Raw genomic sequence first — 115,343 nt, 5'->3', positions numbered from 1 at the left:
ATCCGGGCGACGGCGGCAGGACGCCCGCCTAGCGCTTCGGCGGGGCCGGCGGGGCGCCGATCAGACCGATGCGGCTCAACGGCGAGGCGGTGATCTGACGCAGGGCCAGCATCAGTCCGAAGGCCAGCGAGGCCACGCCCGTGACGCCCGCCACGGCGCTGATGATGGAGCCCTGCACGGCCCAGCTGGCACTGACGGGCAGGCCCGGCACCACCTGCCAGATCACGTACGCGGCGTAGGCGATGAGCAGCAGTCCGGCGGTGATGAGCACGCTGCCCACGATCTGCACGCTCACCGAGGAGACGCGGCTGCCGGGCGCGTCCATACCGGACGTGCGGGTGAACGCCATGGCGATCAGGGCCAGTCCCGCCACCAGCAGAATGGACATGGCCACGTCCGAGGGACGATGCCATTGGCCGTAGATCACGGAAACACCGACGAGCACCGACCAGGTCACGCCCACGACCCCGGCCAGCGCTCGGGCGGCGCGCGGCACGGCGAGCAGCAGGATCGCGGCGCAGGCGGCGGCCAGCATCGTGTGCCCGGAAGGCGCGGAGTTGACGGCGGGCGATTCGGTGTTGATGATGAACGGTCGCGGCAGCACGTCCTTGATGCGCGTGGTCGCCAGGCAGATCACGGCGAACACGGCCACCTGACCGACCAGCCACCAGCGGCGTCGGATCAGCGCGGTGACGATGCCGATGGCGGCGATCGCGCAGCTGACGGCGATCACCAGCCACGACTGGGCCACGGCCCCCATGATGCCGGTGGCGAAGCCGGGCACATGGTCGGCCAGGTTCTTCCAGACGAGTTCGTCGTACGACTGGCCGTTTTCCGTGTACACGCACCCCCACCACACGCCGAAGCCCACGGCGATGAGCAGCAGGCCGAACACGACGCAGAGCACGCGGCTGGACACGCGCGGGCGCACGGTGAGCGGGTCGAGACGGGCCAGGCCGCGGTCGATGTCGTCCGGTTCGTCGCTGTAGGGCATGCCGGAGCGGCCGGTCGCGCGGGTCATGCCGAGGGCCGCGGCGGTGGCCGTGTTCCGGGGGTCCGGACCGAGTGCGGCCAGCGGATCGGGTTCGGGGGCCGGGACTGACGACTGCGTGCGGGAGGATGATCCGGGGAATCCTGCGGAACCTACGAGATTGGCCGGCGCGTGCGGGTCACGAATGGTGGGATGCTGTGCGTCATTCATACGTTCGACTGTACGGCCGCGCCCCGGACAGTACCCCGCCGCATTGCGAGCCCGTAGCCGAATCCGCACATTCTCGTGTGACAGTTGCGCGGTGGGGCCTGGTGCGCCTCGCCCGACACACTCAAGGCCGTTCGGCCAAGCCTACGGTCTGGCGAGGCGCACCAGGCCTCACCGCTACCGTTCCGGCAAAGATGGAAAAACCTCCACGCACCCGTCAGAGGCCACTTACCCTTGCTGCATTCCTGCCCTGGGGGAGTTGGGTGACATAGCGCCGCGTGGAGGCTTCGAGTAAATATACGGAGACGGGTGGACCAGGATGCGAACGGGCGGGGCGCAGGCGGCGGAACAGTGGCGGCGAGGCGATCGGAAGCCGGACGGAAGCGGGCCAGGGGTGGGTCGGGAGCGGGCCGAAGGTGGCCTGCATCCCCCGAAAAGGCACCCGCGAAACCCCGTCCGCACCCGGTTTACAGCCGTTTTCCAGACAACTTGCAGCGGCGTGTCCAACACCGCGTCCATATGTGAGGATTCCGCGCAAATCCGGGTTTTGAGACCGCTTGGTTGCGTTCACGGCCAACGAATGTTCAAGACCAGCGGTTACGGTGGTCTATATGTCTTCATATCAACGTCGTGCACACGCGCAGGGTCGGGCCTATGCCGCAAGGCAGCCGCGTACCGCGCAGAGCAAGACCTACGGCACCGCGGAGAACGGCATTAGCGCCACCCGCGCAACGCGCGCAGGTTCCGGCACGCACCGTCCCACGAGCCATAAGGCACCCAAGCGCAGCAGGAGAAGGAATGGCGGCAGGCGGCCGCATCGCGTGCTGAAATGGGCGCTCGGCATCTTCTTCGGCCTGTTCGGCCTGGGACTGTTGACCGGCTGCGCGGCCTTCGCATACCTGTACACCACCACCGAGGTCCCGCAGCCCGAGAAGTTCGCGCTGGCGGAAAAGACGCGCGTCTATTACGCGGACGGCACCACGCTCATCGGCTCCTACGCCGAGCAGAACCGCGACATCATCTCCTGCGAGGGCCTGCCGAGCTATCTGGGCAACGCCATCGTGGCCTCCGAGAACCGAACCTTCTATACGGATCGCGGCGTGGACCTGAAGGGCATCGCCCGCGCGTTCTGGAACAACGTGACCACCGGCACCCGCCAAGGCGGCTCCACCATCACCCAGCAGTACGCCGAACGCTACTATCTGGGCGAAACCACCACGTACGCCGGCAAGGCGCGCGAGGCCATACTGGCGCTCAAGATCGCGCAGACCGAGTCCAAGGACGAGGTGCTGTGCAACTACATGAACACCATCTACCTGGGCCGCAACTCCTACGGCATCCAGGCGGCGGCCAAGGCCTACTTCAACAAGGACGCCAAGGATCTGACGCTCTCCGAGGCCGCGATGATCGCCGGCATCATCCCCTCCCCCTCCACATGGGATCCGGCGGACAACGCCGCCATGGCCAAGCAACGCTTCAAGCGCGTGCTGAACATCATGGAGGAGGACGGCTACATCACCGCCAAGGAGAAGGCGGCGGCCAAGTTCCCGGACACCGCGCCCGTGGCCCAGCAGAACGAATACGCCGGCTCCACCGGCTACCTGCTGGATATGGTGGAGCGCGAGCTGGTGCAGTCCAAGGCCTTCACCAAGGAGGAGCTGGCCACCGGCGGCTACAAGATCGTCACCACCATCGACAAGTCCAAGCAGGATGTCATGCAGTCCATCGGCGACACGCGCCTTTCGGACATGCCCGAGACGCTGCAGATCGGCGGCATCGCCGTGGAGCCGAAGACCGGGGCCGTGGTGTCGGTGTACGCCGGTTCGGACTACCTCACCAAACAGCTCAACAACGCCGATCAGGCTCTGTTCGAGCCCGGTTCCACCATGAAACCGTTCGCGCTGCTGGGCGCGGCGCAGTCCGGCGTGAACTTCAACACGCTGTTCAACGGCAACTCGCACCAGCATTTCTCCGGCCTGGACGCCGAGGTGAACAACGCCCTGGAGAACAACTGGGGGTACATCAACCTCTACCAGGCCACCGCCAACTCGGTGAACACGGTGTTCATGAACGTCAACGAGCATCTGACGCCGCAGCGCACGGCGGCGATCGCGCATGAGGCCGGCATCACAGGAGACATCGACGAGAACTCGATGTACAACGTGCTCGGCATCAACGCGCTGACCGTGTGGGATCTGGCGCAGGGCCACTCCACCATCGCGAACAACGGCGTGAAGAACACCATCCACATGGTCGATCGCGTCATCGATTCCAATAACAAGGACCTGTACAACGCGCCGAACGAGAACGAGCGCGTCTTCGACGCCAACGATTGCGCGCTGGTGCAGAAGGCCATGCTCGGCACCACCACGTACGGCACCGCGGCGGGCACCTCCACCATGCTGGGACGCCCGGTCGCCGGCAAGTCCGGCACCGCCAACGACGAGAAGGCCTCCTCCTTCGTGGGCTACACGCCGAGTCTGCTGAACGTGTGGGCCATCTGGAACCCGGACAAGGACGGCAACCCGCAGGTGGTGCCCGCCTTCTCCGGCTACGGCATCTCCTCCACCGGCTACCCGGCGCACCTGTTCCAGGAGTACATGTCGAAGGTCCTGCAGGGCACTCAGGTCGAGGAATTCCCCACCGCCAAGGACACCGGCAAGATCGGCGGCACGGACGGCACGTGGGGCCTGGGCAAGGGCCAGAGCTCCGGCACCACGTCCGGCCAGCAGAAGACCGAGACCGACGACAACGGTGATTCCAAGGACGGCTCCTCCGCCGATGGCAAGGACCAGCAGTCCTCCGGCACTGGCTCCGGTTCGCAGAACACGCAGGAATTCGCCCAGCAGTGTCTCAACAACCCCAGCTATTCCACCGAGTGCCCGAACTATCCGGGCACCAACAACGGCGGCACCGCGAACGACCCGTCCAACGGCGACGACAGCGGCCCGTCCTATGACGAGCCCGTCCAGCCTGACGAGGAGTCGCCCTTCGCACCCGGCGAGACGTATTCCTACTCGACTACGGAGTAGCGAGGAGCGCAGCAGCATTGGCCTTGCGGCCAATGCTGTGTTTTTGCGGCCGTTGGCCGCGGCTACTCTCCCTCCGTCATCGCTTCGCGATGCCACCTCCCTCGACAGAGGGAGGCAGGTTTTGATCGTGTAGGTCCTTGGCCCCCCTCTGCCGAGGGGGCTGCTGAGCGTAGCGAGGCTGGGGGAGAGTAGCCGCGGCCAACGGCCGCAAGAAGCGCATCGGCCAACGGCCGATTCCGTCCCCAACGCAATGGGCCCGTCTTCCACTTTGGGAAGACGGGCCCATTCGTATATCCAGCCGTATTCAGACGACCGCCCAATCGGCGGCCGCCCGAACGGTCAGCCAATCAGCCTACTCAGCTTCAGCGCGTGCGCTGGGAGCGGTTGATCGCGGAGATGATCGCCTTGAGAGCGCTGGTGGTGATGGACGAATCGATGCCCACGCCCCACACGATCTTCGCGTCGTCGGCCTCGCCCACCTGGCATTCCACGTAGGAAGCGGCCATGGCGTTGGTGCCCACGGACATCGTGTGCTCCACGTAGTCCATGATGGAGGCGTCCACGCCGAAGTTGGAGATGGCGTTGAGGAAGGCGGCGATCGGGCCGTTGCCGATGCCGGAGACCTCACGCTCCACCGGCGTATCCGTGCCGACGTTCACGCCGCGGTCGAGCACGCGGGCCTTGAGCACGGTGTCCGAACCGTCCTCGCCGGAGCTGATGGCCACCTTCAGGAGCTTCAGACGGCCCCACGGCGCGAGCGAGGCGTCGTGCGTATCGCCCACGACCACGCCGGCGGCGGTCATGCCGGACTGCTCGACCGGCAGGTACTCGTCCTTGAACAGACGCCAGATGTCCTCGTCCTTGACTTCCTTCTTGGTGTCGTCGGCGAACTTCTGGACGATCTTGTCGAACTCCACCTGCAGGCGCTTGGGCAGGTCGAGGTTGTGGTTGGTCTTGAGCAGGTAGGCCATGCCGCCCTTGCCGGACTGCGAGTTGACGCGGATGATGGCTTCGTACGTGCGGCCGATGTCCTTCGGATCGATCGGCAGGTACGGCACGAGCCACACGAAGTTGTCCAGATCGGCGCCGGCACGGTCGGCGGCCACCTGACGGGCCTCGAGGCCCTTCTTGATGGCGTCCTGGTGGGAGCCGGAGAACGCGGTGAACACGAAGTTGCCGGCGTACGGGTGACGCTCGGAGATCTTGATCTGGTTGCAGTACTCCACGGTCTTGCGGATCTCGGGCACGTTGGAGTAGTCGATCTGCGGATCGATGCCCTGCGTGAGCATGTTGAGGCCCAGGGTGACGAGGTCCACGTTGCCGGTACGCTCGCCGTTGCCCAGGAGGCAGCCCTCGACGCGGTCGGCGCCGGCCAGCATGGCCAGCTCGGTGGCGGCCACGCCCATGCCCTCGTCGTTGTGCGGGTGCAGGGAGAGCACCACGGAGTCACGGTCGTCTAGGTGGGTGGAGACGTACTCCACCTCGTCGGCGAACACGTTCGGCGTGGTCATCTCCACGGTGGCGGGCAGGTTGATGATCATCGGGTGCTCGGGGGTGGGCTTGATCACGCCGATCACGGCGTTGCACACCTCGACCGCGTACTCCGGCTCGGTGCCCGTGAAGGACTCCGGGGAGTACTCGTAGTACAGGTCGATGCCCTTGGCCTCGCCCTCGAGATCCTTGCACAGCTCGGCGGCGTCCGTGGCGAGCTTCTTGATCTCTTCCTTGTTCTTGCGGAACACCACCTCGCGCTGCAGCACGGAGACGGAGTTGTAGAAGTGCACGATCGCGCGCTTGGCGCCCTTGAGGGCCTCATAGGTACGGCGGATGAGGTGCTCGCGGCACTGGGTGAGCACCACGATGGTCACGTCGTCCGGGATCAGCTCGCGCTCGATGAGCATGCGGATGAAGTCGAAATCGGTTTCGGAAGCGGACGGGAAGCCCACCTCGATCTCCTTGAAGCCCATGGAGACCAGCAGGTTCCAGAAGCGCAGCTTGCGCTCGGAATCCATCGGGTTGACGAGGGCCTGATTGCCGTCGCGAAGATCGACGGAGCACCAGCGCGGCGCGCGCTGCAGTCGCTTACCCGGCCACGTGCGCTCCGGGTAATCAAAGGGGATCTGCTTGTCGTACGCGGCGTACTTGTTGTACGGCATACGGCTCGGTTTCTGCGGATCGCCGATGAATCGTGCCGGAGGCAGCAGCGGGTCATTGTTCCCTCCATTGGATGCCGCGGCGACCGCTGCGAGATCAAAGACGGACGATTGATCCTGACCCATTGTTCCTCCTTTGCTGTGTGGAATGATTCCTCAATGGTTAGTCGTTTACGCACATGTAACATGTGCATCTCTCTATCCTAGCGACGGCTCGTTCCAACACCCCGCACGTCTCACAATCTGCCGGAATCGGCTGTGTTTCCTTGGGATGACGGACCGGCGGCACTAGGATTGGAAGCATGCGCGGGGGCGCAAGGCTTCCGCCATGAGAGAAGAAGTCCATTATGACGAATCCGAATGTTCCCCCGACCCCTCAGGTTCCGCAGATGCCTCCGATGCCGCAGGCACCGCGCGTGCAGTCCGCACCGATGCCGCAGCCGGTACAGCCGCCGACCCAGGCGCCCGCTCAGGCACCGTTCGCCGCGCCTGTTCAGGCTCCCGTTTCCGCTCCGGCCTACGGGCAGCAGCCGTCCGTGCCTCAGCCGTCGATTCCGCAGCCTTCCGCCGCTCCTCGCAATCCGCAGTACGCACCGCAGCAGCCGGCCTATCAGGCGTCGCAGGCCCCGCAGTACGCCGCGCCGCAGCAGCCGGCCCAGCCCGCACCGACCCCGTCCTTCACGCCCGCCGCTTCCGCCGGCACTCCGGGAACCCCGGGTGCTCCCGCAATCCCGACCGGCATGGTTCCTGCCGCCCCGTCGATGCCGGCACCGCAACAGCCCACCGCTGTATACAGCTCGCGCCCGGCCCGTCAACTGCGCACCAAGCGCGGCCTGCTCAAGTACATCCTGCTGGGCATCATCACCCTCGGCATCTACGACCTCTGGCAGCTGAGTGAAATCGGCGAATCCCTGAATCTCATGGCCTCCCGCCGCGACGGCAAGAAGACCATGCACTACTGCCTGCTCTTCTTCATCGTGGGCCCGATCACCCTCGGCATCGGCACCCTCGTCTGGTTCCACCGCATGAGCGCGCGCGTGGGCGAGGAGCAGCAGGCCCGCGGCATGGCGCCCGCCGTTTCCGCCGCCACGTTCTGGCTGTGGGGCATCCTCGGCGCGTTCATCATCGTGGGTCCGTTCATCTACTACTACAAGCTGCTGCACGCGATGAACGATCTCTCCGCCGACTACAACGTCCGCGGCTGAGCCCCGCCGCATCCGTCAATCGTTTCCACGAACCGTCTTCGCCGACATAGCCAAGACGGTTCGTTCATGCTGTCTTTTTTCATCGATTCACGAAAGCAACGTCATGTTCTGTACTCACTGCGGAAAGCCCAACGACGATTCCGCCAAGTTCTGCACCTCCTGCGGCGCGAAGCTGGACAAGCCGGAAGCCCCGGCCACACAACCGACCGCACCGGCAACGCCCACCGCAACTCCGACACCCACAGCCGTGCCGCTGCCGGACAGCGCACCCGCCCCGGCCGGTCCGACGTCCGAAGCCCCGGCCGCAACCCCAGCTGCACCAGCCGCCGAGGCTCCGGCGACATCGCCCACGGCCTCCGCCACCGTCTCCGACACTTCCGCCACGGCGGCCTCCACAACGGCATTCAGCACCGCCAAGCAGCCGCCGAACAAGCTCATCATCGCATTGGCTGCCGTGCTGGCCGTCATCGTGGTGGCGGGCATCGCCCTGTTCGCCACCTGGAAGGCCGAGATGTGGGGCGGCAAGACGCTGCCCGATCCCGCGTCGATCGTCAAGACCACGGCCTCAAAGGACGGCAAGTCGGCCACCATCAAGGCCAAGGACGTCACCGAGGCGCTGAAGCTCAAGGGCATCAACGCCAAGACCGAGAAGGTCTTCTCCGGCAAGGAAAGCGGCGCGTTCCTAGGCTACGACGGCCTCAAGCAGGGGCAGCGCGTCTCCGCAGGCACCGTCGTCACCGTGCAGGAATCGGCCGGCCCCGGCGTGCCGAAGAACACGCTCGGCAAGAAGGCCGAGCAGGTGGTTGACACGCTCGAAGGCATGAACGTGCCCGTGCATTACAAGAAGGTCTATGTCTCGGACACCAAGAAGAACCCCGAAGGCACCGTCGTGGCCACCTACCCCGCCGCCGGCACCGGCGTGCAGGACTCCGAAAAGGACAAGGGCATCTACGTGGGCGTGGCCACCAAGGGCGATGGCACCGCCCTGCCGCTCGATGTGATGGGCAAGAGCGTGGACGACATCAAATCACAGCTGGAGTCCGAAGGCCACAGCGTGACCGTCGAAAAGCGCTTCTCCTCCAAACAGTACGTGGGCAAGGTGGCCGGCGCGGATCCCGCCCCCGGTTCCTCGCTTGATTCCGGCGATGACGTGACCTTGTACGAGGGCATCGACGCCACCAGCATGAAGGATGCCTTCACGGACAGCAATCTGCCCGAAACCGGAGGCGATGCGTTGCTCGGCACCACGGATGCGATCGATGGTCGGTGGTGCACCAACGACGGCCAGTGCATCACCATCGAGGATCATAAGATCACCGAGGGCGGCAGCGACAACTCCGACTACAACAGCTCGTACGACGGCTATCTGGTTGCCTGCGACGCCGTTCAGCAGGCATATTGCAGCAACTCAAATGCGGACTACCTGATCAACCAGGACTATGGCGCATTCGAACTGCTCCCCCACATCAGCCTCACCAACTTCTGGTCGAACGGCAAGATGTACGACAGCAATGGCGTGCATATGGACGATTCCTGGCCCAAGTCCGGCGAATACCATCTGCAGGACCTGTTCCTGGTGGTGCCCACCGGCGCCAATCTCGAAGGACTGGAGAGCAAGGGCTACTTCGATAAGGACGCCCTTGCCACCGCGAAGAAGGAGAAGGCCGTCGACACGGACCGTCCGTTCATCCTCTGGCGAGACCCTTCGAAGTACGAGACCACCACGGCACCGTACAGCGGCACCGGCATGAATTTCAACCCGTTCCTGCCATACAACGGCTACAGCGGCGATAAGTCCAATGTGGTCAAGATGAAGCCCGCGCCAAGCGACGCGAACGCCTATTACCGAGTGGAATCGTCCGACCCGGACTGGGATTCCCTGCCCGACGCCGAGGTCAAGGGCGCCGGCAAGGCCGCAAAATCCGGCTCCGACGATTCGGACAGCAAGTCCGACTCCAAGGCCGACACCGCCCTGTTCAAGAACGTCGCCGACCAATACCGGTTCTTCTCCACGGGCAATGGATCGGCATTCATTGACATGACCGTGAAGGACGACGGCAGCTTTACAGGCGAGGCGAACACCGCAGACATGAACTCCGGCGAACCCACGTACAAGGCACCGCGTATTACGTATCCGTTCTCCGGCAAGTTCTCCTCCATCAAGAAGAACAGCGCCGGCGGCTACGACCTGCAGTGCGACTCCTCGTCCTTCAAGTGGGAGAAGGATCAGTACACGGATGAAAGCGGTCTCAGCCCATGCGGCACCTGGCACTGGTACCCCGCCGGCACGCCGTGGTCGTCCATGGCATCGGGAGATAAGGTCAAGTACGCGCTGGCGTACGGCAGTCAGATGGACTCGTCGAGCTCCGACTCCTATAAGTCGAACCTGCTCTACGATGAGGACGCCGAGCGCTCCGCCTTCTACCCCTACTCCCAGAACTGATAGGCGAGGCTGAGGGAACACCTTCGCCTTACCGGCCATGCTCCCCTCAGCCCGCTCCGCGGCCAGCTCTCCTCAGAGAGGGGAGCCTTTTTGTTGGGCTCTGTTCAGCCATGATTGACATGCCCGCTCAGGGGCTACCCCTCAGTCGGCTTCGCCGCCAGCTCCCCTCACAGAGGGGAGCCTTCGCCGCCACGCGGCTCACCTCGCCTACGGGAAGTCCACCGGATTTCCCGCTTCACGGTTTAGCCAACAAACACTCAGCAACATCCCTGTGCCGGTACTGTGAACACCCGCCCGTCCACTGCACCGCTCTCCTACACTGTGTAGCCATGACGAGCTTGCGATTCCGCGAAGACGGCAGCTTCCGCGTGCTGCAGATGGCCGACGTGCAGGACGGCCCCGACGTACGGCCAGACACCATCCACCTCATCCGCGAGGCCATCCGCGCCTCCGACCCGGACCTCGTGGTCTTCACCGGCGATCAGATCCGCGGCTACGACCCCGCCTACATCGACACTTTCCTGCGTCGTCGCGGCGAGGAACCCGGTGCCCGCGTACGCGCAGTCACCGAAGTCGAGGCCAAACTGCGCGGCATCAAGCGTCACCCCGTCATCCGCGAGGCCGCAGGCAAGGCGGCCGGACGCATCGCCGACCGACTGACCGAGGCCGGCCGTCCCGTACCTGCCAAAATCAGCGCAATCGCCGGAATCACCAATGCCGGCACGGCCCCCGCAGATGCACCGGCGGGCTCCGACCCGGCGTCCCCGTCCTCCCCCGAACCCGCAGCAATCACAACCACACTCGCCCCGGACGCCCCCGCCACCATGGACGAACTCATGGACCAGACGCGCGAGAAGGTCCGCCGCACGTTCTCCGGATTCCTCGGGCCCATCGTGGAGGCCGGTGTCCCCTTCGCCGCCACCTACGGCAACCACGACTTCCAGTGCGGCATCCTCGCCGACGAGCAGGACGACATCTACCGCGAGTTCCCCGGTTGCCTCAACCCGCAGGACAGCCTGGAGCCCGGCACGTTCGCCCTGCCCATCGAGTCGTCGGACGGCTCGGGTCGCGTGGCCATGTCCGTCATGATGGTCAATTCCGGTGATTACGCCGGCAAACCCGAGGAGAACGACGCCCAGTACCCGGCGTACGTGGTCAACTCCCGCGGCCTCGATCTGGCCGATGCTGACGGCTACGGCACCCCCTCGCCCGAGGCCATCGACTGGCTGCGCGACGTCCAGACCGAACTCGGCGAGCGCAACGGCGATGGCAAGCCCGTGCCCGCCATCGCCTTCCAGCACATCCCCCCGCAGGAGTTCTACGACTGCCTGAAGGAGGTGCCCGCATGGACGCCGAATTCGGTGGAGGGCGCACGCTCCCATGCCGGCCACTGCTACGTGCTCGATCACACGGTCTGCCGTCCGGGCTCGCGCCTGGGCGAGGCCATCGGCTGCGCGGACGAGAACGTGGGCGAGGTGAGCACGCTGACCGAGGCCGGCGGGTACTTCGCGCTGTTCTGCGGGCACGACCACAAGAACGCCTTCGTGGGGCATGTGCATGGCATCGATCTGGGATACGCGCCCACCTGCGGCTTCGAATGCTACGGCCCGAAGTCGCGCTACCGCGGCATCCGCCTGTTCGAGTTCCACGAAAGCAACCCGGCCGGCTACGTGACGCGCATGCTCACGTGGGGCGATCTGGTGGGCCGCTACTCCAGCAATGAAGTGCGCGTCTGGTTCGAGGACCACTGCATCACCGACGCCATCGGCATCCGCAACGAGCTGCGACGCCCGCAGGTCTTCGCCGTCCTCGCCGGCGCCATGAGCCTCGGCTTCATCGCCATCATCCACTCCCTGCTCAAGCAGCGGTAGGGTGCGCTTACACCAGGTTGCTGTAGAAGGTTTCGCCGGAGCCGCTGGTCTCGTTCACCAGCGCCGGACCGGGCAAGGTGCTGGCCTGCCTGTCCGACCCGAAGTATCCGGCGCCCCAGCCCTTCATCGCGTCGCTCAGGCGCGACACGGCGTATCCCTTGGGGTAGAGCGTGAACTCCCCACATGGCGACATGCCATACGGTTCGGTGATGGTCACTTTGGCACCGTTCTCGTCGTACGAGTCGCCGACGGTGCCTTTGATCTTCAGCCCCTTGGTGTCGCACTGCAGGGTATAGGTGCCGTCGTCGTTCTTCTTGGCCGAGACGAATTTCCCGGAGAATTCCGACTGGCTGCGGGTGCCGCGCGGGTATTCGCTGCCACCGCCGCCCAGGTCGGTGTCGATATATGTGCCTTCGAACGTGCCGTCCTCGTGAACGGTCAGGCTGGTGCCCCAGCCGCCGGCACCGGATGAGAAACCGTATTCTTCGGCGGCTTCCTTCATCGCCTCCTTGAAGACCTTGTCGGCAGCCGTATTCGATTTGCCTTGGGCGGTGCTGGACGAATCGCCGGATGAGCCATCGGAATCCTTGGCGCCTTTGACGGCGAGGTTGGTCATGGAGTCCCAGTCATAGTCGCCGGTCTGATCGACCAGGTAGTAGGCGGTGGCGTCGCTCGCGGCGGGCTTGAACTTCACGTCGTTGGTGTCGTCGGTGGACGGCACGAACGGGTTGTCGTCCACGTTTTCCTTGGTCACCTTCACGCTGGTCTGGTCGTACAGCGCGGGGTCGCGGTAGAGGATGAACGTGCGATCGCCGTCCACGGCCTTCTGCTTGCCGGCGGCCTTGACCGAGTCCGCGTCGAAGTAGCCGCCGTCCTCTGCGGCCTTGATGTTAGCGCCGGCCGCCACGTAGACGAACAAATTGTTGGACTTCATCTCGTAGGTGGCGCTGCCGTCCCAGCCATCCGATTCGGAACGCGCCGACGGCACGCCGTTACGGCAACCATCGAACCACGTCGAGATCATCTGGCCGCCGCACATGGCGCCCTCGCCGCCGCTGCCGAAGTCGAACATGCCCCAGTTCTTGGTGATGAGGCGGTTCTTGGAACCACCCTCATATTTCTGCCCATCGGAAGTGATATCGATGGAGCAGCGAGCCACGTCCCCGCCGTTTGAGGCGAAGCACTGGCTGACCTCAGTGCCGTCCGATGAATCGCTGCCAGCCGAGGAGCCCCATGTCTGCGAAATGGTCGTATCACCATAGTCGTTTTCGCCGGCGCTCAGCGTCATGCAGTCCTTGTCGATGTCGGTGATGGTCGCCTTGCAGTACGTGCCGGTGATGGCGTCGCTCATCATGTACAGCGTGCGCGCGCCGGGCTGGGACTGGCCGGACGTGTCGATCATCAGATCGTTCACGCTGCCGGCGTCCACGCCCTGATACAGCGTGATGGACTCGCCCGAAGTCGTCGGCGAACCGGGTGCGGGATCTGCGCCGATCACCTTGCCGACCATGTTCTCGGAGGCGAAATGCCGCTTGACGGTCACGTCATAACCCTGCGATTCCAACTCGGAGCGCACGTCGGCCGCATCCTGCCCCACGATGTCCGCGCCGATACCGTCGCCCTTGCCGGCCACGCCGATGTAGATGCCCTCGTCGCGTTTGTCTTCGGGCAGTCCGGTGCCGGCGGCGGGGTAAGTGGCCACCACGGACCCTTCCGGCATGCGTTTCGTATCGTTGACGATGACCTTCTTGTAATGCACGGGTACGCCCATCGTGTTGAAGGTGGACGTCACCTGTTCGGCCTGCTTGCCGATGACGCCTTTCGGCACGCCCGGTCCGGCCGATTCCTGCACGGTGATCACCGCGCCTTTCGGCATACGCGCGCCCGGCTGGGTGCCCTTGTATCCGACGAACGAGCCCTCGGTTTTGCCGGAGAACACCTGCTCGGTCCGGGCGCCGAAACCCTTGGCCTTGAGCGCGGCGGTCACGTCCGAGGCCTTGACCTCCGCCGTCTGTCCGTCGCCGGTATCCGATGCCGCGACGGCGATGGACGCGGGATCCGGCAGCGAGCGACCGCCCCACAGTTCCGCCTTCCACGTGGCGAACAGCGCGATGCCGGCCACGACCAGCACGGCCAGCAACGCCGCCAACAGCAGCACCATCCGATCCGGTTTGGCCGGGGCCGCGGCCGTCGTCGGGGCCGCAGTGCCGGCGGGTGCGACGGGTACGGTAGTCGCCGCGACACCGGAGTGGACCACCGGACCGGACGGCGTGGCGGCAGTCGCGGGAGGCATCGGGACGCCTGTACCCGCAGGCGCGGGAACGGCCCCGGAATTCGCCGCCGGCCGGACGGGAACGGACGCGGTCTGCGGCAACGGAACCGCACCGGGCGCCGGAAGCCGCACACCGGATTGGCCGGCCGGCGTCGTCGCTCGTCCGCCTCGTCTCAGCGGCGCCCCGCACCCCACACAGAACTTATTGCCGTCCTTGTTGGCGGCACCACACCTCGCGCAGAACATCCTCGGTCTTCCCTCTATCCGAACGGTGCAATCGCGCACCATTCTAGTGCGCCGCGGTTTCCTGCGGCTCCGCAAGGGCCCACGAACGCCCACGGACAACCGCGTCCACCGCGAACACCCGCAAGCCTCAGCGCCGCCCTAGCCCTAGCCTCAGCGCCGGCCCATAAGAAGCCCCGGCCAACCCCGCGCGGCCGCGATGCATTCATGATACGATAGTAGTTGTCAGATGTCTGATAACTCAGCGTAGAGCCATCGCTCAGAGACCGGCGCGGATCCCACGCACTTGAGACGGCACCCGCACATGTCAGCACCGGACACCCCCGACAAGCACCCCGCACCCCCTATCGGGCCGGACCATATCGCAATGGGCACAAAACCGCGCCAATACCGGCGTTTCGCACTATTGTGGTTGGCAAGACCCGCCGGGGAGAACGGCTTTCATCAACCGCGGCGGCAACGTCGCGACCCCGCAAGGACGAACAAGACAAGGAGCGTATCATGAGCAACCCATCCGGTCCGGCCGCACTTGAGACGCCGACCCAGACCGGGGAATCGACCCAATCGCACAACGATGAGGCCCCATACGAATATACCCAGCAGGAACTGGCGTTGCTGGCCCGTCTGTCGCTGCAAAGCACATCATCCGTCGTCCCCCCGCGCAGCCGTTGCGACGAGACGATGGACGCCATCAAGTCCTACATCCTGCACGAGCATCTGCAGCCCGGAGACGTGCTGCCGACCGAGGCGCAGCTGTGCAACACCATCGGCGCCTCCCGTTCCTCGGTGCGCGAGGCGGTGCGCAAGCTCGAGGCACTGAACATCGTCAATGTGGAGCATGGCAAAGGAACCTTCGTCGGGTCGCTGTCCTTGGACCCGATGGTGGAGACGCTCGCCTTCCGCTCCATGGTGTCCGTGGGCAAGAACTTCGCCGACCTGCAGGATGTGGTCCAGCTGCGGCGGTTCCTTGACCTCGGTTGTGCCGACGAGGTGGTGGCGTCGCTGGCGAACAGCGAGCAGCCGCATCTCATGAAGCTCGCCGATTCCATGACCGCCACCGCGAAGGACGGCAAGACCTTCCTTGCGCTCGACATCGAATTCCACATGGGCATCCTCGATTCGCTGGACAACACCATCGTCAAGCAGATGGTCCGGTCGCTTTGGCTGGTCCATATGGCGGTGCTTCCCCAGCTCGGGCTGCCGGTCTCCAGCGAACTCGATCGCACCGCGTCGGCCCACCGCCGCATGCTCGACGCCGCGCTGGCGGGCGACGTCGAGGCGTATCGCAAGGCCGTCATCGACCATTACGAGCCCATCGAATCCATCCTCAAGCAGCGCATCGAAGACGGCGACGAGTAACCCATCCCTTCCTCCAAATCCAAGAAGGCGGGGTCCGTTCCGGGAACATTTCCGGAAACCGACCCCGCCTTCATTCGGGAGGAGGGAAGGAAACGAATAGGCTCTGTTACACCAAGATTGACATACCCCCTATTCTTGGCTCCCCTTGTCAGGGGAGCTGTCGGCGAAGCCGACTGAGGGGTAGTCAGACATGGATTCATGTCAATCTTGGTTTAACAGCGCCAACGAATAAGACCAAAGGACCACCCGGCTCCTTTATCAGAGGAGCCCTCAGCCGCATGTCCGACTGAGGGGTGGCCGATAACTAGATGCCCTGCCAGGCGGGCTTGTGCTCGTACGAGTACCGGTAGTAGTCCTTGTGCCTCAGCCTGGAGGCCGCCGCCTCGTCCACGATGATCGTGGCGTGCGGGTGCAGCTGCAGCGCGGACGCCGGGCAGAACGCCGAAACGCCGCCCTCCACGGTCTCCGCCACCGCCTCGGCCTTGCCGGCGCCGAACGCCAGCAGCACCAGATGCCGCGCCTTGAGGATCGTGCCGATGCCCTGCGTGATGCAGTGCGTGGGCACCTGCGCGAGATCGTCGTCGAAGAACCGCGCGTTGTCGATGCGTGTCTGCTCGGTCAGCGTCTTGACTCGCGTGCCCGAGGCCAGCGACGAGCCGGGCTCGTTGAAGCCCACGTGACCGTCCGTGCCGATGCCGAGGATCTGCACGTCGATGCCGCCGGCGGCCTCGATCGCCGCGTCATAGGCCGGGCCGGCACCCGCGATCCGTTCGCCGTCGGACAGGGGCGCGCCTTCTAGGATGTCGCCGGGCACGTGCACCTTGGCCGGATCCAGGCCCAGCGGCTCGACCACCGTGCGGTGGATCGTCGCATGGTAGGACTCGGGGTGGGTCAGCGGCAGGCCGAGATACTCGTCCAGCGCGAACCCGCGCACCTGCGAGACGTCGATGGATTCGGCCTCGACGATGCCGGCCAGCGCACGGTATGCGGCCAACGGGCTCGACCCGGTGGCCAGTCCCAGCACCGCGTCCGGCTTCGCCTTGATGAGGTCGGCCACGCACCGGCCGTAGATCGCGCCGGCTTCGGCTTCGTCCTTGACAATGATGACTTCCGCCATGGGGAGATTCCTTTCTGGTTCGGGTCAGTTCAGGTCAGTTCGGGCCAGCCGCTCAGGCCTCGGCGACCACGGTGGAGGCGCTGACCTCCTCGGCGGTGCGCACCGGCTCCAGGCCGCATTCGCGCAGCACGCCGGCCACGGCCTCCACGTTCGCGCCCGTCAGCGCGCGCACCGGATTGGGCATCTGGTTGGTCTCGAAGATGCCGAGCAACGCCATGGCGGTCTTGAACGCGCCCACGCCGGCGCCGAATCCGGAGACCCCGGAGGTGACGTTCACGATGTTCATCAGCGCGGCGAGCTTGTCCTGCTCGGTGCGCACGGTGGCCCAGTCGCCGGCCTCGTAGGCCTGCCACATGCGCACGTAGCCGGTGCACTCCACGTTGCCCAGGCCCGGCACGCTGCCGTCGGCGCCGGCCATGTAGGCGCCGTCGACCACGACCTCCTGACCGGTGAGCAGCACCAGCGGATGGCCGGCCTTGCGGTTGGCGTCGCACAGGAAGCGGAAGGAGACGTCGTCGTTGGAGGAGTCCTTGACGCCGGTGAGCACGCCGTCAAGGCCGAGGCGGATGAGCAGGTCGCCGGGCAGCTTGACGTGCACGCACACGGGGATGTCGTAGGCGAACAGCGGCAGGTCCACGGCCTCGTGGATCAGGCGGAAGTGGTTCTCGATCTCGGGCAGGCCGCCGAGCGCGTAGAACGGTGCGGTGGCCACGATGGCGTCCGCGCCGAGTTCGGCGGCGACCTTGGCGTGGGCGATGACGCGCTCGGTCTCGGTGTCGATGCAGCCGACAAGCACCGGCACGCGGCCGGCGGTGAATTCGATGGCGGCCTCGATGATCTCACGGCGGCGTTCGTCGGTGCTGAAGGCCACCTCGCCGGAGGAGCCGAGGAAGAACAGGCCGTTCACGCCGGCCTCGACGAGACGGTCGATGGAGCGCTTGAAGCTGGCGCGGTCGAGCTGGCGGTCAGCGGTCAGCGGGGTCACGACCGGAGGGATTACGCCGCGGAAAGTGGTGTTCATGATGGTGGTTCCTTGTGTGTCTGTCGCTTCGTTGGAAGACGTTTGGATGGGTATCGATGGATGGGAATCAATCGGCCCGGCGGCCGCGCGGCGACCGGACCCGCGCAGGGACGGCCCACCGGTGGGAATCCTCGACGATTCCCGCCGGACAGGCCCTGCATCTGCGTCGGATGCGCCGGACGCTCAGATGCACTCTTCCGGAGTCGGGTGCAGCAGCGAGGGCGCCGCGCCCAGCAGCAGCTTCGTGTAGTCGTCCTGCGGGTTGTTCAGCACGTCCTTGGCCTCGCCGTGCTCGACGATGGTGCCGTGGTTCATCACCACGATCTCGTCGGAGACGTAGCGGACCGTCTGGATGTCATGGCTGATGAACACCATCGACAGGCCGAGCGACTTCTTCAGATCGGACAACAGGTTGAGGATCTGCGCGCGCACGGACACATCCAGTGCGGAGGTCGGCTCGTCGGCGATGATCGCGTCCGGGTTGAGCGAGAGCGCGCGGGCGATGGCCACGCGCTGGCGCTGGCCGCCGGACAGCTGGCCCGGCAGCGCGTTCAGCGCGGACTTCGGCAGGCCGACCATGTCGATGAGCTCGTAGGCGCGCTTGCGGCGGGCCGCCGAGTCACCGAGCTTGTGCACCACGAGCGGGTCCATGAGCTGGTCCTGCACGCTCATGCGGGCGTTGAGCGCGGTGGCCGGGTCCTGGAAGACCACGGAGACCACGCGGCCGATGTCCATGCGCTCCTTGGCGGTGCGCTTGGTCACGTCCTGTCCCTTGAAGAACACATGGCCGCCGGTGACGGTCTGCAGGCCGCACATCACGTTGGCCGTGGTGGACTTGCCGCAGCCGGACTCGCCCACGATGCCGATCGTGCGTCCGGGCATGAGCTTGAGGTTCACCTTGTTGACCGCCGTCACCTTCTTGGGGTGGAACAGCGTGCCGGCGCGTGTGGTGAACACGACTTCGGCGTCCCTCAGCTCGATGATCGGGGTTGCGTTGCTGTTGGTCTTGCTGTTCATCGCTGTGCTCCCTTCAGGGCTTCCGCGGCCTCACGCTCGGCCACTTCCGGCGTGGGCGCGAACCAGTCGTAGGTGAAGGCGGGTGCGGGTGCGGGCTCCGGGTCGTCGGGCAGGCAGGCCACCATGTGCTGGGTGCCGGGCACGCGCTTCATGACCGGGTGGATGTCGAGTCCACGGTCCGGGTGCGAGGAGCGCGGCGCGAAGCGGTCGCCCTTGGGGAAGTCCGCCGGCGAGGGCACGGTGCCGGGCACCTGGTGGAGGCGTCCCTGTCCGGCCTCGATGGAGGTGACGGAACCGAGCAGGCCGCGGGTGTACTCGTGGCGGGGATCGGTGAGGATCTCCTTGGTGGACGCCTGCTCGACGACCTGGCCGGCGTACATGACGGTCACCGAGTGGGCGACCTTGGCCACGAGCGCCAGGTCATGGCTGACGAAGATCATCGCGAAGCCGAGCTTCTCGCGCAGCTCGTTGAGCAGGTCGATGACCTGCTTCTGCACGGTCACGTCGAGTGCGGTGGTCGGCTCGTCGGCGATGATGAGCTTCGGGTCGCGGGTCAGTGCCATGGCGATGAGCACGCGCTGGCGCTGGCCGCCGGACAGCTCGTGCGGATAGGACTCCAGCGTGCGCTTCGGGTCGAGGCCCACCAGTTCGAGCAGCTCCTCGGCGGTGCGGGTGCCGCCGCGCTTGGTCAGCTGCTTCATCTGCGCCTTGATGAGCATGGACGGGTTGAGGCTGGAGAGCGCGTCCTGGTAGACCATGGCGATCTCATGGCCGCGCAGGGCGTTGTGCTCCTTGGGGCTCATGCCCACGAGGTTCTTGCCGTCGAACAGGATCTCGCCGCTGATCTCGGCACGCGGGTCGAGCAGGCCCATGATGGCCAGCGAGGTGATGGACTTGCCGCAGCCGGACTCGCCCACCAGGCCCATGGTCTGTCCGGCGCGCACGGCGAAGGACAGGTGGTCGACCACGTTCACGTCGCCGTGGCGCGGGAACTTGATGCACAGGTCGCGCACCTCGATGACCGGCTTGGCGGTGGACAGCGGGATGAAGCGGTCCTTGCGCTTGAGCTCGGCCTCACGCAGCTGCTCGAGGCGCTGGTCGAGGCTCTCCTTCTGGGCGGCGTAGGCGGCCACCGGATCCACAAGCAGGCGGTCCTCCTTGCGGCTGAGCTCCTTGCCCTCCTCGCTCTGCTGGATGGGGGCGGTGGGGGCGGCCACCATGGCGTCGGTGATGCCCTCGGACAGGATGTTGAGGCACAGCACGGTGATCATGATCGCCAGGCCCGGGAACATGGCCTGCCACCAGTAGCCGTAGAGCACGCCGGCCTTGGCGGAGGACAGGATGTTGCCCCAGGTCGGGGTCGGCTCGGGGATGCCCGCGTTGATGAACGACAGGGAGGCCTCGAACACGATGGCGTCGGCCACGGAGAGCGTGGTGAACACCATGACGGGGGCCGCGATGTTGCGCGTGACGTGCTTGAAGAGGATCCACGGGGCGCGGGCGCCGGAGACGATCACCGCACGCACGTAGTCCTTGCCGTACTCGCTGATGATGTTGGCTCGCACGATGCGGGCCACCTGCGGCACGTACAGCACGCCGATGGAGATGATGATGCCGATCATCGACTGGCCAAGGATGGAGACGAACACCGCGGCGAGCGCGATGGTCGGCACAGACATGACCACGTCGATCAGTCGCATGATGATCTCGGACACCCAGGTGCGCGAGACGGCGGCCACGGCACCGATGATGGAGCCGACGACCAGGGCGAACGCGATGGAGCTCAGGCCGATGACCAGCGAGTACCGTGCACCGTAGATGACGCGGGAGAAGACGTCGCGGCCGAGGTTGTCGGTGCCGAACCAGTGGTCGGCGGTGGGTGCTTGGTAGCTGAGGGTGATCTCGGTCGGGTTGTGCGGGGTCACGACGGACGCGAAGATCGCGGCCAGCGCGAGCACCGCGATGACGATGACCGAGATGCGCGTGCCGATGCTCATGCTCGACCAGCGCTTGACCCTGACCTTGGTATTGGGCTTGCTGAATTCGCGGGTTGCGTTGTTGCTTCCAAACATCGTCACACCGTCCTGATTCGCGGGTTGATGAGGACATAGAGCAGGTCGACGATCACGTTGACCACCATGAAGGCCAGCGCCACGACCAGCGCCACGCCCTGCACGAGGGTCGGCTGGTTGTTGTTGATGCCGTCGAACATCGCGGTGCCCATGCCGGGCAGGGCGAAGATGACCTCGATGACGATGGCGCCGCCCATGAGGTAGCCGATCTTCATGCCGAGCATGGTGACCGGGGTGATCAGGGCGTTGCGGAACACGTTGCGGGCCACGACCACGCCCTTGGGCACGCCGGCGCCGATGGCGGTGCGCACGTAGTCCTTGTCGAGCTCCTCGACCATGGAGGTGCGGATGATGCGGGTGAGGGAGCCGGCCACGGGCAGGCCGAGCGCGAAGCTGGGCATGGCCATGCGGGCCAGGTATCCGGCCGGATCCTGGGTGAAGGCGGGCAGGTCGCCGGCGCCGGGCAGCCAGGCCATCTTGATCTGCAGCGCGTAGATGAGGAGCACGCCGAGCCAGAAGGACGGGGTGGCGATGGCGATGATGGAGACCACGCGGATGGCCTGGTCGACCCAGGTGTCGCGGTAGAGGGCGGCCAGCACGCCGAAGATGACGGCGAAGACGATGGCGATGAGCAGGCCGATGAAGGTCAGCTGGAGGGTGATGGGGAACGCGGTGGCGATGCGGCCGCTCACCGGGTCCTTGTTGACGCCGTATACGCCGAGGTCGCCGCGCAGCAAGCCGCCGAGGTAGGAGAAGAACTGCTCCCACCAGGGGCGGTCGAAGCCCATCTCGTGGCGGTAGGCGGCGAGCGCCTGCGGGGTGGCGTTCTCGCCGAGGGCGGCGACGGCGGGGTCGTACTGGGAGAAGGACATCAGGAAGTAGACCAGCAGGGTCACTCCGAATGCCATGAACGGCAGGGCGATCAGTCGTCTGCCGAGGAGGCGTAGCAGGTTGTTCAATGGGACTCCCTTGTCGGATTGTTCAAGACAGGTGATTCAGGATGGTTCGGGAATGGCATGCGGGCCGGTACTCCATCGGGCTTAAACCGCTGCATTCCTTTCCTCGGCTCCCCTTGTCAGGGGAACTGTCACGAAGTGACTGAGGGGTAGTCGGAACCCATCGCATCAGATCCGAAGACCAGCTCGATGAACGGCATGGCCCTCCCGCCTCGCGGACGTTCAGTGGCCCGCGGGACGGGAGGGCCGTTCGATGATGGTGGGTTTTCGCTACCGGCGGGACGTTACTTGTTCAGCTCGGCGTTCACGAGGTTGATGCCGGTCGAACCGATCGCGTCGACGCTCTTGAACACGCCCTTCTTGAAGGCGGTGGTCGTCTGGCGGTGGAACAGCGGGTAGAGCGGGACCTCCTCGCTGAGCAGGTCGAAGCACTGGTTCCAGTAGTCCTGGCGCTCGTCGTCGCTGGAGGCGTCCAGGGCCTTGTCCATCAGCTCGTGGAGCTCGGTGTAGCCCTCGGAGCCGTTCCAGAAGGTACGGGTCTTGGTCCAGGCGTTGTCGCCGTACCACCAGTTCATCAGCAGGTCGGGGTCGTTACCGAACACGGACGGGTCGCCGGGGGCGAGCACCATGGAGAAGTCGGCGTCTTCCTTGTCGGTGATGTTCGGGTAGAGGGCGGAGGACGCCATCGACTGGATGTCCACGGTCATGCCGATCTCGGCCAGATCGTTCTTGATCTGCGGGGCCAGCTGGGTGATCCAGGAGTGGTCGGTGGTGTAGAGGGTGAACTTGAGGTCACCGGTGACGCCGGCCTCCTTGAGCAGTTCCTTGGCCTTCTCCACGTTCTTGGTGTAGACGTTGCTGGCCTTGTGGTAGTTCGAGAAGTTCTCGGGCAGGAAGCTGGTGGCCGCGGTGGCCTGGCCGGACATCTGGTTGTCGATGAGCTTCTGGGTGTCGATCGCGTAGAAGACGGCCTGGCGGACTTCCTTCTTGTCGAACGGGGCCTTCTTGGTGTTGAACATCAGGAACGGCAGGTTGAAGCCCTGCACGGTCTCCAGTTCGGAGCCGGAGGATTCAAGGGTCTTGAAGGCGTTGGCGGGGACCATCTCCATCACGTCCACCTTGCCGGCCTGCATGGCGGTGACGCGGGCGGTGTCGTCCACGGACACGTTCCACACCATGTGCGCGGCCTGGGCGGGGTAGTCGCCGTTGTACTGGTCGTTCTTGTCGAACTTGACCTGCTGGTCGGTGATCTCCGTGTACTTCCACGGACCGGAGCCGATCGGCTGGGCCTTGAGGTCCTCGTCGCTCATCGAGGAGGGGACGATCTGGATGAGGGCGAGGCGCTGCTTGAACATCGGGAACGCGCGGGTGAGCTTGAAGGTCACTTCGGTGTCGGACTTGGCCTCGACGGAGTCGATGAAGTCGAGCATGGAGATGTACAGGCTGCCTTCGGCGGTGGTGCGCTTGTAGGAGGAGACCACGTCGTCGGCGGTGACCGCCTTGCCGTCGGAGAACTTGGCTCCGTCGCGCAGGGTGACGACGTACTCGGTGTCGGAGACCTGCTCCGGCTCACCGGCGGCGAGGGCGTTGAACACGGAGTAGTCCGTGTAGTTGAGCGCGTACAGCGGCTCGGTCACATGCCAGTTGCCGGCCATGGCGAGGGCGCTGGACGTGGTGGACGGCGAGAAGTCGCGGGTTGCGTACGCGACCTGTGCGGTGATGGTGTCGGCCACCGCCGTGCCGCCCTTCGCCGTGCTCTGGGTGTTGCCACCGCCGCCGCATCCGGCGAGCAGCATGAGGCCCGCGACGGTCGCCGCCACGGCAGCCTTGAACTTTCCATTCTTCCTGATCATTGGTTCTCCTCGTCGTTGAGTGAATGTAGGACCATCGTTCGAAGCGAGACGGTGCCTTTCTTGAAGTGAGATGGGTGATGATTCTTGATGATTGGTAATTGGTGATGGGTTCTTGCCATGCCGATCTCTCGGTTGGAGGTCCAGTGTGAACCCTTAACGTCGTCGTCGAACTGATTTAATGATAAGACGTCTGATGTCTGATTTCAAGTCGGGAGTGTTGTGGCTTTGCTGGAACGCAGAGGCGGCGGCTGCAATGGCCGAAACGACTGGAATTCAGCCGGAATCAGCCATTGCGAACCGCCGCCCTTCGGTTTTTCAAATCACAGCTGCGCCACGAGAACCAGTCTCACCTCGGCTCCCCTTGTCAGGGGAGCTGGCGGCGAATCCGACTGAGGGGTAGTCGATTCGAGCCGCATCTTGATCACAGCTGCGCCACGAACCAGCGCGTGATGCTCGTCGGATGCGTGATCGCCGTGCCCACCACGGCGGCCCACGCGCCGGCGGCCATCACCTGATGCAGCTGGGCCGGCGTGTGGATGCGCCCCTCACACAGCACCGGCACGTCGGGGAACGCCTCGATCATCTGGCCGAGCAGTTCGAAGTCCGGCCCGTCGGTTTTCGGCCGGTCGCCCGTATAGCCGGACAGTGTGGTGGAGATGATGTCGGTGCCGGCATCGACGGCGCGCTCGGCGTCGGCGAAGCTGCCGCAGTCGGCCATCACAAGCACGCCTTCGTCGTGCAGGGCGTGCACGGTGTCCGCGTAGGTCAGGCCGTCCGGTCGCGGGCGTCCGGTCGCGTCGATGGCGACGATATCCGCGCCGGCCGCCGCGCAGCAGCGCGCGTGACGCAGGGTCGGCGTGATGTACACACCCTCCTCGCCGTCCTTCCAGATGCCGATCACCGGCACGCTCACCTGGCCTTTGATGGCCGCGATGTCCGCGAGGCCCTGGCACCGGATGCCCACGGCACCGCCTTCGACGGCCGCCATGGCCATCTGCGCCATCGTCTCCGGGTGGCGCAGCGGCTCGCCCGGATACGCCTGGCAGCTCACCACGAGCCCGCCCTTGATTCGTTCAATCGTCTGATGCATAGTCATTGCTCCCCGCTCCCTCGGCTCCCCTTGTCAGGGGAGCTGTCGGCGAAGCCGACTGAGGGGTAGTACCTCGAAATCAACATGAATTCAGCGCAATCGTTATCGAGACTGCACATACCGATCCACGGCCGCGGCCGCACCGATGAGCGGCGCGTCACCGCCGAGTTCGCCCTCGACCAGCGGCGTGGGCTTGACCAGCGCGAGCGCCGATTCCTCGAATCCGGCGCGCAGGGCATCCCACCAGATCGGCCCGGCCTTGACCACCGATCCGGACACCACGATCACGTCCGGGTCGACGAGGTTGCCCATACCGCCGATGCATTCGCCGAGCGCCCGGGCGCTGTCGGCCAGCACGGCGCACGCCAGCGGTTCGCCCGCTGCGGCCCGCGAGGCCATATCCGCGCCGCTCTGCACCAGCTCGGGAACATCGCCATCGATTTCGGCCGCGGCAGCCGCACTCCCCGTACACATCTCCTCGCGGCGCCGGTTGTACAGGTCCTTCAGACCCGTGCCAGACGCCACCGGTTCGATATGCCCTTCGTAAGTACCGCACGAGCAGAGGAATCCCCGGCCCAGCGCGCTCGGTACGTGCCCGGCATGGCCCGCCACGCCGTGTGCGCCGGCGAACAGCTCGCCGTCCACCACGATGGCGCCGCCGATGCCGGTGCCCACGCCGATCGAAAGCACCACGCCCTTGCCGCGGCCGGCTCCGTAGCTGGCTTCGCCAAGCCCATGCGCGCCCACGTCGCCGATCATGCGCACCGGCAGATCGGTCACTTCGGCGAAGGCGTCGTAGATACGCTGGCCCTTCCAGCCAGGCAGGATGTCGGTGGCGGAGACGATCACGCCGGTCTCACTGTCCGGCACGCCAGCCGCCGCGATGCCGATGCCCGCGATCGTCATGCCTTCGGCCGCGGCCGATTCCAATTGACGTACGGCGAGCGCCACGATGCGACCCTTAAGGTCGTCGCCGCCACGCGCGGCTTCGGTCGGTATCGCGCAGCGGCCCGTCACCACGGGAGTTTCGCCGGCCGAGGCCGGCAGCGTCACGAATCCCGAGGCGACTTTGGTGCCGCCGATGTCGAATGCCAGATACGTGGGCCTTGCTCCCCCGCTCATGACACGGCCGCCCGGTAGATGCGCTCCAGATAGCCGAGCCGCTCTTCGATGGTCGCATCCTTGGGCACGCACACCTTAGCACCCAGATAATCGAGCGGCGTCCCCTGCACGTATGTGGCCCGCACGGTCTCCGCAATCGCGTCGGCGTCCATGAGCGAGGTCGGCTCGTCCGGGCTCATGGGCAGATGGCCGTCGATCCAGCCGTATCCGTACTGGGTTTCCTCAGGACCGGCCCCGGAGAACATGAGGCCCTTGAGCACGCCGGCCCGCGCGGCCTCGCTTACATGCTCGACCGCGGTGGAGGCGGCACGGCCTTCCACCACGGATCTGCCCCAGTTCACGGTCAGACCGATGCCTGCCTGTTCGCACAATTCGATTTCGTCCTCGATGGGCAGGAATCCCTTTTCCGGTTTCTGCCCGTCAATGTACTTGTCGCAGTGCTCGATCACCAGCTTCGCCCCGGACCAGTCCCACTGCGCAAGCTCCTCCAGTGAGGCGGCCATGGCGTTACGGTCGGCCTTGGCGGTGGGAGCCGAATGCACTTCGACGAACCGGACGTCCTGACTGCCGCGCCACTGCGTGAAGTCGGCGAGCGCATCGCGCACCTGCTTCATGAAGTCGAGCGCGGCCCAACGCCCGTCCTCGTCCGGGCTGGCGAGGCCGAAGTTCGCGTCCTTCCATACGTGCTGCATGGTTCCGGGAATAACGGTGATGGTGTTGCCGTGCCAATGGACGGGCAGGATGCCGGCAAGCCAGATGCGGCCGGCGGTTTCCGCGAGGTCGCCGGGGAAAGGCAGCTCGGTGCCGCTCACCCAGGGCTGCCTCCCCAACAGGTTGTAGTAGTCCTCCTGGGCTTCGCGCCCTGGAGGCAGCGACGCATAGGCGCCGACGACGAATGATGGCATGCTGGTTTCCTCCTTGAAAAGCTGGTGCCAAGACAACCCTATCCTACTATCATCAGACGTCTGATGTCTAATCTCTGGAGCGTCCGCCCCTTCTTGGCTCCCCTATCGGACGAACTGTCGGCGAAATGGACCGGAGGACAGTCTCACGAAAGCCGATGTCACCGTCGATGCAACATCGTCGACGGTCTTACAGAAACAGGCTGATGCCGCGGCGCGCCATGCAGTAGGCGTTGCCCAGCCAGGTATGACGCGAGTTGGGCCAGACGGCACCGAGTCGCGGCGCGTTCTGGCTCATCCAGATGGATGGCACACGCCCGTCCGCCGAACGCGAGCCGAGCAGGTTGAAACCGTTCTTCTCCAGCAGCCACTCCGGGTGCTGGGTGGCGATGGCCAGTCCCTCCTCCAGGGTGAGCGGCAGACGTTCGTCCGAGTCGATGAGCTTGCGGGCCACGTCCGGCTCGCGATTGATATAGCAGGTGCCGGTGTGCGGTTCGACCACCAGATAGAACGGCCCCTCCGGCGGCTCGAAGCCGTCCTGCGGCAGGAAACTGGCGATATCGCGCGGGGGCATGGTGGTGAATCCGGCCATGCGGTTGATGGAGGTTCGCGCGATCAGCGATTCGGGCGAGACCAGCTCGCGCGTGGGCACCAGCAGGATGTTCGGCCCCAGATCGGCCCCTTCCAGAGCCTCGATGAGCGGCCGGGCCAGCGACCGGAAGGCCGCGGCGGACATATCCGCCACATCCGGGTATCCGAGGGCCACGATACGGTCAAGCTGCTTCTGCGCCTCTACTGATGCGATAGACATGGCTACCAGCGTAGCGCGTCGCCATGTCGGGCGGCCCGCGGCCCAGCCATCATGCGGAAGAGCGCACACCGCGGCCCGGCCGATTCCGTAAGATTGAGATTTACGTGTGTATACCCATCCATCTGACCCAAGGGGTTGATATGTCCGAAAAGTTGAAGGTCGGCATTCTGGGCGCCACCGGCATGGTCGGCCAGCGCTTCATCACGCTGCTGGAGAATCATCCGTGGTTCGAGCTGACCACGCTCGCCGCTTCCGCGCACAGCGCCGGCAAGACGTATGAGGAGGCCGTCGGCGACCGTTGGAAGATGGAGACGCCGATGCCCGAGTTCGTCAAGCACATGACGGTGCTCGATGGCGACGACGTGGAGAACGTGGCCAAGGACGTGGACTTCATGTTCTCCGCCGTGAACATGCCCAAGGACCAGATCCGCGCCATCGAGGAGCGTTACGCCAAGACCGAGACCCCGGTGGTCTCCAACAACAGCGCCCACCGCTGGACCCCGGACGTGCCGATGGTGGTGCCGGAGATCAACCCGGAGCACTTCGCCGTGATCGAGCACCAGCGCAAGCGTCTGGGCACCACGCGCGGCTTCATCGCCGTCAAGCCCAACTGCTCCATCCAGGCGTACACCCCGGCCCTGGCCGCGTGGAAGGAATTCGAGCCGCGCGAGGTGGTCGTGAGCACCTACCAGGCGATTTCCGGCGCGGGCAAGACCTTCAAGGACTGGCCCGAGATGGTGGGCAACATCATCCCGTTCATCTCCGGCGAAGAGGCCAAGAGCGAGAAGGAGCCGCTCAAGGTGTTCGGCCATGTGGACGCCGCCAAGGGCGAGATCGTGCCGTTCGACGGCCCGCTGAAGATCACGTCCCAGTGCATTCGCGTGCCCGTGCTCAATGGCCACACCGCCACCGTGTTCCTGAACCTCGGCAAGAAGGCCACCAAGGAGGAGCTCATCGACCGCCTGGTGAACTACACCTCCGAGGCCGCCAAGCTGGGCCTGCCGCACGCGCCGAAGCAGTTCATCCAGTACCTCACGGAGGACGATCGTCCGCAGGTCAAGCTGGATGTGGATTACGAGGGCGGCATGGGCGTCTCCATCGGCCGTCTGCGCGAGGATTCCATCTTCGATTGGAAGTTCGTGGGTCTGGCCCACAACACCCTGCGCGGTGCCGCCGGCGGCGCGCTCGAATGCGCCGAAATGCTCAAGGCCCTCGGCTATATCACCAAGAAGTAGCCTTTCATGGCTCCCCTCGTCAGGACATCGCCGTGAGGCAAACAGCAGAGCTGTTTGTAGGCGATGTGCGAGACGACAGTCGAGCCAGTGGACTGCGAACGAAGTTCGTCCTTAATTGCAGGACGAGCTGTCGTCGAAGACGACTGAGGGGAGCCGCGGTTCAGACCCGCATGGCTCCCCTCAGTCAGCTACGCTGACAGCTCCCCTCGGAGAGGGGAGCCAAATTCATATGTCCGCAAAAACTCAGCGACCGGTACCGCCGTACACCACGGCCTCGATCTGCGTGGCGTCCAAGCCGTACACGGTGTGCAGCGCCTTGACGGCCTCATTGAGCTGCTCCAGCGGCACCAGGGCGGCGATACGGATCTCGGAGGTCGAGATCATGAGCACGTTGATGCCCTTGTCGCTCAGCGCGCGGAAGAACTTGGCGGCCAGACCGGAGTGGGTCTTCATGCCGACGCCCACCACGGCCACCTTGCCCACATTGGTGTTGATGTCGAAGGAGTGGTAACCCAGCTCCTCCTGCTTGTCGAGCAGCGTGTCCTGCACCTGCTTGACGGCGGCCTCCGGCACGGTGAAGGAGATGTCCGCGGTGCCCACGGACGCGCCGGCCTGCACGATCATGTCTACGTTCACGCCGGCGGAAGCCAGCTCGGTGAACACCTTGGCGGCCATGCCCGGCTCGTTCGGCACGCCGCGCACGGTGGCCAGCGCCTCGGAACGGTCGTGGGCGATGCCGGAGATCACCGGCGCCTCGGGGCCGAGGTCGGGGAACAGATCACCCATGGATTTCGCTTCTTCTTCAGTCATGTCTTGCCTTGTCTTGCTTGATTGTCTTACGTTTTTCTGATGACCGACGCCATTCGCCCGCGCGCCGGCGGACGGACCATCCCGTCAGTCGAGGTTCGGCAGCGTGCGCGGGTCCACGCCGTTCGGCACCACCAGCGTGCCCGGACGGTGGGAGAAGGACGAACGCACATGCAGCGGCATGTTGAACCGCTGGGCGTACTCCACGCAGCGCAGGGCCAGCACCTTGGAGCCGCAGGAGGCCATCTCCAGGATGGAGTCGTAGTCGATGACCGGGATGCGGCGGGCAGCCGGCACGATGCGCGGGTCGGCGGTGAAGATGCCGTCCACATCGGTGTAGATCTCGCAGATGTCGGCACCGAGGGCCACGGCGAGCGCCACGGCGGACGTGTCGGAGCCGCCACGGCCGAGCGTGGTGGCGTCACCCTTGGCGTTGATGCCCTGGAAGCCGGCCACGATGGCGATGTCCCCCAAGGCCAGCGCGTTCTTCACGCGATCCGGCTTGACGGACTTGATGTGCGCCGCGCCGTACCGGGCGTCGGTGAAGAAGCCGGCCTGCTGCCCGGTGAAGGAGTGGGCGCGGCTGCCTTCCGCATGGATGGCCATGGCCAGCAGACTCATGGAGATGCGCTCACCGGCGGTCATCAGCATGTCCATCTCGCGCTCGGGCGGGTTGGAGTCGATGCTCAGCGCCTGGTCGATGAGGTCGTCGGTGGTGTCGCCCATGGCGGAGACCACCACGGCCACCTTGTTGCCCTTCTTCTCCGTTTCCACAACGCGCTTGGCCACACGTTTGATCGAATCGGTATCGGCGACCGAGGAGCCGCCGTACTTCTGCACGATGAGAGCCACTGCTGTCCTTTGTTCTTCTCTTAGGGGACGTTTGCCGAACATTCTACGCAAACGCAACGATTATAAGGACCGCCGTCCTCGCCCCGCGGACCGCCACCGGCATGTGGACAGTACCGTCCGGCCCACGCTTACGGGTCACGCCGTCCGTGACCTGCACTTCCCCACCGCACAATCGATGCCAGACGATTCGCCGCCGTCTGCCCCGTCAGCCGAATCACCGAACCCGACAAACCGGATTCAGCGAACTTTCAGGATGATGCCAGAGGTCTTTGCGCCGCCCGCATCGTTCCTCCCAAGTTCGTACGGTTATATATCAATTACCGGCGAACGAAAGCGAACCGGAGGGGGTTTCCGCAGATCCTCATAATTGAACCTTTCTTCTTCTCCTTCTTCTTCCTCTCTCAGGGCCCGGACTCATCACCCGGGCCCTTTCCTTTTGCGCTCCAACCGGCCATTTGCACCGGACTCCCGGCGCGGGTAACGTGTCGCACAGCGGCATAGGGGCGTATCGGAGACGGAGGAATCGACCATGGCTTCTGTAAGCGGACGGCATACGAGCAAGCACGCCGCTCCCCGACGCTCCGAAAAGCCGGTCTCGTCAAATGCCGACGCCGCAGTCGAATCGCACGAACCATCACGCGATAAACGGCCGGACGGCCTCGAACCGCAACCGATCGCAACCGGCCAGGCCGGCCGATCATCCGCGACTCCCCCACTCGCGTCGTTCAACGAGGCCGTCGACATCACGGATCTGCTCGCCGAACGCCGACGCCTGCAACGCAATCTCTGGGTGATGCGCATCATCACGCTGGTGCTGCTGATCGCCGCCGCGGCCGTGGCCTGCTTCCCGCTGGCCCTGCAGTTCCAGTCCGGCCGAGAGCTTGCGGCCACCGCGGCCACCAGTGCACGCGACGTGGCGAATTGGCCGTACCCGCAGGCCGAGGACGCGCTCAAGGCCGCCCGCGCCTATAACCAGCGACTCGCCGCGTCCGGCCAGCCGGTCCTGGGCGAGGCCGTGGACCCGTTCGCCACGTCGCAGGGCGGCTCGCGCGCCAGCGGCGAGGACTCCGCCTCCAAGAAGGACACGGAATACCAGTCGTTGCTCAACGCCGGCAACGAGGTGATGGGCACCATCAAGGTGCCCAAGCAGTCCATCGACCTGCCGATCTACCACGGCACGTCCGAGGAGGCGCTGGCGTCCGGTGCCGGCCACCTCTACGGCACGAGCCTGCCGGTGGGCGGCAAATCCACCCATTCGGTCATCACCGGCCACCGCGGCCTGGTGGAGGCGATGATGTTCACCCGTCTCGACGAGGTGAAGAAAGGCGACTTCTTCTACATCGAGGTCATGGGCAAGACGCTGGGCTACAAGGTGGACCGTATCTCGGTGATCCTGCCGGACGACACCTCGAAGCTGCGCATCGTGCCCGGCGAGGACCGTGTGACCCTGATGACCTGCACACCGTACGGCGTGAACACGCACCGACTGCTCATCTCCGGCCATCGCGTGGCCATTCCGGTGCCGGCCCCCGAGCCCAACGACATCCTCGACGCCCGCAACATCACCATCGGCGTGACCGCCGGCGTGCTGATGGTCGGATTGTTCGTCGTCTGGCTGCGCCGCCGCCACGAGACCGCCCGCATCATCCGGCATGCGGCGTTCTGGCCGTGGCATCGTCTGCCCGGCAGCAAGCCGAACGACCCGCTCGCCGACTAGGTTCCCGGCCTAGACCTCGGCCCTTGGCTCAGGCTTCGCGACGACCGGCGAGCGCACGGCCGAGGGTGATCTCGTCGGCGTACTCCAGGTCGGAGCCCACCGGCAGGCCGCTCGCCAGTCGGGTGACCTTGACGCCGGCCGGCCTGAGCAACTGGGTCAGATAGCTGGTGGTGGCCTCGCCCTCGATGTTCGGGTCGAGCGCCATGATCACCTCGGTGACCTCGCCGCTCTCCAAGCGTTTGATGAGGCCCGGAATCCGCAGGTCGGCGGGCCCCACGTTGGCCATGGGGTTGATGGCGCCGCCGAGCACGTGGTACAGGCCGCGGTATTCGCGGGTGCGTTCGATGCTCATCACGTCCTTGGGCTCCTCCACCACACAGATCACCGTGTGGTCTCGGCGCGGATCGGCGCACACCGGGCATGGGCTGGACTCGCAGACGTTGCCGCAGATGTCGCAGAACCGCACTTTTTCCTTGACCTCTTCGATGGCTTCGGCGAGGTCGCGCGCCTCATCCTCCGGCGCGGACAGGATGTAGAACGCGATGCGTTGCGCGCCCTTGGGGCCGATGCCCGGCAGTCGTCCGAATGCGTCGATCAGGCGCTGTACGGCACCGTCATAGGCCAATGCCATGGATATGTCTCACTTTCCGTTGCGGTCTCACGGCCGCAGTCATCATGGATGGGCCCGTCAGACCACGATGGTCATGGGGCCTTATTCCTTGGTTTCCCTCCCCGGAGAACCGTCACTCCTCGGGCTTCTTGGCGGCCTGCATGTTCCTCGGGTTCTTGGGGTCATCGGCCGAGTATTCCTCGACCTTCTTGACCTCGAACATCTTCTTCAGGTCGTCCAGGCTCATGGCCGAGGCCTCGCCCAGCGACTGGTCGTTCATCGAGTATTCGTCGTCCTCGGCCGCCACCTGCGGTCCGGACTGAGGACCGGCTTGTGACGGAGCCTGTTGGTTCCAGGGATCGACCGACGGTCCCGCCGGTTGCCCCGCCGGCGGCATGGTCTGGTTCGGCTGCTGATCCCAGCGTCCGGCACCACTCGTCCGCCCGGTCTGGTCTGGGCTCGGCGCCGCCGGCTGGTTCCACGGATCCGCTTCCGAGAGCATAGGTGACGAAGACCGACCTGCCGATGCCACCGGCTGGTTCCACGGGTCGTTTTCCGGCGTACTGCTTTGCGGCTGGTTCCACGGGTCCGGTCCCATACCGTCATCCATCGGCGGCTCCTCCGCCGGCGGCACGCCCGCCCACGGATCCTCGCCGTTGGCGATGCTCCGGGGCTTTGCACCCACGGAAGCCGCGGCCGGGGTGGCCCTGGACTGGGTGGGTCGTGTGGCTCCAGCCGGTTGCCCGGCAGGAACCTGTTGCGGAGCCGTGACCGCACCAGTGCCGGAGCCGGATTGTGCCCCCGCCCAAGGATCCTCCGACGAGGCAGACGAGCCATCGTTCCGGGAACTTGCACCGCCCGCCCATGGGTCGTCCACTGTCGGGGCGGCCGTCTTCGGAGTGGTCGGCTGTGCGGGTACGGCCCACGGATCCACGCCGTCACTGACATCCGGAACCGCCACATGCTTCTTGTGGTGCTCCTCATGCTGTGGTGCCGCGACAGATGCCTCGGCTGGAGCAAAGCCATCAGTCGCCGGCGTTGCGGAAGCGTCCGACTGTATCCCGGATCGGCTGCCGGAATCCGGCACCGCGGTCCCGCTTGCGGTATCGGCCGCGTCGGCGACCGGCTTGGCCCACGGATCGTCCTCAGCCCAACTGGATGTGGAAGATCTGCTGGTCACGCCGGGCTGGCCAGCAGCGTCAGAGGCCGTTCCGGCTCGGTGGATATCGTCGGATTCCTTCGGCTGCGACTCCGGCTTCGGGGTCTTCGGCTCGCTGCCGGCACGCATACCCAATCCGGCCCCGAGACTGGATGCGGCCAATCCTGCCTTGGCCAGCGCGATCTGCTGCTTGACCTTGGCGAGCTGTTCGGGGCTCATGTGCTTGATGGATTCGGCCCGTTCGCCGCTGGCCGTCACCGCGGTGGGGGCGATGACCGCCGTAGGACCGAATTCCTTGCGTACGGCATCCATCACCACAGCCGAGGCCTTCTTGCCGCTGTCGGTGTCCACGGCGAGTGCGAAAGCGTGCTGGCTTAACGGCTTGTCGAAGGTCATGGACAGGCACGGCAGTCCCTTGCGATTGGTGCCGAACCTGACGGTCGGCACCTTGCCGCGCGTCACATATTCACGGACGGCCTCGGGCAGACCCGCCACGGCCGCATCCCACTTCTCATCCGTCGAACGGTTATCCGCCGCCGCGGGCCTGGCCGCACCGGCGTTGCCGGCAGGGGCGCCCCAGCCATCGTTCGTCCCGCCCTGGGCGTTCGCCGCGCCCTGTTGCGCACCGCCTGTAACTGTGGATACGGTGTTCCCGCCAGCCTGGAGCCCGGTGAATCCGTCGGTCGGCCAACCGCCGGCCTGTACACCGCCTGCAACACCGCCCGCGTTGCGCTGCGACACGGAAGCATTACCCCCAGCCGCTTGCCGCTGGTTGCGTTCGGCACCGGAGAACCCGCCATGGGAGGCACCGACGAAACCACCGCGCGACGCTCCGGCAAACCCGCCGGAAGCCGCGCCTTCGGCAGTCCCAGCCGCCGCACCATGGGCACCTCCGGCAACACCGCCCTGCGCTGCGCCCGGAGCACCAGTGCCCGCCCCAGCCATGCCCGGCACGGCAACGGCGAAGCCCGTCTCGCTGCCCGCCAACAGTCGCGCGGCCAGCAGCTCCAACCGCATACGCGGGGAAATCGCGCCGGTCATGGCACCCAGCGTGGTATTGATGATCTCCGCCATGGCGGTCAACGCGCCAAGTCCCAGCGCCTTGGCCTGACGGTGCAAATCGTCCATGTCCTCGGCCTCGGCGGTATCCGAAAGCACGGATTCCGCACGGTCGCCGGCCAAGGTGAGCACCAGCAGGTCGCGCACGCGGGCCAGCAGATCCTCCACGAAGCGGCGCGGGTCGAACCCTCCGACCACGACCTTCTGGATCACGCCATACAGGGCCTCGCCGTTGTGGTCGATGACCGCGTCCACGGCCTCGCCGATCAGTGCCTCCGGGGTGAAGCCCAGCAGCGCCACGGCCGCATCATGGGTGATGACGCCCTCCACCGAGCCGACCATCAACTGGTCGAGCACGGACAGGGTGTCTCGCACCGAACCACCGCCGGCGCGCATCGCGAGCTTGAGCACGCCGGGCTCGGCCTTGATATGCTCCTTCTCGCAAATCGTCTCCAGATACGGGCCCATGACCTCCTGCGGCACCAGACGGAACGGATAATGATGGGTGCGCGAGCGGATGGTGCCGATCACCTTGTCCGGTTCGGTGGTGGCGAAGATGAACATCACATGCTCGGGCGGCTCCTCGACGATCTTGAGCAGCGCGTTGAAGCCCTGCTGCGTGACCATATGGGCCTCGTCGAGGATGAAGATCTTGTAGCGGTCGCGGGCGGGGGCGAATCCGGCGCGTTCGCGCAGTTCGCGGGCGTCGTCCACGCCGTTGTGCGAGGCGGCGTCGATCTCCACCACGTCGATGGAACCTGGGCCTCCGGTGGCCAGGTCCTTGCAGCTCTCGCATTCGCCGCAGGGACGCGAAGTGGGGCCCTTGGCGCAGTTCACGCATCGCGCCAGGATGCGCGCCGAACTGGTCTTGCCGCAGCCGCGCGGCCCGGAGAACAGATAGGCATGCGTGAGCTTGCCCTCGTCAAGGGCGCGCATCAGCGGGACCGTGACCTGGTCCTGGCCGATCACACCCGCGAAGGTGTCCGGACGATAGCGACGATACAGTGCAAGTGCCATAGCTACTAACCTACCTTGCCCTCACCTACATTCCGATACGACCGCGTCCGGCCGCCATCCATCACCCCTCGACCCCACTCAACTGCCGGAACCGCCGGACGATCGCCGCCCAGACAGGTATTAACATAGTGTCAATAACCTTGTCAGGCAGGAGGGATCATGACCAGCGCTCCCGAAGAGAAGCAGTCCGCCCGTGGTGACGCACGCCGCGAGGCCATCGTGCAGGCCGCCCGCACCATTTGCCTGGAAAAGGGCTTCTCGCGCATCACCGTGTCCGACATCGCGGGCGAGGTCGGCATGACGCGCTCGTTGTTCTACCACTACTTCAAGGACAAGGACGCCGTGGCAGACGCCGTACTGGACGACGTCATCGACGAGATCCTCTCCAAACTGGAACGCTGGAACCAGTCCCGCGAGACCGGCAACGTGAGCAAGGCCATCAACGACATCGTCCGGCTGCTGCGCGCGCTCATCGCCGACGAAAGCCCATTCTCGAACCGCATGATCCAGGACGGCAACGCCGAACTGTACATCAAGTTCATCGACCGGGCCGCCGATCGCATCGCGGACTACATTGCCCAGACCACCGTGCGTGATTTCGAGCAACTGCACGGACTACCGATCACCAACGTTCATGAGACGTTCTTCACGCTGATCGTGGGTCTCATCTCACTGATCCGCTCCCATCCGAACGTCAGCGACCAGACCATCAAGGAGGTCATGGCCCAGACGCTGCACATCGAGGGATACGTCACCCAAGACTGAACTCAGGGGCCAAAGTTCGACGATTATTCGAACCGTCCGGTCAGCGGATCACGCCCATCCCTGGCGATGGCGTCCATCACCCGTTGCCGGTCGTCCACGCCCTGCGCGGCCACGGCCGGAGGCACCAGCACGCGCAATGCGCAGTCCTCGGCCACCACACGGACCGGCAACCGGCCGATGTACTCGCCGTCCGCCATGAGCAGCGGGGGCTCGTCGCCTTCGTCCGCCCTGGTGATCTCGATCTCCCGCACGCGCTCCCATCCGAACACCCGCGAGGCGAGCAGCCTGCCGTTATAGGCGTTCGAGACGGCCACCGCGCATTCGCCGAAATTGGGCACATGATCCATCCACACCAGATCCAGCAGCCCGTCGGAGAAGCATGAGTACGGCGAGACTTCGATGCCGCCGCCGATGTGGCGCGAGTTCGCCACGGTCAGCAACGGCGAGACGATGTCCCGCTCATCCGTCGAACCGTCGGCCAAGGTGGCTTTGACGTGGTAGCCGTACCGCTTCATGCGCGTCAGCTCCACTAGCACCGCGGCGAAGTAACGCACGGAACCGTTCGGCAGGCGCGAATGGTTCGCCCGGTCGTTGATGCTCGCATCGATGCCGCAGGACAGCATGCCCGCATAGTACCGGTCGATCGGACGGGTTTCGACCTGCCCATCAGCCGACTCGTATTCGGCTCCGGTGGTCGGATCGACCGCATGCCCGCCTTCCAGCGAGGTCACCCGCCCCATGTCCACATCGATGGTCGAACCGCACACGATCGCGCCGACGATGCCCTCCACGGCGGTCTCGATGCGGTTGACCGGAAGCTTGAGTCCGCGCGCGAAATCATTGCCCGAGCCCATGGCCACCACGCCCAGCGGCTTGCCGCTGCATCCCACGGCATTGGCGCCGAGCGCGATCATGCCGTCGCCGCCGACCACCACCAGATAGTCGTATTCATGCGCCCGCTCACGGGCCTGGTTCAGCGAATCGTCGAAACTGGTGCCGGTGATGTCCATCACCGTGAAATCATGCACCCGGCCGGCGGCCTGAAGCAGGGACAGCACCTGTGCGTCCACCTTGGCGCCACGGCCCTTGTCCGAAGTGGGGTTGCCCACCATGGCCACAACCCGGCAGCGTTCGTTGCGTTCACTCATGCCTTCACCTTAACCAATGATGGCCATGGCCCGCCAGAGCGACGCTCCCCTCGCGCATGTGGCTTATCCGACATCCTCCTCCGATATATCGCGTTGGTTCATCGCGTTAGCTCATTCCCCGGCTCCTCTCGCGCATTCCACAGGCCCGGCCCGTGACGTATGTTCCACATGAAACATCAACGGCACCTTGGTCTCCACCTCGACGGTGACCCATATGTCGTCGCCGCGCACCGTGCAGTCGGACGCCATGGCCCCGCTCGCCGAAACCGTGTCCACGGCCAGCGTGCAAGGGTCATCGGCATCCTCATGCCATGCGGCGTATGCGGCGGAGAACGCGGCCAGATCGGCCAGCGAACGGGCCCGGCTCTGACAGACCATCAGATTGCCCACACAGGCCACGATCGCGAGCACGACACCCACGGTCATGACCAGCATGGCGCCGGCCATGGTTCCCGAGCCTTCCTCGAATCGTGTCCGGTTCACTGTTCGCTCCTTTGCGTACTCATCGCCGCATACGTCATTGCAGCGCCGCAGTGGCGTCACTGGTGATGCGGGTCGGCGTCACGTCCAGCGGGCCGGGCAGCACCGGGCATTCCACGACTACGCTCACCGAGCGTTCGCCGTATTCCGCCCGCATCGAAACGCCATTGCCGGCCACATCGGCGGCGACCTGTCGAGCGGAGGACTCCTGGCCGGAGACCACCAGCTCACGGGCCGCGGCCGAAGCGGCGCCATGACAGTCCATCGAGACCGACACCACTCGCCCCAACGTCAGCAGCAGTCCGGCGATGGCGACGACGCTGGGCAGTACGATGGCGAACTCGGCCGTGGCCGATCCCCTCTCCCATGCGCGCACCCCGTCATCGACGCCGTTCCCCTTGCCGGACCGCCATTCATGCGGTGGCGGCCCCGCTGCGTGCTGCGGCGGCAATCGCGCCCGCCACCGGAATGCAGAAAATCTCATAGCCGTCATCCGATGTTCAAGGCCTTCTTGACGATGTTCAGCAACAGCGTCTTGATGGCGTCCGACTTCAGGATGGTGACCAGCAGTGCGGCGAAGCCCGTGGCCGCGATGAGCACGACGGCGTACTCGGCCGTGGCCGCGCCTTCCTCGGGTTCGGCCGTCAGGGTGCGGATCCTGGCGTCCATGAGGCATAGGCGTTCGTTGGCCCGTTCCCGCAATTCCGTGAGCTTGGCCCTGCCGCGGGCCAACGGACCGGAACGGCCATCAACAATGGCTAAGGAGGAGTTCATGGCTTTCCTTTCATATGGAGGGGAAGGAGACGCGGCGCCGACATGCCCTTCCCGAGTGGGTATGGATGGTGGCCCCCGCACCTGAATCGGCACGGGGTGCTTCCACTGTGCCGGCCGGAGAGCAGGCACCGGAAGAAAAACGGGGTATGTGGTTCCAGCTTCCCCGGTTATCCACCGTCGGGAGTGTCCTCCACCGCGACTGTGGATAACCGGGGAACCTGGTCCGATCGGTTCGGAATCGCGAACGGTGTCAGCGGGAGAAGCCTGGGATCAAGGCTCATCATCATCGACGGAATCGCCGCCGCATCCCGCGAGGCTTCCACCCAGCCGGCCCCAAACGGAAGTCCATCCCGTAATCACGGCAATGACGAGCGGATCGGACCGCTACATGACGAACGAAACGATGGCGGGAATCACGCCTATCAGTACGAAGGCCGGCAGAAAGCACAGTCCCGTCGGCATAAGCAGTTTCACGGACAACCGCGCCGCGTTGCGTTCGATCAGCGAGCGCTCATCGCGGTCCAGCTGCTCGATGGCGGCTTCGATGCGCACGCCCGGCGCATCGCCGTGTTTCCATGAGGATGCCAAAGTGGCGCACAGCAGCGGCAACACATCGTCGGACCGGCCTCCGGAAGCCCGTCGACGGCCAGGTCCATCATCCTCGGCGGCCGCGGCCTTCCACGCATCATCCCATGAAGCACCGCGGTTGAGCGCCGCGCCGACCCGTTCCATGCGGATCCCGCAATCGCCGCCCGCTGCCCGCCCCACCGCTTCCAAAGCGCGCGGAATCGACGCGCCCTGCTGCAGCGCGACCTGCACCATGCGCAATATCAGCACGGTCCAGGACGCCCCGGCTTCGTCACCGTTCCCGTCCCGCACGCCATCGTCGCCGTATTTCCGGAGCCGGCTTCCAGCGTCGGCGTCAGTCCGACCGACCCGCAGCCAGGCAGCGCCGGCCGCGCAACAGGATGCGACGCCGACAAGCCATGTGGTCACGTCAGATCCTCCTTCATCAACGCATGCACCCATGCCAGGCCGGCCACATAGCAGCATCCGCCCAACGCCAGGCACACCAACCCACGGGAGGAGCCGAGCAGGAAGGCGAGCGATTTCGCGCCCATCAGTTCGCCCAATGCCACCGTGGCGGCCGGCAGCACACTCAGCAGCCCGATGGTGGCTCTGGGCACGGCGAATGCCTGGGCGGTCAGATGCTGCGTCAGTCGCAATTGCCGGTATGCCGCCAATACCGCTTCCAGACATGGCGCCGCCTGGCACCCGAGCTCGTCGCTGAGCGTGGATGCGGCGGCGACACCCGACGCGGCTTGATGTATCTGGGTCGAGGATTCGTCCGGCAATCGCCGCGTCTCGAACAACACCGTCAAACGGGTGGCGGTGAGTTTGGGCACCGCAAAGCGGCGGCCGTACTGTTCCTCGAAGGATTCCAGTAACGTGCCGCCGCCTTTCATGCGGGCGATGGCCGAGGCGATGACCTGTGCGATGCCGACCCGCGGAAGCATCCCGCTCCTCTGCCCGCCGGCACCAGCCCGGATGGCATTGCCGTCCGTTCCGCTACCACCAAAGGACGCTGCGGGCATTCCCGGAGCATGGATGGAACTGTTCGCCGGACGCCGTTCAGGCAAACGCCCGGAAACACGCGCCCGCCGGTCCGGCCACAATATGACGGTGAGCGCCGCCAGCACCGCGCACCACATGGTTCAGCCGCTCCAACGGGCCCGGAATCGCTCCCATTCGGGCGCATACCGTGGCGCTTCGGAACCATCCCAGACCGCCAGCGGCACACCGCTCAGCCCGTCCCGCGCCGCACGCAGTCCGCCGATCTGCGCGATGCGGCGACGCCCGTCGGTTCGTTCCAGGTGCAGCACTACGTCGAATGCGCCGGCCGCGAGCATGGCCAATGCCTGCGGTCCCACGCCGGCAAGCAGCCCCAGGGAGACGAGGCGCGCCGGCACTCGTTCCACACCGTCGGCGTGCAGCGTGGTCATACCGCCGTGATGACCCGAATTGAAGGCGCGCAGCAGGTCCACGATCTCCTCGCCTCGGCATTCGCCGAGCACCACACGGTCGGGTCTCATACGCAACGTGGCCTTGGTCAGATCAGACAGGCCGATGGCGCCGATGCCCTCCACGTTCGCTTCGCGCGCCACCAGGGAGACATGGTTCGCATGGCCGAAATCGCCCAGCTCACGGACTTCCTCCACGGTGATGATGCGTTCGTTCGCACCGCACCGGCCCAGCAGGGCCTTGACCAGCGTGGTCTTACCCGCGCCGGTGCCGCCGGTGACCAGCACCGTGGCCGCTTTGTCCACCAAGCCCGTCAGGAGCGGCAGCCATGCCGCGGGGAACATGCCGGATTGCCCCAGAGCCGGAAGCGTGGCGCGCGTGCGGTCGGGGAATCGTATGGATATCGAGGCGCCTTGCGGTACCAGCGGGGCGATCACTGCGTGCACGCGGATGCCGTCCACGCTGGAGGCGTCCGCGATGGGGCAGGCGTCGTCCAGGCGGCGGCCCAGTTGCGCGCAGAGTTGGACCGCGTATTCACGGACCACCTGCGGGGACCGGAATGGCACCGGTATCCGCTGCTCCATCATGCCGTTGCCCCGGTCCGCCCAGACCCGGCCGTCGCAGGTGACCGCCAGATCCGTGATGCGGGGGTCTGAGGCCAGCCCGTCAAGGAGGCCGAAGAACACGGTGCTGTATTGGCGGCTCATGATGTCACCACTCTTCGGATGGCTTGGAAGCCGCACGGGGAGGCCGTATGGCCTGTTCCACCGCGTCGGCCAGCATGGTCACGGCCTTGCGGCTGCCCTTGACCACCGAGCGGATGCCGAGTCCTTCCAATACGTCGCCGCACAATCCCACGTTCGGGCGGATGGGGCCGAGCACGGTCGCGGTGAGGTAGTCCTCCGCTTCGGCGATGCCGACGCCGCCCCGGCCTCGCGGCGCCCCGCGCGGTTCGATGCCGACGATGGTGGGAGTGTCGCATCCCCACGAGGCCAGTCTGGACCGGTGTGATTTGGTCCTCGCCAGTCCCATGACGGATAGCTCGGCGGCCACGACCTGCACGCCCCGGCGTAGGTCGGGAACGGTCTCGATCAGGCCGCCCTGTCCGGCATCCACGATGACCACGTCGTTCGCTTCCGCCAAGGCTCGTATCGCGGCCTGGACCTCCCACCACTCGGGTTGGCGGGCGTTCCAGGGATCGTAGGGCAGGATGCGCACGTCTTCCCAGACCAGCAGCTCATGGTTGAGCGCCGCGCCTTCGAGGCGCCCCAGTGGAGCGTCGATCTGGCTGAATCTGAGACCGGATTCCCGCTCCACGCCGAGCAGCAGATCCAGGCATCCACCTACGAAATCGGCGTCCACCAGCGCGCAGTTCAGACCGCGGCCGGCCAGGGTCCAGGCCAGCATGGATGCGGTGACGCTCAATCCTATGCCACTGTGGCTGGCGGTCATCGTCACGATGTTGTGGAACACGGTGTCCGTGGCCAAGGCCGCAGGCGGAGCGTCTTTGGACCGTTTGCGGTCGGATGAGGCCAGGGGCTTGGGCGGAGGGGTGTAGTAGCGAAATGCGGATGAATGCATGTCGTCCGCGGGCAGGGGAACGCCCGGAGGAGCCACCGCGGGCGAGGCCATCCTACGAGCCACGCGGGGTGTGGTGTTGCTGTTCATAAGGCCCGATTGAAGCGTCTTGGAGCCGGTCGGCTCCACTCGGGCGCAGTCGTGTGGCTCCGGCTCGGGGACTTATCCACAGTCCGGCATGTCGCACACCACGCATGTGGATAAGTCGGAAAACAAAAGGCTCTGTTAAACAAAAACGGCCATGCGCGAGGCATGGCCGCTATGACGGGAAATTAGGAAGGCTTACTTATCGAGGTGCTCGATGCCGGACTCCATCACGTCGAGCTGGGAGTCGGTCACCGGCTCCGGCTTCTTCTTGCCGAACTTGGCCTTGAACAGGCCGATGATGGTCGGGGCGAGCGAGACCAGCAGGATGAGCACGATCACCAGCTCGAAGTGATCCTGCACGGCCGGGATGTTGCCGAAGAAGTAGCCCAGCAGCGTGAACAGCGTGGACCAGGTGAGGCCGCCGAGCACCGAGAACGGCGTGAATCGGCTCCACCGCATGCCGGAGATGCCGGAGATGAACGGCATGAACGTGCGGATGAACGGGAAGAACCGGCCCAGGAACACGGCGAGCGGACCCCACTTCTCGATCATGCCTTCGGTTTTGGCGATGCGCTCGGGGGTCATGGCCTTGACCTTGCCGGACTGGATGATGCGGCGGCCGAAGAAGTGGCCAATGAAGTAGTTGCACTGGTCGCCGATGATCGGCGCGCACCACACCACCGGCAGCAGGTAGAGCAGCGGCAGGGCGGCCTTGCCGGTGGCGGCGTCCGGAGCGGCGAACACGCCGGCAGCGAACAGCAGCGAGTCACCGGGCAGGAACGGGAAGAACACCACGCCGGTCTCGATGAAGACGATGAGGAAGATGAAGCCGAGGGTCGGCGCCACGCCCATGGCGATCCAACCGGCGATCGCGGCGCGCGGATCCTTCAGCAGTTCGAGGATGAAATTGATAAAGCCCATGTGATTCCTGGAATTCCTATGAGTCGAAGTTGGTCATGCGTCGCAGGCCCTGCTCTCGCCGGGATCGCGGCGGACGGCGGCGCGCGGAACGCACGTATCAAGCCGTCCACTACCCTACCAGCGGGGCTTATACAAGCCTGAACGGAAACCGACAGGCTCATAGGAATCTGCACAATGCGCCGATGATCCCCGACCGGCTGCTGTTACCGGCTGCCGTTACCGGTCGCCGCCGTGCGAGGTTATTCTGCCGACTGCTCCAGGCGCCGGCGCACGAAAGCGTCAAGGGCGGCGGCGTCAATGCCTTCGTAGGAATCGATGGATGCGAACTGGCCGAGACCGGAAGTGTCGGTGCGAATCCAGCCGGTCTGCGCGATCAGCGTGGCACCGGACGCGGCACCCGCCTTGAGACCCACCGAGGAGTCCTCCATGACCACGCACTTGGCCATGTCCTCGGGCGCGATGCCGAGTTTGGCCGCGGCGGCCAGATACGGCGCGGGGCTGGGCTTGTGGTCGAACGGGTCGTCGCCGCAGATGTATCCGGAGAGGAGGCCGTCCGCCTGCTTCATGATGTTCTCAGCCATACGGCGGGGTGAGGTGGTGACCAGCATGCACGGAATACCGGCGTCCTTGAGCGAACGCAGCACATCCCGCACGCCGGGAATCCACGGCAGGCGCTCGACTTCCGCGTTGAACACGTAATCCTTGAGCTGCACGTCGATCTCCTCGACGCTCAGCGTGCAACCGCGGTCAATCATGTGGCGGGCCACGTTCGGTACCGGGGTTCCGGAGACGGACCAGCCGAGCTCCTCGTTCCAGTCGCCGCCGTTGGCGTGCGCGATTTCAATCTCACCGTCGTGCCAGAGCGGCTCGGAATCGATGAGTGTACCGTCCAGATCCCAGAACACAGCCTTGAGCAGCATGCCTACCTCCGTTCACACGTCCATTCGTCGCATGGTGTCTTCTTATGCTCCATTGCACCAATCGGATACGACAGTCCGGAGGCCGAGCGCGCCCACGGTGTGGTGATTCCCACACGATGTGGTGTTCCGCGCACGATGTGGTTACGGAAAAGGGCGGAATACAGCCATTCCTAGCCGTTACGCCATGGCAGGACCGCCACGCCGCGCGATTTCGGCCACACTGTGCGACCGTGCATCAGGGGATACCAGGGGTGTTCGGCGATGCCGCGAGCATCACCAGCCCCATAGGACCATGGACTTGGAATCGTCGGTATAAGGAGAGGCGACGGCGGAACGCGAGTCGGCGGCGTTCTGGCCGTAGCCCGCTGCGGCAGGTGCGGGGCGACCGGGAAGCTCGCGGGTTTCGCGGCGGATGGCATTGCGCCACAGACGGGCGCGATTGGAACGCTGGACCTCCACGATGTTGCCGTCACGGCCGGCGGCGAAGACGCTGTCCTCGTTGGCGGACTGCATGCGCTTGACCTCGCGGCGCAGCTGGCGGTTCTCCTCTTCGAGCGACAGGATGCGGGCGATGCCGGAAAGATTGATGCCCTCGTCCTGGCTCAGGCGCTGGGCGCGGGTCAAGCGGGCGATGTCGCGCAGGCAGTAGCGGCGGGCGCCGCCGTCCGTACGCTGCGGACGCACCAGGCCCAACCGGTCGTATTGGCGGAGGGTCTGGGGGTGGATGCCCGCCAGTTCGGCGGCCTGACCGACGGTGAAGATGGGCAGTTCGATGTCGAAACCGACCTCATCCGCACCGTCCAGGTCGGCGCGGCCCATGACGAGCGCGGTGGCGCACATGGCGTAGAGCTGCCGCATCTGATTGGCTGTTCGCGCCATGATGTGCCTCCTGTATATGACTGCGAAAACCAAATGGCTAAGTCGGAAACACGTGTAGCCATTTGGACTGTACATGGCTCCCCTCAGTCCGTCTTCGACGGCCAGCTCCCCTCAGAGAGGGGAGCCGAAAATCATTGTTTGACGATGGCGGGAAGAGAAAAGCTCAGCGGGAATCAGCGGGCGAGGTAGTCGCCGGCCTTCTCGTCGAATTCCTTGGCGGCGTGCTTGAGCATGAGGCCCGGCTTGGCGGGAACCATGATCTGCACGCGGCCGATGAGGTCGCCCGGCTGGTTGCCGCGCTGGACGCCCAAGCCTGCGAGCTTGAGCTCCGTGCCGGAGCTGGAGCCGGCCGGCACCTTGAAGGTGACGGGGTTGCCGTCGATGTCCTTGGCCTCGACCTTGCCGCCGGCCACGGCCTCGCCCACGGTGACGGGCAGATCCATGACGATGTCCGAACCGCGCATCGAGAACGTGTCATCCGGCTTGACGGTGACGTGCAGGTACAGATCGCCTGCCTTGCCGCCGTTGAGACCGGGCTTGCCCTTGCCGGCGAGCTTGATCTTCTGACCGTCGCGCACGCCCGCGGGCACGTGGGCCTTGAACTTCTTGCCGTCCACGGACAGGGACACGGTGGCACCCTTGATGGCCTGACGCAGGGTCAGCGCGATCTTGGAGTTGCGGTCCTCGCCGTTCTCCGGGCGCGGGGCCTCCTCGTAGCCGTAGCCGCCGGCGTTGCCGTACTGGGCACCCTGGCCCGCGGCGCCACCGAACATCGAGAAGATGTCGTTGAGGTTGGGGTTGCCGCCGGCGCCGGACGTGGAGAAGCGGATGCGCGAACCGTTGCCGCCCATGCCGGAACCCGCGCCGAACATGGAACCGAAGATGTCGGAGAAACCGGAGGCATCAAAGCCGCCGGAACCGGAACCGCCGGCGAAGCGTGCGCCGCCCATGCCGAACTGGCGGATCGCGTCGTACTTCTGGCGATCTTCCTTCTTGCTCAGCACGTCATAGGCTTCGGAGATGTCCTTGAACTTCTCCTCGGCCTCCTTGGTCTTGTTGACGTCCGGATGGTACTTGCGGGCGAGCTTGCGGTACGCCTTTTTGATGTCGTCGTCGGAGGCGTCCTTGGAGACACCAAGGACCTTGTAGAAATCCTTGCTGAGCCATTCGTTCTCAGCCATTCATGTCTCCTTTCTTGTGCTTGGTAAAAACAAATTTGTGCGGTGACCGCGTAGGGCGGCGGCATGTATCGCCTGACACACTTAGGCTGAGCCGTTAAACGGACAGTCCAGTGGACTGTCCGTAGGCTCAGTGAGCGGCTTTGCCGCGAAGAACGCGCAAAGCGCGTTGGCCAAGCCTACGGTCATGCAATACATGCCGCCGCCCCACGCTCCGTTCAGTGGTCAACTTCCGTTTGGCCACACTCACATCCGAAAAATCCATCACGCATAAGGAACTGACGGATTTCGGAAGGCCCTCTTTTGGGGGAGGGATTTAGTTTTGGGGGGAGGCTACTACTACTCGGGCGGCGCGGATCACGCGGTCGCCGATGCGGTAGCCGGCTTCGACCACGGTATCGACCGTTTCCTTGTCGGCGTTCGGATCCGGCTTGTGCAGGATCGCGTCGTGCTTGGTGGGGTCGAAGGTCTCGCCCTTCTCGCCGAACTTCTCGACGCCGAACTTCTCGAAGGCCTTGTCGATCTTGGCGGCCACGGCCTTGAACGAATCGTCCATCTCGCTGTGTTCGCGGATGCGGTCGATGTCGTCGAGGGCCGGCAACAGCGCGGTCAGCACGTCGATGATGCCGTGCTGGCGGAAGCGCTCCTGCTCGCGGGTGGCGCGGTTGCGGTAGTTGATGAACTCCGCGCGTTCGCGCTGCAGAGCCTCGAGATAGTCGGCGGCCTCCTTCTTGGCCTTGCCGAGCGGGGTGAGGGTGTCGTCGTCGGAGGAAGAGGAGGAGTCGGACTCGGACTTCGCCGAGTCGTTGTCCTTTCCGGCATTCGCCGGCGTCTCTCCCTCAGTCGCGGCAGTGGCCGCGCCAGCTCCCTCGTCAGAGGGAGCCGAGGCGTTGGCGGCCTCGGGCTTGGCGGAGTCCATGTTGGCGGAAGGCTGGGAACCGCCCTCAGAGGCGGCCGTGCCGGCCGTGGAGGACTTGGCAGCAGCCAAATCGTCCGCGTCCGGCAGGTCGTTCAGGTAGTCGTCCTTATTGAAGTCGGACATCACTTGTTGTCCTTGTTGTCGTCGTCATCCACGACCTCGGCCTCGACGGTGTCATCGTCGGAGGAAGAGGAGGCGGAACCGGCGGACGCACCGGCGCCGGCGGCACCGGCCGCGGCACCCTCGGCGCCCTGCTGGGCGTAGAGGACCTGGCCGATCTTCTGGGCGGCGGTCATCAGTTCGGTCTGAGCGGTCTTGACCTTCTCGGTGTCCTCGCCCTTCAGGGATTCCTTGAGGGCGTTGACCTTCTCGGTGACTTCCTTGACGATGTCGTCGGAGAGCTTGTCCTTGTTGTCGTTGACGAGCTTCTCGGTGCTGTAGGCGAAGGCCTCGGCCTGGTTACGGGTCTCGGCGTCCTCCTTGCGCTTCTTGTCCTCGGCCTCGTGAGCCTCGGCTTCCTTGACCATGCGGTCGATCTCGTCCTTCGGCAGGCCGGAACCACCGGTGATGGTCATGGACTGCTCCTTGCCGGTGCCCTTGTCCTTGGCGGACACGTGCACGATGCCGTTGGCGTCGATGTCGAAGGTGACCTCGATCTGCGGGACGCCACGCGGGGCCGGAGCGATGCCGGTCAGCTCGAAGGTGCCCAGCGGCTTGTTGTCGCGGGCGAACTCACGCTCGCCCTGGTAGACCTGGATCAGCACGGACGGCTGGTTGTCCTCAGCGGTGGAGAAGACCTCGGAACGCTTGGTCGGGATGGCGGTGTTGCGGTCGATGAGCTTGGTCATGATGCCGCCCTTGGTCTCGATGCCGAGGGACAGCGGGGTCACGTCGATGAGCAGGACGTCCTTGCGGTCGCCCTTGATGACGCCGGACTGCACGGCGGCGCCGACGGCCACGACCTCATCCGGGTTCACGGACTGGTTGGCTTCCTTGCCGCCGGTGAGCTCCTTGACGAGCTCCTTGACGGCCGGCATACGGGTGGAACCGCCGACGAGCACCACGTGGTCGATGTCGGACACGGAGATGCCGGCATCGTGCAGCACGTTGTTGAACGGGGTGCGGCAACGGCCAAGCAGGTCGGAGGTCATTTCCTCGAAGTGCGCGCGGGTCAGGGTCTCATCCAGGTGAACCGGGGTGCCGTCGGGGGTCATGGCCAGGTACTGCATGGAGATGCTGGTGGAGGTGGAGGAGGAGAGCTCCTTCTTCGCCTGCTCGGCGGCTTCCTTCAGACGCTGCAGGGCGATCTTGTCCTTGCTCAGGTCGACGCCGTACTTGTTCTTGACTTCGGAGACCAGCCAATCGATGATCTTCTGATCCCAATCGTCGCCGCCCAGGTGGTTGTCGCCGTTGGTGGCCTGCACCTGAATGGTGGAGAAGCCGTCGTCGTCCTTGCCGATCTCCAGCAGGGAGACATCGAAGGTGCCGCCGCCGAGGTCGAAGACCAGGATGCGCTCGTCTTCCTTGCCCTTCTCAAGGCCGTAGGCCAGAGCGGCCGCGGTCGGCTCGTTGATGATACGCAGGACGTTCAGGCCGGCGATCTTGCCGGCGTCCTTGGTGGCCTGACGCTGGGCGTCGTTGAAGTATGCCGGGCAGGTGATCACGGCGTCGGTGACCGGCTCGCCGAGGTACGCTTCGGCGTCCCTCTTCAGCTTCATCAGGATCTGCGCGGAGATCTCCTGCGGGGTCCACTTCTTGCCGTCGATCTCGACGGTCCAATCGGTGCCCATGTGACGCTTGACAGAAGAAATGGTGCGGTCAACGTTGGTCACGGCCTGACGCTTGGCCACTTCGCCGACGAGGATCTCGCCGGACTTGGAGAACGCGACCACGGACGGCGTGGTGCGGGCGCCCTCAGCGTTGACGATAACGGTGGGCTCGCCGCCTTCCAGCGTTGCGATGCAGGAATTCGTAGTACCCAGATCGATACCAACTGCACGTGCCATAATGTGTGCTCCTTTTGTTCTTGATTATTCGTTCGTACGTTTCTCGCCCAAGTTCCGAACCGGTCGTCTCTTGGACCTTCCAAAACTTGAGCCTACACCACTCAACTTCCGAACGGCAAGTTCTATTCCCAAATTCGTCACAAAAAGTTGAGCGTGTTGCACTCAGGTTTTATGGGACTCCCCTCAGTCTCGCTATGCTCGACAGCTCGTCCTGCAATTATGGACGAACTCCGTTCGCGTTTCATCGGCTCGACTGTCGTCTCGCCCATTGCCTACAAACAGCTCTGCTGTTTGCTTCACGGCAATGTCCTCAAAGAGGGGAGCCATATACTCCATGGCACTCAGGTTTTGGAGGGGCCTTTGCGCAGGCGGGCGAGGGCGGTGAGGAGGAGCATCGCGGCGGCCAGGACGAGTACCGAAAGGCCCGCGGAACGACTGGTTTCGTCGATGGTTTCGGCCGTCTCCTCGTCCATGACGGCGTCCGCATGATCCGCGGGCTGGGCGTCCGTCATCTCGGCGGCGCCGGCGACGAACCAATCCGGATCGGTCGGGTCGGTGCGTTGCGCGCCGGACCATGCGCCGCGCGTGGCACCCACATGGATCGCGATGGAGGAACCGGCCGGCAGCGCGGCCTCGAAGGTGCCGTCGGCCTTGACGGATACGGCGGCGGAGCAGTCGCCGGAGGCGTACACGTTGCAGTACACGCCGGCCGGCATCGAAGTGGAGAACACCTGCGTGACGGTCTTGTCGCTGTTGTTGATCGCCAGATAGCCCATGCCGGCATCGGCCTTACCGGCCGCGGTCATGTCGTCGGCCGTACCATCGGCGTCACCGGCAGACGCCCCGGAACCAGAAGCGGTGCCGGAGTCACCAGCGTCGCCGGCGGCCGTGCCGCGACCGAAGCCGACCACGTTCTCGCCGTACTCCTTCCAATCCGTGACCTTGGTGCCGGCCACGGCGTTGTGGAAGCCGATCATGCCCCGGATGGCGGTCCAGCGCTGCGCGCACTGCCAGGCGCCGGCGGTTTCGGTGCCGTCCGTAGGACAGGTCATGTCCGGCACCGAGTCGGCGGTGGCGCCGGGCGCGCCGTCGTCGTTGGATCCGAAGTAGTAGCCGGAATAGACGTGCGGCTGGCCGTATCCGTACGCCAGCAGGAAGGCGTTGGCCAGCAGGTATTTCGCGCCGTCCTTGTAGGTCAGGGCGCTGCCGTTGCGTTCGGTGTCCCAGTTCGTGACCCATACGGCGGCCTTGTCGGAAGGCACCCAACTTGCACTGGCACCGATGCGGGCCAGCCCGAAGCTGGCGGAGTTGATGTCGCCGTCGAAGGCCTGCTTGAGCCGCGCGTTGACGTTGAATTCGGAAACCTTGCCGGTGCTCAGGTAGTTGGACGGCTGGATCTCCGCGGCCTCCGACGCGCTGCCGATGACCTCCTGCTCGAAGAGGATGTCGTCCGCGTTCCGGCCCGTCTTCTTGGCGAGCTTGGCCTTGATGGCCTCCACATCCTTGGCGGCGATGTGCTTGACGGCGTCCACACGGAAGCCCGCCACGCCCATGTCCAGCAACCCGGCCATGTAGTCGGCGAGTTTGTCCCGCACGTATTCCTGACCGGTGTCGAGGTCCTGCAGTCCGCTCAGACGGCAGTTCTGCACGTTGTCGGCATCGTTGTAGTTGCTTACGTTCGCAGTGCAGTCGTGGAAGTTGGCGGGGGCGTACGGCACCGCAGGGAAGTTGCCAGCGTTGTCAAAGGCGCTGCCGGCCACACCCGTGCCGGATCGGTCGGCACCGGCCATATGGTTGATGACCGCGTCCGCGATGACGCGCACGCCGGCCGCCTTGCATTCCTTGATCATGGCCTTGAATTCGGCCTCGGTGCCAAGCTTGGAATCGAGCTTGTAACTGACCGGCTGGTAGGAGGTCCACCATTGCGCGCCGGCGATGGTCTCCTGTGGCGGGGAGACCTGCACGTATCCCACGCCTTCCGGACCGTAGGTTTCGGTGCATTCGCGGGCAACGGAGTTCCAGTTGGTCTGGAAGGCGATGACGATGACATCGCTCTGCGGTTCGGTGGCACGGGCGGACCGTACCGGGCCGGACGGCAGGACGGGCAACGCCACCATCGTCATCGCGAGCGCCGCGATCGCCGAGACGGCGGCCGCCATCACTCTGCGCAGCGGACCCACGAACCGTCGTACCGCGATCCTTACCATCATCGGTCTCCCCCCACTCTCCATCGAGCGTTTGCGTCTCATCAAGCGGCCCCGCCATGCAGCATGTCTTACCGCATACGTTCGCACCTTAGTCTTTACGCAAAGAATATCATGATTAAAACCACGTGTGGCTCGTTGTTTCGCTAACGTTTGCAGTGTATGATGGCGATAGTTGACATTACAACGACGTATCATCGCGACAGTTCGGCATCACGGGACGGTGTCCGCGCGCTGCGTGAAAGGGAGAGTCATATGGGTAAGGCAGACATCTACGAGGTGGCCAAGGCCGCCGGTGTTTCCATCTCCACGGTGTCCCGCGCGTTCACTCGTCCGGATCTCGTCTCGGACAAGACCCGCCGCAAGGTGCTGGACATCGCGGACAAGCTCGACTTCAACATCTCCCGTTCGGCCACGGCGCTGAAGTCCGGCCGTACCAACCGTGTGGCGCTGCTAATGAACGAGGAGATCACCAGCTGGTTCAACACGCAGACGTTCGCCGGCATCGAGTCGATGATGCATCCGGCCGGATACGACATCTCGCTGTTCCAGCACATCGACACCGAACAGAACCGCCATGAGTTCTTCACCGATCTGCCCATCCGTCGCAACGTGGATGCCGTGTTCGTGGCGTCGTTCGCCATCGATCCACACGAGACGGAGCAGCTCAAGCGCCTCCACGTACCGATCATCGGCATCAACACGCCTTCCGTGGACGGATTTGACGCCACCGTCAGCATCGACGACGAGCGCGGCATGTACACGGCCACCCAGCACCTCATCAATTTGGGGCACAAGCACATCGTGTACCCGTGCTCGGAGGCGGCGTTGCTGAATTCCTCCATCGACGCCCGTACACGCGGTTTCATCCGCGCCTGCCAGGACGGTGAGCACAAGCACGAGCTCAACTGGCAGGTGCTGTCCGTGCCGCGCGGCCCGGCGTTCGCCGATTCGGCGCTGTCCGCACTGCTCGCGCTGGACGAGTTCCCGGACGCGATCTGCTGCCAGATGGATATGATGGCGATTCCGCTGGTGCTCAAGCTGGAGCGCTACGGGCATCGCACGCCGCGCGACTATTCGATCGTGGGCTTCGACGACAGTCCGTACGCGGACACCATCAACCTGACCACGATGCGTCAGGATCCGTATGCGATGGGCCGGACCGCGGCCACCAAGGCGCTGAAGCTCATCGACGGCAAGGCGCTCGATACGCCGCATGAGGTGGTGGAAGCGCAGCTCGTGCCGCGTGGCACCGATATGCCCTTCGGCGACGTGGAGTAAGAGACTGCCCTCACGAAGACACGGAAACGGCCTGCGACCAATGTGACTTACATGGTTCGCAGGCCGTTTTCCTGTTGGCTGACCGTCAAGTCATGCAGGCGAATCGCGCTACAGCAGGGCTCCGATGAGGAGCATGACCGGGTAGAGGGCGTAGAAGACCCACTTGGTCCAGGAATGCCGGTAGCCGAGTTCGCCGTTGCGGTAGTGGAGGAAGGCCACGCCGACGGCCGGGGTGATGCACATGACCGCGCCCAGCAGACCGGCGGTGAACATCATCGTGTTCTCGCGCTTGTTGAGGAAGTAGAAAATCAGCACGAAGGCGAGGGTGAGCGCGCCCGTGTACATCACGCGCTGGCTCACGCCGACGCGCATGATGAGATTCCACAGCACGCCGGCGATGATCACCGCGATGGCGAGCAGCCAACGCGGAGCACCCGAATATGTGCGCCGAATCCAATCGATGCAGACAAGCACCACGTATGCGAAGAACAATCCCCACACCGGGTTGTGCGTGTGCGCGTCGAACCAGTGCCCGGTCATGATCTTGTCGTACGGGAAGCCGGCGAGGCTCGCCACAATGAACAGCTCGACCCCATACCGAACCCGGTTGCCCGTGTGCTTCCAGCCGTCGAAGAGCAGCCAGGCGTAGATGGGCACGGCGCACCACGAGGCGATCTCGCAGATCACGGCGACGGTCAGGCCGGTCATGTTGTCCGCGTTCAACGGGCCGAACAGCGTGGGCACGAGCGTAGTGGAGGCCACGGAAAGCGCCATGAAGACCGCGCCGATCACCTTGAGTCGGAACACGGACAGGCCCTTATGACGGCGACCGGCTCCAGCTTCGGCCGCTTTGCGTTGACGGGCCATTTCGATCTCGTTCATGAATGCTCCTTTGTGCGCTCGGCGTCTGCTCCCCTCAGTCTCACTTCGCGAGCCAGCTCCCCTCAGAGAGGGGAGCCAACGTAAATCGTTTACTGTACGCCGAGGAATCGTGTGATTCCAGCATAATCGGGGCCGGTCAGGGAGAGTGCGGCTTCGGGGCAGACGGCCGGGTCGTCCGGCGGGGAGATGGCGGTACGCAGGTAGATGCCGTCGATGCCGGCCGCACGGGCGCCGGCGATGTCCGAAACGGAATCGTTGCCGACCATGACCACCTGATCCGGTCGCAATCCCTCACGGGCCAGCGCGCGGTTGAAGATCTCCGGCGAGGGCTTGCGCACGCCCTCCTCGCTGGAGATGACGATGCGATTGAACGCGCCGGCAAGCTCCAGCAGCTCCATTTCGGGGCGGGTGTAGCAGGATTGCGCGTTGCTGACGAGTACCACGCGCAATCCCGCGGCCTGCAATCGGGCCAGCAGCTGCAATGCACCCGGATAGAGGTGCAGCAGGCTGGTGCTGGCGCGTCGGAACGTCCATGCGAGACGACGGGCGACTTCCGTCTCCGCAGGGTTTCCGGGTTCACCGCTCTTTCCGGCGGTCTCCCGGCCGGCTGCGATCGCGCCGCCGGTCTGGTGCGATGCCGGTCGCACCGTCAGCTCTTGGTATACCGGCAGCAGATCGGGCTCGGCCCATTCGCCGTGTTTCTCCGCCGCCGCGGCCCGAATCGGGGCGGCGAGCGCCTCGAATCGCTCGCGCAGGGCGTCGTTGGAGGGGTACAGCGCACCGCACTCGATGGCTAGGGCATCGCACAAGGCCGACCATGCGATCTCCGACGATTCGTCCGTACGGATGTCGACCAATGTGCCGTACAGGTCGAAGAATACGGCTGAATAGGTGGGCATGGGGGCCTCTTTTCAAAGGATGGGGTTGCGACACCGTTGTTCGGCTCCCCTCTCTGAGGGGAGCTGTCAGCGGTAGCTGACTGAGGGGAGTATTCAACCGTAGGGCTCCCCTCAGTCTCGCTGTGCTCGACAGCTCCCCTCAGAGAGGGGAGCCAGGAGATGTACGGCGACTCAGCTGAGGAGGAGAATCGAGGCCAGGACTAACGTGAGCGACGCCAGACGGTGAAGGTGCGGGGCGGGAGGGGAAGTTGGCGATTCTCGGCCTCGGGGATGGCGATGCCGGGCTCGGAGCAGTAGATGCACCGCCAGTCGTTGGGCGCGATCTTCGAGACCTCGTCGTATGGGCCGGGCATTTCCAGCTGGACCGTGGCTTGCGAGCGCGGCTCGTCGGCGGGATTGATGGCCACGCAGTCGTCACCCACGCGGAACACCACCACCTCGTCCTCGCGCGGCACGATCATGCGCGCACCGCCGAAGTACGCCGGATTGCCGCGCCGCAGACGGATCAGCGCCGCGTAATGGTCCACCAGACCGCTCAACCGCTGCGCACGGCACCAGTCGAGCTGGTTCAGGGCCACGGGACTGCGGAACGAATCGGAGACGCCGTGCTTGGTGCGGGCGAATTCCTCACCGCCCAGCAGGAACGGCACGCCGGCCGCGGTGAACACGACGCCGGCCGCCAGCCGGTTCGACTGCATGAGGTCCTCGCAACGCTCGCCTTCGGCCGCGTAATCGACCTCGGTGGGAATCGGGCGCATGGTGGCGCACAGCTTGTCCCACAGGGTCAGGTCGTCGTGCGCGGACACGTACTGGATGAGCTGGCCGACGGCCGCGGTGCCGCTCAGGGTGCCGCGCCAACCGTCCTCGGCATGACGGATGTCGTCGGCGTAATCGGCGGCCGCGCCGGTCAGGTAGCCGGGCACCTTCTGGTAGAACACATGGCCGCGAACCGCGTCGCGCGTGGAGTCGCAGAACATGCCGATGCGCGGGCTCAGGTACGGCATGCCGCGCTTGTCCGCCAGGATCGTGCCCTTGACGAGCGCGGTCTCGCGGGCGGCCCAGGGCTCGCCATGCATGAGGATGGACGCGCCGCCCGGCAGCTGATCGAGGGCGGTGCGCACGGCGTTCATGGTGTCCACGTCGATGAGGCCCATGAGGTCGAAGCGGAAGCCGTCGATATGGTATTCGCGCGCCCAGTAGGTCACGGAATCCACGATGTACTTGCGCATCATCGGATGCTCGGTGGCCACGTCGTTCGTGCAGGCCGAACCGTCGGCGAAGCTGCCGTCCTCGCGGCGGCGCAGCGCGTAGCCGGGAATCATGCGTTCGAACCAGTTGTCGGTGGAGAACATGTGGTTGTAGACCACGTCCATGATCACCTTGATGCCGGCCGCGTGCAGTGCCTGGATCATCCGCTTGCATTCGCGGATGCGCACCTCGCCGTCGAACGGGTCGGTGCTGTACGAACCTTCGGGGACGTTGTAGTTGAGCGGGTCGTACCCCCAGTTGAAGCCGTGGCGAGGATCGTCGCGCGCGAGGGATTCGTCGATGGAGCCGTAGTCGTAGAACGGCATGAGCTGCACGGCGGTGACGCCGAGACGCTTGAGGTAGGCCACGCAGGTGGGGAATTCGCCGTCGCCGTCCACGCTCGTGTCGTCATAGGTGAATGCGAGGTAGGTGCCGCGGTGCTCGAACGGCACGCCGCTGTGCGGGTCGTTGCTGAAGTCGCCGATGTGGGTCTCCCAGATGACCAGGTCGCGGCTGGGGATGTGCGGACGACGGTCCTGGCCCCAACCGTCCGGATCCGTGCGGGAGAGGTCCACGACCATGCTGCGACGGCCGTTCACGCCGGCCGCTCGGGCCCACGGGTCAGCGGTGCGGTGCTTGGTACCATCGGGGAAACGCACGATGTAGTCGTAGTAGACGCCGTGGCCGATGCCGTCGCAACGGACGATCCAGGTGCCGTCCGCGCCGGGGGCAAGCTCGTAGGTCTCGAAGGGGAAGGCGGCGGGATTGATGGAGATGGGCGTTTCCATCCCCGCCGCCACCACGGATTCGGCATTGTCGACCACGGTCTCCTCGTTCGGAGATCCGGTCTTGAACAGCCGCAGTGTGACGCCACTGGCCGTGGGGGCCCAAACGCGGAACGTGGTGCCTTTGGCGTCCGGGAACGCACCGAGATCATCGTCCTTGTACACCGGGTAATCGGGGCATGGCAGGGCGGTCTCGGCGGGGGTCCAGTCGGCCACGGCCAGTGAAGCGGGTTGCGGCACGGGAAGCTCCTTTCCTTTGGGTATATGAGAATGGCTCCCGGTCAGGCGGCGGGAGCCATTTGGCTATGTATGTGGTGCTACGGGAGGTGGGCATCTGTGGCGAGGCTCCCCTCAGTCAGCTTCGCTGACAGCTCCCCTCGGAGAGGGGAGCCGAGAAAGAAGTCGCCTCCGGCCCTGCAAGAACGGACTCGCTCGGGATGACGCTACCGGAAAGGTCGCCGGACTTCCCACTTAACGGCCTCGCCTCCGGCCCTGCAATTACGGACCGGCCTGCGGCCGGGCTCAATCCGACCTTCGCTCGGCTACCGCCTCGCTCAGGCTGAGCCTACGGACAGTCCACCGGACTGTCCGTTTAACGGCTCAGCCCTTCACCGATCCAGACATCGACTCCTGGTAGAAGCGCTGCATGACGATGAAGAGGATGGCGATCGGGATGGAGATCACCACGGCCGCGGCGGCGAAGCGCGCGTACCAGTTCTGGATGTACTCCTTCTGCAGCATGAGCCACAGGCCCAGGGCCACCGTGTAGTTGGACTGCGTGCGGCAGATCACCTTGGCCATCACGAAGTCGAGCCACGGGGTCAGGAAGCCGATGATGGCCTGGTAGACGATCATGGGCTTGCAGATCGGGATGATGATCTTGTAGAACACCTGCAGGCGGGTGCAGCCGTCGAGCATCGCGGCCTCGTCCAGCGAGGTCGGAATGGTGTCCATGTAGCCCTTCATCACGTAGAAGCCCGCGCCGGAGCCGGCCGAGTAGACCAGGATCAGGGCGATGGTGGTCAGTCCCTCGCTGGTCAGGCCCACGGCCTTGAGGATGAAGTAGATGGCGGAGACGGCCATGATGCCGGGGAACATGCCCAGGATCAGCACCACGTTCATGAAGGTCTTGCGGGTGCGGAAGCGCAGGCGGCTCATGCAGTAGGCCACGGCCAGCACGAACACCACGGAGATGACGCACACGAAGCACGCCACGATGAGCGTGTTCATGAACATCTTCGGGAAGTCGAGCACGGTCTTGTCCGTGAACAGGCCGATGTAGTTGTCGAGCGAGAACTCGGTCGGGAAGAACGTCTTGGTGTACGGCGCGGTGTTCTTGTTGAAGCTTTCCGCGAAGACCCACACGATCGGGATCAGCCAAATCACGGCCATGACGGCCAGGAACAGATGGGAGAGGATGTCTCCCAGGATGCGACGCTTCTTCGCATCATGCATGAGGCTGTGCGATTCAGCCTTCTGAATGCTGTGGTTGCTCATCAGCGGAATGCCTCCTCATTCTTGTAGGAACCGGAGTTGCGGTAGGTGATCAGCGACACCGCCGCGAGGACGATGAACGTCATGATGCCGATGACCGCGCCGAGGTTGTAATCGTTCTTATCGACCGTGAGCTTGTACAGCCAGGTGATGAGCAGGTCGGTGGTGCCGGCGGAATCGCCGATCGGCACCGGGGCACCGCCCGACAGCAGGTAGATGACGTTGAAGTTGTTCACGTTGCCGGTGAACGTGGTGATCAGGTACGGCGTGAGCACGAAGATGATGTACGGCATGGTGATCTGGGTGAAGATCTGCCACCAGTTCGCGCCGTCTAGCTTGGCGGCCTCGTACAGGTCCGCGGGGATGTTCTGCAGGATGCCGGTAATCTGCATGATCGTGTACGGGATGCCGACCCACAGGTTGATGACGATGACCGTGACGCGCGCCCACGTGGTGTTCGTGAAGAACGGCAGCGCCTGGTCGATCCATCCCCACTGCATGAGCAGGCGGTTGATGGCGCCGGTCGGCTGGAGCATGGTGTGCATCACCAGCAGGGACACGAACTGCGGCACGGCGATGGACATGGAGAAGCATGCGCGCCAGAAGCCCTTGAAGCGGGTGGTCTTGCGGTTGATGACCATGGCGAAGAACATGCCGAGGAAGAAGTTGAGGAAGGTGGCGAAGAACGCCCACACCAGGGTCCAGATAGTCACCTGGATGAACAGTCGGGCGCTGACGGTGCCGTTGCCGGTGGAGAACACCTTGCCGAAGTTCTCGAAGCCCACCCAGTCGAAGAGCACCAGATGGTTGCGGTCGTAGCTGGTGAAGGCCATCGAGATCATGAAAATCAGCGGCAGCACGGTGAACACGAGGATGCCGAGGGTCGGCAGGAACATGAGCAGCTGGTAGGCCTTCTCGTCGGTCAGCGCACGCAGGTCGTCCCTGAAGCTCGGGGCCTTGCCGTTCGCACGGACCAGGCATTCGGCCTTGTACGAGCACTTAAGGGAGATGGTCCACAGGTAGACGAACAGGATGCAGGCCACGATGGTGCACACGCCGTACAGCAGGATGACCACGGAGTTGTCGCCCTGGACGTACACCCAGAAGCCGTCCACGAGCTGCTTGCCCTGCTTCTGGGTACCCAGGCTGGGCAGCTTGGACAGGTAGTTCGCGCCGTTCGTGATCATGAACACGATGAACGCGACTTCGAGCGCCAGCAACGCGACGCCCTTGACATACTGCTTGCGGACGATGTTGCCGAGGCCGAAGACGACTGCGGACAGCTTGGTGAACACGTCACCCTTGGTCAGCGCGTTCCTCACCGAATACGGCGAGGGCGCCACATAGTCCGCGCCCATCCTGCGACGGCGCTTCATCTCCCGCGGAGAAAGGGTTGCTGTGGTCATTGCACCCTACCGCCTCTCACGATAACGATTGATGGTTGAAATGGTTGAAAAGTTGGTGGTTTCCCGATGCCGTCCCGTCTGCCGGCCGCAGCCTCGACGCCGCAACCTGCGCTGACCCAAGTAAAGCCCGGACACCGCGTGCACGCTGCCCGAGCTCTGCTTGGCAATGAAGGAGGAGGAGAAACAAGAAGACGAAACCGCTTGGTGGTGCTGGGGATTGCGGGCGAATCGCGGTTCCCCTCATCGCCCGCAACTGGCGTACCTTTGACGGACCTCCAGCACCGGTTTTCAGTTATCTGTTTTCAGTTATGTTCAGTTATAGGTGAGGTTGGGCGGCGTGAAGGAGTGGAGTATTACCGTCGCCCAAGTCTGTGGTTATCGGCCGGGCTGTCACTCGGCGTACTTGCCGACCTGCTTGACCCACTCGTCGGTCTTGGCCTGGGCGTTGTCGGAGGTGACTTCCTTGTTCAGGATGGCGTCGCCGAAGGCCTTGGCCGGATCCCACCAGGAGCCCATACCGGCCAGGCCGGACTGCAGGATGGCGGTGTTGGCCATGGTGTTGGTCTGGGCGATGGCGACCGGGTCATCGGTGGTCAGGCTGGACAGGGACTTGTCGGTCGGGATGATGTTGCGCAGCTCGTAGTGCAGCTTCTGGGACTCGGTGGAGCCGAGGTAGGCGGCGAACTGGGCGGCGGCCTTCGGGTTCTTGGCGTTCGGGTTGTAGGCGGCGGCCTTGGTGGCGGCGAAGGACTTCATCTGCTTGGTCTGGCCGTTCACGGTGAAGGTCGGCAGCTGGGCGGCGCCGAAGTTGTCGCCGAGGGCCTTCTTGATGTCCGAAGCGGACCAGGAGCCGGAGAAGAAGGCCTTGACGGTGCCTTCGGTCATCTCGGACAGGCCGGAGTTATCGGAGCTGTTGTGGAAGTTCGGGTTGGCGGCGAGGTCGACCAGGTACTTGGAGATGTCGCCGGCGTCCTTCGGGAAGACCATGCCGGCGCTTTCGTCGGTGCCATTCTCGCCGAAGAGCTGCAGGCCGTCATAGAAGCCGCCGATGTACCAGGAATCGTTGAGCGGGAAGGAGACGGCGGCCTTGGAGATCATGGTGTCGAGGCTCTTGATGTCCTCGTCGGAGAAGGCGGACTTGTCGTAGTACATGAACCAGGTGTTGTCCGTGTAGGGCACGCCGTAGTACTTGCCGTCGGTACCGGTCATGGAGGCGACTTCCAGATCGCCGTTCTGCTCCTTGAGCTGCTTGACGGCGTCGGTGCCGAGCTCGCCGATGCCCTGGACCTTCATGAGGGCGCCGAGCTGATCGGAGGCGAACATGTAGACGTCGGCGGCGGCGGTCGGGTCGGTCTGGACCTTGGTGGAGGCGTCGCCCTCGGAGACCACGTCGTTCTTCCACGTGATCTTGTACTCCGGGTGATCCTTCTCGAAGTTGGCCTCGACCTGGGTGAGCCAGGCCTCGGAGCCGTCATCGCCCTTGGCCTGATCCTCCTGCGGGGCCCAGACGCTCAGGGTGACGTCCTCGGTGCCGGCGGTGGAGGAGCCACCGTTGCCGGAGTCGGAGCCGCCGCAAGCGGCGAGCGGCATGAGCATGGCCACGGCGGCGGTGAGGCCGAGAGCCTTCTTCCAGTTGATCTTCATTGATCGGCCCTTTCTTTCTCTGTTCTTGGCCGGTTACGTCCAAAGTTCTTGATTCGATGCACACGTTCTCAATCCATCACTGGATATCGTGTTGCATACGCTTGCATCTTCTTGGTTTTGCCTAGAAATGTTTCGTGTTTGCAACGCTGCGGAACATCGTTGGCTGTAAGTGTACCACGGTTTTGCATACGTTGGCAATTCGTGCCGAGCGACTATTATTGCAATCGATAGGCAATGCCCGGGAACCCGCGCAAACAAAGGAGTTTCAATGACCGACCACGCACGACACGCCCAGGAATCCCCCCGTACCTTCGCACGACCGGACTGGCTTTCGGGGGCACGGTTCTACGAGATTTATCCGCAGAGCTTCGCTGATTCCAACGGCGATGGCATCGGCGACATCCCCGGCATCACCGGCAAGCTGGACTACATAGCCGGGCTCGGATGCAACGCGCTGTGGATCAACCCGTGCTACGACTCCCCCTTCAAGGACGCCGGCTACGACGTGTGCGACTACACCCGCGTGGCCGCGCGCTACGGCACCAACGACGACCTCGTCGCCCTGTTCGAGGCGGCCCACGAACGCGGCATGCACGTGCTGCTCGACCTGGTGCCCGGCCACACCAGCGAGGAGCACGCCTGGTTCCGTGCCTCGGGCCAGGCCGCCCCCGCCGACCGCATCACGGACGGGGAGAACGTCTCCGAACGGTACATCTGGACCGACTGCTGGATCTCCGGCGGCGACGGACTGCCGTTCATCGGCGGCGAGGCCGGGCGTGACGGCACCTATATCCTCAATTTCTTCAAGTGCCAGCCGGCGCTCAACTACGGCTTCGCGCACCCGAAGCACGCCTGGCAGAAGCCGGCGCTCGGCCCGGACGCCCTCGCCACCTGCGAGGCGCTGCTGGATGTGATGCGCTTCTGGCTCTCGCGCGGGGCGGACGGTTTCCGCGTGGACATGGCGGACAGCCTGGTCAAGCACGACGACGGGGGCAAGCCCTTCACCATCCGCACCTGGCAGTACCTGTTCTCGAAAATCCGCCCCGAATTCCCCGAGGCCGCGTTCGTCTCCGAATGGGGGCGGCCGTACGAGTCGATGCAGGCCGGGTTCGACATGGACTTCTACCTCGACTGGCGCTGGGACGGCAACCCGAACGGCTACAACATGCTGCTGCGCAACACGGATACGCCGCTCACGCACAAGGGTGACGCCAGCTACTTCAACGCCGACTCGGACACCTCCATCGCGCCGTTCCTCGACCAGTACCTGCCGCAGCTGCGCGACGCCGAACGTGCGGGAGGCCTGTTCGACCTCATCACCTGCAATCACGACACCCTGCGCACAGGCCAGCGCCTGACCGAACGCGAACGCAAAGTGGCGTACGGCATGCTCATGACCATGCCGGGCTGCCCGTTCCTCTACTACGGCGACGAGATCGGCATGCGCTACCGTCCGCTGCCCACCAAGGAGGGCGGCTACACGCGCACCGGCAGCCGCACGCCGATGCAGTGGGAGGCCGGTGCGGCGAACCTCGGGTTCTCCACGGCGGATGCCGATGAGCTGTACCTGCCGGTCGACCCGTCACCGGATGCGCCGACCGTTTCGGGCGAGGAGGCGCGCGCCGATTCGCTGCTGCACTGGGTGCGTTCGGTGCTGACGCTGCGGGCCGTGCAGCCGGCGCTGGATGCGGACGCCGGATTCGATGTGGTCGCCGCGCCGGCCGAGGGGCGCGCGTTCGCGTATCTGCGCCGTCCGAACGGCGATGGTGCCGACGGCACCGACGGCGCAGCGCATGGCGAGCCCGCCCGGATCCTGTTCATCGCGATGAACCCCAGCCGTGCGGACGCGCAGGTCGCAATGCCGTCCGGAGAGCTGGCAGGCGACGCATCCGTGCTGCTGGGGCTGGGCGAGCCGTCCATTGACGGCGGACTGCTCACCCTTCCCCCGCAATCATTCGCGGTGATCGGGTGACGATGCCGAGGCGTTCATCCCCAACGCACCGACGTATTGCAATCGTTGTCAAAATGAGTTACCGTTGAAGGCAGCACAGCAAGCACATTGGTCTGTCAGATTACCGAAACCTCAGCGAAGAGCGGCATTCGAACAGCAATGCAAACGAACAGCAACCTTCAGCCAACAAAGGAGTCCACATGACTGACGCGCGCACTCATGAAGCAGCAACCACCGATACCGGCACCGTCCAACGCACCGAAAGCGCGCAGCGTCTGGCCCGACCGCTCATCAGGCTTGCCAAGGCCTGCGGACTGGCTACCTCGTTCATCGACCAGCTCGGCACCTACACCGAAATCAGCGACGACGCGCTGGTGGCGGTGTTGAAGGCGCTGGATGTGGACGCCTCGACCCCGGAGGCCATCGACCAGTCCATGGAGCAGCTGGAGGAAGCAAACAGCAAACGTTTGCTGGCCCCGACCGTCGTCGCCTACGTCGGACAGACCACCACCATCGCGCTGAACTGCCCGGCGGACGCGGACGTCACCGCGACCGTGACCTTGGAGAGCGGCGAACCGTACGACGGCGCGACCGTGCTGCCCGACCTGAATTCCGGCCACCCGATTCTGAGTCTCGCCAACGACCTGCCGATGGGATACCACGCGCTCGACGTGCAGGCGGACGGGCGCGAGGGTCACGCCACCATCATCGCCGCACCGGCCCGCATCCCCGTGCCGTCCAAGGTGGCCGAGCAGCAGCGCTGGGGCTGGATGACGCAGATGTACTCCGTGCGTTCCCATGATTCGTGGGGCGTGGGCGACTACGGCGACCTCAAGCGTCTGCTCGTCGACGCCGCGCACGAATCCGGCGCGGACTTCATGCTCATCAACCCGATCCATGCCGGCGCGCCGATTCCGCCACTCGAGCCTTCGCCGTATCTGCCGGAATCGCGTCGATTCCTCAACGTGACGTACATCCGCCCGCAGGACATCCCCGAGTACGAGACGCTGCCGGCCGACGTCAAGGCGAAGGTTGACGAGCTGCATGCCTCGGTGGCCGCGCGCAACGACGAGGCGACCCCAATGGATATCAACGCGGCGTGGTCCGCCAAGCGGCCGGCGCTGCGTCTCATCTTCGACGCGGGTCGCAACGCCAAGCGCGAGTTGGAATTCGAGCATTTCAAGGCCACCGCCGGCCCGGATCTCGACTCCTTTGCCACGTGGTGCCTGTGCTTCGAGGTGTGGGGCGCGCCGTGGGGCGAGAACCGCTGGTTCTTCGAGAAGCGCATCGACGACCCGGCCGTCCAGCAGCTGGTGGAGGAGCACCACGACCTGTTTGAGTTCAACCGCTGGCTGCAGTGGATCGCGGCCGAGCAGGTGACCGCCGCGCAGCAGGCGGCCACGGAAAGCGGCATGGCGCTGGGCCTCATGCAGGACATGGCCGTGGGCGTGCATGGCCTCGGCGCGGACGCCTGGGCCAACCCGGAGCGTTTCGCCACCGGCTCGGTGACGGTGGGCTGCCCGCCGGACTTCTACAACCAGCAGGGCCAGGATTGGGGCCAGCCCCCGTTCAATCCGCGCTATCTGGAGGCCACCGGCTACCAGGTCTACCGTGAGATGGTGCATTCGATGTACGAGCATGCGGGTGCCGTGCGCATCGACCATGTGCTCGGCCTGTTCCGCCTGTGGTGGATCCCGCAGGGCCTTGGCGCCAGGAACGGCGCGTACGTGATGTACAACCACGAGGCGATGCTCGGCGTGCTGGCCATCGAGGCCACGCGCGTGGGCGGCATGGTCATCGGCGAGGATCTGGGCACCGTGCCCGATTACGTGCGCCGCATCCTGGCCGATCACGGCGTGCTCGGCACCGATGTGGAATGGTTCTCGCGCGTGGACGATTCACCGAATGCGGGCGATCCGTACAAGGAGCCGGGCGAATACCGCAAGCAGGCGCTGGCCTCGGTGACCACGCACGACCTGCCGCCGACCGCCGGCTATCTGAACTTCGAGTACGTCAAGCTGCGCGAGGAGCTGCATCTGCTCAGCGAGCCGGTGGAGGCATTCGCGGCCTCGGCGATGGCCGAGCGCACGGCCATGATGAACCGTCTGGTGGAAAACGGCTATATTACGGCTTCGGTGGCCGCGGATGTGGAAGACCATATCCAGGAGATCGTGGAGGCGATGCATGCGATGCTCACCGATACGCCGTCGCTGCTGCTGCAGGCGGCGCTGGTGGACGGTGTGGGCGAGACCCGCTCGCAGAACCAGCCCGGCACCTCGTACGAGTACTCGAACTGGCGCGTGCCACTGGCCGACGGCGACGGCCATGTGGTGCACACTGACGAGGTGTTCTCGCTGCCGCGCGTCCTCTCGCTGTCCGCGGTGATGCAGCGCAAGCGCTGGTAGTCGCGCCTCTTCACGGCGCATGGTTGCTTCATTCATTACGTGATAGCAGTCATGCGCCGTTCATGTACCCCTTAGCAGTGCAAACAACAGTCATTACACAGGAGAGAAAGATGAACCAGCACATAACCCCCCCTAAGCGCAACGGGAAATCAATCGTTTCACGGCTAGCCGGATTCATCGTCGCAGCAACAGTACTCTTTGCCGGTGCCGCACCGGCAATTGCCGACGATCAGCCGCCACACCTTCCATCACAAAACGATGCTAGTGGAGCTATTACAACCGTCACCGACGAAGATTCACTCCGCAAAGCCATCGACGATGGCGGAACGATTCAGCTCGAAGATGACATCACCCTGACTTCCACGCTGGAAATCACCAAATCGGTTACGCTTACCGGCACAGCGGAGCATACAATCACCGCTGACCCCAATATCCGCACCTGGATTCATGAAAACGCTGGCATGGATGGCGATTACGGCACTATCATCCATATATCATCTACTGGCTCACTCATACTGGACAACAATGCAGTTCTGGACGGCAAAGATAACGTATATGCCAGCACCCGTCTAATCGTCGCCGAGGGCGGACTTACACTCACCGGCGGCCAAATTCGTAACTTTACTATGAATGGCAGCTTCGATTATGCCATTGCCTTGGACGGCGCAGACGCCAACCTCACCGTCAATGACGGGGCAATCACATCCAATACGGCACAAACCTATGCCGGCGCCTTGATTGGTCTCGGTCACGGTGCCACCATGACCATGACAGGCGGCACCATTAGCAACAACAGCAACGTAGATACGAGCACCACTAAGGAAAACCTTCAAACGCGCTGGACCTCGTACGGCAAGGATTCGGCTCGTAACGATCCTCCCGGAATCAACAACGCCATTATCGACGTGACTCACGCACTCGCCGCGGAAATCAACGAAAAGGCATTGGGAGAGGAATCTGACGAAGCACCGGCTTCCTTCACATTTACCGGTGGCACCATAAGCAATAATTTCTCTGATGCAACTGTACGTATCGGCGATTATAACAGCGGCATTATGCCCGGATATGAATCCGCTGAGACCACCTACACCGCCGGTCCTGCAACTATGACTATGTCTGGAACAGCCACCATTACCAACAACATCGCCACAACCAATGGAGGCGGTATTTGCGTGTGGGCCGCGGGTTCCTTCACGATGGATGGCGGTGTCATCAGTGGGAACGCCTCTGAGAACGGTGGCGGAATCGCTGTAATTGACACCTATTCCATGGGCACATACGGAATCGGCGGAAATCGAGTTGTTCGGTCAAGTACCCTTGAGGAATGGATCGAATACCATGGCGCACATTTCGAGATGAATGGCGGCACCATCACCAATAACCATGCTGACGTTGGTTGGCAAGGTGTTGGCGGAGGCGTGTACATTTCGGCCGAAGGCGCCGAATTGAATGCCGGCAAAATCACCAGCAACTCCGTCGGCGGTACCAGCGGCGCAGCACAGGGCGGCGGCGTGTACATCACCGCACTGCCATATACCGCATACCTCAATAACACATTGGTTACCAACAACGCCGCGAGCGAACTGGGTGGCGGCCTATGGCTGTGCCCTACCGGCAAGGCTACCAATTATGTGCGAAACGGCGGCGCAGTCCTCGGCAATACCGCGGCCAAGGCCGGCGACGATGTTGTCTCATTGAATCACGAACGTCAAGCCAATAATCCAGACGGCGGCCTCACTGTCTACAACCGTACACTGGGCAATCAAACCGTTGACTGGTATCGAGACGGCGGCATTACCTTCGATAAATCGGATTGGCTGGGCCAAGCCGATTCCGTCACGCCACGATATAACGCGAGTGTCTCTAATAACGACAAGGTCGGCGGAACCATCGTCAATAATCAAACCGATATTGCACTCAAGGCTGTGCCGGTTAAGCACTCCATCGAGGAGGCTGTGAAGCTCGCCCGAGCGGATGCCAAGTTGTTCATCGAAGACAATTCTGCACCTTGGGGCGCCGGCATCGGCTCGAACGGTATTGTGCAATTCGGTGAGAATTTTGCGTTCAAAAAGGTGGATGCGGAAGGTAAGAGCATTGCCGGAGCGCAGTTCAAGATTACATCTGACGCCGATGCAACTAATCCACTTGCGTTCACCGACGCGGGCAACGGCAAATACACGTATGCCAGTGTCGCTTCCAATGGCACCACTTCCACTCTTATCACACCGGAGAACGGCGTAATCACGCTCAACGGTGTACCGGCAGGAACATACACCGTGACCGAAACCAAGCAGGCTGACGGCTTTGATTCGCCGGCCCCGAATTGGCCTTCCTTCACAGTAAAAATCGCGGCGGACGGCACCATCACCTATTCAAAGGACACCCAGCAAAAGCTGGTCAGCTTGGATGACGGCGAACATTACGAAGGCAGTAGTGACATTGACTCCTGTTCCACAGCTGCCGCCGGTGTAACTGTCTGTGCACCTGTGGTGAAGAACACGAAGAGCGAGACCCCGCCACCCACTCCGCCTACGCCAACGGAGCCGAACACTGAACTGACCATTCCAGGAGTCAAACATCTAAGCGGCAGGGATCTGCAGGCCGGCGAGTTCAATTTCGTCATCCAGACCGTAACGCCGAACGATGCCCCATTACCGACCGTCACTACAGTATCCAACGCCGCGAACGGCGATTTCTCATTCGGCCCGATTCACTATACCGAATCGGATCTGAATGGTACGAACACCGCCACATTCACATACAAGGTCACGGAGGTAAACGGCTCCTCCACCGGGGTGACCTACGATAATACGGTTTACACCGTCACGGTCACTCTGAATAAGACCAGTGGAAAGCTCAAGGCTTCCTATGTAATAAAGGACGCGAATGGCGACACAGCCGATACCTTGGCCTTTAAAAACACCTATACGCCGGAGGAGCCCGAAGAACCGAACCACCCAGGGAAACCAGAGGAGCCCAACAAGCCTAACCAACCCAACAAGCCTAACCAACCCGAGAAGCCAGAGCAGCCGCAGACCCCGCAACGACCAAAGTTGCCGCCCACTGGCGCAGCAATTCTTTCAGCGGTCATGGTCACCGGCATTTGCGCAATTACTGGCGTATCACTGCAAATAATCCGGAAAAGGACGCACCAATAAGTAAATGAATGAATAATAATGCGGCGTACGCAAGAAGATTCCCTCACCTTTGTGGAGGAATCTTCTTGCGTACGCCGCATTATTATTCACAGACATAAGATGTCTATTCACCACACCAGTGCTCATGATATCGTTGTCACAGCTATGACGATTCCGATGACGGCGAAAGCGGGGCGGCGATGACCAAGGCAAGCATTCAGGCGGTGGCGCGGGAGGCCGGCGTCTCCGTATCCACCGTGTCCCGCACCTTCGCCAAGCCGGACCTGGTGCTTCCCGAGACGCGCGACAAGGTGATGGCCGCGGCCGAAAAGCTGGACTACTCCGTCTCCCGTTCGGCGGCCGCGCTGAAGTCCGGCCAATCGTTCCGCGTGGCGCTGCTGGCCAGCGAGACCATCACCACCTGGTTCAACTCGAACATCTTCGCCGGCCTCGACTCCACGCTACGTCCCGCCGGGTATGACACCGTGGTGTATCCGATGAGCAATGCGGACGAGCGCCGCAGTTTCTTCGAGGATCTGCCCGTGCGCCGCAACGCCGACGCGGTGATCGTGAGCTCCTTCAACATCGAGCCGGCCGAGGTGGAGCGTCTCAAGCACATGCATGTGCCGATCATCGGCATCAACATCCCCTCCACCGAGGGTTTCGATGCGGCCGTGAGCATCGACGACCGCGCGGCCACACGCGCCGCCAGCGAGCACCTCATCGCGCTGGGGCATCGCAGCATCGCCTACGTGGGCGGCACCCGATCCCGGACAACCATGCGCTACAGCGCCGAATCGCGCCTGCAGGGACTTCTGGACGCCACCGCCACGCATCCGGGCGTTTCCGTGCGGTCCATCGAGGTGCCGCGCGACACCGGCGAGACCAATGCGGCGCTCAACGCCGTGCTCACCGCGACGCCCGGCGTTACCGCGTTCTGCTTCTGCGACGACGACATGGCCCTGCCGGTGCTGTACCGTCTGCGTCAGTACGGCCGCCGCGTGCCGCAGGATCTTTCGATCATCGGGTTCGACGACGTGCCGATGGCTCAGTCGGCGGGCCTGACCACGCTGCACCAGGACCCGTTCGCGATGGGGCAGGACGCCGGTCGCATGACGCTGGCCGCCATCGCCGGGGAGCCCATCGAGCCGGCGTTCCGCCAGCCCGCGACGCCGCTGATGCTGCGCGAAACAACCGCCCCTCCCCTGGCCGCCCGGGCTTAGGCGCAAACGGAACGGATTTCAGCCAAAATCGCCATGACGACGTTGCCACCGCGAAACGCCGAATGGCGATTTTTATTTGTGTCATTTGCATGATATCGTTGTCATCAACAAAGCCAATGGTACGACCGTCCACCCTACGGAAACGGCCGGGCGCCGCCAACGCAACGCAGCACCTCCCAAGCACCACCCACAACGGAAAGGACGCATTCCATGACCGCGAACAACCTGAACGACGACTGGTGGAAGCAGGCCGTCGTCTACCAGATCTACCCGCGCTCCTTCAAGGACGTCAACGGCGACGGCCTCGGCGACATCGCCGGCGTCACCGAGAAAATCGACTACCTGAAGCGCCTCGGCATCGACGCCATCTGGCTCTCCCCCTTCTACCCCTCCGACCTCGCGGACGGCGGCTACGACGTGATCGACTACCGCAACGTGGACCCGCGCCTGGGCACCATGGACGACTTCGACGCCATGGCCACGGCCGCGCACGACGCCGGCATCAAGGTGATCGTGGACATCGTGCCGAACCACACCGCCGACAAGCACGTCTTCTTCCAAGAGGCGCTGGCCGCGGCCCCCGGCTCTCCCGCGCGCGACCGCTACATCTTCCGTGACGGCCGCGGCGAGCACGGCGAGCTGCCGCCGAACGACTGGCAGTCCTTCTTCGGCGGCCCGGCCTGGCAGCGCGTCGAGGACGGCCAGTGGTACCTGCACCTGTTCGACAAGGCGCAGCCGGACGTGAACTGGAAGAACCCGGACATCCACGAGGAGTTCAAGAAGACCCTGCGCTTCTGGTCCGACCACGGCGCCGACGGCTTCCGCATCGACGTGGCGCACGGCCTGGCCAAGGACCTCGAATCCAAGCCGCTTGAGGAGCTGGGCCGCGAGTACAACGTGGTGGGCGTGCTCTGCCACGACTTCTCCCACCCGCTGTTCGACCGCCGCGAGGTGCATGACATCTACCGCGAGTGGCGCCAGGTGTTCAACGAGTACAACCCGCCGCGCTTCGCCGTGGCCGAGGCCTGGGTGGTGCCCGAGCACCAGCACCTGTACGCCTCCCCGGACGAGCTGGGCCAGTCGTTCAACTTCGATTTCGCCGAGGCCAACTGGTTCGCGGACGAGTTCCGCTCCGCCATCGCCGCCGGACTCAAAGCCGCCGAGGAAACCGGCGGTTCCACCACCACGTGGGTGATGAACAACCACGACGTGCCGCGCAGCCCCTCCCGCTACGGCCTGCCGCAGGTCAAGGGCGCGCCTTACCACCAGCTGCCGCACGACTGGCTGCTGCGCAACGGCTCCACCTACCCGGAGAACCGCGAGCTGGGCACCAAGCGCGCCCGCGCCGCAGCGCTGATGGAGCTGGGCCTGCCGGGCGCCGCGTACATCTACCAGGGCGAGGAGCTGGGCCTGTTCGAGGTGGCGGACATCCCGTGGGACCACCTGGAGGATCCGACCGCCTTCCACACCAACCAGGCCACGATGGACAAGGGCCGCGACGGGTGCCGCGTGCCGCTGCCGTGGACCGCCTCCGACGAACCGACCCTGGCCGATTTCAGCCTGCCGATTCCGGCCGATGACGGCACCGGTGAGAACCATGTGCCGCTGTGCGCCGCCGGTCAGTTCGGCACGGGCGCGTCCTTCGGCTTCTCCCCCGCCGAGCGCGCCGACGGTACGCCGGCCGCCGACCCGCACCTGCCGCAGCCTCTGTGGTTCAAGGACTTCGCCGTGGACACCGAGGAGGCCGATCCGGATTCGATGCTTGCGCTGTACCATGCGGCGCTGGCGATCCGTCAGGAGTCGCTGACCGCCACGCGCGATACGTCCGCCTCCCAGGTGGACATGGGCGATGATGTGGTGGCGTACACCCGTGCCGCGGTGGATGGCCGCACGTTCACGTCCGTGACGAACTTCGGCGCCGACCCGGTGGCCCTGCCCGAAGGCGATGTGGCGCTGACGTCCGGCCCGTTGACCGCCGATGGCCAGCTGCCGACCGATACCTCCGCGTGGGTCATCAAGTAGACACGACGTCTACGCTGATTGGTTTGCCCCCAAAGGGGCCGACCGGTGGATAGGTAGCCAGCCTCGGTCAAACTGGCATATTGCATAAGGCCGTTGCTCCGAACGAATCGGAGCAACGGCCTTATGCGTCATACGCCACTCATCGCTTTCGTTCAATCTCCTGCACGAACAGGTCGAAATCGGAAAGCTGTGCATCATTGAACTTGCGGAATTCCGCCATCGCCTTGGCATCCGCCTGCTTTTTGCTCACCGTGCCCTTGCCTTGCAACGATTGTCCGCCGGTAAACAGGATGTATTGGTTGCACAGCTCAATGCATTGCTCCATGGTGGTGGTCTGGTGGTTGCGCACACGCAGTTCCGCCGCATCCAGAAAGCCGGATACCAATTGGTTGAGATGGCTGAGTTCATCTTCGCTGAGATAGTTCTTGGCTACTGTGACATCCGAGGAATGGATCTTGCCTTCGGGAGCGCCTTTCCATGTGGTCAATCCCATATGCGGTTTGTCGGCGTCAACGCGCTCGTCGATGATCTCAGCAGCGGTATGACCGCTCACGGCATAGTGGAACCGGTTCTGCACATTGGCGAAGAAGTCCCGCGCCGCTTGGCTTTTCGGGTCGTAATCCACACTGATGTCCTGGAACAGATCCGTGATTTTCTGGTAGAAACGGCGCTCGCTAGCACGGATATCCCGGATACGACGCAGCAGTTCATCGAAGTAGTCCTCGCCGAACGGACGGCCGTTTTTCAGCATGTCGTCATTGAGCACGAAGCCTTTGATGATGTACTCACGCAAGGTTTTGGTGGCCCACTGACGGAAGCGCGTGGCTTTCAAGCTATTGACTCTGTAGCCAACCGCAATGATGGCGTCGAGGTTGTAGAATGCCACCTCTCTGCACACTTTACGGCTACCTTCCTGCCGGACTATTTCCATTTTGGAAATAGTTGCCCCTTCATCCAGCTCACCTTCTTCGTAAATATGCGATAGGTGCTTTGAGATATTGGGCACATTGACATCGAACAGCTCCGCCATGGCCTTCTGCGTCAGCCAGAATGTCTCGTCTTCATAACGCACCTGGACCGGTACGTTACGACCGTCATCCTGATACAGAACGATATTGGCCTCCACCTCGGCATCGAAGTTCTCCGAATCATGCTTTTCGCTCATGATGTTCATCCCCTTTCGAAAGAAAATCGGTCTCTCGCTCCAATTCACGGAGCACATCGGCAGGATCCTTGCCGAAGAATCGACATAATGAGGTGAATTCCAAAAGCGTCGGAGTGCCGTTTCGTTGCCGGAAAATATCGATGATGCGACTATGCGTCATGTTCGTACCGGCACCGATACGGCGGTATGACGGCGTATCGTCCGACTCCTCACGAAGTCTCACGAAATACTGTGCCGTCAACCGTTCCAGTTCGCTCCATTGTCTGCCTTTGACTGCCATATATCCACCCTACAATAGGGGTTGAATATTCTTCCAAGAGTGAACGTGCGCATCGAATACAGGAAGGCCGCCAGTCCGAATGAATCGGGCTGACGGCCTTTATACGTCAGGCGCTAATCAGCGGATGATCACCGCATCAGGTCACTGAACCTGGGCGCGGGCGATCTTGCCGGTGAAGGAGTTGGCCTCGTCGGCATCCTTGACGCCGTCCTTGTTCCAGGAGAACATGGCGCGCAGCTTCGGGCCGACGGTCTCGATGCGCTCGTTGGAGTACTTCTCCTGCAGCTCCTTGAAGTGCGGGGCGCCGGCATCCTGGTCGTCGATGAACTCCTTGGCGAAGGAGCCGTCCTGGATGCGCTGCAGGTGGTATTCCATGCGCTTGCGGCAGTCCTCGTTGATGACGGTGTTGGTGTAGTCGCCGTACTGGGCGGTGTCGGAGCAGGACCAACGGGCCTTGTTCAGACCACCCTCGTTCATCAGGTCGACGAGCATCTTGAGCTCGTGGCAGACCTCGAAGTAGGCGATCTCCGGCTGGTAGCCGGCGTCGGTGAGGACCTCGAAGCCCATCTCGACGAGCTTGTTCACGCCGCCCATGAGCACGTTCTGCTCGCCGAAGAGATCGGTCTCGGTCTCTTCCTTGAAGGTGGTCTTGATGGCGCCGGCGCGCAGGGCGCCGAGAGCCTTGGCGTAGGCCAGGGTCAGGGCCCAGCCATCACCGCGCGGATCCTGCTCGACGGCCACGACGACCGGGACGCCACGGCCGGCGGCGTACTCACGACGCACGATGTGGCCCGGGCCCTTCGGGGCAACCATGAACACCGGGTGATCCTCGGACGGCTTGATGTAGCCGTAGTGGATGTTGAAGCCGTGGGCGAAGGCGACAGCGGCACCCGGCTTGATGTTGGGCTCGATGTCGTTGGCCCAGATGGTGCGCTGGTACTGGTCGGGGGCCAGAATCATGATGACGTCGGCCTCAGCGGCGGCCTCCGGCACGGACTTGACCTCGAGGCCCTGCTCCTTGGCGAACTCGACGGACTTGGAAGTCGGACGCAGACCGACAACCACGTCCACACCGGAATCGCGCAGGTTCAGCGCGTGGGCGTGGCCCTGGGAACCATAGCCGATGATGGCAACCTTCTTGCCATCGAGGACGGAAAGATCGGCATCGTTGTCGTACCAGATCTGTGCAGCCATGTAAGCACTCCTTGTACTACTTGCGTACCGGCGTCAATGGGGTTTGCCGGCACACGGTGTTGTGGTGGTTGCGCGTATGCAGTGGTTATGCATGATGCGCGTTTGGGTGGGCGCCCGGATTCCCGGGCGGGCTCAAGCGTGGCGGGATTGTGTCCCGCAAACTGGTGTCCATCCTACCGAGAACGGGGGCGTCGCTTGCCCTCCGTCCAAAACGTGAGCTGGGTTACAAAACGGTTTTGGACAATTGCTCGGCATGTGGGATTGCGGGAATGCTTGACTGACGGCAATGGTGCGGCCGTCTGTTTCCCGGCTCCCCTCAGCCAGCTTCGCTGCCAGCTCCCCTCAGAGAGGGGAGCCAAAAAGCAAAGGCCGCCGCTTCCGAATGAACGGGAGCGGCGACCTTATACGTCAGGCGCTAATCAGCGGATGGTCACTGAACCTGGGTACGAGCGATCTTGCCGTTGAAGGACTCGGCCTCGTCCTGATCCTTGGCCGGGCCGTTGTTCCAAGAGAACATGGCGCGCAGCTTCGGGCCGACGGTCTCGAGGTGCGGGTGAGAGTACTCTTCCTGCAGCTTCTTGAACTTCGGGGCGCCAGCGGCCTGATCGTCCATGAACTCCTTGGCGAAGGAGCCGTCCTGGATGCGCTTGAGCTGGTACTGCATGCGCTTCTTGGTCTCCTCGGTGATGACCGTGGAGGTGTAGTCGCCGTACTGGGCGGTGTCGGAGCAGGACCAACGGGCCTTGTTCAGACCACCCTCGTTGGCGAGGTCGACCAGCATCTTCAGCTCGTGGAACACCTCGAAGTAGGCGATCTCCGGCTGGTAGCCGGCCTCGGTCAGCACGTCGAAGCCCATGTCGCACAGGTGGTTGATGCCGCCCATGAGGACGTCCTGCTCGCCGAACAGATCGGTCTCGGTCTCCTCGGTGAAGGTGGTCTTGATGGCGCCGGCGCGCAGAGCGCCCAGAGCCTTGGCGTAAGCCAGGCACAGCGGCCAGGTCTTGCCATCCGGATCCTGCTCGACGGCGACCACGACCGGGACGCCACGGCCGGCGGCGTACTCACGACGCACGATGTGGCCCGGGCCCTTCGGGGCAACCATGAACACCGGGTGATCCTCGGACGGCTTGATGTAGCCGTAGTGGATGTTGAAGCCGTGAGCGAAGGCCAGGGCGGCACCCGGCTTCAGGTTCGGCTCGACGTCCTCCTTGTAGACCTTGGCCTGGTACTGATCAGGCAGCAGGATCATCACGACGTCAGCTTCGGCGACGGCTTCCGGCACGGACTTGACCTCGAGGCCCTGCTCCTTGGCGAACTCGACGGACTTGGAAGTCGGACGCAGACCGACAACCACGTCCACACCGGAGTCACGCAGGTTCAGCGCGTGGGCGTGGCCCTGAGAACCGTAGCCCAGGATGGCGACCTTCTTGCCATCGAACACGGACAGATCGGCGTCCTTCTCGTACCAGATAGTTGCTGCCATTTTTGGCGCTCCTTTATATCTATTGTTTATTTATGGGGTGAGTATTAATGCGTTCCGCTGATGCGGAAAATTCTTGGTTTTTCCTTGTGGGCTTTTCCGATATGCAGGTTTAGTCCTGTCGTTTCGGAAAAGCCCTCAGGGGGTTCACTCTGTGAACTTGAGTTTTTTCACGTTGTGAACCGGGGATTTTTGAGTTATGAGATGTGGAGGTTCTGGCTCCCCTCTCTGAGAGGAGCTGTCGCGAAACCAAAGGACTGCCGTGGACTTTACTTCGTAAAGTCCACATCCTTGGTTTCACGGCAGGTGAGCACGGAGACCAGGCAGCACACGGCCATCACGCCGAGGTAGAGGCCCACGGAGTGGACGCCCCAGTTGTGGGACAGCCAGGTGGCGATGGTCGGCACGAAGGCGGCGCCCACGATGGCGGCGAGGTTGTAGCCGATGCCGGAGCCGGAGTAACGCACGTTGGCGTCGAACAGCTCGGGCAGGAAGGCGCCGATCGGGCCGAAGGCGACGCCCATCAGCGCGAAGCCGATGCACAGGAAGGCCATGTTGGCGGCGAAGTTCTTCTGGCCCACGAGCTGGCCGTCCAGCAGGAACGGGAACAGCACGGCGAACACCACGAGCGCGCAGGAGGAGAAGGTCAGCACGCGACGGCGGCCGATCTTGTCCGCGTACAGGCAGGACAGCACGATGAACAGGGCGAACACGCAGATGGAGATCATGAGCATGAGCAGGTACTCCTGGTTGGTGAAGCCCAGGTTGCCGCCGCCGTTCGCGACGTCCTTGGTGCCCCAGGCGAGGGACCAGGTGGCCAGCGTGTAGAACAGCGTGTAGGTCACGGCCACGAGGAAGGTGGCCTGCAGCACCTGACGCCAGGACTTGCGGAAGACCTCGGTGAGCGGGGACTTGACGACCTTCTTCTGCTCCTGGGCCATGCGGAAGATCGGGGTCTCCTCCATGTGGACGCGGACCACGAGGCCCACGATCACCAGCACCGCGGACAGCAGGAACGGCACGCGCCAGCCCCAGGCCAGCATGGCGTCCTGATCATTGAAGGACTCGAGCACGAAGTAGGTGCCGTTGGACAGGAAGAAGCCGATCGGGGCGCCCAGCTCCGGGAAGGAGCCATACAGGGCGCGCTTGTTCTCCGGGGCGTTCTCGGTGGCCACCAGCGCGGCGCCGGACCACTCACCGCCCAGGCCGATGCCCTGGACGAAGCGCAGCAGGCACAGGATGGCGACGGCGAACACGCCGGCCTGGTCGTAGGTGGGCAGGCAGCCGATGAGGAAGGTGCCGACGCCCATGGTCATCAGCGAGACGACCAGCGTGGTCTTGCGGCCCATGCGGTCGCCGAAGTGGCCGAAGACCAGCGAGCCGAGCGGGCGGGCGATGAACGCGATGGCGAAGGTCAGCAGGCTCATCAGCAGGGCGACGGTCGGATTGGCCTTGTCGGAGAAGAAGATGTGCGGGAAGTAGTTCGCCGCGGCGGTGCCGTAGGCGTAGAAATCGTAGAATTCGATGGCGGTGCCGACCATCGAGGCGGCGATCACGGTCTTGACCGAGTCGCGCACCATGGCGGCGGCCTTGCCCGCCGCCTGGTTCAGTCCAGTCTCTTCGACTGCTGCAGTCATGAGTTGCTCCTGTAACTCTCCATCACTCTCTCGTACGGGCCTTACCGCGCCCTGGGGTGACTGCGAGATTCGTTTCTTGGGAATTGGTTCTTGGATTATGTACCGCATGCTCTCCGCTGCCGTACCGCGCTGCGGAGATTTGCCTTCATGCCTTGTGAGCGCAACAAAAAAGCCCCGCATCGCGCAGGGCCTGACCGATTGTGTCGGTATTGATTGGCCCTGCCTTCGTTGACGGGGCCTCAAGCATTGGTTGCCGTTAGTCCGCCAGCGAAGACGGGCTAATAATTCGTGCGGAATCAAACGCAGAAGCATTGAATCCAGTCATCGCGTGGCCTCCTTTCGGTGTTCCTCGGGTCCGTTCGACCCGAACTGGAATGAGACAATAAGCGCGGCCCGCGGCCCAAACCAGCAGGGGTTCACTATGTGGACGCAGGGTCTTGACAGATGGAGCGACTATCGCGTGGTCTCGCCGGGGATGAAGCCGACCGGCACGACCTGCTCTTCGATGACGGATTCGTCGCCGGCATCGTCCGTCCTGGACACACGCGACGGCTTGCCTCCGGCCGTGTCCTCGGCGGCGATCTGATCGTCCATGCGATTGGCGAGCGCGGCGGCGAGCGCCGGGAAGTCCTGACGGACGGCGGTCAGTCGCTTGCCCGCGATTTCGGTGATGAGCGTGCCGTCGTAGGCGATGATCTGCAGGTCGCGCGGCACGTTGATGCCGCGGCGGCAGGCCTCCTGCAAGGCCATGGCGGCCACCACGTCCGCACCGACGATGGCGTCGACGCCGGAGTACCGCTCGAAGATGTTGCGGGCGACGGCTTCGTGTGCGGTCACGTCCGTGACGGAGCCGGCCTCCACGTAGTCGCAGGCGATGCCGGCCTCGGAAAGCATGCGCTCGACGGTGAGGTGGTAGCGCACGGTGGGGAAGGTGGTGCCGTCGGCGAACTGGGTGCGCGGGCCGCCGGCGAGCACCACATGGCGCGCGCCCGTGCGGATGAGGTGCTGCGCGACGAGCCGGCCACCCTGTTCGTGGTCGGAGTGGACGGTGGGCACGCCGGCGCCGAGGAAGCGGTCGAAGGCCACGATCGGGCGGCGGATGGCGGTCCAGAAGTCGGCGGGGTGCTCGGTGTGGGCGGCCATGATGATGCCGTCCATCATGTGACGCTGGAGCATGCCCACGTATTCGCTTTCTCCGGTGTCCGCATCGGCGGTGGAGCACAGCAGGGTCTTCAGGCCGCGGGAGGCGAATTCGCGCTGCAGGGCGGCGGTGAGCGTGGCGAAGAACGGGTGGGCGATGGTCGGCATGATGACGCCGACGGTGTTGGTGCGGTTGTGGTAGAGGTTGCGGGCCAGCTCGTTGGGGATGTAGTTGAGCTTGCGCATGGCCGCCTCGACCTTGGAACGCATGTCGTCCGAGACGTATCCGGTGTTGTTGACCACCAGCGAGACGGTGCTCAGGGATACTCCGGCCTGCTTGGCCACGTCGCGCATACCGACCATGTTCGTTCCTCCCCGGTGAGTCGTTGGACCGTCGGGCCGCCTGCCGCGCACATCACGGCCCATGTTGGAATACAGTGTACTCGAACCGGTTTGACAGCGTTTCGCCCCACGCGAAGCAAATATCGCGCGGGGCGAAGGCGGACCGGACCGGCCGTTTTCGGGAACTACCGGACACTCTCAGTCGGCGGCGTTGGCGGAGACCAGCGTCACGGTGCCGGCGAGCAGCACCAGCACGATGCCCGCGGGGAAGAGCAGGTAGTAGCCGAAGCTGGACGCGAAGGCGTTGACCAGGATGGCGCCCACGATGGCGGCGAGCGCCAGGCCCGCGGAGTTGGCGAGCGCGTAGACGCCGAGGTCATGGCCGGCGGTGCGCGGGTCGGGCAGGGAATCCATCACGAGCTCCAGCCCGAGCGCGTCGTAGAGGCCGAACGCGAATCCGGAGATGAGCGCGAAGGCGATCAGGCCGTTCTCACGCGCGGTGCCGGTGGACCAGACGCCCAGCCCCCAGGCGAGCGCCAGGCCGAGCGCGTACAGCACGCAGGAGGAGGCCACCACGGTGGCGGTGGCGATGCCCTTCTCCTCGATCTTCTCGGAGATCGGGCCCGCGGCCCAGGATGCGAGCGCGGCGCCCACGAGCGTGGCCACGGCCATCGCCATGATGAGGAATCCGGCCGGGATGGTCAGCGGCGCGGATGTGAACCGCACGGCCTTGCCGTAGACCCAGAAGCGCACGAGGTACCACAGGAACACGCCGGTCATGCCCACGCCGGCCATCATCAGGGTGCGGGCGGCGAACGCGCGGGCGAAGGCGGGCGCGTGGGCCGGGAACTTCAGCTGGCCGAACACCGCGGCGCCGTCCATGCGCACGTGCGGCTGTTCGGTGCTGGACGGCTCCTTGGGCAGGATCAGGACCGTGAGGATGCCGGAGAGCGCGAAGATCACGGCGAGCGTGGTGAAGGCGGAGTCGGAGCCGAACATCACGCCGAACGCGCCGAGGCACAGGCCGATCGCCTGGGCCAGCATCACGCCGATGCCATGCCAGCGTTCGATGCGCGGGCGGAACTTGTCCGGCACACGTTCGCTGATGGCGCTGGCCAGCGGCACGGACAGCATGGCGTACGCGAACTGCATCACCGCCCAGAAGATGCCCATGACCACGATGCTGGTGTCCTGTCCCAGAATCAGCGTGTTGAGCGCGCACAGCAGACCGCCGGCGGCCATCCACGGAGTGCGGCGGCCGAACGGCACGCGCGTGCGGTCGGACAGGGCGGAGACCAGCGGCATGGAGAACATGGCGGCCACCACGCCGACCACCACCAGCACGGCGAGCGGCATGGCCAGGTCCGTGGCCACGGGCAGCGGCCGGCCGGTGGCGGGGTTGAGGGTGATCGCAGTGGGCAGCGAGGTGTCGTAGCCCATCATGCGGGCCGCCATGTTCGGCACGGCGATGGAGTTGAGCGCCACCCAGGGGGCGCCCACAAGCATGGAGGCCACGAAGAAGCCCCAGTTGAGGCGGGAGACGCGGCGGGCGTCCGGCTTCTCGCCGTTGGCGGCGACCATCGGGTCGCGCATGTCCAGATAGGCGGAGGACATGTCCGGCGCGGGGGCGTCCACGCTGGCGGCCGCGGCCACGGCGGCCGACGTGGCGGAGGAGGCGAGGCGGACGGCTTGGGCCTCGGGCTGGTCGGCGGACGGTTCGGGCGGACGGCGGCGGTCCTTGATGGCCAGTCGGGCCACGGCGGCCTTGTCTTCCGGGCTCAGCGCCTTGTCGAGATCCGGGCGGTCGTCAATGCCCGGGCGCACGTACGGTTCCAACATGATTCGCTCTTTCCCTTGTGCTCTGTTCTGTGCTCTCCGGCTGCCGCGCCCTCACGCTTGCGGCAAGGCTCACGGCAACGCAAAACCGCCCGCGCGCACTGGCTTCAGTGCACTGCGGGCGGTTTGCTTTCCATCAGCCCAGTCTACGCTGGGCCGAATACTTGGCGGGCTTTCAATCCGTTGCGGACGGGCCCTGCGGACGGACTACTTGATGCCGCGGATCTGCATGATGAGGAAGGCGGCGATGAGCACCACCACGATGCAGACCGGGAACACCAGGCCGTAGTTGCCGCCGGTGGCCATGACCACGCCGGAGGTGAGCAGGGAGCCGAGCACGGTGGACAGGGTGTTGGCCATGTTGAGCACGCCCAGATCCTTGCCGGCCTCCTTCGGGTTCGGCAGGATGGACACGTTCAGGGCCTGGTCGATGGCGTTGTAGACGCCGTAGCCGAAGCCGGCGATGGCGGCGAACAGGTACATGCCCCAGGCGTTGTGGAAGATCCAAGGCATGGCGGCACCGATGGCGAACAGCACGCTGGCGCCGGCGACCGGGATCTTACGCATGCCGAGCTTGTCGGAGATCGGGCCGGAGACCAGGGCGGCGATCAGGGAGACGATCATGGTGATCACGGACATGGTGGCGATCACGCCGGCGGCCGCGGTCTTGAGCTGCTCGGCGTCGTAGCCGGAGTCGGAGAAGGTGTAGTACTTGACCACGTAGAGCAGGTAGCCGTTGATCATCTGGTAGCCGGCGACCATCATCATGCGGCCGAAGAGGGCGTAGTAGAAGTTGCGGGCGCCCTTGCCGTGCGGCGGAATGAAGGCGCGCAGCACCATGCCCAGGCTCACCGGCTCGCGCTCCTCGTCCACGTTGGAGGGTTCGCGCGGCCAGATGCCGACCACGATGATGCCCACGAGGGCGAAGCCGAGCGCGCCCACGGCGAAGCCGAGGTCGATGTTGCTGATGAGCAGGGAGCCCACCAGGGAGCCAGCGGTCTGGCCGAGCACGCCGCCGGCGCCCATGAAGGAGGAGACGGAGCCACGGAACTTGTCCGGCACGCGGTCGGACAGGGTGGCCACGAACGGGGCGTTCATCCAGTTGTAGAACAGCTGCATGCCGCACCACAGCAGCAGGATGAGCGGCAGGGAACGGGTGACGAGCAAGCCGGCCACGCAGGCGCCGCACAGGATGCCGCCGCTGATGATCCACAGCGTGCGCTTGCCCCACTTGGAGCGGGTGAGATTGGAGAAGGTGCCGAAGATGATGTTGGCGAACAACGCCACCACGGAACCGACCGAGTTGATGGTGCCGATGAAGGCCTCGCGCTGGCCGGGGGCGATCTGGTCCACGAGCTGCGGCACGAGGATGGAGGACAGCGAGACCCAGACGATGCCGGTGATGATCAGGCTGATGGTGAAGCCGGCGCCGAGGCGCACGACATCCAGCACGGAGGGGCGGCGGCCGTAGCTGTCAAGCTCGGCCTTGTCCACGGCGGGGGCCGCGGCTGCCGATGCGATTGTTGATTCCATGGTTCACTTCCCTGTGAGAATCGATTGGCGGATTTGGGGGTGACGTTTGCGTTGGGCGGTCGTCAGTCGCGACTGGAAGCCGACGACGAGGCTGCGCCTGGGGATTCCGGGCCGAAGAACCATACGGTGTTCCTCATGGACAACTTCTGCGTTGACTTATGTCGTTCTCATCGAACCGGTTCGATAATAGCATGACGTCAATCGATTGACGTAATCCGTCGGCGTGTCCTGCGAGACCCCCGGCCATGTCCGGTCGGAGGTCTCGCTCATCGGTCGCGGACGGGGGTGTCAGAAGCGGACGATCGGCGGATCGTTCAGCAGGTCGACGCTCTCGTGATCACCGGCGGCGTCGGTCCAGCTGAGGCTGGCGACCGGGGTCTCATTGTCCGCGCCGAGTCCGCGGCCGGGCTCGAAGGTGAGGGCGGCGCGGGTTTCGCCGTCCGCAGCGGTCCAACGGAAGGTGATGGACGTGTCGCCGTCGGCCTCGTAGGCGAATTCGCCGTCGAACGCGGGCAGTTCGTTGCGGAAGCGGCACAGGGCGTTCAGCGCCTTGACCACCGGGCGGGTCAGATTCTCGTCGATTTCGGCGGTGGAGTAGTAGTGGCGGTTGATGTCGCGGCCGTTGTTGGTGCGGCGCAGCAGATCCATGTCGTTGCCGCCGGCGAGGGCGCCCACGTAGTAGACCTGCGGCACGCCGGGCAGGAAGAACTGGACGGCGCGGGCGGCCAGGTAGTGCTGGTCGTTGCGGCCGAGCGCGGAGTAGTAGGTGGAATTGACCTGGTAGAGATCGAGGTTGGACGCGGCGGCGCCGGTGGCGGCCTGGGACTCGCCGTGGGTGTTGGCGTGGATGGTGTTGACCAGGTTGTCCACGTCCTCGTCCGGCACGAGGCCCTTGAGGCTGCGGTCGAGCTGGTCGGAGCCGATGTCGATGACGCCGATGCCGTCGTGCGTGTCGAGCACGGTGACGGCGTTGTTCGGGCGGATCTCGGTCCAGTGGGCCACCGGCTCGACGTGACCGGTGAACAGGGAGTGCAGGAGCAGCGGCGGCAGGGCGAAGTCGTAGACGCGGTCCACCTTGGAGGCGATCTCCACCTGCTTCTTGTAGTACGAATGCACCTCGATGAGGATTTCAAGACCGCGCTTGACGCCCTCCTCGCGCAGGCGGGAGATGAGCTTGAAGGTCTTCGGGGTCATGAAGCAGCTGGTGCCGGCCTCCTTGGCGCCGTAGCCCACGGCGTCGAGACGGATGTAGCTGACATGGCTGGCGGCCATCTGGTCGAAGATGGACATGAGGTATTCCCAGCCCTTGTCCGAGTCGGTGTCGATGTCCACCTGCTGCGGGGTGAAGCTGACCCACACCAGACGGGTCTTGCCGGCGAACTTGTAGTGGGTGAACGGCAGGCCCGGACGCGGGCGGTAGATGCCGGCCAGGTCCTCCTCGGTGGCGCCGTTCGGGAAGACGGAGCTCATGGTCAGGAACATCGGGTAGTACTCGGATTCCTCGCCCTTGGCGAGCACGTCCTGGAACTGGGCGGATTCCCAGCTCATGTGATTGACGATGGCGTCGACCATGATGTCGTGGGTCTTGGAGAGCTCGGCCACATCGTCCCAGGAGCCGAGGCGCGGGTCGACCTTGGTATGGTCGATGGGGTCGAAGCCGGCGTCCGCACCGTCGAACGGGGTGAAGAACGGCAGGACGTGCACGCCGTCGTAGACGCCGTCGAATCGGGTGCGCAGGATGTCGGTCATGCTTGCGATGGTGCCGTCGCCGAGGCGATCCGCGTAGGTGATGAGTTGGACTTTGTTCTTCACGGCAACTCCTGTGTTGTGTTGTTGGCGACGCCTCGCCGGACGAGAACGGTGTCCCGCGGGGTGCGTCTTGCGTATCGAACCGGTTCGATGGTAGCGGCGGTGGCGTTCTCGGTCGAGCCGACCGGCGTGTCGAACCGGTTCGACACCAACGTACGGAAAAGCCCCGCCAGTGGACGGGGCTTGTGTTTGGGCCGTTCGGCGGGGCTGGTCGGCCGGTCGAATCGCACGGGACTATCAGTCAGGCGACTGGCGATCAGTCGGTGGGGACCTTACCTTCCTGGGTGTGGTCGAACTGCGGCACGTTCTTGCCGTCGAACACGTACACGCCGATGTTCGCGGAGCTCGGGTCGTTGTTCTTGTTGAACGGGCCGATGCCGGTCAGGCCCTTGTACTTGATGTCCTTGCCGGACTTGAGCAACGCCACGCAGTCCTTGTAGGTGGTGCATTCCTCGCCGCCGTTCGCGCCGGAGACCGCGGCCATGTTCTTCTGGATGGTCGCGCCGTCGGCGGAGCCGCCCTTCTGCGCGGCCAGCGCGGCCAGGATGATGCCGTCATAGGTTTCGGCGCCGTAGGTGAAGGTGGTGATGTCCTTGCCGTAGGCCTTGACGAGCTTCTTCTGGAAGTCATCGGAGGCCATCACACCGGGGATGGTGCCCTTGGAACCCTCAAGCAGGCCGGCATCCAGATCCTTGGAGTAGTCGGCGGTGTTGCCGTCCACGAAGTAGAGCTTGTGCATGTCCACGCCCTGGGAGGCGAGCTCCTTGAGCAGCGGCTTGGTCTGGTCGAAGGCCACGATGGCGATGGCGTCCGGGTTGGAGGCCTTGATGGCGGTGACGATCGAGGAGAAGTTGGTTTCGGTCGGGTCGAAGGCGTCGTCCGCGCCGTACACCACGTTCACGCCCGCGCCTTCGGCGGTCTTGACGATGGTGTCACGCAGGCCGGTGCCGTACTCGTCGTTGAACACCGCCACGGCGAGGTTCTTCACGCCGTCCTGGGCGATGACCTGGCCGAGCACGGCGCCCTGCACGGAATCCGGCGGCACGGTGCGGAAGAAGTACGGGCTCAGGCCGGAGAAGTCGGAGCTCGTGGCGCCCATGGACAGCATCGGCACGTTCGCTGAGGTGATGGTCTTGTACACGTTCTTGACCACCGCGCTGGAGGCCGGGCCGATCACGAAGGACGGGTTCTTGCTCATCACGGACTGGGTGGCCGAGGAGTTCTGGTCGGCGTGGTCGGCGTCCGAGGTATCGGCGTCCGTGGTGGTCACGTCCTTGCCCAGCACGCCGCCGGCCGCGTTGATGTCGGCGACGGCCAGTTTCTCGGCCGCGAGTTCCGGCGGGGCCAGATAGGCCAGCGAACCGGTTTCGGGCCACAGGCCGCCGAGCACGAAGGTGTCGGTCTTCTTGGCCGAGGCAGTGCTGGAATCGGCGGCGCCGGTGGAGCCGGAGCCGCAGCCGGCGAGCGCCATAATGGCGGCGGCGATGGCCGCCGTGGCCGTGATCATGTACTTCTTGGTATTCAACATTTGAATCACCACTTCCTCTCAAGCCCTTGCGGGCAATGGTGCCGATGCGAGCGGTTGATCGCCCGAATCTTGGCTTTGAGCCTAAGCGGGTGTTGATTCGCGCAGATTGTTCGCATGTAACCGTCTGATGAAGTCCGAAAACTGTTGGAAACATGCGGTTTTCAGCCATTTTCGGGCATGCTCGCGCCCTGATTGAGGGGAGCCAGAACAACGACCGCCCTTCTGTAAGAAGGACGGTGACGTGTGCGGCCTCTAGGCGCACCGAGGGAAGGCGTACGAAGGTACGTCGACCGAGGAGCAACGACGAGGACGCTCCGTCACCGGCCTTCCTCTTCCACTTCTTCTTCTAGGTTGCCCAAATACAGGGATATGACCTTCGGGTCTTCGAGCAGGTCGCGCCCGCGGCCGGAGTAGGCGTTGCGGCCCTGGTCGAGCACGTAGCCGCGGTCGCAGATCTGCAGGCAACGGCGGGCGTTCTGTTCGACGATGATCACGGAGACGCCGGCCTTGTTGACCTGGCGCACGCGGATGAAGGTCTCGTCCTGGAGCATCGGGGAAAGACCGGCGGACGGCTCGTCGAGGAGCAGGACGGACGGGTTCATCATCAAAGCGCGGGCCATGGCCACCATCTGGCGTTCGCCGCCGGACAGGGAGCCGGCGAGCTGGTCCTTGCGGGTCTCCAGCTTGGGGAAGATGGAGCAGACGTAGTCGAACCGTTCGTTGAACTTCTTGGGGGCCTGGTAGGCACCCATGTGCAGGTTCTCGGCGATGGTCAGGGAGGGGAAGACGTTCTCGGTTTGGGGCACGAAGCCCACGCCGAGGGAGACGAGCTTGTCCGCCCTGAGGTTGGTGATGTCCTTGCCTTTGAAGACGAGCTTGCCGGAGTGGATGCGGACCAATCCGAACAGGGACTTGAGCAGCGTGGACTTGCCGGCGCCGTTCGGGCCGATGATGCCCACGATCTCGCCCTCGTGCAGGGTGAGCGAGGCGCCGTTGAGGATGTTCACGCCGGGCAGATAGCCGGCCACGAGGTCCACGGCGTCCAGCAGGGGCTCGCCTTCCGGTTCGCCGACGTGGATTTCGGAGCGCGGGCGGGTGTCGGCGGTTGCAGTGGTTTCGATGTCAGTCATCGTTGCTCCTCGCTTTCCTTGAGGCCCAGCACGGAGTCGTCGCCGAGGTCGATGTTGGCGTTGGCGCCGAGGTAGGCGTCGATCACGGCCGGATCCTCCATCACGGACTTGGGCTGGCCTTCGGCCACGATCCTGCCTTCGGCCATCACGGTGACCCAGTCGGCGATGTGACGGACCATGTTGATGTCGTGCTCCACGAACAGCACCGTGGTGCCTTCCTCGCGCAGCGACATGATGTGCTCGAGCAGCGACTGTTTCAGCGCCGGGTTCACGCCGGCCATCGGCTCGTCGAGCATGACCAGCTGCGGATCGCTCATGAGCGCACGGGCCATTTCGAGGAGCTTGCGCTGGCCGCCGGACAGCGAGCCGGCGAAGTCGTCCTTCTTCTTGATGAGCAGGAAGCGTTCGAGCAGGGCCTCGGCCTTCTCGGTGTTCGCCTTCTCCTGCTTGCGCCACAGGCCGGGGATCAGCGAGCGGAACATGCCCTCGCCGGGCTGCACGGGGGCACCCAGGAGCATGTTGTCGAGCACGGTCAGGCGGCTCATCACCTTGGTGAGCTGGAAGGTGCGGACCATGCCCATGCGGGCCACCTTCTCGGGCTGCACGTGGGCCATGTCGTGCCCGTCGAAGCGCCAGTCGCCGGTGTTCGGGGTGTCGAATCCGGTCATCAGGTTGAAGAACGTGGTCTTGCCGGCGCCGTTCGGGCCGATGAGCGCGGTGATGCCGTGGCGTTCGATCTCGAAGTGCTTGACGTCCACGGCGGTCATGCCGCCGAACTTGCGGGTCACGTTGTTGGCCACGAGGATGGGGTCCGGCTTGTGCACGCCGGGCGTGTGCTCCACGAATTCGAGGTCCGCGGAGACCTTGTCGCGGTAGGCGGTGGAGATCAGCTTCTCGCCTTCCGGGGCCTTGGTGGCCCACTTGGCGAGGTCTTGGAATGGCTTTGACTCAGGCATTGAACGCCAGCTCCTTTCGGTCTCCCAGGAGGCCCTGCGGTCTGAATATCACCAGGCACATGAGCGCCACGCCCACGATCACCCAGCCGAGCGCCTCGACCTGATTGGAGGAGATGAGCGTGTCCGGGATGGCGCCGCGCATGATCTCCTTGACGAACGTCAGCAGCACCCACAGCAGGCAGGATCCCAGGATCGGCCCGAAGATGGTGGCCGCGCCGCCCAGCAGCAGGATGGTCCAGGTGTAGAACGTGACCGCGCGGCCCAGCGAATCGGGTTGCACGGAGCGCGGCAGCACGAAGATGATGCCGCCGAACGCGCCGAAGATGCCGCCCAGGATCAGCGCCTGCATCTTGTATGTGGTCACGTTCTTGCCGAGCGAGCGGATGGCGTTCTCGTCCTCGCGGATGCCCTTGAGCACACGGCCCCACGGCGAGTGGAACCAGCGCCAGCACAGCAGCGCGGCGATGGCCACGAGCACCCAGGCCACCAGTCGCAGCCACCAGGAGTTCGCGATGTTGTTGTTGTACGTCCACAGCAGGAAGGTGGTGGAGCCGTTGGGCAACGGCGACGTGCCCTCGAACTGGGTGGTGAAGTCCTGCGGGGAGATGCCGGCCGAGCCGCCGGTGATCTTGGTCATGGCCGTGGACCGCCCGATGATGCGGATAATCTCGGCGGCCGCCAGCGTGACCATGGCCAGGTAGTCGGGGCCGAGCTTCAGGGTCGGGATGCCCAGCAGCAGCGCGTAGATCACGGCGAGCGCCACGGCCGCGCACACGGAGGCGAACAGGTTCGCGCCCATGGACTGGGTGATGGCGAAGCCGTATGCGCCCAGTAGCATGAATCCGGCCTGGCCCATGTTCATGAGTCCCGTCATACCGAAGTGGATGTTCAGGCCGATGGCGGCCAGCACGTACGCCGCCGTGGTCGGGGCGATGAGTTCGCCCAGCGTATTGGAGATGATGGTAAGGAAATCCATGGCTCAGCCCACCCTTTGCTGCTTGCCGAAGAGGCCCTGCGGACGGATCAGCAGGACGATGATGAGAATCGCCAGCGCGCTGGCGTAACGCATGTCGTTGGGGATGACGAGCGAGCTCATATCCGCGACGATGCCGATGATCAGGGAACCCACGAGGGCGCCGTTCGCGGTGCCCAGGCCGCCGAGGGTGACCGCCGCGAACATGAGCAGCAGCAAGGTGGCGCCGGTGTTCCATGAGATGCCGTTGAGGTAGACGCCCAGCAGCACGCCGGACAGGGCCGCCATGCCACAGGATAGAATCCAGACGATGCGCACCACCTGTTCCACGTTGATGCCGGAGGCGGAGGCCAGCGCGGCGTTGTCGGAGACGGCGCGGGTCGCGCGGCCGAGCCTGGTCCGGTAGAGGAACAGGGTCACGCCCACGATCACGATGATGGCGATGGCCGCCGAGATCAGCGTGGGCGCGTCCGTGGTGACCGGGCCGATGGTGAAGCTGGCCGGTATGGACTTGGTGATGCCCTTGATGTCGCCGCCGAAGAAGAACTGGAAGAGGTATTGCAGCGCCATGGACAGGCCGATGGTCACGATCATCTGCTGCATGGTGCCCACGCGCTTGCGGCGCAGCGGCGCCCAGACGAGCTCGTTCTGGATCCAACCGGTGAGCGCGCCGATCGCCACCGCGAAGACGGCGGCCGGGATCAGCGGCCAGTGGAGCACCTGCGTGCCCACGTACGCCATCAGGCCGCCGAGGGTGACCTGCTCGCCGTGGGAGAAGGAGCTCAGGCCGGTGGTGCCGTAGACGAGGTTCATGCCCACGCTCATCAGGCCCAGCATGAGGCCGAAGATGACGCCGGAGAACAACTGCTGCCAGATGCGTTTGCCGATGTTGGCGGTGGCGGACGAGCCGTTGGCGGTCTGGGCGGTGTCGGAGGAGGCGGATGAACCGGATTGCGCGCCGGAGGCTGTGGAACCGGAACCGGACTTGCCGGAGCCATTCGCGGAGGCGGCCACGGGCTTGTCGAAGCGGACCACCTGGCGGGCCTTGTCGAAGCTGTTCTTCTCGATCTCGACCGTGGCGGTGGCGGCCTTGAGGCCGTGCTCCTTGGCCACGGATTCGTCCATGGTCACGGTGTATTCGCCGTCCGCGGTCACGGAGAAGGCCCACTTGCCTTCGGCGTCGGTGGTGGCGGTGGCCTCCTCCTTGCCGGAAAGCTTCAGGGTCACGTTGGCGATGGGTTTCTTGTCCGCGTCCTGCAGGATGCCGTTGACGCATCCGTTCGTGGCGGTCGGGTTGCACGTGGGCACGGCTTCGGCCGCGAACGTGCGGCCGGGGGTGGCGATGCTCAGCGCCATCAATAGGGCGAAAACTGTGGTGAACAGCAACAATCCCAGTCGATGACGCCGTATGGAAATGTGTACGGCTGTCATATAACTGTCCTCTCTGGATTTGGTTTTCAACCTAGGAGGACAATCAGCGCGCACGGTTGCGCCCAAGTTTCCCTTGCGTTACCGGTCCGCCGGTTCGTTACAAGGAAATAACCATATTCCTTTTAGGCTCCCCTCTCTGAGGGGAGCTGTCAGCGAAGCTGACTGAGGGGAGCCAGAAACAAGGAATCAGTGCGCCAAACTACCGACGAGCCAGCCGAGCGACACGCAGATGACCGGCACTACGACGGTGGCCGCCAGATAGAACGCGGCCATGCCGAAATGCTTGTTGCGCGCCAGCGAGACCATCTCGTTGATGGCCGTGGAGAACGTGGAGAAACCGCCGAGGAAGCCGGTCACGAACAGCAGATACGTCGATTCGGGCACCACCTGATGTGCCCACGCGGCCGCGGCAAGGCCCGCGCAGAACGTGGCGATCACATTGATCACGAACGTGGAGAGCGGGAACATCCGGTTCCACCAGCGCTGGATGGAGGTGTTGAGTACGAATCGCGCGACCGCGCCGAGGCCGCCGCACATGCACACGAACAGGAACAGCATCAGTGGGCCTCCCCGGTGGTCGGGTCGCCGGTCAGCGGAATCTCGTCGGTGATGGGCGCGGGTTCGTAGGAGGGCGGGTTGATGTGGGCGATATGTCCGGGGGCGTCGCCGTCAGAGATGCCGGATCCGTCACCGTTCTCGCCGGCCGCAACGGCTCCGGCGGACCGGTCGTCGACGGGCATGGCCACCGTCTCCCCCGCCGTCACATGACGCCAAGTCTCCGGTTGCTGCTGACGCACCGCGACGATGGCGGCCTTGGCGGTTTTGCGGGCGGCCAGCGCCAGTCCGAGACGGGCGCCGAAATACGCCACGACCAGGCCCATGAGGAAGCTCACGAGCAGGTAGAACACGGCTCCTGCAATGAGGTCGCTCTGCATCGTGGTGAGTTCCTCGATGGCCAGCGCGGAGAGCGTGGAGAAGCCGCCGCACATGCCCATGCCGATGCCGCGCGAGGTGAGCTCACGCACGCGCTTGCGAATCCACGCCGCCTGAGACAGGTAGGAGGTCAGGCACGCGAAGATGAGGCAGGCCGCCATGTTCGCCGTGAACGTGGGCACATGGAAGGCATGCCAGAATCCCTCGGCCCCAGCGGTGGCGGGCAGGATGAAGCTCAGCCCGTAACGCATGGCGGTGCCCAGCGTGCCGCCGAGGAACACCACCAGATACAGCATGCCGTCGGCCAGCGGGTTGAAGCGGGCCTGGACACGCTTGATGGGCGCGAGCGGAATCTGCGGCGGTTTGGCCGCGGCGGCCGCGCCCTGCGGTTCAGGCGTGGATTGGGCGCGCACCTGGGCGGCGGAGATCTCCTGGGTGCTGGGTGAAGGCTCTTGAGACTCCATCATCGGACGGACCAGTCGAATCAGACGAACCGAATCGGCCGAATCAGTCGATCAGCGAGTGGACGGAGATGATGTGGTCGCGCTGCGGGCCGGTGCCGATGGCGGAGATGCGGCAGTTGCTGAGCTCCTCCAAACGCTTGACGTACGCCTGGCAGGTGGCCGGCAGCTCGTCGAAGCTGTGGCAGTTGGAGATGTCCTCGCTCCAGCCGGGCATGGTCTCGTAGATGGGCTTGGCGGCGGCGAAGGCGGCCTGGTCGGTGGGCATGTCGTCGTAACGCTCGCCGTCCACGTCGTAGGCCACACAGATCGGAATCTCCTCAAGACCGGTGAGCACGTCGAGCTTGGTGAGCACGATGTCCGTCAGGCCGTTGACCTGGGAGGCGTAACGGTTCACGACGGCGTCGAACCAGCCGCAGCGACGCGGACGGCCGGTGGTCACGCCGAACTCGTGCCCCTGGGTGCGCAGCCACTCGCCGGATTCGTCGAACAGCTCGGTGGGGAACGGGCCCTCGCCCACGCGGGTCACGTACGCCTTGGAGACGCCAATCACGCGGGTGATCTTGGTGGGGCCCACGCCGGTGCCGGTGCAGGCGCCGCCGGCGGTCGGGTTGGAGGAGGTGACGAACGGGTAGGTGCCGTGGTCCACGTCGAGCATGGTGGCCTGGGCACCCTCGAACAGGACGGTCTTGCCCTCGTCCAGCGCCTTGTTGAGGATCAGGCCGGTGTTGGCCACGTACGGCTTGAGGCGTTCGCCGAGCTTCAACAGCTCTTCGGTGGTCTGGTCCACGTCGATCGGGCGACGGTTGTACAGCTTGACGAGCATCTGGTTCTTCTGGTGGAGGCTGGCCTCGACCTTGTCGTGCAGGTGCTGCTCGTTGAACAGGTCGTGCACGCGGATGCCCACGCGGTTGATCTTGTCGGCGTAGGCCGGGCCGATGCCGCGGCCGGTGGTGCCGATCTTGTGCTTGCCGAGGAATCGCTCGGTGACCTTGTCCAGCGTGCGGTGGTAGGGCGCGATGATGTGCGCGGCCTCGCTCACCAGCAGGTGGGAGCAGTCGATGCCGCGGGCTTCGAGGCCGTCGATCTCCTGGAAGAGCACTTCGGGATCGACCACCACGCCGTTGCCGATCACGGGGGTCAGGTGCGGGTTGATGATGCCGGAGGGCAGCAGGTGCAGGGCGTACGATTCGTCGCCCACCACCACGCTATGGCCGGCGTTGTTGCCGCCGTTGAAGCGGGCCACGTAATCGACCTTGGTGCCGATCAGATCGGTCGCCTTGCCTTTACCTTCATCGCCCCACTGAGCGCCGATAAGAACAATTCCAGGCATGATAGCCTCCCCGCTAGTACGATTCCGCCGGGGACTAGAGTACCGTAAACCCTCTACCCGCGGAAGGCCTCATCTCATCAAGGATGAGTCATACGCAACAGCCCGGTCACCGGAAGCCGGTCCTGTTTTTCGGCTCCCCTCGTTGAGGGGAGCTGTCGAGCATAACGAGACTGCGGGAAGTTTCACACAGCCCGCCGCTACTTGAGCGCCTTGCCCGCGGAACCGAGCTGCCGGCAGGCCTCCACCACGCGCTCGGACATGCCGTCCTCGGCCTTGCGACCCCAGGAGCGCGGGTCGTAGAACTTCTTCTCGCCCACCTCGCCGTCGATCTTCAAGACCTTGTCGTAGTTCTCGAACACGTGGTCCGCGATCGGGCGGGTGAAGGCGTACTGGGTGTCGGTGTCGATGTTCATCTTGACCACGCCATAGCGCACGGCCTCGGCGATCTCCTCCGGCGTGGAGCCGGAACCGCCGTGGAAGACCAGCTCGAACGGCTTGCCGTTGGGGAAGTCCACCATGCCGGCGGCGCTGGGCAGCTCGCCGTCCACCACGGCCTGGGCCACGCGGGCCTGGATCTCGCCGAGCAGGGCCGGGCGCAGCTTGACCACGCCGGGCTTGTACGCGCCATGCACGTTGCCGAACGTGAAGGCGGCCATGTACCGGCCGCGCTCCCCCAGACCCAGTCGGCGGGCCACCTCCAGGCCGTCGGCGGGCGTGGAGTACAGCTTCTCGTTGATTTCGGCGGAGTGGCCGTCCTCCTCGCCACCGACCGCGCCGATCTCGATCTCCAGAATGGTGTGGGCCTTCTGCGACTTGTCCAGCAGCTCCTCGGCGATGTCGAGGTTCTCCTTGAGCGGCACGGTGGAGCCGTCCCACATGTGCGACTGGAACGTGGGCTCCTGGCCGCGGGCCACCTGCTCGGCCTCGTGGGCCAGCAGCGGGCGCACCCATTCGTCCAGGTACTGCTTGGCGCAGTGGTCGGTGTGCAGGGCCACGGTGATGTTCGGGTACTTCGCGGCCACCTCGTGCGCGAAGGCCGCGAGCGCCAGCGAGCCGGTGACGCGGTCGTTCACGCCCATGCCGGACACGTATGCCGCGCCGCCCACGGAGATCTGGATGATGCCGTCCGATTCGGCGTCGGCGAAGCCCTTCAGCGCGGCGTTCAGCGTCTGGGAGCTGGTCACGTTGATGGCAGGGTAGGCATATCCGCCGCGGCGTGCGGCGTCGAGCATTTCGGCATAGCGTTCCGGTGTTGCGATCGTCATGGCTTCATTATCGCTCGGGGCCTGCCCGCTGCCCGCGCCGGACGGGCCGGTGCGGACGTGACCTAGCTCACCCGTTACCGTAAAATCACCGCAGGTTCACCGCACCAGGAACACCATGATGATGATCATCGCAAAACCGGCCAGATCGGTGGGCGTGAACACGGCCCCCGCGAACAGCACGCCGGAGATGGTTGCGGTGACCGGCTCGCTGGTGCCGAGCATGGTGGCGCGCATGGCCCCGCACTTCTGCGTGCCGGCCAGGAACAGCCAGAAGGCGCCGAACGTGCCGCCGATCACCGTGAACGCCATGAGCGCCACACCCACCCAGTCCAGCGCGGGCGCGGTGGCCCATGGCTTGACGAATGGCAGGAGCAGGATGCCGGAGATCATGAACATGATGCCGTTGACCGTGAAGTTGCCCCATTGGGCCATCAGCGCGATGGGCAGGATGGTCATCATCGACGTGCCCACCGCGTCTGTGAGACCCCATAGGAGGCCGGGCAGCGGCAGGCTGAGCTGGGTCAGGTCGCCTCCGGTGGCGATGAGCACGGTGCCCACGAACGCGAGCGCCACACCCACGCTCTCCCGTTTGCCGGGAAGCCTGCGCCCCATGACGCACACGAACGCCAGCACCACCAGCAGGTTGAGCGTCTGCAGCACGGTGGCGGTGCCCGAATTGGTCCAGTCGATGGCCTTGAGGTAGGAGACCTGCACCATGAGCACGCAGGTGACGGCGCAGACCAGCAATCTGGGGTACGAGCCGCGGTCCTTGAGCGCACCCGTGAGCTTGTCCGGCGTGAACAGGCCCGAGCAGACCAGGAAGATCACGCCGGCGAGCAGTTCGCGCACGCATGCGATCCACAGCGGGTCCGCATGGTAGGAGCCCATGAGGATTTTGGAGACGGTGGCGTTGACGCCCCACAGCACGCCGCCGGCAAGCGCGAGCCCGCCGCCGACGAGGATGTCCCGCGGCGTGCGTTCGAAGCTGGGAGTGGGCCTGCCGTTCGCGGTTTCGCCTGGTTCGGTGACGCCTAGTTCGGCGACGTCTGATTCGGTGACGTCCGCGGGCCGTTCGGTGGTTTTGGAAGTACACATCGCGCATCACGATACGCGCAGGATGAGAATGGAGCGGACAACGGGAGTCGAACCCGCCTCTAAAGCTTGGGAAGCTTTCATTCTACCGATGAACTATGTCCGCGAATCGGTCGGCTGCGGCCGGGGCCGCAACGTCACGAACAGCTATCGTATCACGCCGTGTGACGCTACCGCAGCACGCGGGTGGAGTACGTGGGCGCGGCAACCGGCGTGCCGTTCATCTCCCGCGCCATTTCCATGAGGCGGGCGATGCGCTGGTCGGTCGGCGGATGGGTGGAGAAGAGCTTGGAGAACCCGGCCGCGGAGAACGGGTTGGCGATCATCATGGCGGAGACGGACTGGGTGCCGGCGGTCTTGCGCATCGGCGTGGTCTGGGCGCCGTAGGAGATCTTGTTGAGCGCGGAGGCGAGAGCCTCGGGGTCGCCGGTCAGGAGGCTGCCGTCCTCGTCGGCGTCGTATTCACGGGTGCGGGAGATGGCCATCTGGATGAGGGATGCGGCGATCGGCGCCAGGATCACGCTGAGCAGCACGCCGACCAGGCCGAGCCCGCCGGAGCCGCCGTCGCGGTCGTCGCGCGAATTGCCGCCGCCGATGTACATGAGCGAGTAGCCGAGGTAGGTGATCACGGTGGCCATGGCGGAGGCGATGGCGGAGGTCAGGATGTCGTGATTGTAGACGTGCATGAGTTCGTGGCCCAGTACGCCGCGCAGTTCGCGGGCGTTGAGGATCTGCAGGATACCCTGGGTGCAGCACACGGCGGCGTGGCGTTCGTTGCGGCCTGTGGCGAAGGCGTTGGGGCTCATGGTGGGGGCGATGTAGATGCGCGGCATCGGCTTGCCCGCCTTGGCGCTCAGCTCGCGCACGATCTGGTAGATCTCGGGGGCCTCGGCCTCGGAGACCTCGCGTGCGCCCATGGAGGCGATGGCGAGTTTGTCCGAGAACCAGTAGGAGAAGAACGTGGTGGCCAGGCCGATGACGATGTAGATGCCGAGCGTCTGCCGGGTGCCGCCGGTGGCCCACCAGATCAGCATGATGACGGCCCACATCAGGGCGAACAGCAGCGTCGTCTTCAGGCCGTTGAAATGGCCATGCACCCGTACTTTGGCATCCATGAGGCCCAGCCTAAGGACGCAGCCTGAATGATTGCTGGATATGCGCGGGATGTCCGGACGTGTCAGGCGGCCATCACGGAGCCGTGGATCTGGTCCAAGAGGGTGATGAGTTCGGTGAGCAGGTTGTATTCGCCCGAGGCGTCCGTCATCACCGCGAGCACGTAGTCGCCGGAGGAGGAGCGGACGATGCCGGCGTCGTTGAGCGCGTACAGGCCGCCCTCGCCACCGATCCACCCGGCCTTGGTGTAGACGGAATACTGCCCGCCCAGCGCCATGTTGATGCTGGAGTTGAGCGTATTGGTGTATTCGGAGGAGAGCCATGTGCGGGCCTCGTCCGAGCCGGGTTCGCCGGAGGTCTCGTCCGAGAACAGGTAGCCGTAACCCTGGGTCCACATGCGCGCCATGTCGATGGCGGACAGGTCCAGATACTCGCCGGCCGTCACGTCCGTGGTCACGCCGATGACGTCGAGCCATTGGGTGAGGGGCGTGGACTGGTACGTCTCGTACAGGCTGGTGTAGGCGGTGTTGTCGGAGACGGTGATGGTCTGTTCGATGAGCTGCTGGGTCCAGTAGTTCGCGTCATTCGAAGCCTGATAGACGCCGTCGAGGTCGATGGTGCCGGTGGCCGCGAGCGAGAGCACGTACGGGCCCTTGATGGCGGAGGCTGAATAGCGGATGGCGTCGCCGTAGGAGGAGAGCGCCGCGCCGGTGGCGGTGTCCACCAGCACGAACGAGGCGGAGTAGCCGTAGGAGGCGAAGATGTTGAGCTCCTGCTCGAGCTGGAGTTGCAGGTCAGTGCCGAGCACGAACCCGGATGCGGAGATCTGGGCCGAACCGTCGAGGCCGCTGATGCCTTTGAGCGCGGTCTGCGTGGGTGTGAGGCTGGCGGCCGCACTGGCCTGCCGCTTGCCGGTGGTCGCGGTGCCGGACGAGGCGGCGGCCGATGAGGAGGCCTCCGACTGCGAGGACTGGCCCTCCACCGAGGCCACGGCCGATTCGGCGAGCGCCGTAGCACCGCTCAGCGGACCGTTGGCGCCGAATACGAAGAGTCCGGCCAGGCCGGAGGCGCACAGGGCGGCCACCGCGATGCGACGGCGACGTGCACGCATGCTCTCGCGCCACAACGGCAGGGTGCGGCCATGCTCCTCCCCCGCGTCGCGCCCAGATCCATGTCGGGCACGCCATGCCGACCGACGCCGTGCGGATTTGCGTTCCCCGGGCTGGTTCGTTCGCTGCATCATGCCGCTCCTTGGCGCTGGTTTGGTGGTCTGGTCATCGGTTTTCGCCGCGCCACAGCCTATGACTCCATGCTGACCGCACGGTGTCGACCGACTGGGAATTCCCGGAAAACCGTTGACGGAACAGGGACGCGCCGCAGCGCAAATGCGGCTCCCGCCGGGACCTTGTCATGAAGAGCCGTTTTCCAGGAAATACGCAAGGCAACAGTAGAGCCGAGATGGTCCGGCTCCCCTCCCTGAGGGGAGCTGTCGCTGAAAGCGACTGAGGGGAGCACCACGGGAATCACCCGCCAGCCTCCCCTCAGTCTCACTTCGTTCGACAGCTCCCCTCAGCGAGGGGAGCCGGAATCAGCCGCGCCATCAGGCTCGGCAACAACTTTTGCCCTCAATATCAGGCGTGGGCGAGCTCGCGCATCTGGGCGGGCTCGATGACCTTCTTGTGCTCGCGGCCTTCCTTGGCGCCCTCGGCGCGTTCGAAGGCGTCCACCTTCTTCCAGCCGGCGAAGTCGATGGGCTTGACGCCGCGCTCGGCCAGCAGGCGGTCGATGGATTCGGGGTCGCGGTCGGCGGCCACGCGACCGCCCTCGGCGGCCTTGGCCAGGTCCTCAAGCATGTTGGTCACAATGGCCAGGGCGTCGGACTTGGTGGAGCCGATCAGGCCCACCGGGCCGCGCTTGGCCCAACCGGTGGCGTAGAGGCGTTCGCGCACCTCGCCGCCTTCGGCTTCGGTGGTGATACGGCCGTCGCCGTTGGCGTTGGCCAGGTGGGCGCCATGCTCGTCGTAGGCGATGCCGGGGGCCTCGGCCGGCTTGTAGCCGATGGCGTGGTAGACGGCCTCGACCGGGTAGTCGGTGAACTCGCCGGTGCGGTGCATCTTGCCGTCGGCGCCGGTCTCGGTGCGTTCCACGCGGATGGCGGTCACCTTGCCGTCCTCGCCGAGCACCTCGGTGGGCGCGGAGTTGAAGTGGATGTAGTACTTGCGGTCGGCCGGGTTGCCTTCGAAGTCCACATCGCCGTCGTCTTCCATGTCCTCGGCCATCTCGCGGATGGCGAACAACTCCTCGACCATCTGGCGGGTGAGCTTGTCCTTGCCGGCCACCTCGATGGTCTCGTCGTCAAGGTCGAAGTCGTCCTCGTTGATGATGAGCTGCACGCCGGGCAGCTTCTCCATCTCGCGCAGCTCCTGCACGCTGAACTTGGCCTGGGCCACGCCGCGGCGGATGAACAGGTGCAGCACCTTGGCCTTGTTGTTCTGGATACCCTCGTAGACGTTGTCCGGGATGTCGGTCTTGGCCTTGAGGTCGTCCGCGTTGCGCATGAGCTCGCGGGCCACGTCCATGGCCACGTTGCCGCCGCCGATCACGGCCACGTTCTCGGCGGTCAGCGGCCATTCGCGGGCGCCGGTGGGGTAGCCGTCGTACCATTCGACGAACTTGGCGGCGCCGTACACGCCGTCCAGGCCGGCGCCGGGCAGGCCGAGCGGCTTGTCCTTGACCGCGCCGGTGGCGAAGAGCACGGCGTCGTAACGGGCGAGGAGGTCCTCGAGGGTCACGTCCTTGCCGAACTCCACGTCGCAGTAGAGATGGATGTCCGGGTTGTCGAGGGTCTTCTCGAGCGCGGAGGCGATGAACTTGATGGAGGGGTGGTCGGGGGCCACGCCGTAGCGCACCAGGCCGAACGGCACGGGCAGCTTCTCGAACAGGTCGATGCGGGCTTCGGTGCCGAGGCCCAGCTCCTCGCCCAGCTTCTTGAGCTGGCGCAGGAAGATATCGGAGGAGTAGACACCGGCCGGGCCGGCGCCGATCACGGCAATGCGGAGTTCAGTATTCGAAGATTCAGTCACGCGCTCTAGCCTAACGCAAGCCGCCGAATCGGGGAAGGGTGATTTCCGGTGCGATATCGGCGGCTTTGACGGTGTCAGCCGCACCCGGCCCCGCCTCGAATCGCGAATCACGCTACTGTCAGATTATGGTTTTTCCTAATGCAGGATTACGGGGATTTCTAATGTAGGATTATGGTAATCACTACTGCATGATTATGAGGGAAGACGATGATGATTCCACGACTGCTCGGAAAACAAGCCAAACAGCTGGCGCAATGGTTCCCCGTGATCTCCATCACCGGCCCGCGGCAAAGCGGCAAATCCACTCTGGCCAAGGCCATGTTCCCGGACTACGACTATGTGAATCTGGAGAACCCAGGGACGCGCAAGGCCGCCATCGATGACCCGGTGGGGTTCATTCGGCAGCGTCCGTCCAAATTGATCGTGGATGAGGCACAGTACGCCCCTGATCTGTTTTCCATGATTCAGGTGACGTCCGACGAGCGCGGCGGACAGGGGCAGTACGTGCTGTCCGGCTCGCAGAATTTCCTGCTGCTCAAGCGCATCCGACAGTCGTTGGCCGGCAGGGTCGGCCTGGTCAAGCTGCTCCCGTTCTCATATCAGGAAGCGGTTCAAGCCGATCAGACACTTACGCCGGATGCGTTCATGCTGCAAGGCGGATACCCGCGTATTTATGACACCGGGATGCCGCTTGCCGTGTTCTTCTCGAACTACATCGACACCTATATCGAACGCGATGTCTCCGAATATCTCGACGTACGTAATTTGGCGGATTTCCGCCGATTCCTGACCCTGTGCGCACTGAGTTCCGGCGCGCTGGTGAATTACACGAACATCGCCAACGAGCTTGGCGTGAGCCCACGGACCGTGAAGGCGTGGATGTCCATTCTGGAATCAAGCTATCTGGCGTTCCACCTCATGCCGTTCTACACCAATGCCCGCAAGCAGGTGGTCAAGACGCCGAAGCTCTATTTCTACGACACCGGTCTGCTGTGCCATCTCCTTGGCATTCGTACGGTCGAGGCGCTGATCGCCCATCCGAAGTTCGGCGACATCTTCGAGAACCTCATCATCGCCGAAACCATGAAACAGCATCTGAACGCCGGGAGGGACCCCCAACTGTTCTTCTACCGCGACGCCAGCAAGGTCGAGGTGGATCTGCTGGACTTCACCGACCCGAACAACCGTCTGATGATCGAAATCAAATCCGGGCAGACCTACCACGACCGGTTCGCCCGGCACCTGACCTTGATCGGCGACGTACTCGACGTGCCACAAAAACAGCAGTACGTGGTCAGCCGGGTCGAGCAAAGCTACGTATCGCAAGGCATCCATGTCACCACAGCCGCCGATTGGCTGACCGGCAAGCAACGGGACGGCGCATCGGCCCAATGACGAGGTGATTATCGAGAGCTCGTCAATGGTATTGCCGGACCGTTTCAGGCCAGACGGATGCGGTTGCGGCCGGGAACGAGGCTTTCGACGGGGCCGGGCGTTGGATGTTCGCCGCGCGGGGCGCCGGTGAGGTCCATATCGACGGCGAGCGCGGTGCCGTCCGGGTTCTCGTAGGGTTCGGTGACGATACGCGGAGTGCCCAGCAGCTCGGTGCCCACCGTCACGGTCGGCAGGCCGAGCATGGCCGGGTCCACGTCCACGTCCAGCCAGACCGAGCCGTCCGCTTCGGCGACCACGCGGGCCTGTGCCTTGGCGGCCAGACGATTGGCCTCCGCGACGCCACCGGGCCCGACCGGCTCGGCGGACGGGACACCCGCATCCGCACCGGTCGCGCCGGCACCGGCCTCGGCCACGTACTTGTGCTCCTCGCGGTCGAATGAGGGGGCCACCTGACCGTCGCCGCCGCGCAGGTAGGCGTTGCCGTCGATGTACATCGGCTGCGGCACCTGCTCGAACATCTCCACGTCACCCGGGTCGTTGACGTGCACGCGATCCATGTATTCGGCCTCGGAGACCGGCGAGCCGTCCGCGTACGCGGTGCCGCGATGCGTGACCGCACTGAACTCCGGGCCGCCCACGAACACGTTCTGGTAGAAGCGGTCGTCGCCGCCGTACACGCAGGCGTATCCGGCCACGGCGGTGGAATGCGGCAGGTGGTAGGGAGTGGAGCGGTTGAGCACCTTGCGCGGCTGCACGGTGCCGCAGAACAGGTTGTGCACGAACGCGCTGCCCTGCGCCACGTTGTCCATGGCGTAGAACGAGCCGAATACGTTGTTGTCGAACAGGCAGGGGCCGGAGGTGACCTCGATCATGAAGTCGCGCCAGTTGTCGTGGTAGATGTTGCGGGTCACGCGGGTGCCCTGCAGCTCCCAGTCCAGCCAGGTTCCCAGCGTGCAGTCGTGGATGTGGTTGTGCCGGATGACCGTGTCGATGGCGGCGTGGAACTTGATGCCCGCGATCTCATGGCCGAAGAACTCGCGCTTGGTGGCGATGTGGTGGATGTGGTTGTCCTCGATGAGGCTGAACGCGCAGCCCATGTGGCCCATGATGCCGTTCTGGCCGCAGTCGTGGATGTGGTTGCGGCGCACGATGTGCCCGCCGACCGTCTCGCGTGACCAGCCCTGGCGGATGGCGCGGAACACCACCTCCTGCTGAATCTGGTAGCCGGGCTTGCGGCCGAAGCGGGACGCCTCGTTGTCGCCGGTCACGCCGTCCTTGCCCAGGCTCACGCCGGAGCAGCGGGCGTCGTGGATGTCGTTGTCCTCGATGGTCCAGCCCTTCGACCAGTGCGTGCCGATGAGCCCCTTCTGGTCGCCGGTGGGCGGGGCCCAACCGCAGGCGGCCTGCGCCAGCTCGAAGCCGCGCACGGTGATGTAGTCGCGGCCCGGAAGCTCCGGGTAGAAGCACGTCTCGCGCACGTTGATTTCGGTCAGGTGCCCGTTCGGGTCGACGTCATGGAAGTTGGCCCAGATCTCCGTGACGTCGTCGCCCACCTCGGCATGCCACTGCCAGACGGTCTTGGACGGGTCGTCGATGGGTTCGGTCACGGACACCCAATCCGGCCCGTAGCCGAACGTACGCGGCTCGGCGGCGGCGACCGCCTCCACGCTGGGCGCCTCGTACATCGAGCGGCCGTCCAGGTACACCTCGCCCAGGCTCATCGTCCAGTCGCTCGGACGCTCCAGCCAGTCACCGCGGAGCGGCTTGGCGAACGGGTTGAACCCACCGAACACCGTGTTCGGCACGCTCACATGCCACACACCCGGCTTGCCGTCCACCGGCTCCCAGCCCGAGACGACCTCGGAGCCCTTGATAGTCGCGTGCTCGCCGGGGGCCACGGCGTAGGTGATGCGTGTGAATTCGTTGAGTCCTCCCAGGGCCGGGCTCACCTGCTCGCGGTAGACGCCCTCGTGCACCAACACGGTGTCGCCGGGGCGGGCCACGGCCGCTGCGGCCGATATCGTGGCGAACGGCGTGGCCTCACCGCCGTCCTGTACCGCGGCGCCGACCGCCGAGGCCGAAACATGAAGTGTGCGCTGAGTCATGTCAGCATTCCTTTCGGATTGAAAAAGCTTGGAAAAGGGCGCGTTGGCCCGGACCCTCCCCATGAACGGGGTCGGGGCCTACGCGCCCGGGGTTTGCGATCTACTTGCTGAATCCGGCGGTCAGGCCGGCGACCATCTGCTTGCGGCCGATGATGTAGGCGGTCAGGATCGGAATCACCGAGACCACCACGGCGGCGAGGATGCCGGGGATATCCACGGTGAACTGGCCCTGGAACGCCCACAGGCTCAGGGTGATCACACGGTTCGAGGAGCTTTGGGTCAGGATCAGGGGGAAGAGGAACCCGTTCCAGACCTGCAGCGCGTCGTAGATGGAGACGGTGATGATGGCCGGCTTGATCATCGGGATGGCGAGCCGCCACATGATCTTCCATTCGGTGGCGCCGTCCACCTCCATCGCCTCGAACAGCGACTGCGGGATGTCGCGCAGGAAGTTGCACAGGATCATGACGGTGATCGGGATGGCGAAGCCCACCGAGGGCAGGATGATGGCCCAGAGCGTGTCGTACAGGCCCATCTGGATGATCAGGTAATACACCGGGATGATGGTGGCCTGCATCGGGATGGCCAGGCCCGTGATGATCACCTTGTAGATGGCGCGGGCGCCGGCGTCGGCGCGGCGGGTGATGGCGTACGCGGCCATCACGGTGACCAGCAGGATCAGCGCCACGGTCACGATGGTGACGAACAGCGTGTTGCCGATGTACAGCAGGAAATCGTTGGCGAACACGCGGCCGTACGCGGCGAACGTGAAGTGCTCGGGTAGGGAGAGCGGGTTTTGGGAGTAGATCTCGCTCTGGTCGCGCAGGGACGTGACCACGATGTAGTAGATCGGGATGACGATGAGGGCGAACCAGAACCAGCCGAGGAATCCGCCGACGATGTTGTATTGCTTGTTCTTGATGCGAATCATGATTGATCAGGCGCCTTCCATCTGGCTTTCCATCTTGTCCGAACCGGACAGCTTGTTGAGGATCAGCGACACCGCGATGCCGAGGGCGAGAATGATCACGCCCACCACGGATGCGCCGCCCATGTCGTAGCTCTTGAAGCCCTTGAGGTACATGTCGAGCGGCAGGATGCGGGTGGCGTTGCCGGGGCCGCCGCCGGTCATCACGTACACCAGATCGAAGTAGGTCAGCGAGCCGACGATCATCAGCGTGGAATCGGTGGCGAAGGTGTACTTGAGCTGCGGCAGGGTGATGGAGAAGAACTGGCGGATCGGGCCGGCGCCGTCGATGGTGGCGGCCTCGTACATGGTCTGCGGGATCTGGCGGACGGCGCCCTGGTAGAGCAGCGAGTGCAGCGGGATGAAGCACCAGGAGACCACGAAGATCACGGTCCACAGGGCGGTCTTCGGGTCGCCAAGCCAGTTGTGGGCCAGCCAGCCGATGCCGAACGCCTTGCCCACGCCGAAGTTCGGGTCCAGAAGGTTCTTCCAGGTGATGGCCACGGCGGTGGAGCTGAACAGCAGCGGCAGGAAGTAGAAGACGGCGAGGAACGCGCGGTACTTCTGCGTGCCGGCCATGAAGGTGCCGAGCAGGATGCAGATCGGGGTCTGGACGGCCCAGCTCACGATGGTCAGGATGATGGTGAGTTTGAAGGCGTTCATGACCAGCGGGTCGGAGAACATGCGCGCCCAGTTGCCCAGGCCGTTGAAGGTGATGGCGCCCAGGCCGTCCCAGTTCATGAAGGACAGCACGAGCACGCCGACCAGTGGGATGAGGGCGAAGATGCCGAAGAAGATGAGGGCCGGGGCCGTGTACCACAGGGACGGGCCCTTGTGGAGCTTGCCGGACTTGGTGGATTTGGCCGCGGTTTTGGCGGATTTGTTGGATGAAACGGCCGCGCGGGCGGGCTTGGGCTGTGCGACGGCCTTGGAAACGAATGACATGATGTCCTCTCTTGTCACTGGGCTCCCCCGCTGCGGTGCGGGGAGGAAGCCATAGGTGCCGGCGGGCGGGGCCCGGAACGTGGGCGGAAGCGGAGACGGGAATCGATGCGCATCGATCGTCCCCGTTCCGCGCCCCGGCCGCCGGCGGCAGTCGGATTTACAGGGTCTTGTTCATCGCATCCGCGAACTGCTGCGGGGTGATCTGCTTGAGGAAGACCTGCTCGAGGTTGTTGAGCAGCGCCTGGCCCTGGTCGGCGGGCAGGGCCACGTCGAGGGAGAGCTGGTAGTTGGAGGCGTTCTTCACGGAGTCGTAGACGTAGGTGAGGAAGCCGGTGCCGTCATCGGCGGACTTGACCTTGTCCTCGATGCCCTTGACCGGGGGCACGCCGCCGCTGGAGAGCAGGCCGTCCACGATGCCGTCGGAGTAGGTGTTCTCCTTGAGGTACTTGATGGCGGTCTGCTGGGATTCCTTGCCCGCGGAGGCGGCCACGGACCAGTAGTTGGCGAGGTTGCCGGTGAGCATGGACGGGTCGCCCTTGCCGCCTTCGACGGCCGGGAAGGCCGCGTAGCCGAGGTCGTTCTTGGCGAAGTCCGCGTTGATGGTGCCGAAGTCGGCATACACCCAGGAGCCCATGAGGTCGAAGCCGGCCTGGCCGTTGGCGAGCAGGGCGGTGTCCTTCTTGTCGTCGGCGGACATGGACTGGTAGCTGTCGCCGAACGCGCCGGCGTCCACGAGGTCCTGGATCTTGGTCATGGCCTCGATGACGGCCGGGTCGGACCAGGCGTCCTTCTTGCCGTCGAGGATGTTCTGCATCACGTCCGGGCCGCCGATGCGGTCGATGAGGTAGGCGGCCCACATCAGGTAGGGCCACTTGCTGCCGCCGGCCAGGGCGATCGGGGTCTTGCCGGCGTCCTTGAGCTTGGCCACGTCGTCGAGCAGTTCGTCCCAGGTCTGCGGGGCGTCGGAGATGCCGGCCTCCTTGAGCACGGCCTTGTTGGTCCACAGGATGGCGGGCTGGACCTGGCCCACGGGCACGGCCACGAGCTTGTCGTCGCGGTAGCCTTCGGCGGCCACGGAGTCGAGCACCTTCTCCTTGACCACGGAGTCCAGATCGGAAGTGAGGTCGATGATGTTCTTGTTGGTCCAATAGTCGGTGACCGGGGAGCCGCCCCAGCTCAGGACGAGGGTGGGCGCGTTGCCGGAGCCGATGGCGGTGCGGATCTTCTCCTTGTAGGAGTCGTTGGCGAAGGACTCGTTCTTGATCTGCGCGTCCGGATTGGCCTTGTTCCAGTCCTCGAAGGTCTGCTGGACGGAGGCCCACGTGCTGTCCGTGAGGCTCCATACGGTGGCGTTCGCGCCGGTGGCCTTGGCGGAGCCGCCGCCCGGCTGCGCGCCGCATGCCGCGACCGACAGCAGGGTGGCGCCGGCCGCCACTGCGGCCATGAGCCTGATCGCCTTCGTCTTCAATGTGCCTTTCATCTGTTCCTCCTCGAACTTTGGCTGCGTCAACAACGACTTGGCTTGATTGGTGTGGATGGTGTTGGTTTCCACGGCTGTTCGTTCAACCGATGGCTTAACTATATCCTGAGTGAGTACTCAGTTCAAATAGATTTCGGCGTGTCTCAGTCAAGTTGAGGAGCGCCGGCGTGAATGTTAAGGCAAACATAAGGATGATTTTGCACAAAATGCTGATTTTTCAACGGTTTTTGCTTATTCCTCAGAGCGATTATGCTGCCCATATCATGGCATGACCACACAAACGAAACACGGGTGCTGTGGCGAATTCACTAGGAATCGCCACAGCACCCGTGTGCTTTCGTATATTTAACTGAGTCTTTACTCAGTTGCTTTTCAGGCCGCCGAATCAGGGATCACCCGGTCGATGTACCGCTTCCAAAGCCCAACCAAATCAAGGGTTCTTCCGCTCCTGAGCCAACGGAACTGCAGGCCGTCCATGGCAGCAAGGGCCTCGATGGCCACGGCCGTGGGGTTGTCAACCTTGTCCCGTTTAGCGGCCTGTCGGTATTCGTTGAGCACCCACTGCTCGCGGTCCTGGAAGTACTTCCACGCCGGATGGTCCTCGCTCAGGGACTCCCCCTGCAGCACCATGTACAGGCGCACGATCTCCGGACGTTCCATGTTCATGCGGCAGGTGGCCATGGTGAGATCCTTGAGACCCACGGGGAACGGGTCGCCCTCCAGCTTCTCCAGCCCGAGGCTCTCGCACAGCATCATGCGATCGGCTTCATCGCGGTGTTTGAGCACCGCGATGAGCAATTCGTCCTTGGATTTGAAGTGGTAGAGCACGCCGCCTTCGGTGATGCCGCATTCGTTGGCCACGTCGCGCAGGGTGAAGCCGTGGAAGCCGTATTCGCCGATGAGCAGCGTGGCGGCGTCGATGATTTGCAGCAGTCGCTCCTGCGTGGGGATGCGCTGGTATTTGTTGCCGGTCTGCTTGCGAGGCATGACGTGCTCCTTCATTGGCGGTGTCGCATGGGTCCTGTACTGAACTATAGTCAAGTTCAGTTCATGACACACCTATCGTGACTCCTTCAGTCGCGGTCGAGAACGGCGGTGAGGGCCCAGAGGATGCTCACCACGTCGATGGCCTCCTGCAGGAAGGCGCCGACCACCACCGGAATGAGGTTGAAGGCGGCGGCCACCATGCCGATCACGGCGAGCGCCAGTCCCGCGATCACGGCCTGGAGCATCACGCGCTTGGTGCGGCGGGCGATGGCGATGGCGCGCGGCACGGCGGCGATGTCGTCGTTCATGATGACCACCTGCGCGCTTTCGGATGCGGCGGTGGAGGTGCCGTCCGTGATGGCCACGCCGAGGTCCGCCACGGCGAGCACCGGGGCGTCGTTCACACCGTCGCCCACCATCATCGTGACCGGACGGGCGGCCCTGCGATGGCGATGGCTCCCCGCGGCGGCACCGTCGCGCGCTGCGTCCGCCCGATCGCCGCGGATCCGCGTTCCGGCACCCGGTGCCCCTGCGGTCGCGGCCTTGACGGCGGCCACCTTGTCTTCCGGGAACAGCTCGGCGTGCACCTCGTCGATGCCGACCTCGCGGGCGATGATCTCAGCCGAGGCGCGCTTGTCCCCGGTGAGCATCGTGAGCTTGGAGACGCCAAGCCCGTGCAACGCGGCGAGCGCCGCCTTGGCGTTGGCGCGCGGCACGTCGCGCAGCACGATGCGGGCGATCAGACGACCGTCCACGGACACGTAGGACGCCATCTCATCCGGTTCCAGCATCCCGAACCGCGTGCGGGCGTCATTCATGACGCGCTCCGCCGTCAGGAACCCATCATCGCGAGCCGCCGCGAATGACAGCCTGCCCACACGCACCATATGTCCGTTGACCTCGCCGGATACGCCCTTGCCGGCCTCCTCCTCAACATGGCGGACCACCGGATAGTCGCGGCCATGACCGGGCCAGCTGGCCTCCGGCTCCGGGCATGCGCGCTGCCCGGCCGCGAATCGCGCACGCAACCGGCCCATCGCCTCGGCACCGGCCTTGGCGATGCCTTTGGACAGGATATGCACCGAATAGCCCTCGACCACGCCAGCCATCATGAGTACATGGTCCTCATTGAGCCGGGTCTCAACACCCGGCAGCATCTCCACGCGCACCACCTGCGGCTGCTTGACGGTGAGCGTGCCGGTCTTGTCGAAGAACACCTGCGTGACCCGGCCGAGGTTCTCCAGCACGTCCTGCGTTTTGATGAGCACGCCGTTCTTGGCCAATCGGCCGGTGCCGGCCACGTAGGCCACGGGTGCAGCGATGAGCAGCGGACAGGGCGTGGCCAGCACCAGCACCTGCGCGAATCGCGTCGGGATGCCGGAGACGGCCCAAGCCACGCCGGCGATGACCAGCGCAAGGATGGTGAACGGCACGGCCAGCCGGTCGGCGGTTTTGACCACGGCCGGACGCGATTCCTGCGCGGCGGTCACGAGCTGGAGAATGCGCTGGTACTGCGAGTCGGCGGCGGCCTGCGTGGCACGCATGGTCAGGGTGGTGGAGCCGTTCACCGCGCCGGACATCACGCGGGCACCGGCGAACACCTCGCGCGGCACCGGTTCGCCGTTGATGGCGCTCAGGTCCAGCGTGGCCGTGCCAGAGAGCAGCTCGCCGTCCACCGGCACGGTCTCGCCCGGCAGAACCATCAGCACGTCGCCCGGCTGCACCTCGCTCACCGGGACCGTGGTGAAGCGCTGTGCGGCGGACGATGCCGCGGCGGATCGCATGGCGGTTTTCGCCTTGTCGATGGCCGGGTCGCAGGCTTCGGGGTCACGGCCGGTGATGACGCAGGCGGGGGATGACGCAGCGGTAGCCGTTGCGGTTGCGCCGGGCAGGCTCCCCTCAGTCGGCTTTGCCGACAGCTCCCCTCGGAGAGGGGAGCCGAGATTACCCGTGGAGGTGCGACGGAAACCGTCAACGGGAGCGGGAACGGCACCGCCCTTGCGGGCATTGTTAGCGTTACCGGTGGCGTCGCGGCCCACGCCGGGCAGCGTGACCACGTGCGCGGTCTGCGGGGCTGCCTTGACCAGGGCGGTCAGGCTGTGTTCGGCCTTGTTCTGCGCGTATTCCTCGATGGCCTCGCCGGATGTGATCATCAGCGTCACGGCCCAGCTGGCCCAGTATTCGTGGACGGCCACGGTGGACAGCATCGCCATCACGGCCAGCAGGTCGACGCCCACCTGGCCGTGGCGCAGGTCGTCGATCATGCCGCGCACGGTATCGGCCACGATGACCAGCACCAGTACGATGACCAGCCACTGGCCCACGCCGGGGTCGCCGAGGATGGGAATCGCAATCGGGGAGGTCACAGACGCGCCGGACGAACCGGGCTGGCCAGCGACGACGGCATCCCACGGCCGCCAGTCGCCCAGTAAGGCCAGCGGAATCGAGGCGAGTACCACCACGGGCAGCATGGGCACCAGACGGCAGACGCGCACGGCCGCGGCGAACAATCGTCGGAAGAATCGGATGAGACCACTCATCATTGCTCCTTACACTCGTATACGGGGCCGTTTCCGGGCGGTGCGGGGTATGCGTATGCGTGGCCCGGCCGGAATCGGCACTGTGGTCACGCCTTGTTAACCCACCGGCGTCTGTGCCGGGCAGCGGACCATTGTCAAGCCCAAGCTGCTCCCGCGCGACCTTCCGATACACGGCGTAAAGAATGGCTCTGTCAAAACCGCCCCTATTCTCGGCTCCCCTTGTCAGGGGAGCTGTCGGCAAAGCCGACTGAGGGGTAGTTCAATCGGATTCATGTCGATCTCGGTTGGACAAAGCCTCAAGTATTCAGTTATCGCAAGTTCGTTGCACCTGCCATGGTGCCCGAGACGCCGGACTTTCGACGCGCAGACGCAAAAGGACCGTGGGGGTCAGGCCCTCCACGGTCCTTTGGTTGTCCGGCATGGCGCTCAGCGTTGGCCGCCCAGCGTCATGCGACGTCTGGGTTTACCAGAGGCCGAACGGGTCGGAGAAGCCGCCGCCGTCACCGGTGCCGCCGTCGCTGTTGCCGTCGGAGCCGTTGCCGTAGCCGTTGTTGCCGTTGCCGTTCTGGTTGTTCTGGTTGTTGTTATTGTTCTGGCTGTTGCCGTTCGAGTTGGAGCTGGACGAACCGTTCACGGACGATTCCTCCTGATCCAGCGTGACGTCCACGTCCATGGTCTTGCCGTTGCGCACGATGGTGAGGGTCACCTTATCGCCGAGGGCGGCGGCGCGGACGTAGCCGAGCAGGGAGTAGTTGTTGTTCACGGCGTTGCCGTTGAAGGCCACGATCGTGTCGTCGGCCTTGAGACCGGCCTTGTCGGCCGGACCGCCGGAGACGACCGCGGAACCGCCGGTGGACGGGGTGGTGATCTTGGCGCCGCCGCGGGTCACGCCGTCCGCCTCGACGGTGGCGGAGGAGATGGTCACGCCGAGGGCGACGTGCTTGACCTTGCCGTCCTTGATGATCTCGTTGGCCACGCGCTTGACCAGGTTGGACGGGATGGCGAAGCCGATGCCGATGGAGCCGGCGGAGTCGGAGGAGGTGGCGGTGGAGGCGATGGACGAGTTGATGCCGATCACCTGGCCGGCCGCGTTGAAGGTCGGGCCGCCGGAGTTGCCGGGGTTGATGGCGGCGTCGATCTGCACGGCGTTGGTCACGATCTCGTTGTTGTTGTCGTCGGTCACGGTCACCGGGCGGTTGAGGGCGGAGACGATGCCGGTGGTGGCGGTGTCGTCGTAGCCGAGCGGGTTGCCGATGGCCATCACGTTCTCACCCACCGCAAGCTTGTCGGAATCAGCGAACTCAACGGCCTTGAGGTCGCTCGGCGGGTTGTCGAGCTTGATGACGGCCAGATCGGTGGTGGTGTCGGTGCCGACGAGGGTGGCGCTGTAGATGTTGCCGTTGGCGAGCGTCACCTGGATCTGCTGTGCACCGGAGATCACGTGGTTGTTGGTCACGATGTGGCCCTCGGTGTCGAGGATGGCGCCGGAGCCCTTGGCCGTGCCGTTGGAGAGCGTGGTCTGGATGGAGACCACGGAGTTGGACACGTCGGAGGCCACGGAGGTCCAGTCGACGGCCTCGCCGCTCTTGGCGGTGGCCGTGCCGGAGCCGGACTTATTCGAGGTGATGCTGGACAGCGAGCTGGTGCTGGGCACGGAGACCCAGCCGTTGGTGATGGCCGCGAAGCCGAGGCCGAGGCACAGGGCCGCGGCGACCACGGCCGCGATGACGGCGGTGAGCACGTAGCCGAACGTCTTGGAGACGGGCTTGCCGACACCGGGCTGACCGGGCTGACCCGGCAACGGGCCGTTGCCGTTCGGGGTGCCGGGTGTGCCGTTGCCCACGAACATGCCGCCCTGGGCCGGGTTCGTGAACGGGTTGCCGTTGTTGGCGGGGTTCTGGCCGTTCTGCGGACCGTTGGCGGGGTTGGAGCCGGCCGGTGCGAACGGGTTGCCGTTGCCGGTGGGCTGCGGGTTGTTGGTGAAGTACGGGTTGCGGTTGCCCGACTGGCCCTGGGGGGCCTGGTTCTGCGCGGCGGGGGCGCCGAACGGGTAGTTGTTGGCGTTCGGGGTGCCGGCCGGCTGGTTCTGGGTGGGCACCGGGCCGTAGGCGCCGTATTCCGGGGCCGGACGGTAGAGCGGGGCCGTGGGAGCGGTCTGGGATGCCTGAGCGGCGGAATCGTGCGGCAGCGCGGTGGTCGGCGTTGACGGGGCGCTGGAAACCACGGTGTTCTCGCCCTTGGCGGAGGCGTAGTCCGGAATCGGCTCGGTGACGGCGGTCTGTTCGGTCTGCGGCTGGGCAGACGCCTCGTTGGCGGCGGGGGCTGCCTGCTCCCCGGCCGGGGCCTGCGCGGCCTCATTGGTATTGCTGCTCTGCGGGGTCTGGTCGACGCCCTGCGGGTTGAATTCGTCAGCCATTGCTGCTCCTTTGTCTACATTCCAATCACGTTCATCGGCGCGCGGCTGCGGATCGTTCACTGCCGGAATCCGTTGGGCTGCGCGCCTCTCGTTCGCTACCTCTGTAGTAAAGGCAGTCAATCTGGAGGTTTTCTGAACGTTGGTTGGGAGTCTATGAGTAATCATCGCAGAGTCTGATGAGCATCCCGCTTATGAGGGGCCGATTCGGGATTTTCCGGAGATCCACCTGCGCCACGAAGGGCTGCCCCACCCTTGCCAAAAAGCCTTATAAGGGCTTGAAACGGCGGATTTCGGGTTGGTTGAGGAGAAGCGAATCCCCTCGCAACGCGGATGGATGTTCCGAACACCACTCAACCGCCCTTCGTAACTCGGAAAGCCCGAACATCTTCACATTTTCTGGCCCTTCTGCCTAAAGTGAAACGTATGAGCGAACCTACAGCGACAGGCCTTCTTGACCATCCGCGCGGCGCGGAAGCCGGCAAGCCCGGCGATCGCAGCGCCTTCCATTTCGAGACCATCACCCGTCTGCCCTCCTCGGCCGAGGGACTGGGCCGCGACGGCGCCCGGTACGGCCGCACCGGCATCATCCACACGCCCCACGGCGATATCAAGACCCCCGCATTCGTGCCGGTGGGCACGCAGGCCGCCATGAAGGCCGTGCTGCCCGAGCAGATGAAGGATCTGGGCGCGCAGTGCCTGCTCGCCAACGCCTTCCACCTGTTCGAGCGCCCCGGCGAGGACGTACTGGACGCCGCCGGCGGTCTCGCGCGCTTCATGAACTGGGACGGTCCGACCTTCACCGATTCGGGCGGCTTCCAGGTGATGTCGCTGGGCGTGGGCTTCAAGAAGACGCTGGCGATGGACGTGACCGGCATGAAGTCGGACGACATCATCGCCAAGGGCAAGGAACGCATGGCCTGGGTGGACGAGGACGGCGTGACGTTCAAGTCGCCACTGAACGGCGACGAGCACCGCTTCTCCGCCGAGATCTCGATGGGCATCCAGCACAAGCTCGGCGCGGACATCATGTTCGCGTTCGACGAGCTCACCACGCTGATGAACACGCGCTCCTACCAGGAGGATTCGGTGGAGCGCACCTTCCGCTGGGCCAAGCGCTGCGTGGCCGAGCACGAGCGGCTGACCGCCGAACGACTGGGCAAGCCGTACCAGGCGCTGTACGGCGTGGTGCAGGGCGCGAACTACGAGGACCTGCGCCGTCACGCGGCCGAACAGATCGCCTCGCTGGACTTCGACGGCGTGGGCATCGGCGGCGCCATCGAGAAGCGCATCATCGGCAACACATGCGCGTGGATCTGCGACGCGATGCCGGAGAGCCGCCCGCGCCACGTGCTCGGCATCGCCTCCGTGGACGACATCTTCGCATGCGTGGAGAACGGCGGCGACACGTTCGACTGCGTGGCCCCCGCCCGCTGCGCCCGCAACGGCGCCATCTACACACGCGCCGGCCGGTACAACATCAAGCGCGCGCAGCACAAGTTCGATTTCGGGCCGCTCGAGGAGGGCTGCGACTGCTACACCTGCCAGCACTATTCGCGCGCGTATGTGGATCATCTGCTGCGCGCCCGCGAGTTCAACGGGTTCACGCTGGCCACCATCCACAACGAGCACTTCTTCGTGAAGCTGCTGAACGACATCCGCGCCTCCATCGACGGCGGCTACTTCGACGAGTTCCGCGACGAAACGCTGACCCGCTTCTACGGCAACGGCGAGCGCAAGCCGGGGCTGTGATCCTGTAAGCGGCCGCGTATGGCGGCATCGGATTCGACTGATGACTCCCCTCATCCTGCATGCGGCCGGCTGAGGGGAGTCTTCGTATGTTCTCCGCAATATGACCGCATCGCACAAGACGGTCAGACTGCAGCATTCCGGACATGTGTTAGCGATGCCTTGGAAATACTGGGATTCCGGCGCGACACGCCGAGGATTGTACAATCCGCGATGAGGGTGTAAGTTAGTCGATTGTCTGCGAGTGTGGCGGAATGGTAGACGCGCTGTCTTCAGGTGGCAGTGAGTGTATGCTCGTGGGGGTTCAACTCCCCCCACTCGCACCAGCAAGAAAGGGCTGGAACCGAAAGGTTCCAGCCCTTTTGCTTTATCAAACAGATAAGTCGGGGCTATAGGAACTAAACGTGGTGTTTTAGATTCCGGTTTCTAGTTGGTTTGGCTCCATTCGACGTGGGCGCGGAAGTCGTTCCGGGCTATAGGAACCAAACGTGGTGTTTTAGACCGGTCAGAATGGTCGGGTCTTCGCGTGACGGGGGCGGTGTTCGTCGATTTTATGGGTCTCGCTGACGCCGATGATCGCATCGCATAGGGCGCGGG

82 protein-coding genes, 2 tRNA genes, 1 other RNA gene and 3 pseudogenes are annotated in these 115,343 nt (G+C 64.6%); 17 read left to right on the top strand and 71 right to left on the bottom strand.

Going from position 1 to position 115,343, the window contains the following annotated elements; all coding sequences use genetic code 11:
* Positions 1–28: 28 nt before the first annotated feature.
* Positions 29–1,201, bottom strand: coding sequence for a phosphatase PAP2 family protein (locus tag KIH81_RS04520; protein WP_214304266.1), 1,173 nt, complete (start codon positions 1,199–1,201; stop codon positions 29–31).
* A 191-nt stretch (positions 1,202–1,392) separates the two neighbouring features.
* Positions 1,393–1,489: signal recognition particle sRNA small type (gene ffs, locus KIH81_RS04515), an RNA gene on the bottom strand.
* A gap of 320 nt (positions 1,490–1,809) precedes the next feature.
* Between ffs and KIH81_RS04510 the strand changes: the two genes are divergently transcribed.
* Positions 1,810–4,230 carry a transglycosylase domain-containing protein gene (locus tag KIH81_RS04510; RefSeq protein WP_214304265.1) on the top strand — a complete coding sequence of 807 codons (2,421 nt, stop codon included), beginning with the start codon at positions 1,810–1,812 and terminating at the stop codon, positions 4,228–4,230.
* A 362-nt stretch (positions 4,231–4,592) separates the two neighbouring features.
* Here KIH81_RS04510 and leuA read toward each other — a convergent pair whose 3' ends face one another.
* Positions 4,593–6,509 (bottom strand): 2-isopropylmalate synthase, encoded by a 1,917-nt coding sequence (gene leuA, locus KIH81_RS04505; RefSeq protein ID WP_214304264.1) that lies wholly within the window; start codon positions 6,507–6,509, stop codon positions 4,593–4,595.
* 221 nt (positions 6,510–6,730) lie between these two features.
* On the opposite strand from leuA, the gene KIH81_RS12040 reads away from it, so the two are divergent.
* The 3 genes from KIH81_RS12040 to KIH81_RS04490 all read left to right on the top strand — a co-directional run bounded on the left by KIH81_RS12040 (position 6,731) and on the right by KIH81_RS04490 (position 11,902).
* Complete coding sequence (locus KIH81_RS12040) at positions 6,731–7,588, top strand: DUF4234 domain-containing protein (RefSeq protein WP_236029274.1); 858 nt, start codon at positions 6,731–6,733, stop codon at positions 7,586–7,588.
* 103 nt (positions 7,589–7,691) lie between these two features.
* Positions 7,692–10,031, top strand: coding sequence for a PASTA domain-containing protein (locus tag KIH81_RS04495; RefSeq protein ID WP_214304263.1), 2,340 nt, complete (start codon positions 7,692–7,694; stop codon positions 10,029–10,031).
* 329 nt (positions 10,032–10,360) lie between these two features.
* Entirely contained in the window at positions 10,361–11,902 is a 1,542-nt protein-coding gene (locus KIH81_RS04490) for a metallophosphoesterase family protein (RefSeq protein ID WP_214304262.1), read from the top strand.
* Positions 11,903–11,909: 7 nt separating this feature from the next.
* Here KIH81_RS04490 and KIH81_RS04485 read toward each other — a convergent pair whose 3' ends face one another.
* Positions 11,910–14,195: a PASTA domain-containing protein gene (locus tag KIH81_RS04485; RefSeq protein ID WP_214304261.1), complete on the bottom strand. Its 2,286-nt coding sequence runs from the start codon at positions 14,193–14,195 to the stop codon at positions 11,910–11,912.
* 159 nt (positions 14,196–14,354) lie between these two features.
* A pseudogene (locus KIH81_RS12345) lies at positions 14,355–14,420 on the bottom strand (zinc-ribbon domain-containing protein); the annotation flags it as partial.
* Between the two features lie 498 nt (positions 14,421–14,918).
* On the opposite strand from KIH81_RS12345, the gene KIH81_RS04480 reads away from it, so the two are divergent.
* Entirely contained in the window at positions 14,919–15,776 is an 858-nt protein-coding gene (locus tag KIH81_RS04480) for a FadR/GntR family transcriptional regulator (RefSeq protein ID WP_214304260.1), read from the top strand.
* 304 nt (positions 15,777–16,080) lie between these two features.
* Here the strand turns inward: KIH81_RS04480 and nagB are convergent, their stop codons facing one another.
* The 10 genes from nagB to KIH81_RS04430 all read right to left on the bottom strand — a co-directional run bounded on the left by nagB (position 16,081) and on the right by KIH81_RS04430 (position 27,737).
* The gene (nagB, locus tag KIH81_RS04475) at positions 16,081–16,893 is read right to left on the bottom strand and encodes a glucosamine-6-phosphate deaminase (RefSeq protein WP_109056931.1); all 813 of its coding nucleotides are present in this window, start codon (positions 16,891–16,893) and stop codon (positions 16,081–16,083) included.
* A gap of 52 nt (positions 16,894–16,945) precedes the next feature.
* The gene (locus tag KIH81_RS04470; protein ID WP_214304259.1) at positions 16,946–17,914 is read right to left on the bottom strand and encodes a dihydrodipicolinate synthase family protein; all 969 of its coding nucleotides are present in this window, start codon (positions 17,912–17,914) and stop codon (positions 16,946–16,948) included.
* Between the two features lie 183 nt (positions 17,915–18,097).
* A complete protein-coding gene (locus tag KIH81_RS04465) occupies positions 18,098–18,931 on the bottom strand; it encodes an ABC transporter ATP-binding protein (RefSeq protein WP_109056933.1) in 834 nt (277 codons plus the stop codon).
* Positions 18,928–21,003: a dipeptide/oligopeptide/nickel ABC transporter permease/ATP-binding protein gene (locus tag KIH81_RS04460; protein WP_214304258.1), complete on the bottom strand. Its 2,076-nt coding sequence runs from the start codon at positions 21,001–21,003 to the stop codon at positions 18,928–18,930. The genes KIH81_RS04465 and KIH81_RS04460 overlap by 4 nt, the downstream gene beginning before the upstream one ends.
* Positions 21,004–21,005: 2 nt before the next feature.
* Positions 21,006–21,962 carry an ABC transporter permease gene (locus tag KIH81_RS04455; RefSeq protein ID WP_109056935.1) on the bottom strand — a complete coding sequence of 319 codons (957 nt, stop codon included), beginning with the start codon at positions 21,960–21,962 and terminating at the stop codon, positions 21,006–21,008.
* Between the two features lie 281 nt (positions 21,963–22,243).
* Entirely contained in the window at positions 22,244–23,812 is a 1,569-nt protein-coding gene (locus KIH81_RS04450) for an ABC transporter substrate-binding protein (RefSeq protein ID WP_214304257.1), read from the bottom strand.
* Between the two features lie 421 nt (positions 23,813–24,233).
* On the bottom strand, positions 24,234–24,902 hold the full coding sequence (locus KIH81_RS04445) for an N-acetylmannosamine-6-phosphate 2-epimerase (protein WP_214304313.1): 669 nt from the start codon (positions 24,900–24,902) through the stop codon (positions 24,234–24,236).
* A gap of 102 nt (positions 24,903–25,004) precedes the next feature.
* Positions 25,005–26,024 (bottom strand): ROK family protein, encoded by a 1,020-nt coding sequence (locus tag KIH81_RS04440; protein ID WP_214304256.1) that lies wholly within the window; start codon positions 26,022–26,024, stop codon positions 25,005–25,007.
* The gene (locus KIH81_RS04435; protein ID WP_214304255.1) at positions 26,021–26,929 is read right to left on the bottom strand and encodes a DUF4862 family protein; all 909 of its coding nucleotides are present in this window, start codon (positions 26,927–26,929) and stop codon (positions 26,021–26,023) included. The genes KIH81_RS04440 and KIH81_RS04435 overlap by 4 nt, the downstream gene beginning before the upstream one ends.
* Positions 26,930–27,116: 187 nt before the next feature.
* On the bottom strand, positions 27,117–27,737 hold the full coding sequence (locus tag KIH81_RS04430) for a DUF5701 family protein (protein ID WP_214304254.1): 621 nt from the start codon (positions 27,735–27,737) through the stop codon (positions 27,117–27,119).
* Positions 27,738–27,877: 140 nt separating this feature from the next.
* Here KIH81_RS04430 and asd point away from each other — a divergent pair, with 140 nt between their 5' ends.
* Positions 27,878–28,972: an aspartate-semialdehyde dehydrogenase gene (asd, locus tag KIH81_RS04425; RefSeq protein ID WP_214304253.1), complete on the top strand. Its 1,095-nt coding sequence runs from the start codon at positions 27,878–27,880 to the stop codon at positions 28,970–28,972.
* 243 nt (positions 28,973–29,215) lie between these two features.
* Here asd and KIH81_RS04420 read toward each other — a convergent pair whose 3' ends face one another.
* Positions 29,216–29,782 carry an ACT domain-containing protein gene (locus KIH81_RS04420; RefSeq protein WP_214304252.1) on the bottom strand — a complete coding sequence of 189 codons (567 nt, stop codon included), beginning with the start codon at positions 29,780–29,782 and terminating at the stop codon, positions 29,216–29,218.
* A gap of 84 nt (positions 29,783–29,866) precedes the next feature.
* Positions 29,867–30,631 (bottom strand): aspartate kinase, encoded by a 765-nt coding sequence (locus tag KIH81_RS04415; protein WP_109056943.1) that lies wholly within the window; start codon positions 30,629–30,631, stop codon positions 29,867–29,869.
* Positions 30,632–31,160: 529 nt separating this feature from the next.
* Here KIH81_RS04415 and KIH81_RS04410 point away from each other — a divergent pair.
* Positions 31,161–32,348, top strand: a complete 1,188-nt coding sequence (locus tag KIH81_RS04410) for a class C sortase (RefSeq protein WP_214304251.1) — start codon at positions 31,161–31,163, stop codon at positions 32,346–32,348.
* Positions 32,349–32,376: 28 nt separating this feature from the next.
* Here KIH81_RS04410 and recR read toward each other — a convergent pair whose 3' ends face one another.
* Entirely contained in the window at positions 32,377–32,979 is a 603-nt protein-coding gene (gene recR / locus KIH81_RS04405) for a recombination mediator RecR (RefSeq protein WP_109056945.1), read from the bottom strand.
* Positions 32,980–33,091: 112 nt separating this feature from the next.
* Positions 33,092–36,193, bottom strand: coding sequence for a DNA polymerase III subunit gamma and tau (locus tag KIH81_RS04400; RefSeq protein WP_214304250.1), 3,102 nt, complete (start codon positions 36,191–36,193; stop codon positions 33,092–33,094).
* A gap of 159 nt (positions 36,194–36,352) precedes the next feature.
* Between KIH81_RS04400 and KIH81_RS04395 the strand changes: the two genes are divergently transcribed.
* A complete protein-coding gene (locus KIH81_RS04395; protein ID WP_214304249.1) occupies positions 36,353–36,958 on the top strand; it encodes a TetR/AcrR family transcriptional regulator in 606 nt (201 codons plus the stop codon).
* 23 nt (positions 36,959–36,981) lie between these two features.
* Here the strand turns inward: KIH81_RS04395 and KIH81_RS04390 are convergent, their stop codons facing one another.
* The 15 genes from KIH81_RS04390 to KIH81_RS04320 form a co-directional block, all read right to left on the bottom strand.
* The gene (locus KIH81_RS04390; protein ID WP_214304248.1) at positions 36,982–38,106 is read right to left on the bottom strand and encodes a diacylglycerol/lipid kinase family protein; all 1,125 of its coding nucleotides are present in this window, start codon (positions 38,104–38,106) and stop codon (positions 36,982–36,984) included.
* Positions 38,107–38,217: 111 nt separating this feature from the next.
* The gene (locus KIH81_RS04385) at positions 38,218–38,589 is read right to left on the bottom strand and encodes an Rv3654c family TadE-like protein (RefSeq protein WP_214304247.1); all 372 of its coding nucleotides are present in this window, start codon (positions 38,587–38,589) and stop codon (positions 38,218–38,220) included.
* Between the two features lie 34 nt (positions 38,590–38,623).
* The gene (locus KIH81_RS04380) at positions 38,624–39,079 is read right to left on the bottom strand and encodes a TadE/TadG family type IV pilus assembly protein (RefSeq protein WP_420829124.1); all 456 of its coding nucleotides are present in this window, start codon (positions 39,077–39,079) and stop codon (positions 38,624–38,626) included.
* Positions 39,076–39,360 carry a DUF4244 domain-containing protein gene (locus KIH81_RS04375; protein WP_214304245.1) on the bottom strand — a complete coding sequence of 95 codons (285 nt, stop codon included), beginning with the start codon at positions 39,358–39,360 and terminating at the stop codon, positions 39,076–39,078. Before KIH81_RS04375 ends, KIH81_RS04380 begins: the two co-directional genes overlap by 4 nt.
* Positions 39,361–39,744: 384 nt before the next feature.
* Positions 39,745–40,389 carry a type II secretion system F family protein gene (locus KIH81_RS04370; RefSeq protein ID WP_217624868.1) on the bottom strand — a complete coding sequence of 215 codons (645 nt, stop codon included), beginning with the start codon at positions 40,387–40,389 and terminating at the stop codon, positions 39,745–39,747.
* Positions 40,353–40,877, bottom strand: coding sequence for a hypothetical protein (locus KIH81_RS04365; protein WP_274608198.1), 525 nt, complete (start codon positions 40,875–40,877; stop codon positions 40,353–40,355). Before KIH81_RS04365 ends, KIH81_RS04370 begins: the two co-directional genes overlap by 37 nt.
* Before the next feature lie 198 nt (positions 40,878–41,075).
* Positions 41,076–42,089, bottom strand: coding sequence for a TadA family conjugal transfer-associated ATPase (locus tag KIH81_RS04360; RefSeq protein ID WP_214304242.1), 1,014 nt, complete (start codon positions 42,087–42,089; stop codon positions 41,076–41,078).
* 4 nt (positions 42,090–42,093) lie between these two features.
* Complete coding sequence (locus tag KIH81_RS04355) at positions 42,094–43,050, bottom strand: CpaE-like family protein (protein WP_214304241.1); 957 nt, start codon at positions 43,048–43,050, stop codon at positions 42,094–42,096.
* Positions 43,051–43,242: 192 nt separating this feature from the next.
* Complete coding sequence (locus KIH81_RS04350; protein WP_109056954.1) at positions 43,243–43,968, bottom strand: DedA family protein; 726 nt, start codon at positions 43,966–43,968, stop codon at positions 43,243–43,245.
* A gap of 239 nt (positions 43,969–44,207) precedes the next feature.
* Positions 44,208–44,888 (bottom strand): HAD family hydrolase, encoded by a 681-nt coding sequence (locus KIH81_RS04345; RefSeq protein WP_214304240.1) that lies wholly within the window; start codon positions 44,886–44,888, stop codon positions 44,208–44,210.
* A gap of 273 nt (positions 44,889–45,161) precedes the next feature.
* The gene (locus KIH81_RS04340) at positions 45,162–45,767 is read right to left on the bottom strand and encodes a heat shock protein transcriptional repressor HspR (RefSeq protein ID WP_214304239.1); all 606 of its coding nucleotides are present in this window, start codon (positions 45,765–45,767) and stop codon (positions 45,162–45,164) included.
* Between the two features lie 173 nt (positions 45,768–45,940).
* Entirely contained in the window at positions 45,941–46,948 is a 1,008-nt protein-coding gene (locus KIH81_RS04335; RefSeq protein WP_214304238.1) for a DnaJ C-terminal domain-containing protein, read from the bottom strand.
* A 313-nt stretch (positions 46,949–47,261) separates the two neighbouring features.
* On the bottom strand, positions 47,262–47,987 hold the full coding sequence (grpE, locus tag KIH81_RS04330) for a nucleotide exchange factor GrpE (protein ID WP_214304237.1): 726 nt from the start codon (positions 47,985–47,987) through the stop codon (positions 47,262–47,264).
* Positions 47,987–49,870 carry a molecular chaperone DnaK gene (dnaK, locus tag KIH81_RS04325; RefSeq protein WP_109056959.1) on the bottom strand — a complete coding sequence of 628 codons (1,884 nt, stop codon included), beginning with the start codon at positions 49,868–49,870 and terminating at the stop codon, positions 47,987–47,989. The genes grpE and dnaK overlap by 1 nt, the downstream gene beginning before the upstream one ends.
* Before the next feature lie 341 nt (positions 49,871–50,211).
* Positions 50,212–52,068 (bottom strand): alpha-amylase, encoded by a 1,857-nt coding sequence (locus KIH81_RS04320; RefSeq protein ID WP_214304312.1) that lies wholly within the window; start codon positions 52,066–52,068, stop codon positions 50,212–50,214.
* Between the two features lie 261 nt (positions 52,069–52,329).
* On the opposite strand from KIH81_RS04320, the gene KIH81_RS04315 reads away from it, so the two are divergent.
* Positions 52,330–53,355: a LacI family DNA-binding transcriptional regulator gene (locus KIH81_RS04315; protein ID WP_214304236.1), complete on the top strand. Its 1,026-nt coding sequence runs from the start codon at positions 52,330–52,332 to the stop codon at positions 53,353–53,355.
* A 108-nt stretch (positions 53,356–53,463) separates the two neighbouring features.
* Here the strand turns inward: KIH81_RS04315 and KIH81_RS04310 are convergent, their stop codons facing one another.
* From KIH81_RS04310 to KIH81_RS04285, 6 genes are all read right to left on the bottom strand, one after another.
* Entirely contained in the window at positions 53,464–54,237 is a 774-nt protein-coding gene (locus KIH81_RS04310) for a TraX family protein (RefSeq protein WP_214304235.1), read from the bottom strand.
* Positions 54,238–54,326: 89 nt separating this feature from the next.
* Positions 54,327–55,136 carry an HAD family hydrolase gene (locus KIH81_RS04305; RefSeq protein ID WP_214304234.1) on the bottom strand — a complete coding sequence of 270 codons (810 nt, stop codon included), beginning with the start codon at positions 55,134–55,136 and terminating at the stop codon, positions 54,327–54,329.
* A gap of 200 nt (positions 55,137–55,336) precedes the next feature.
* Complete coding sequence (gene pulA, locus KIH81_RS04300; protein ID WP_338024737.1) at positions 55,337–57,409, bottom strand: type I pullulanase; 2,073 nt, start codon at positions 57,407–57,409, stop codon at positions 55,337–55,339.
* Positions 57,410–57,769: 360 nt separating this feature from the next.
* Positions 57,770–58,666 carry a sugar ABC transporter permease gene (locus KIH81_RS04295; RefSeq protein WP_109056012.1) on the bottom strand — a complete coding sequence of 299 codons (897 nt, stop codon included), beginning with the start codon at positions 58,664–58,666 and terminating at the stop codon, positions 57,770–57,772.
* Positions 58,666–60,039, bottom strand: coding sequence for a carbohydrate ABC transporter permease (locus tag KIH81_RS04290; protein ID WP_214304310.1), 1,374 nt, complete (start codon positions 60,037–60,039; stop codon positions 58,666–58,668). Before KIH81_RS04290 ends, KIH81_RS04295 begins: the two co-directional genes overlap by 1 nt.
* A 420-nt stretch (positions 60,040–60,459) precedes the next feature.
* Positions 60,460–61,713: an extracellular solute-binding protein gene (locus tag KIH81_RS04285; RefSeq protein ID WP_214304233.1), complete on the bottom strand. Its 1,254-nt coding sequence runs from the start codon at positions 61,711–61,713 to the stop codon at positions 60,460–60,462.
* Between the two features lie 268 nt (positions 61,714–61,981).
* Between KIH81_RS04285 and KIH81_RS04280 the strand changes: the two genes are divergently transcribed.
* The 5 genes from KIH81_RS04280 (at position 61,982) to KIH81_RS04260 (ending at position 72,451) form a co-directional block, all read left to right on the top strand.
* Positions 61,982–63,685: an alpha-amylase family glycosyl hydrolase gene (locus tag KIH81_RS04280; protein WP_214304232.1), complete on the top strand. Its 1,704-nt coding sequence runs from the start codon at positions 61,982–61,984 to the stop codon at positions 63,683–63,685.
* A gap of 179 nt (positions 63,686–63,864) precedes the next feature.
* Positions 63,865–66,069 carry a 4-alpha-glucanotransferase gene (gene malQ, locus KIH81_RS04275; protein WP_214304231.1) on the top strand — a complete coding sequence of 735 codons (2,205 nt, stop codon included), beginning with the start codon at positions 63,865–63,867 and terminating at the stop codon, positions 66,067–66,069.
* A gap of 110 nt (positions 66,070–66,179) precedes the next feature.
* Positions 66,180–69,227 (top strand): Spy0128 family protein, encoded by a 3,048-nt coding sequence (locus tag KIH81_RS04270; protein ID WP_214304230.1) that lies wholly within the window; start codon positions 66,180–66,182, stop codon positions 69,225–69,227.
* A gap of 179 nt (positions 69,228–69,406) precedes the next feature.
* Positions 69,407–70,429 (top strand): LacI family DNA-binding transcriptional regulator, encoded by a 1,023-nt coding sequence (locus KIH81_RS04265; protein WP_214304229.1) that lies wholly within the window; start codon positions 69,407–69,409, stop codon positions 70,427–70,429.
* 210 nt (positions 70,430–70,639) lie between these two features.
* The gene (locus KIH81_RS04260; RefSeq protein ID WP_214304228.1) at positions 70,640–72,451 is read left to right on the top strand and encodes a glycoside hydrolase family 13 protein; all 1,812 of its coding nucleotides are present in this window, start codon (positions 70,640–70,642) and stop codon (positions 72,449–72,451) included.
* A 139-nt stretch (positions 72,452–72,590) separates the two neighbouring features.
* Here KIH81_RS04260 and KIH81_RS04255 read toward each other — a convergent pair whose 3' ends face one another.
* The 23 genes from KIH81_RS04255 to KIH81_RS04145 form a co-directional block, all read right to left on the bottom strand.
* Positions 72,591–73,616, bottom strand: a complete 1,026-nt coding sequence (locus KIH81_RS04255; RefSeq protein ID WP_214304227.1) for a virulence RhuM family protein — start codon at positions 73,614–73,616, stop codon at positions 72,591–72,593.
* On the bottom strand, positions 73,600–73,896 hold the full coding sequence (locus KIH81_RS04250) for a hypothetical protein (protein ID WP_214304226.1): 297 nt from the start codon (positions 73,894–73,896) through the stop codon (positions 73,600–73,602). Before KIH81_RS04250 ends, KIH81_RS04255 begins: the two co-directional genes overlap by 17 nt.
* A 141-nt stretch (positions 73,897–74,037) precedes the next feature.
* Positions 74,038–75,090 (bottom strand): ketol-acid reductoisomerase, encoded by a 1,053-nt coding sequence (ilvC, locus tag KIH81_RS04245; RefSeq protein WP_214304225.1) that lies wholly within the window; start codon positions 75,088–75,090, stop codon positions 74,038–74,040.
* A 430-nt stretch (positions 75,091–75,520) separates the two neighbouring features.
* Positions 75,521–76,573 (bottom strand): ketol-acid reductoisomerase, encoded by a 1,053-nt coding sequence (gene ilvC / locus KIH81_RS04240; protein ID WP_101625426.1) that lies wholly within the window; start codon positions 76,571–76,573, stop codon positions 75,521–75,523.
* Positions 76,574–76,839: 266 nt separating this feature from the next.
* Positions 76,840–78,207: an MFS transporter gene (locus KIH81_RS04235; protein ID WP_214304224.1), complete on the bottom strand. Its 1,368-nt coding sequence runs from the start codon at positions 78,205–78,207 to the stop codon at positions 76,840–76,842.
* Between the two features lie 453 nt (positions 78,208–78,660).
* The gene (locus tag KIH81_RS04230) at positions 78,661–79,710 is read right to left on the bottom strand and encodes a LacI family DNA-binding transcriptional regulator (RefSeq protein WP_214304223.1); all 1,050 of its coding nucleotides are present in this window, start codon (positions 79,708–79,710) and stop codon (positions 78,661–78,663) included.
* Positions 79,711–79,887: 177 nt separating this feature from the next.
* Positions 79,888–81,528, bottom strand: a complete 1,641-nt coding sequence (locus KIH81_RS04225) for an MFS transporter (protein WP_214304222.1) — start codon at positions 81,526–81,528, stop codon at positions 79,888–79,890.
* Positions 81,529–81,732: 204 nt separating this feature from the next.
* Positions 81,733–83,058 carry an MFS transporter gene (locus KIH81_RS04220; RefSeq protein WP_214304221.1) on the bottom strand — a complete coding sequence of 442 codons (1,326 nt, stop codon included), beginning with the start codon at positions 83,056–83,058 and terminating at the stop codon, positions 81,733–81,735.
* A 288-nt stretch (positions 83,059–83,346) separates the two neighbouring features.
* Entirely contained in the window at positions 83,347–84,870 is a 1,524-nt protein-coding gene (gtfA, locus tag KIH81_RS04215; protein ID WP_214304220.1) for a sucrose phosphorylase, read from the bottom strand.
* 253 nt (positions 84,871–85,123) lie between these two features.
* On the bottom strand, positions 85,124–86,395 hold the full coding sequence (locus KIH81_RS04210) for an ABC transporter substrate-binding protein (RefSeq protein WP_236029266.1): 1,272 nt from the start codon (positions 86,393–86,395) through the stop codon (positions 85,124–85,126).
* 317 nt (positions 86,396–86,712) lie between these two features.
* A complete protein-coding gene (locus KIH81_RS04205; protein ID WP_214304219.1) occupies positions 86,713–87,525 on the bottom strand; it encodes an ABC transporter ATP-binding protein in 813 nt (270 codons plus the stop codon).
* Complete coding sequence (locus KIH81_RS04200; RefSeq protein ID WP_214304218.1) at positions 87,522–88,481, bottom strand: ABC transporter ATP-binding protein; 960 nt, start codon at positions 88,479–88,481, stop codon at positions 87,522–87,524. Before KIH81_RS04200 ends, KIH81_RS04205 begins: the two co-directional genes overlap by 4 nt.
* Complete coding sequence (locus KIH81_RS04195) at positions 88,474–89,457, bottom strand: branched-chain amino acid ABC transporter permease (protein WP_214304217.1); 984 nt, start codon at positions 89,455–89,457, stop codon at positions 88,474–88,476. Before KIH81_RS04195 ends, KIH81_RS04200 begins: the two co-directional genes overlap by 8 nt.
* 3 nt (positions 89,458–89,460) lie before the next feature.
* Positions 89,461–90,885 carry an ABC transporter permease subunit gene (locus tag KIH81_RS04190; protein ID WP_214304216.1) on the bottom strand — a complete coding sequence of 475 codons (1,425 nt, stop codon included), beginning with the start codon at positions 90,883–90,885 and terminating at the stop codon, positions 89,461–89,463.
* A 186-nt stretch (positions 90,886–91,071) separates the two neighbouring features.
* Entirely contained in the window at positions 91,072–91,440 is a 369-nt protein-coding gene (locus KIH81_RS04185) for a fluoride efflux transporter FluC (protein ID WP_236029288.1), read from the bottom strand.
* Between the two features lie 2 nt (positions 91,441–91,442).
* The gene (locus tag KIH81_RS04180; RefSeq protein WP_214304214.1) at positions 91,443–92,285 is read right to left on the bottom strand and encodes a fluoride efflux transporter FluC; all 843 of its coding nucleotides are present in this window, start codon (positions 92,283–92,285) and stop codon (positions 91,443–91,445) included.
* 40 nt (positions 92,286–92,325) lie between these two features.
* The gene (locus KIH81_RS04175; RefSeq protein ID WP_214304213.1) at positions 92,326–93,612 is read right to left on the bottom strand and encodes an adenylosuccinate synthase; all 1,287 of its coding nucleotides are present in this window, start codon (positions 93,610–93,612) and stop codon (positions 92,326–92,328) included.
* A gap of 197 nt (positions 93,613–93,809) precedes the next feature.
* Positions 93,810–94,877, bottom strand: coding sequence for a class II fructose-bisphosphate aldolase (fbaA, locus tag KIH81_RS04170; protein WP_214304212.1), 1,068 nt, complete (start codon positions 94,875–94,877; stop codon positions 93,810–93,812).
* A gap of 96 nt (positions 94,878–94,973) precedes the next feature.
* Positions 94,974–95,972 (bottom strand): DMT family transporter, encoded by a 999-nt coding sequence (locus tag KIH81_RS04165; protein ID WP_214304211.1) that lies wholly within the window; start codon positions 95,970–95,972, stop codon positions 94,974–94,976.
* A gap of 29 nt (positions 95,973–96,001) precedes the next feature.
* Positions 96,002–96,075: transfer RNA gene (locus KIH81_RS04160), tRNA-Gly, on the bottom strand.
* Between the two features lie 64 nt (positions 96,076–96,139).
* Positions 96,140–97,084, bottom strand: a complete 945-nt coding sequence (htpX, locus tag KIH81_RS04155; protein WP_214304210.1) for a zinc metalloprotease HtpX — start codon at positions 97,082–97,084, stop codon at positions 96,140–96,142.
* A 62-nt stretch (positions 97,085–97,146) separates the two neighbouring features.
* Positions 97,147–98,325 (bottom strand): serine hydrolase, encoded by a 1,179-nt coding sequence (locus KIH81_RS04150; RefSeq protein ID WP_214304209.1) that lies wholly within the window; start codon positions 98,323–98,325, stop codon positions 97,147–97,149.
* A 388-nt stretch (positions 98,326–98,713) separates the two neighbouring features.
* A complete protein-coding gene (locus tag KIH81_RS04145; RefSeq protein WP_214304208.1) occupies positions 98,714–100,165 on the bottom strand; it encodes an FAD-dependent oxidoreductase in 1,452 nt (483 codons plus the stop codon).
* Positions 100,166–100,372: 207 nt separating this feature from the next.
* On the opposite strand from KIH81_RS04145, the gene KIH81_RS04140 reads away from it, so the two are divergent.
* Positions 100,373–101,560 carry an ATP-binding protein gene (locus tag KIH81_RS04140; RefSeq protein WP_214304207.1) on the top strand — a complete coding sequence of 396 codons (1,188 nt, stop codon included), beginning with the start codon at positions 100,373–100,375 and terminating at the stop codon, positions 101,558–101,560.
* Between the two features lie 44 nt (positions 101,561–101,604).
* On the opposite strand, the gene KIH81_RS04135 is transcribed toward KIH81_RS04140, so the two are convergent.
* From KIH81_RS04135 to KIH81_RS04105, 8 genes and pseudogenes are all read right to left on the bottom strand, one after another.
* On the bottom strand, positions 101,605–103,665 hold the full coding sequence (locus KIH81_RS04135) for a right-handed parallel beta-helix repeat-containing protein (RefSeq protein ID WP_214304206.1): 2,061 nt from the start codon (positions 103,663–103,665) through the stop codon (positions 101,605–101,607).
* Between the two features lie 100 nt (positions 103,666–103,765).
* Positions 103,766–104,596 (bottom strand): carbohydrate ABC transporter permease, encoded by an 831-nt coding sequence (locus KIH81_RS04130; protein WP_214304205.1) that lies wholly within the window; start codon positions 104,594–104,596, stop codon positions 103,766–103,768.
* 6 nt (positions 104,597–104,602) lie between these two features.
* Complete coding sequence (locus tag KIH81_RS04125) at positions 104,603–105,577, bottom strand: carbohydrate ABC transporter permease (protein WP_214304204.1); 975 nt, start codon at positions 105,575–105,577, stop codon at positions 104,603–104,605.
* A gap of 157 nt (positions 105,578–105,734) precedes the next feature.
* Positions 105,735–107,129, bottom strand: a complete 1,395-nt coding sequence (locus tag KIH81_RS04120; RefSeq protein ID WP_109055984.1) for an ABC transporter substrate-binding protein — start codon at positions 107,127–107,129, stop codon at positions 105,735–105,737.
* Between the two features lie 300 nt (positions 107,130–107,429).
* On the bottom strand, positions 107,430–108,044 hold the full coding sequence (locus tag KIH81_RS04115; RefSeq protein WP_214304203.1) for a TetR/AcrR family transcriptional regulator: 615 nt from the start codon (positions 108,042–108,044) through the stop codon (positions 107,430–107,432).
* 86 nt (positions 108,045–108,130) lie between these two features.
* Positions 108,131–109,786 (bottom strand): annotated as a pseudogene (locus tag KIH81_RS04110) (heavy metal translocating P-type ATPase); the annotation flags it as partial.
* Positions 109,787–109,996: 210 nt separating this feature from the next.
* A pseudogene (locus tag KIH81_RS12340) lies at positions 109,997–110,584 on the bottom strand (hypothetical protein); the annotation flags it as partial.
* Between the two features lie 463 nt (positions 110,585–111,047).
* The gene (locus KIH81_RS04105) at positions 111,048–113,000 is read right to left on the bottom strand and encodes a S1C family serine protease (RefSeq protein ID WP_214304201.1); all 1,953 of its coding nucleotides are present in this window, start codon (positions 112,998–113,000) and stop codon (positions 111,048–111,050) included.
* Between the two features lie 423 nt (positions 113,001–113,423).
* Between KIH81_RS04105 and tgt the strand changes: the two genes are divergently transcribed.
* Both tgt and KIH81_RS04095 read left to right on the top strand, forming a co-directional pair.
* Entirely contained in the window at positions 113,424–114,749 is a 1,326-nt protein-coding gene (tgt, locus tag KIH81_RS04100; RefSeq protein WP_214304200.1) for a tRNA guanosine(34) transglycosylase Tgt, read from the top strand.
* A 237-nt stretch (positions 114,750–114,986) separates the two neighbouring features.
* Positions 114,987–115,072: transfer RNA gene (locus tag KIH81_RS04095), tRNA-Leu, on the top strand.
* The last annotated feature ends 271 nt before the right edge of the window (positions 115,073–115,343 follow it).

This window comes from Bifidobacterium miconisargentati, from assembly GCF_019331675.1.
GTDB classification, from domain to species: domain Bacteria; phylum Actinomycetota; class Actinomycetes; order Actinomycetales; family Bifidobacteriaceae; genus Bifidobacterium; species Bifidobacterium miconisargentati.
The sequence above is the reverse complement of the archived record's forward strand: the minus strand, read 5'-3'. Positions and strand labels throughout refer to the sequence as shown.

Excerpts from the sequence above, each read along its gene's own strand:
- KIH81_RS04285 (WP_214304233.1), bottom strand. The coding sequence starts at position 61,713 with ATGAAGATCAACTGGAAGAAGGCTCTCGGCCTCACCGCCGCCGTGGCC.
- nagB (WP_109056931.1), bottom strand. The coding sequence starts at position 16,893 with ATGGCGGAAGTCATCATTGTCAAGGACGAAGCCGAAGCCGGCGCGATC.
- KIH81_RS04335 (WP_214304238.1), bottom strand. The coding sequence starts at position 46,948 with ATGGCTGAGAACGAATGGCTCAGCAAGGATTTCTACAAGGTCCTTGGT.
- KIH81_RS04420 (WP_214304252.1), bottom strand. The coding sequence starts at position 29,782 with ATGACTGAAGAAGAAGCGAAATCCATGGGTGATCTGTTCCCCGACCTC.
- asd (WP_214304253.1), top strand. The coding sequence starts at position 27,878 with ATGTCCGAAAAGTTGAAGGTCGGCATTCTGGGCGCCACCGGCATGGTC.
- KIH81_RS04355 (WP_214304241.1), bottom strand. The coding sequence starts at position 43,050 with ATGAACAGCAACACCACACCCCGCGTGGCTCGTAGGATGGCCTCGCCC.
- KIH81_RS04230 (WP_214304223.1), bottom strand. The coding sequence starts at position 79,710 with ATGGTCGGTATGCGCGACGTGGCCAAGCAGGCCGGAGTATCCCTGAGC.
- KIH81_RS04490 (WP_214304262.1), top strand. The coding sequence starts at position 10,361 with ATGACGAGCTTGCGATTCCGCGAAGACGGCAGCTTCCGCGTGCTGCAG.
- KIH81_RS04450 (WP_214304257.1), bottom strand. The coding sequence starts at position 23,812 with ATGATCAGGAAGAATGGAAAGTTCAAGGCTGCCGTGGCGGCGACCGTC.
- KIH81_RS04260 (WP_214304228.1), top strand. The coding sequence starts at position 70,640 with ATGACCGCGAACAACCTGAACGACGACTGGTGGAAGCAGGCCGTCGTC.
- KIH81_RS04390 (WP_214304248.1), bottom strand. The coding sequence starts at position 38,106 with ATGAGTGAACGCAACGAACGCTGCCGGGTTGTGGCCATGGTGGGCAAC.
- KIH81_RS04430 (WP_214304254.1), bottom strand. The coding sequence starts at position 27,737 with ATGTCTATCGCATCAGTAGAGGCGCAGAAGCAGCTTGACCGTATCGTG.
- KIH81_RS04350 (WP_109056954.1), bottom strand. The coding sequence starts at position 43,968 with ATGGGCTTTATCAATTTCATCCTCGAACTGCTGAAGGATCCGCGCGCC.
- KIH81_RS04360 (WP_214304242.1), bottom strand. The coding sequence starts at position 42,089 with ATGAGCCGCCAATACAGCACCGTGTTCTTCGGCCTCCTTGACGGGCTG.
- KIH81_RS04310 (WP_214304235.1), bottom strand. The coding sequence starts at position 54,237 with ATGAACGAGATCGAAATGGCCCGTCAACGCAAAGCGGCCGAAGCTGGA.
- tgt (WP_214304200.1), top strand. The coding sequence starts at position 113,424 with ATGAGCGAACCTACAGCGACAGGCCTTCTTGACCATCCGCGCGGCGCG.
- KIH81_RS04305 (WP_214304234.1), bottom strand. The coding sequence starts at position 55,136 with ATGCCCACCTATTCAGCCGTATTCTTCGACCTGTACGGCACATTGGTC.
- KIH81_RS04255 (WP_214304227.1), bottom strand. The coding sequence starts at position 73,616 with ATGAGCGAAAAGCATGATTCGGAGAACTTCGATGCCGAGGTGGAGGCC.
- KIH81_RS04380 (WP_420829124.1), bottom strand. The coding sequence starts at position 39,079 with ATGACGGCTATGAGATTTTCTGCATTCCGGTGGCGGGCGCGATTGCCG.
- KIH81_RS04345 (WP_214304240.1), bottom strand. The coding sequence starts at position 44,888 with ATGCTGCTCAAGGCTGTGTTCTGGGATCTGGACGGTACACTCATCGAT.
- KIH81_RS04395 (WP_214304249.1), top strand. The coding sequence starts at position 36,353 with ATGACCAGCGCTCCCGAAGAGAAGCAGTCCGCCCGTGGTGACGCACGC.
- leuA (WP_214304264.1), bottom strand. The coding sequence starts at position 6,509 with ATGGGTCAGGATCAATCGTCCGTCTTTGATCTCGCAGCGGTCGCCGCG.
- malQ (WP_214304231.1), top strand. The coding sequence starts at position 63,865 with ATGACTGACGCGCGCACTCATGAAGCAGCAACCACCGATACCGGCACC.
- KIH81_RS04190 (WP_214304216.1), bottom strand. The coding sequence starts at position 90,885 with ATGACAGCCGTACACATTTCCATACGGCGTCATCGACTGGGATTGTTG.
- KIH81_RS04315 (WP_214304236.1), top strand. The coding sequence starts at position 52,330 with ATGGGTAAGGCAGACATCTACGAGGTGGCCAAGGCCGCCGGTGTTTCC.
- KIH81_RS04125 (WP_214304204.1), bottom strand. The coding sequence starts at position 105,577 with ATGTCATTCGTTTCCAAGGCCGTCGCACAGCCCAAGCCCGCCCGCGCG.
- KIH81_RS04480 (WP_214304260.1), top strand. The coding sequence starts at position 14,919 with ATGAGCAACCCATCCGGTCCGGCCGCACTTGAGACGCCGACCCAGACC.
- KIH81_RS04140 (WP_214304207.1), top strand. The coding sequence starts at position 100,373 with ATGATGATTCCACGACTGCTCGGAAAACAAGCCAAACAGCTGGCGCAA.
- KIH81_RS04270 (WP_214304230.1), top strand. The coding sequence starts at position 66,180 with ATGAACCAGCACATAACCCCCCCTAAGCGCAACGGGAAATCAATCGTT.
- KIH81_RS04135 (WP_214304206.1), bottom strand. The coding sequence starts at position 103,665 with ATGACTCAGCGCACACTTCATGTTTCGGCCTCGGCGGTCGGCGCCGCG.
- grpE (WP_214304237.1), bottom strand. The coding sequence starts at position 47,987 with ATGTCCGACTTCAATAAGGACGACTACCTGAACGACCTGCCGGACGCG.
- KIH81_RS04370 (WP_217624868.1), bottom strand. The coding sequence starts at position 40,389 with ATGGGTGCATGCGTTGATGAAGGAGGATCTGACGTGACCACATGGCTT.
- KIH81_RS04205 (WP_214304219.1), bottom strand. The coding sequence starts at position 87,525 with ATGACTGACATCGAAACCACTGCAACCGCCGACACCCGCCCGCGCTCC.
- recR (WP_109056945.1), bottom strand. The coding sequence starts at position 32,979 with ATGGCATTGGCCTATGACGGTGCCGTACAGCGCCTGATCGACGCATTC.
- ilvC (WP_101625426.1), bottom strand. The coding sequence starts at position 76,573 with ATGGCAGCAACTATCTGGTACGAGAAGGACGCCGATCTGTCCGTGTTC.
- KIH81_RS04280 (WP_214304232.1), top strand. The coding sequence starts at position 61,982 with ATGACCGACCACGCACGACACGCCCAGGAATCCCCCCGTACCTTCGCA.
- htpX (WP_214304210.1), bottom strand. The coding sequence starts at position 97,084 with ATGGATGCCAAAGTACGGGTGCATGGCCATTTCAACGGCCTGAAGACG.
- KIH81_RS04400 (WP_214304250.1), bottom strand. The coding sequence starts at position 36,193 with ATGGCACTTGCACTGTATCGTCGCTATCGTCCGGACACCTTCGCGGGT.
- KIH81_RS04510 (WP_214304265.1), top strand. The coding sequence starts at position 1,810 with ATGTCTTCATATCAACGTCGTGCACACGCGCAGGGTCGGGCCTATGCC.
- KIH81_RS04250 (WP_214304226.1), bottom strand. The coding sequence starts at position 73,896 with ATGGCAGTCAAAGGCAGACAATGGAGCGAACTGGAACGGTTGACGGCA.
- KIH81_RS04460 (WP_214304258.1), bottom strand. The coding sequence starts at position 21,003 with ATGTTTGGAAGCAACAACGCAACCCGCGAATTCAGCAAGCCCAATACC.
- fbaA (WP_214304212.1), bottom strand. The coding sequence starts at position 94,877 with ATGACGATCGCAACACCGGAACGCTATGCCGAAATGCTCGACGCCGCA.
- KIH81_RS04235 (WP_214304224.1), bottom strand. The coding sequence starts at position 78,207 with ATGACTGCAGCAGTCGAAGAGACTGGACTGAACCAGGCGGCGGGCAAG.
- KIH81_RS04225 (WP_214304222.1), bottom strand. The coding sequence starts at position 81,528 with ATGTTGGAACCGTACGTGCGCCCGGGCATTGACGACCGCCCGGATCTC.
- KIH81_RS04290 (WP_214304310.1), bottom strand. The coding sequence starts at position 60,039 with ATGAAGCGCCGTCGCAGGATGGGCGCGGACTATGTGGCGCCCTCGCCG.
- KIH81_RS04445 (WP_214304313.1), bottom strand. The coding sequence starts at position 24,902 with ATGCATCAGACGATTGAACGAATCAAGGGCGGGCTCGTGGTGAGCTGC.
- KIH81_RS04485 (WP_214304261.1), bottom strand. The coding sequence starts at position 14,195 with ATGCCTCCCGCGACTGCCGCCACGCCGTCCGGTCCGGTGGTCCACTCC.
- KIH81_RS04195 (WP_214304217.1), bottom strand. The coding sequence starts at position 89,457 with ATGGATTTCCTTACCATCATCTCCAATACGCTGGGCGAACTCATCGCC.
- KIH81_RS04410 (WP_214304251.1), top strand. The coding sequence starts at position 31,161 with ATGGCTTCTGTAAGCGGACGGCATACGAGCAAGCACGCCGCTCCCCGA.
- KIH81_RS04175 (WP_214304213.1), bottom strand. The coding sequence starts at position 93,612 with ATGCCTGGAATTGTTCTTATCGGCGCTCAGTGGGGCGATGAAGGTAAA.
- KIH81_RS04375 (WP_214304245.1), bottom strand. The coding sequence starts at position 39,360 with ATGAACTCCTCCTTAGCCATTGTTGATGGCCGTTCCGGTCCGTTGGCC.
- KIH81_RS04520 (WP_214304266.1), bottom strand. The coding sequence starts at position 1,201 with ATGAATGACGCACAGCATCCCACCATTCGTGACCCGCACGCGCCGGCC.
- KIH81_RS04130 (WP_214304205.1), bottom strand. The coding sequence starts at position 104,596 with ATGATTCGCATCAAGAACAAGCAATACAACATCGTCGGCGGATTCCTC.
- KIH81_RS04440 (WP_214304256.1), bottom strand. The coding sequence starts at position 26,024 with ATGAGCGGGGGAGCAAGGCCCACGTATCTGGCATTCGACATCGGCGGC.
- KIH81_RS04105 (WP_214304201.1), bottom strand. The coding sequence starts at position 113,000 with ATGGCTGACGAATTCAACCCGCAGGGCGTCGACCAGACCCCGCAGAGC.
- KIH81_RS04165 (WP_214304211.1), bottom strand. The coding sequence starts at position 95,972 with ATGTGTACTTCCAAAACCACCGAACGGCCCGCGGACGTCACCGAATCA.
- KIH81_RS04365 (WP_274608198.1), bottom strand. The coding sequence starts at position 40,877 with ATGCTTCCGCGGGTCGGCATCGCACAGGTCATCGCCTCGGCCATCGCC.
- KIH81_RS04220 (WP_214304221.1), bottom strand. The coding sequence starts at position 83,058 with ATGGAATCAACAATCGCATCGGCAGCCGCGGCCCCCGCCGTGGACAAG.
- KIH81_RS04435 (WP_214304255.1), bottom strand. The coding sequence starts at position 26,929 with ATGCCATCATTCGTCGTCGGCGCCTATGCGTCGCTGCCTCCAGGGCGC.
- KIH81_RS04465 (WP_109056933.1), bottom strand. The coding sequence starts at position 18,931 with ATGAACAGCAAGACCAACAGCAACGCAACCCCGATCATCGAGCTGAGG.
- KIH81_RS04495 (WP_214304263.1), top strand. The coding sequence starts at position 7,692 with ATGTTCTGTACTCACTGCGGAAAGCCCAACGACGATTCCGCCAAGTTC.
- KIH81_RS04295 (WP_109056012.1), bottom strand. The coding sequence starts at position 58,666 with ATGAGCAACCACAGCATTCAGAAGGCTGAATCGCACAGCCTCATGCAT.
- KIH81_RS04115 (WP_214304203.1), bottom strand. The coding sequence starts at position 108,044 with ATGCCTCGCAAGCAGACCGGCAACAAATACCAGCGCATCCCCACGCAG.
- KIH81_RS04470 (WP_214304259.1), bottom strand. The coding sequence starts at position 17,914 with ATGAACACCACTTTCCGCGGCGTAATCCCTCCGGTCGTGACCCCGCTG.
- KIH81_RS04210 (WP_236029266.1), bottom strand. The coding sequence starts at position 86,395 with ATGTTGAATACCAAGAAGTACATGATCACGGCCACGGCGGCCATCGCC.
- KIH81_RS04340 (WP_214304239.1), bottom strand. The coding sequence starts at position 45,767 with ATGGCGCGAACAGCCAATCAGATGCGGCAGCTCTACGCCATGTGCGCC.
- KIH81_RS04265 (WP_214304229.1), top strand. The coding sequence starts at position 69,407 with ATGACCAAGGCAAGCATTCAGGCGGTGGCGCGGGAGGCCGGCGTCTCC.
- KIH81_RS12040 (WP_236029274.1), top strand. The coding sequence starts at position 6,731 with ATGACGAATCCGAATGTTCCCCCGACCCCTCAGGTTCCGCAGATGCCT.
- KIH81_RS04150 (WP_214304209.1), bottom strand. The coding sequence starts at position 98,325 with ATGATGCAGCGAACGAACCAGCCCGGGGAACGCAAATCCGCACGGCGT.
- dnaK (WP_109056959.1), bottom strand. The coding sequence starts at position 49,870 with ATGGCACGTGCAGTTGGTATCGATCTGGGTACTACGAATTCCTGCATC.
- KIH81_RS04200 (WP_214304218.1), bottom strand. The coding sequence starts at position 88,481 with ATGCCTGAGTCAAAGCCATTCCAAGACCTCGCCAAGTGGGCCACCAAG.
- ilvC (WP_214304225.1), bottom strand. The coding sequence starts at position 75,090 with ATGGCTGCACAGATCTGGTACGACAACGATGCCGATCTTTCCGTCCTC.
- KIH81_RS04180 (WP_214304214.1), bottom strand. The coding sequence starts at position 92,285 with ATGATGGAGTCTCAAGAGCCTTCACCCAGCACCCAGGAGATCTCCGCC.